General features: G+C 61.3%; 96 protein-coding genes, 4 tRNA genes and 2 pseudogenes (2 of these 102 only partly in view). 47 read left to right on the top strand and 55 right to left on the bottom strand.

Annotated features, from left to right (window positions below):
- From ACP7BX_RS13965 to ACP7BX_RS13955, 3 genes are all read right to left on the bottom strand, one after another.
- Positions 1–1679, bottom strand: the 5' portion of a protein-coding gene (locus ACP7BX_RS13965) for a translocation/assembly module TamB domain-containing protein (RefSeq protein WP_426160611.1). The gene continues 1993 nt to the left of window position 1, outside the view; the window shows 1679 of its 3672 coding nt (coding positions 1–1679); its start codon is at positions 1677–1679; its stop codon lies beyond the left edge, outside the window.
- The gene (locus ACP7BX_RS13960; protein WP_426160610.1) at positions 1679–3406 is read right to left on the bottom strand and encodes an autotransporter assembly complex protein TamA; all 1728 of its coding nucleotides are present in this window, start codon (positions 3404–3406) and stop codon (positions 1679–1681) included. The genes ACP7BX_RS13965 and ACP7BX_RS13960 overlap by 1 nt, the downstream gene beginning before the upstream one ends.
- Before the next feature lie 64 nt (positions 3407–3470).
- Positions 3471–4121: a GNAT family N-acetyltransferase gene (locus tag ACP7BX_RS13955; protein WP_016977423.1), complete on the bottom strand. Its 651-nt coding sequence runs from the start codon at positions 4119–4121 to the stop codon at positions 3471–3473.
- A 169-nt stretch (positions 4122–4290) separates the two neighbouring features.
- On the opposite strand from ACP7BX_RS13955, the gene xthA reads away from it, so the two are divergent.
- Positions 4291–5103 carry an exodeoxyribonuclease III gene (gene xthA / locus ACP7BX_RS13950; RefSeq protein WP_016977422.1) on the top strand — a complete coding sequence of 271 codons (813 nt, stop codon included), beginning with the start codon at positions 4291–4293 and terminating at the stop codon, positions 5101–5103.
- A 95-nt stretch (positions 5104–5198) separates the two neighbouring features.
- Complete coding sequence (locus tag ACP7BX_RS13945; protein WP_426160609.1) at positions 5199–6530, top strand: substrate-binding domain-containing protein; 1332 nt, start codon at positions 5199–5201, stop codon at positions 6528–6530.
- A gap of 113 nt (positions 6531–6643) precedes the next feature.
- On the opposite strand, the gene ACP7BX_RS13940 is transcribed toward ACP7BX_RS13945, so the two are convergent.
- Positions 6644–7873 carry an acyl-CoA dehydrogenase gene (locus ACP7BX_RS13940; protein ID WP_016977420.1) on the bottom strand — a complete coding sequence of 410 codons (1230 nt, stop codon included), beginning with the start codon at positions 7871–7873 and terminating at the stop codon, positions 6644–6646.
- Positions 7874–8024: 151 nt separating this feature from the next.
- On the opposite strand from ACP7BX_RS13940, the gene ACP7BX_RS13935 reads away from it, so the two are divergent.
- Genes ACP7BX_RS13935 through ACP7BX_RS13925 form a run of 3 tightly spaced genes read left to right on the top strand, consistent with a single transcriptional unit; the run spans position 8025 to position 10323 of the window.
- On the top strand, positions 8025–8960 hold the full coding sequence (locus ACP7BX_RS13935; protein WP_016974062.1) for a LysR family transcriptional regulator: 936 nt from the start codon (positions 8025–8027) through the stop codon (positions 8958–8960).
- A gap of 54 nt (positions 8961–9014) precedes the next feature.
- Positions 9015–9407: a MerR family transcriptional regulator gene (locus ACP7BX_RS13930; RefSeq protein WP_426160608.1), complete on the top strand. Its 393-nt coding sequence runs from the start codon at positions 9015–9017 to the stop codon at positions 9405–9407.
- A gap of 16 nt (positions 9408–9423) precedes the next feature.
- The gene (locus ACP7BX_RS13925) at positions 9424–10323 is read left to right on the top strand and encodes a hydroxymethylglutaryl-CoA lyase (protein ID WP_426160607.1); all 900 of its coding nucleotides are present in this window, start codon (positions 9424–9426) and stop codon (positions 10321–10323) included.
- 548 nt (positions 10324–10871) lie between these two features.
- Here the strand turns inward: ACP7BX_RS13925 and ACP7BX_RS13920 are convergent.
- The 3 genes and pseudogenes from ACP7BX_RS13920 to ACP7BX_RS13910 form a co-directional block, all read right to left on the bottom strand.
- Positions 10872–11843: an NEL-type E3 ubiquitin ligase domain-containing protein gene (locus ACP7BX_RS13920; RefSeq protein ID WP_426160618.1), complete on the bottom strand. Its 972-nt coding sequence runs from the start codon at positions 11841–11843 to the stop codon at positions 10872–10874.
- Between the two features lie 3072 nt (positions 11844–14915).
- Positions 14916–15785, bottom strand: a pseudogene (locus ACP7BX_RS13915) (dermonecrotic toxin domain-containing protein); the annotation flags it as partial.
- Between the two features lie 324 nt (positions 15786–16109).
- On the bottom strand, positions 16110–17744 hold the full coding sequence (locus ACP7BX_RS13910; protein WP_426160606.1) for an AMP-binding protein: 1635 nt from the start codon (positions 17742–17744) through the stop codon (positions 16110–16112).
- Between the two features lie 149 nt (positions 17745–17893).
- Here ACP7BX_RS13910 and ACP7BX_RS13905 point away from each other — a divergent pair, with 149 nt between their 5' ends.
- From ACP7BX_RS13905 to ACP7BX_RS13890, 4 genes are read left to right on the top strand one after another with little or no spacing between them, the layout of a single operon-like run.
- Positions 17894–19057 (top strand): isovaleryl-CoA dehydrogenase, encoded by a 1164-nt coding sequence (locus tag ACP7BX_RS13905; RefSeq protein WP_426160605.1) that lies wholly within the window; start codon positions 17894–17896, stop codon positions 19055–19057.
- An 11-nt stretch (positions 19058–19068) separates the two neighbouring features.
- On the top strand, positions 19069–20676 hold the full coding sequence (locus ACP7BX_RS13900; protein WP_426160604.1) for a carboxyl transferase domain-containing protein: 1608 nt from the start codon (positions 19069–19071) through the stop codon (positions 20674–20676).
- A gap of 15 nt (positions 20677–20691) precedes the next feature.
- Complete coding sequence (locus ACP7BX_RS13895; protein WP_426160603.1) at positions 20692–21498, top strand: gamma-carboxygeranoyl-CoA hydratase; 807 nt, start codon at positions 20692–20694, stop codon at positions 21496–21498.
- The gene (locus tag ACP7BX_RS13890; RefSeq protein WP_426160602.1) at positions 21495–23420 is read left to right on the top strand and encodes an acetyl/propionyl/methylcrotonyl-CoA carboxylase subunit alpha; all 1926 of its coding nucleotides are present in this window, start codon (positions 21495–21497) and stop codon (positions 23418–23420) included. Before ACP7BX_RS13895 ends, ACP7BX_RS13890 begins: the two co-directional genes overlap by 4 nt.
- Here the strand turns inward: ACP7BX_RS13890 and ACP7BX_RS13885 are convergent.
- Positions 23417–24049 (bottom strand): LexA family protein, encoded by a 633-nt coding sequence (locus tag ACP7BX_RS13885; RefSeq protein WP_426160601.1) that lies wholly within the window; start codon positions 24047–24049, stop codon positions 23417–23419. The genes ACP7BX_RS13890 and ACP7BX_RS13885 overlap by 4 nt on opposite strands.
- A gap of 132 nt (positions 24050–24181) precedes the next feature.
- On the opposite strand from ACP7BX_RS13885, the gene ACP7BX_RS13880 reads away from it, so the two are divergent.
- Together ACP7BX_RS13880 and ACP7BX_RS13875 are read left to right on the top strand one after the other, a co-directional pair.
- Positions 24182–24532, top strand: a complete 351-nt coding sequence (locus ACP7BX_RS13880) for a DUF6124 family protein (RefSeq protein WP_426160600.1) — start codon at positions 24182–24184, stop codon at positions 24530–24532.
- A 466-nt stretch (positions 24533–24998) separates the two neighbouring features.
- The gene (locus tag ACP7BX_RS13875) at positions 24999–26150 is read left to right on the top strand and encodes a M14 family metallopeptidase (protein WP_426160599.1); all 1152 of its coding nucleotides are present in this window, start codon (positions 24999–25001) and stop codon (positions 26148–26150) included.
- On the opposite strand, the gene ACP7BX_RS13870 is transcribed toward ACP7BX_RS13875, so the two are convergent.
- On the bottom strand, positions 26147–26599 hold the full coding sequence (locus tag ACP7BX_RS13870; protein ID WP_426160598.1) for a winged helix-turn-helix transcriptional regulator: 453 nt from the start codon (positions 26597–26599) through the stop codon (positions 26147–26149). The two genes, ACP7BX_RS13875 and ACP7BX_RS13870, sit on opposite strands and share 4 nt — an antisense overlap.
- A gap of 98 nt (positions 26600–26697) precedes the next feature.
- Between ACP7BX_RS13870 and ACP7BX_RS13865 the strand changes: the two genes are divergently transcribed.
- Positions 26698–27975, top strand: coding sequence for an MFS transporter (locus tag ACP7BX_RS13865; protein WP_426160597.1), 1278 nt, complete (start codon positions 26698–26700; stop codon positions 27973–27975).
- Here the strand turns inward: ACP7BX_RS13865 and ACP7BX_RS13860 are convergent.
- Complete coding sequence (locus ACP7BX_RS13860; RefSeq protein WP_314530015.1) at positions 27870–28409, bottom strand: cytochrome b; 540 nt, start codon at positions 28407–28409, stop codon at positions 27870–27872. The genes ACP7BX_RS13865 and ACP7BX_RS13860 overlap by 106 nt on opposite strands.
- Entirely contained in the window at positions 28406–29488 is a 1083-nt protein-coding gene (locus ACP7BX_RS13855) for a catalase family peroxidase (protein ID WP_314530014.1), read from the bottom strand. Before ACP7BX_RS13855 ends, ACP7BX_RS13860 begins: the two co-directional genes overlap by 4 nt.
- Before the next feature lie 168 nt (positions 29489–29656).
- Between ACP7BX_RS13855 and ACP7BX_RS13850 the strand changes: the two genes are divergently transcribed.
- The gene (locus tag ACP7BX_RS13850) at positions 29657–30163 is read left to right on the top strand and encodes an RNA polymerase sigma factor (protein WP_016976147.1); all 507 of its coding nucleotides are present in this window, start codon (positions 29657–29659) and stop codon (positions 30161–30163) included.
- Positions 30160–30897 carry an anti-sigma factor family protein gene (locus ACP7BX_RS13845; RefSeq protein ID WP_426160596.1) on the top strand — a complete coding sequence of 246 codons (738 nt, stop codon included), beginning with the start codon at positions 30160–30162 and terminating at the stop codon, positions 30895–30897. The genes ACP7BX_RS13850 and ACP7BX_RS13845 overlap by 4 nt, the downstream gene beginning before the upstream one ends.
- On the opposite strand, the gene ACP7BX_RS13840 is transcribed toward ACP7BX_RS13845, so the two are convergent.
- From ACP7BX_RS13840 to ACP7BX_RS13810, 7 genes are all read right to left on the bottom strand, one after another.
- Positions 30894–31868 (bottom strand): spore coat U domain-containing protein, encoded by a 975-nt coding sequence (locus ACP7BX_RS13840; RefSeq protein WP_314530012.1) that lies wholly within the window; start codon positions 31866–31868, stop codon positions 30894–30896. The two genes, ACP7BX_RS13845 and ACP7BX_RS13840, sit on opposite strands and share 4 nt — an antisense overlap.
- Complete coding sequence (locus tag ACP7BX_RS13835; RefSeq protein WP_426160595.1) at positions 31865–34159, bottom strand: fimbria/pilus outer membrane usher protein; 2295 nt, start codon at positions 34157–34159, stop codon at positions 31865–31867. The genes ACP7BX_RS13840 and ACP7BX_RS13835 overlap by 4 nt, the downstream gene beginning before the upstream one ends.
- 139 nt (positions 34160–34298) lie before the next feature.
- Positions 34299–35087: a molecular chaperone gene (locus ACP7BX_RS13830; RefSeq protein WP_314530007.1), complete on the bottom strand. Its 789-nt coding sequence runs from the start codon at positions 35085–35087 to the stop codon at positions 34299–34301.
- Positions 35088–35112: 25 nt separating this feature from the next.
- Complete coding sequence (locus tag ACP7BX_RS13825) at positions 35113–35601, bottom strand: Csu type fimbrial protein (RefSeq protein ID WP_426160593.1); 489 nt, start codon at positions 35599–35601, stop codon at positions 35113–35115.
- A gap of 2 nt (positions 35602–35603) precedes the next feature.
- Entirely contained in the window at positions 35604–36146 is a 543-nt protein-coding gene (locus ACP7BX_RS13820; protein ID WP_025999725.1) for a Csu type fimbrial protein, read from the bottom strand.
- A gap of 18 nt (positions 36147–36164) precedes the next feature.
- Positions 36165–36707, bottom strand: coding sequence for a Csu type fimbrial protein (locus ACP7BX_RS13815; protein ID WP_038844070.1), 543 nt, complete (start codon positions 36705–36707; stop codon positions 36165–36167).
- Complete coding sequence (locus ACP7BX_RS13810; protein WP_426160617.1) at positions 36701–37198, bottom strand: Csu type fimbrial protein; 498 nt, start codon at positions 37196–37198, stop codon at positions 36701–36703. The genes ACP7BX_RS13815 and ACP7BX_RS13810 overlap by 7 nt, the downstream gene beginning before the upstream one ends.
- A gap of 215 nt (positions 37199–37413) precedes the next feature.
- On the opposite strand from ACP7BX_RS13810, the gene zapE reads away from it, so the two are divergent.
- Together zapE and ACP7BX_RS13800 are read left to right on the top strand one after the other, a co-directional pair.
- Positions 37414–38508, top strand: coding sequence for a cell division protein ZapE (zapE, locus tag ACP7BX_RS13805; protein ID WP_426160592.1), 1095 nt, complete (start codon positions 37414–37416; stop codon positions 38506–38508).
- A gap of 39 nt (positions 38509–38547) precedes the next feature.
- Positions 38548–39849, top strand: coding sequence for a protein kinase (locus ACP7BX_RS13800; protein WP_426161303.1), 1302 nt, complete (start codon positions 38548–38550; stop codon positions 39847–39849).
- Between the two features lie 122 nt (positions 39850–39971).
- On the opposite strand, the gene ACP7BX_RS13795 is transcribed toward ACP7BX_RS13800, so the two are convergent.
- On the bottom strand, positions 39972–40679 hold the full coding sequence (locus tag ACP7BX_RS13795) for a YebC/PmpR family DNA-binding transcriptional regulator (RefSeq protein WP_016976136.1): 708 nt from the start codon (positions 40677–40679) through the stop codon (positions 39972–39974).
- A gap of 99 nt (positions 40680–40778) precedes the next feature.
- Positions 40779–41636 (bottom strand): LysR substrate-binding domain-containing protein, encoded by an 858-nt coding sequence (locus tag ACP7BX_RS13790; protein ID WP_033903251.1) that lies wholly within the window; start codon positions 41634–41636, stop codon positions 40779–40781.
- Positions 41637–41746: 110 nt separating this feature from the next.
- On the opposite strand from ACP7BX_RS13790, the gene ACP7BX_RS13785 reads away from it, so the two are divergent.
- The 3 genes from ACP7BX_RS13785 to ACP7BX_RS13775 all read left to right on the top strand — a co-directional run bounded on the left by ACP7BX_RS13785 (position 41747) and on the right by ACP7BX_RS13775 (position 44364).
- Complete coding sequence (locus tag ACP7BX_RS13785; protein WP_426160914.1) at positions 41747–42868, top strand: 2-aminoethylphosphonate--pyruvate transaminase; 1122 nt, start codon at positions 41747–41749, stop codon at positions 42866–42868.
- The gene (phnX, locus tag ACP7BX_RS13780; RefSeq protein ID WP_178950843.1) at positions 42865–43692 is read left to right on the top strand and encodes a phosphonoacetaldehyde hydrolase; all 828 of its coding nucleotides are present in this window, start codon (positions 42865–42867) and stop codon (positions 43690–43692) included. Before ACP7BX_RS13785 ends, phnX begins: the two co-directional genes overlap by 4 nt.
- A 114-nt stretch (positions 43693–43806) precedes the next feature.
- The gene (locus ACP7BX_RS13775) at positions 43807–44364 is read left to right on the top strand and encodes a cytochrome b (protein ID WP_016976132.1); all 558 of its coding nucleotides are present in this window, start codon (positions 43807–43809) and stop codon (positions 44362–44364) included.
- On the opposite strand, the gene ACP7BX_RS13770 is transcribed toward ACP7BX_RS13775, so the two are convergent.
- Together ACP7BX_RS13770 and ACP7BX_RS13765 are read right to left on the bottom strand one after the other, a co-directional pair.
- Positions 44354–45238: a 1-aminocyclopropane-1-carboxylate deaminase/D-cysteine desulfhydrase gene (locus tag ACP7BX_RS13770; protein WP_426160913.1), complete on the bottom strand. Its 885-nt coding sequence runs from the start codon at positions 45236–45238 to the stop codon at positions 44354–44356. The two genes, ACP7BX_RS13775 and ACP7BX_RS13770, sit on opposite strands and share 11 nt — an antisense overlap.
- Before the next feature lie 57 nt (positions 45239–45295).
- A complete protein-coding gene (locus tag ACP7BX_RS13765) occupies positions 45296–47335 on the bottom strand; it encodes an FAD-dependent oxidoreductase (RefSeq protein ID WP_426160912.1) in 2040 nt (679 codons plus the stop codon).
- Between the two features lie 211 nt (positions 47336–47546).
- Between ACP7BX_RS13765 and ACP7BX_RS13760 the strand changes: the two genes are divergently transcribed.
- Both ACP7BX_RS13760 and ACP7BX_RS13755 read left to right on the top strand, forming a co-directional pair.
- The gene (locus ACP7BX_RS13760; protein WP_426160911.1) at positions 47547–48677 is read left to right on the top strand and encodes a carbon-nitrogen hydrolase family protein; all 1131 of its coding nucleotides are present in this window, start codon (positions 47547–47549) and stop codon (positions 48675–48677) included.
- Positions 48674–49702, top strand: coding sequence for an AraC family transcriptional regulator (locus tag ACP7BX_RS13755; protein WP_426160910.1), 1029 nt, complete (start codon positions 48674–48676; stop codon positions 49700–49702). The genes ACP7BX_RS13760 and ACP7BX_RS13755 overlap by 4 nt, the downstream gene beginning before the upstream one ends.
- A 247-nt stretch (positions 49703–49949) precedes the next feature.
- Here the strand turns inward: ACP7BX_RS13755 and ACP7BX_RS13750 are convergent, their stop codons facing one another.
- A complete protein-coding gene (locus ACP7BX_RS13750; RefSeq protein ID WP_426160909.1) occupies positions 49950–50723 on the bottom strand; it encodes a DUF2242 domain-containing protein in 774 nt (257 codons plus the stop codon).
- Positions 50724–50812: 89 nt separating this feature from the next.
- Positions 50813–51712, bottom strand: coding sequence for a LysR substrate-binding domain-containing protein (locus tag ACP7BX_RS13745; protein WP_426160908.1), 900 nt, complete (start codon positions 51710–51712; stop codon positions 50813–50815).
- Positions 51713–51831: 119 nt separating this feature from the next.
- Here ACP7BX_RS13745 and ACP7BX_RS13740 point away from each other — a divergent pair, with 119 nt between their 5' ends.
- Positions 51832–53010 carry an MFS transporter gene (locus ACP7BX_RS13740; RefSeq protein ID WP_426160907.1) on the top strand — a complete coding sequence of 393 codons (1179 nt, stop codon included), beginning with the start codon at positions 51832–51834 and terminating at the stop codon, positions 53008–53010.
- A 48-nt stretch (positions 53011–53058) separates the two neighbouring features.
- On the opposite strand, the gene ACP7BX_RS13735 is transcribed toward ACP7BX_RS13740, so the two are convergent.
- From ACP7BX_RS13735 to ACP7BX_RS13690, 10 genes are all read right to left on the bottom strand, one after another.
- Entirely contained in the window at positions 53059–54933 is a 1875-nt protein-coding gene (locus tag ACP7BX_RS13735; RefSeq protein WP_426160906.1) for a SurA N-terminal domain-containing protein, read from the bottom strand.
- Between the two features lie 230 nt (positions 54934–55163).
- The gene (locus ACP7BX_RS13730) at positions 55164–55436 is read right to left on the bottom strand and encodes an HU family DNA-binding protein (protein WP_003174819.1); all 273 of its coding nucleotides are present in this window, start codon (positions 55434–55436) and stop codon (positions 55164–55166) included.
- A 149-nt stretch (positions 55437–55585) separates the two neighbouring features.
- The gene (gene lon / locus ACP7BX_RS13725; RefSeq protein ID WP_426160905.1) at positions 55586–57982 is read right to left on the bottom strand and encodes an endopeptidase La; all 2397 of its coding nucleotides are present in this window, start codon (positions 57980–57982) and stop codon (positions 55586–55588) included.
- 174 nt (positions 57983–58156) lie between these two features.
- Positions 58157–59440, bottom strand: coding sequence for an ATP-dependent Clp protease ATP-binding subunit ClpX (gene clpX, locus ACP7BX_RS13720; RefSeq protein ID WP_010209414.1), 1284 nt, complete (start codon positions 59438–59440; stop codon positions 58157–58159).
- Positions 59441–59552: 112 nt separating this feature from the next.
- Complete coding sequence (gene clpP / locus ACP7BX_RS13715) at positions 59553–60188, bottom strand: ATP-dependent Clp endopeptidase proteolytic subunit ClpP (RefSeq protein WP_033903269.1); 636 nt, start codon at positions 60186–60188, stop codon at positions 59553–59555.
- A gap of 91 nt (positions 60189–60279) precedes the next feature.
- Complete coding sequence (gene tig / locus ACP7BX_RS13710) at positions 60280–61590, bottom strand: trigger factor (protein ID WP_095016808.1); 1311 nt, start codon at positions 61588–61590, stop codon at positions 60280–60282.
- Positions 61591–61991: 401 nt separating this feature from the next.
- Positions 61992–62067, bottom strand: a tRNA-His gene (locus ACP7BX_RS13705).
- 77 nt (positions 62068–62144) lie between these two features.
- Positions 62145–62229 (bottom strand) — tRNA-Leu (locus ACP7BX_RS13700).
- A 56-nt stretch (positions 62230–62285) separates the two neighbouring features.
- Positions 62286–62361 (bottom strand) — tRNA-His (locus tag ACP7BX_RS13695).
- A gap of 32 nt (positions 62362–62393) precedes the next feature.
- Positions 62394–62470: transfer RNA gene (locus ACP7BX_RS13690), tRNA-Arg, on the bottom strand.
- Between the two features lie 279 nt (positions 62471–62749).
- Here ACP7BX_RS13690 and folD point away from each other — a divergent pair.
- Both folD and pbpG read left to right on the top strand, forming a co-directional pair.
- Entirely contained in the window at positions 62750–63604 is an 855-nt protein-coding gene (gene folD / locus ACP7BX_RS13685; protein ID WP_061448970.1) for a bifunctional methylenetetrahydrofolate dehydrogenase/methenyltetrahydrofolate cyclohydrolase FolD, read from the top strand.
- Positions 63605–63810: 206 nt separating this feature from the next.
- A complete protein-coding gene (pbpG, locus tag ACP7BX_RS13680) occupies positions 63811–64734 on the top strand; it encodes a D-alanyl-D-alanine endopeptidase (protein WP_269131222.1) in 924 nt (307 codons plus the stop codon).
- Between the two features lie 120 nt (positions 64735–64854).
- On the opposite strand, the gene ACP7BX_RS13675 is transcribed toward pbpG, so the two are convergent.
- Positions 64855–65517 carry a C39 family peptidase gene (locus ACP7BX_RS13675; protein ID WP_426160836.1) on the bottom strand — a complete coding sequence of 221 codons (663 nt, stop codon included), beginning with the start codon at positions 65515–65517 and terminating at the stop codon, positions 64855–64857.
- Between the two features lie 210 nt (positions 65518–65727).
- On the opposite strand from ACP7BX_RS13675, the gene ACP7BX_RS13670 reads away from it, so the two are divergent.
- Entirely contained in the window at positions 65728–65889 is a 162-nt protein-coding gene (locus ACP7BX_RS13670) for a hypothetical protein (protein WP_016978011.1), read from the top strand.
- On the opposite strand, the gene ACP7BX_RS13665 is transcribed toward ACP7BX_RS13670, so the two are convergent.
- Positions 65886–66296: a hypothetical protein gene (locus tag ACP7BX_RS13665; RefSeq protein ID WP_016978010.1), complete on the bottom strand. Its 411-nt coding sequence runs from the start codon at positions 66294–66296 to the stop codon at positions 65886–65888. The genes ACP7BX_RS13670 and ACP7BX_RS13665 overlap by 4 nt on opposite strands.
- A gap of 201 nt (positions 66297–66497) precedes the next feature.
- Here ACP7BX_RS13665 and ACP7BX_RS13660 point away from each other — a divergent pair, with 201 nt between their 5' ends.
- The 3 genes and pseudogenes from ACP7BX_RS13660 to ACP7BX_RS13650 all read left to right on the top strand — a co-directional run.
- Positions 66498–69719: an efflux RND transporter permease subunit gene (locus ACP7BX_RS13660; protein WP_426160835.1), complete on the top strand. Its 3222-nt coding sequence runs from the start codon at positions 66498–66500 to the stop codon at positions 69717–69719.
- Positions 69709–70875: an efflux RND transporter periplasmic adaptor subunit gene (locus ACP7BX_RS13655; RefSeq protein WP_426160833.1), complete on the top strand. Its 1167-nt coding sequence runs from the start codon at positions 69709–69711 to the stop codon at positions 70873–70875. Before ACP7BX_RS13660 ends, ACP7BX_RS13655 begins: the two co-directional genes overlap by 11 nt.
- Positions 70859–72271: pseudogene (locus ACP7BX_RS13650) on the top strand (efflux transporter outer membrane subunit); the annotation flags it as partial. The gene ACP7BX_RS13655 and the pseudogene ACP7BX_RS13650, both read left to right, overlap by 17 nt.
- Here ACP7BX_RS13650 and ACP7BX_RS13645 read toward each other — a convergent pair.
- The 4 genes from ACP7BX_RS13645 to ACP7BX_RS13630 all read right to left on the bottom strand — a co-directional run bounded on the left by ACP7BX_RS13645 (position 72240) and on the right by ACP7BX_RS13630 (position 76302).
- Positions 72240–73079, bottom strand: coding sequence for a TIGR03915 family putative DNA repair protein (locus ACP7BX_RS13645; protein ID WP_033903276.1), 840 nt, complete (start codon positions 73077–73079; stop codon positions 72240–72242). The pseudogene ACP7BX_RS13650 and the gene ACP7BX_RS13645 sit on opposite strands and share 32 nt — an antisense overlap.
- Positions 73076–74296, bottom strand: a complete 1221-nt coding sequence (locus tag ACP7BX_RS13640; RefSeq protein ID WP_038847671.1) for a putative DNA modification/repair radical SAM protein — start codon at positions 74294–74296, stop codon at positions 73076–73078. The genes ACP7BX_RS13645 and ACP7BX_RS13640 overlap by 4 nt, the downstream gene beginning before the upstream one ends.
- A gap of 66 nt (positions 74297–74362) precedes the next feature.
- A complete protein-coding gene (locus tag ACP7BX_RS13635; RefSeq protein ID WP_426160832.1) occupies positions 74363–75700 on the bottom strand; it encodes a lysine N(6)-hydroxylase/L-ornithine N(5)-oxygenase family protein in 1338 nt (445 codons plus the stop codon).
- Positions 75701–75819: 119 nt separating this feature from the next.
- The gene (locus tag ACP7BX_RS13630; protein ID WP_426160831.1) at positions 75820–76302 is read right to left on the bottom strand and encodes a sigma-70 family RNA polymerase sigma factor; all 483 of its coding nucleotides are present in this window, start codon (positions 76300–76302) and stop codon (positions 75820–75822) included.
- Positions 76303–76557: 255 nt separating this feature from the next.
- On the opposite strand from ACP7BX_RS13630, the gene ACP7BX_RS13625 reads away from it, so the two are divergent.
- From ACP7BX_RS13625 to ACP7BX_RS13560, 14 genes are all read left to right on the top strand, one after another.
- The gene (locus ACP7BX_RS13625) at positions 76558–77727 is read left to right on the top strand and encodes an efflux RND transporter periplasmic adaptor subunit (RefSeq protein WP_426160830.1); all 1170 of its coding nucleotides are present in this window, start codon (positions 76558–76560) and stop codon (positions 77725–77727) included.
- A gap of 1 nt (position 77728) precedes the next feature.
- Complete coding sequence (locus ACP7BX_RS13620; protein WP_426160829.1) at positions 77729–79699, top strand: MacB family efflux pump subunit; 1971 nt, start codon at positions 77729–77731, stop codon at positions 79697–79699.
- A complete protein-coding gene (locus ACP7BX_RS13615; RefSeq protein ID WP_426160828.1) occupies positions 79692–81095 on the top strand; it encodes an efflux transporter outer membrane subunit in 1404 nt (467 codons plus the stop codon). The genes ACP7BX_RS13620 and ACP7BX_RS13615 overlap by 8 nt, the downstream gene beginning before the upstream one ends.
- A gap of 104 nt (positions 81096–81199) precedes the next feature.
- Entirely contained in the window at positions 81200–81943 is a 744-nt protein-coding gene (locus tag ACP7BX_RS13610) for an alpha/beta fold hydrolase (RefSeq protein ID WP_426160827.1), read from the top strand.
- Positions 81944–82050: 107 nt separating this feature from the next.
- Positions 82051–82821: a FadR/GntR family transcriptional regulator gene (locus ACP7BX_RS13605; protein ID WP_426160826.1), complete on the top strand. Its 771-nt coding sequence runs from the start codon at positions 82051–82053 to the stop codon at positions 82819–82821.
- Between the two features lie 243 nt (positions 82822–83064).
- Positions 83065–84267: an ABC transporter substrate-binding protein gene (locus tag ACP7BX_RS13600; protein WP_033903285.1), complete on the top strand. Its 1203-nt coding sequence runs from the start codon at positions 83065–83067 to the stop codon at positions 84265–84267.
- 58 nt (positions 84268–84325) lie between these two features.
- Complete coding sequence (locus ACP7BX_RS13595) at positions 84326–85186, top strand: branched-chain amino acid ABC transporter permease (protein WP_016974865.1); 861 nt, start codon at positions 84326–84328, stop codon at positions 85184–85186.
- A 1-nt stretch (position 85187) separates the two neighbouring features.
- Complete coding sequence (locus ACP7BX_RS13590) at positions 85188–86198, top strand: branched-chain amino acid ABC transporter permease (protein WP_426160825.1); 1011 nt, start codon at positions 85188–85190, stop codon at positions 86196–86198.
- On the top strand, positions 86195–86944 hold the full coding sequence (locus ACP7BX_RS13585) for an ABC transporter ATP-binding protein (RefSeq protein WP_426160824.1): 750 nt from the start codon (positions 86195–86197) through the stop codon (positions 86942–86944). The genes ACP7BX_RS13590 and ACP7BX_RS13585 overlap by 4 nt, the downstream gene beginning before the upstream one ends.
- Positions 86944–87639: an ABC transporter ATP-binding protein gene (locus ACP7BX_RS13580; RefSeq protein WP_236414299.1), complete on the top strand. Its 696-nt coding sequence runs from the start codon at positions 86944–86946 to the stop codon at positions 87637–87639. Before ACP7BX_RS13585 ends, ACP7BX_RS13580 begins: the two co-directional genes overlap by 1 nt.
- 13 nt (positions 87640–87652) lie before the next feature.
- The gene (locus ACP7BX_RS13575; RefSeq protein WP_426160823.1) at positions 87653–88921 is read left to right on the top strand and encodes a Zn-dependent hydrolase; all 1269 of its coding nucleotides are present in this window, start codon (positions 87653–87655) and stop codon (positions 88919–88921) included.
- Positions 88918–90324 (top strand): amidase, encoded by a 1407-nt coding sequence (locus tag ACP7BX_RS13570; RefSeq protein WP_426160822.1) that lies wholly within the window; start codon positions 88918–88920, stop codon positions 90322–90324. Before ACP7BX_RS13575 ends, ACP7BX_RS13570 begins: the two co-directional genes overlap by 4 nt.
- 273 nt (positions 90325–90597) lie before the next feature.
- Positions 90598–91461, top strand: a complete 864-nt coding sequence (locus ACP7BX_RS13565) for a LysR family transcriptional regulator (RefSeq protein ID WP_016974860.1) — start codon at positions 90598–90600, stop codon at positions 91459–91461.
- A gap of 58 nt (positions 91462–91519) precedes the next feature.
- Positions 91520–92524, top strand: a complete 1005-nt coding sequence (locus ACP7BX_RS13560; protein ID WP_426160856.1) for a LacI family DNA-binding transcriptional regulator — start codon at positions 91520–91522, stop codon at positions 92522–92524.
- Here ACP7BX_RS13560 and ACP7BX_RS13555 read toward each other — a convergent pair.
- The 6 genes from ACP7BX_RS13555 to ACP7BX_RS13530 all read right to left on the bottom strand — a co-directional run bounded on the left by ACP7BX_RS13555 (position 92521) and on the right by ACP7BX_RS13530 (position 99478).
- Positions 92521–93246, bottom strand: a complete 726-nt coding sequence (locus tag ACP7BX_RS13555; protein ID WP_426160855.1) for an SDR family oxidoreductase — start codon at positions 93244–93246, stop codon at positions 92521–92523. The genes ACP7BX_RS13560 and ACP7BX_RS13555 overlap by 4 nt on opposite strands.
- Before the next feature lie 135 nt (positions 93247–93381).
- Entirely contained in the window at positions 93382–94914 is a 1533-nt protein-coding gene (locus ACP7BX_RS13550; protein WP_426160854.1) for an FGGY-family carbohydrate kinase, read from the bottom strand.
- Between the two features lie 2 nt (positions 94915–94916).
- A complete protein-coding gene (locus ACP7BX_RS13545) occupies positions 94917–95996 on the bottom strand; it encodes an alcohol dehydrogenase catalytic domain-containing protein (protein WP_426160853.1) in 1080 nt (359 codons plus the stop codon).
- 28 nt (positions 95997–96024) lie between these two features.
- Complete coding sequence (locus tag ACP7BX_RS13540; protein ID WP_038849050.1) at positions 96025–97017, bottom strand: ABC transporter permease; 993 nt, start codon at positions 97015–97017, stop codon at positions 96025–96027.
- Positions 96983–98491 carry a sugar ABC transporter ATP-binding protein gene (locus ACP7BX_RS13535; RefSeq protein WP_426160852.1) on the bottom strand — a complete coding sequence of 503 codons (1509 nt, stop codon included), beginning with the start codon at positions 98489–98491 and terminating at the stop codon, positions 96983–96985. Before ACP7BX_RS13535 ends, ACP7BX_RS13540 begins: the two co-directional genes overlap by 35 nt.
- A 63-nt stretch (positions 98492–98554) precedes the next feature.
- Positions 98555–99478 (bottom strand): substrate-binding domain-containing protein, encoded by a 924-nt coding sequence (locus ACP7BX_RS13530; RefSeq protein ID WP_038849054.1) that lies wholly within the window; start codon positions 99476–99478, stop codon positions 98555–98557.
- Between the two features lie 193 nt (positions 99479–99671).
- On the opposite strand from ACP7BX_RS13530, the gene ACP7BX_RS13525 reads away from it, so the two are divergent.
- Together ACP7BX_RS13525 and ACP7BX_RS13520 are read left to right on the top strand one after the other, a co-directional pair.
- Entirely contained in the window at positions 99672–100349 is a 678-nt protein-coding gene (locus ACP7BX_RS13525) for a sterol desaturase family protein (protein ID WP_426160851.1), read from the top strand.
- Positions 100346–101443 (top strand): SMP-30/gluconolactonase/LRE family protein, encoded by a 1098-nt coding sequence (locus ACP7BX_RS13520; protein ID WP_426160850.1) that lies wholly within the window; start codon positions 100346–100348, stop codon positions 101441–101443. The genes ACP7BX_RS13525 and ACP7BX_RS13520 overlap by 4 nt, the downstream gene beginning before the upstream one ends.
- Before the next feature lie 61 nt (positions 101444–101504).
- On the opposite strand, the gene ACP7BX_RS13515 is transcribed toward ACP7BX_RS13520, so the two are convergent.
- The 6 genes from ACP7BX_RS13515 to ACP7BX_RS13490 form a co-directional block, all read right to left on the bottom strand.
- A complete protein-coding gene (locus ACP7BX_RS13515; RefSeq protein WP_061448981.1) occupies positions 101505–103016 on the bottom strand; it encodes a hypothetical protein in 1512 nt (503 codons plus the stop codon).
- Positions 103017–103131: 115 nt separating this feature from the next.
- The gene (locus ACP7BX_RS13510; protein ID WP_426160849.1) at positions 103132–103512 is read right to left on the bottom strand and encodes a hypothetical protein; all 381 of its coding nucleotides are present in this window, start codon (positions 103510–103512) and stop codon (positions 103132–103134) included.
- Positions 103513–103514: 2 nt separating this feature from the next.
- The gene (locus tag ACP7BX_RS13505) at positions 103515–104510 is read right to left on the bottom strand and encodes a hypothetical protein (RefSeq protein ID WP_426160848.1); all 996 of its coding nucleotides are present in this window, start codon (positions 104508–104510) and stop codon (positions 103515–103517) included.
- Between the two features lie 137 nt (positions 104511–104647).
- Entirely contained in the window at positions 104648–105709 is a 1062-nt protein-coding gene (locus ACP7BX_RS13500; protein WP_426160847.1) for a lipocalin-like domain-containing protein, read from the bottom strand.
- Positions 105699–108161 carry an FtsX-like permease family protein gene (locus ACP7BX_RS13495; RefSeq protein WP_426160846.1) on the bottom strand — a complete coding sequence of 821 codons (2463 nt, stop codon included), beginning with the start codon at positions 108159–108161 and terminating at the stop codon, positions 105699–105701. Before ACP7BX_RS13495 ends, ACP7BX_RS13500 begins: the two co-directional genes overlap by 11 nt.
- Position 108162: 1 nt before the next feature.
- Positions 108163–108831, bottom strand: coding sequence for an ABC transporter ATP-binding protein (locus ACP7BX_RS13490; protein WP_426160845.1), 669 nt, complete (start codon positions 108829–108831; stop codon positions 108163–108165).
- Between the two features lie 275 nt (positions 108832–109106).
- On the opposite strand from ACP7BX_RS13490, the gene ACP7BX_RS13485 reads away from it, so the two are divergent.
- From ACP7BX_RS13485 to ACP7BX_RS13475, 3 genes are all read left to right on the top strand, one after another.
- On the top strand, positions 109107–109781 hold the full coding sequence (locus ACP7BX_RS13485) for a histidine phosphatase family protein (protein WP_033903309.1): 675 nt from the start codon (positions 109107–109109) through the stop codon (positions 109779–109781).
- Between the two features lie 177 nt (positions 109782–109958).
- Positions 109959–111614, top strand: a complete 1656-nt coding sequence (gene arnT, locus ACP7BX_RS13480) for a lipid IV(A) 4-amino-4-deoxy-L-arabinosyltransferase (protein ID WP_426160843.1) — start codon at positions 109959–109961, stop codon at positions 111612–111614.
- Positions 111614–113134 (top strand): ArnT family glycosyltransferase, encoded by a 1521-nt coding sequence (locus ACP7BX_RS13475; protein ID WP_426160842.1) that lies wholly within the window; start codon positions 111614–111616, stop codon positions 113132–113134. The genes arnT and ACP7BX_RS13475 overlap by 1 nt, the downstream gene beginning before the upstream one ends.
- A gap of 9 nt (positions 113135–113143) precedes the next feature.
- Here ACP7BX_RS13475 and ACP7BX_RS13470 read toward each other — a convergent pair whose 3' ends face one another.
- The 3 genes from ACP7BX_RS13470 to ACP7BX_RS13460 form a co-directional block, all read right to left on the bottom strand.
- Positions 113144–113857 (bottom strand): AAA family ATPase, encoded by a 714-nt coding sequence (locus ACP7BX_RS13470; protein WP_061448988.1) that lies wholly within the window; start codon positions 113855–113857, stop codon positions 113144–113146.
- Positions 113857–114603, bottom strand: a complete 747-nt coding sequence (locus ACP7BX_RS13465) for an ABC transporter permease (protein ID WP_426160841.1) — start codon at positions 114601–114603, stop codon at positions 113857–113859. Before ACP7BX_RS13465 ends, ACP7BX_RS13470 begins: the two co-directional genes overlap by 1 nt.
- 299 nt (positions 114604–114902) lie before the next feature.
- On the bottom strand, positions 114903–115343 hold the 3' portion of the coding sequence (locus ACP7BX_RS13460; protein WP_426160840.1) for an HD domain-containing protein. Its footprint extends 171 nt past the window's final position; the window shows 441 of its 612 coding nt (coding positions 172–612); its start codon lies beyond the right edge, outside the window; it ends in the stop codon at positions 114903–114905.

Here is a 115343-nt window from a genome sequence, read left to right as displayed (position 1 = left end):
AGCTTGCCCTGGGGGGCGTTTAGGCTGCCGGCCACGTCGAGTCGACCGTTGACCTGCCCGCGCAATTGCGGCCAGAGCTGGGCCAGGCGCGCCAACTTGATATCAATCTGCCCAGCCAACCGCTGTTGCAGGCTGCCGCTGCCGTTGATGCGGTTGTCACCCAGGCGGATATCCAGGTTGGCCAGCGTCCACTGCTCGCCCGCACCTTCCGCCTTGGCCGCCAACACAGCGGTTTGCCCACGCAGGCGGCCCTTGAGGTCGAGGTCGGCGTTCAGTTTGAGTTGCTCGTTCTTGAACTCGCCCTTGCTACGTAGTGGCCCGGCCAGGGTGCCCGGCAGTTCTGCGACCCAGTACGCCGGGTTCAGCGCCGACAGGTCCAGCGCGGTGTCCCAGGCAATGCCGTCGGCAAATTGCAGGTTCAGGTGGCCTTCGGCCTTGCCCTGGCCAGCAGTGAGTTTCAGCTCAGGCAGGAAGATTTGCTTGAGATCGCCACTGAACGGCGTGACCACATTGAACTTGCCCGCCGGGCCGTCGAGGTCGGCCTTGAGGTTGCCCAGGTAGTTGCCGTCCTTGTAGGAAATCTCACCATTGAAAGTACGCAGCGCGACTTGTGGCTCGTCGATCACCGGGTAAAGGCGATGCCATGGGAAGTCCAGCCAGTCGATCTTGGCGTCGGCGCTGAAGCCCTGTTGCCAATCCAATTGGGCCGTCAGCTTGAGGCTTTGTTTGTCACCGGCATTCAGGTCCAGACCGGCGATCTGCGCCCCCTTGGCGTCGACCCGACCTTGCAGCAGCAAGTCCACCGGACCTTTTTCCGCAGGCAGCACGGCCTTGCCCAGCAGTTGGTAGCCGCGGCTCAGGTCACCTTTGGCGGTGAGGTCGAGTTGATTGAGTTGCAGGGTGTCAGGCAGATCAGCACTCGGCTTGAAGCCGTCTGCGGTGATGTGCACCTGGGCTGGAAGGTTGTCCGCCAGCGGTTGCAGTTCGCCCGTGAGCTTGGCTGGCAGGTAACCGCTGCTGTCGGCGTCGAGCTTGAGGGTCTTGAGCAGGTCGCCTTCAACCTTGAGCGCCACCTTCCACGCTGCGCCGCCCGGTGCATAGGGCAGGCTCAGGTTACCGGTGACGCTCAATGGCCAGTCGCCGGTGGGTTGCAGCAGGCCGGCGAGGTCCAGCACCAGGTCATCCCGTTGCAGGTGTACCGAGTCGATCTGCAGACCGGCCGCCGTCCAATGCGCCGCAAGTTGAAGCCCCTTGAGTTCTTCGCTGCCATTAAACAGAAGGCTACCAACGCGAACGTCGCCCAACTGGATGGCTACCGGCAGTTTCAAATCCGGCAGTTGGAGCGGACCGCTGCTTTCTTCGGTGCTCGGTGGAAATTGCAGGCTGACCTGTTCCACATCCAGTTGATTGATGCACAGCGTCATGCGCAACAGGCACGCCGGCGACCAATCAAAGGTGGGGGCCTTGAGTTCGACGCGGCTGCTGTCCTGCTGCCACAGCAAATGGTCGGCGCTCCATTGGCCACCCAGATGCCCCTGGAAATTTTCGACCGTCAACCCCGGTACACGGCCCAACGCCCAGCGGCTGCCCGCCTGGGTGCCGAGCACCGTCCACAGTGCCAACAACAGCACGGCAAGGATGGCCACCACGGCCAGCCCCGCTATTTTCACACCACGCATCACAGCTCAGGCCCCATGGAAAAGTGCAATCGAATGCCGCCCGGATCTTCGAGGGCATGGGCCAGGTCGAGGCGGATCGGGCCGACCGGCGAAACCCAGCGGAGACCCACACCGACGCCGGTTTTGAGGCTGGGCATTTCCAGGGTATTGAATGAGTTGCCCTGGTCGATAAAGGTTGCGATCCGCCATTTCTCGGCGATGGAGTATTGATACTCGGCGCTCAGGGCCACCATGTAACGGCCACCGATGCGATCACCGCGGTCGTTCTCGGGCGACAGCGTCTGGTACTCGTAGCCCCGCACACTCTGGTCACCACCGGCAAAGAAGCGCAGCGACGGCGGCACCGATTTGTAACCGTTGGTGGCACTGCCGCCCACCTGCGCACGGGCGAGAAAGCGGTGGTTGTCCCACAAGGTGGTCAGGCCTTTGACCATGGCCGTGCCATAAAGCAGGTTGGTGTCGGAACCCAGGCCTTCTTTGGCGACCTTGGTGTCGAATTGCAGGCGGTAGCCGTTGTGCGGGTCGATGCGGTTGTCGCTGCGCAGGTAGGAATAGCTGACGCCCGGCATCACCAAGTTACTCAGGCCGGAGTCATTGCCCAGACGGTATTCTTCGCGCTGGTACTTGAGCGAAATCACCCGGGTCCAGCCGCTGGGCAACTTGCTGTGCCATTCAGGGCCGAGGGTCAGCAACTTACTGACCGTATCAGTGTTGGCGATTTCTTCGTTCTGGTAGCCACCCGCAAAACGCAGCTTATCGGTGAGCGGTGGGTCGAGCGGGATGTCGTACCACAGGCCGACGTTCTGCCGGGGCGCCGACAGCTCGGCTTCCCAGCCATAACTGTGGCCCTGGGGGTTGACCCAGTGGCGGGTCCAGTTGGCTTTGCCGCGCGGGCCGACGTCGGTGGAAAAACCCAGGCCAAGCCCCATGGTACGCGGCTTGCGGGTCTCCAGGCGCACGGCCACCGGGATGATGTCATTGGTTGAGGCGGCGGGAGCAGCGTCCACGCGCACGCCTTCGAAGAAACCACTGCCTTGCAGGTTCTGGTTGAGCTCGGCGATCAGTTCGGAGTCGTAGGGCGTGCCACTTTTGAACGGCACCATGCGTTGCAGCAGGTCTTCGTCAAATGGCGTATCGCCAGCAAAGCTGACTTTGCCAAGGGTGTAGCGCGGGCCGCTGTCGTAGATGAGTTCGATATCGGCGACGCCAGCTTGCGGGTCTACCGCGAGTTTCTGGCTGGTGAAGCGCCCGCTGAAAAAGCCGTAGCGCGAGGCCTGGTTCTGGATCAGACGCTTGGCGTCTTCGTAATGGCCGTGATTGAGCACGGCGCCGGATTTGAGGTCGTTGCTGACGGGCACGCGAAAGGCCTTGAGGTCGGCGGCCTGGCCGTCGACCCGAATGGTCACGTTACGCAAATGCACCGGTTCGCCGGGGTCGATGGTGAGGATCAGGCGCGGGTTCTTGCCGCCCTTCACGTCACTTTCGATCTGTGGCTGATAGAAGCCTAGGGCCTGGGCGGCTTTGCGCGCCTGCTCCTCGGCGCCACGGCTGAACCGCAGCAAGGCTTCTTCATCACGATCGCCCACCCCGCCGATATAGCCTTCGATGTTGGCTTTCAACGCGTCGTTTGAGGGTTTGATCCGCACGTCCAGTTCGCTTTGCGCCAAGGCGCCGCAGCTTGTGAACAGCAGAATCAAGCCGCTGGTAAATTTTCCTGGAAACTTCATAGGCGCGGATGCTACACGACCTGGGGAGCCTCTTTGAACTCGGAAATGTCTGAATAATTCTGTACTAAGCCGTTGCAGCATGTAACGACTGGGGATTGGGGTGAAAAAACACATGCTCCAGGACAGGTCCTACAGCGACTTCACCGATTTCCTCATAGCCCTGACGCTTATAGAACTCCAGATAACGTGAGTTGCCCGTGTCCAGCACCACGCCAGACGAATGCGGGTCTTCGGCGCACCAGTTGTGCACGGCCTCCAGCAACTGCTCGCCGTAGTGTTTGCCCTGGAATTGCGGGTGAATGCCCAGCAACGGCAGCACATGCACCGACTCACTGGGCAGGCACGCCAGCACGGCGTGATGGTAGTCGAGGTAGCGTCGCGTACCGCGCACGCCCGTGCTCAACCACATGCGCAGTTGCCAGGCCCAGCTTTCGGTAATCCCCAGGCGCCGCTGCGGTGGCGCGATCAAAGCGATGCCGATCAGCCGGTCGTTGACGAACAGACCAATGGCCGGCAGTTTCTGAAAGAAGTGCTGCTTGACCAGCTCACGCACGGTGGCGCGTACCCGCTGTTCATAGCCAGGACGCTCGGCTTCGAAGATGTAGGCGAACGTCGGCTCATGCCGATAAGCCTGATACAGCAAGGAACGGGCTTCGCGGGAATAGCCGCTGTTGAGCAGGCGAATTTCAGCAGTTGCAGTTGAAGTGTCCGGCATACCGTCAATCTCCCTGGGCGCGGCTCAAAAGGCCACGTTCTTATGGGTACGAACCTACACAGCACCAGTCGTTCCCAGACATTAGCAGTGCAACTGCCCTACCGCCACGCTGGCCCCCGTCCGACTTGTCCGCTAGCATCGCCCTTTTGCCAGGACTGGACTGCCGACCATGAAAATCGTCTCCTTCAATATCAACGGGCTGCGCGCCCGCCCTCATCAGCTGGCGGCGCTGATTGAAAAGCACCAGCCCGACGTGATCGGCCTGCAGGAAACCAAGGTCCACGATGACCAGTTCCCACTCGCCGAAGTACAGGCCCTTGGCTATCACGTGTACTACCACGGCCAAAAAGGTCACTACGGTGTGGCCCTGCTCTCGCGCCAGCCGGCGTTGAGCCTGCACAAAGGCTTCGCCAGCGACGAAGAAGACGCCCAGCGCCGGTTTATCTGGGGCACCTTCGCCGATGAGAACGGCCAACCGGTCACCATCATGAACGGTTACTTCCCCCAGGGCGAAAGCCGCGACCACCCCACCAAGTTCCCGGCCAAGCAGCGTTTCTACGAAGACCTGCAACAGTTGCTGGAGAGCCAGTTCAGCAATGACCAGGCGCTGGTGGTGATGGGCGACATCAACATCTCCCCGGAAGACATCGACATCGGCATTGGTGCCGACAACGCCAAGCGCTGGCTCAAGACCGGCAAATGCAGCTTCCTGCCGGAAGAGCGCGAGTGGATGGCCCGCCTGAAAAATTGGGGCCTGGTGGACAGCTTCCGTCACCTCAACCCAGAGGTTGCAGACCGCTTCAGCTGGTTCGACTACCGCAGCCGTGGCTTTGAGGACGAACCCAAGCGCGGCCTGCGCATCGACGTGATCCTGGCCTCCAATGGCCTGCTGTCGCGGGTCAAGGATGCCGGGGTGGACTACGAATTGCGCGGCCTGGAAAAGCCGTCGGACCATGCGCCGATCTGGCTGGAACTGAGCTGATCCCCTGACGGGGCCGAATCCTCGGCCCCGTCATATTTATGCAACCTGCCTGACTTATTCTCGCGGCACTCCCTTTGGCTTGAGAAGGTGCCGGCATGAGGCTGCGCGTTCTGTTCCTGCTGGTGCTGTTTCCCCTCGTCGCTGTGGCCGCTCCCCTCCCCGTTCCTGATCAAGGTCCTGCCCTGCGCATCCAAGGCTCCAATACCATTGGCGCAGCGCTTGGCCCGGCATTGGTCAAGGGCTTGATGGAGCATCAGGGTTTGCAGGCGGTGCACAGCGAACCGGCCGAGGGTGCCAATGAACAGCGCGTGATCGGCAAGACGCGCCAAGGCAAGACGGTGATCATCGAAGTCGCCGCTCACGGATCAAGTACCGGCTTCACGGCGCTAAAAAAATCCACCGCGGACTTGGCGGCTTCATCGCGCCCGATCAAAGACAGCGAACTGGTTGACCTCGAGCCCTTGGGCGACCTGAAAAGCCCCGAAGCCGAACAGGTGATCGCCATCGATGGCCTGGCCATCATCCTCCACCCGCTAAACCCGCTGAACACCCTGAATACCGAGCAACTGGCGCAGATCTTCAATGGCGAGGTCGCAACCTGGGAGGCGCTCGGAGGCGTCGGCGGGCCGATTCACCTGTATGCGCGGGATGACCAATCCGGCACCTACGACACCTTCAAGGAACTGGTACTGCGCCTGCGTGGCAAACCGCTCGCGCCAGGCGCCAAGCGTTTCGAGTCCAGCGAGCAATTGTCCGACGCGGTCAGCCAGGACCCCCAAGGCATTGGCTTTATCGGCCTGCCCTACGTCCGCCAGGCCAAGGCGGTGGCCATTGTGGATGGCGACTCGCAACCCATGTTGCCGTTGAACAGCCTGATTGCGACCGAAGATTATCCGCTGTCACGTCGGCTGTTCTTTTACTGGCCGCCATCGAGTCGCAATCCCTGGGCCAAGGCGTTGGTGGACTTCAGCCAGAGCAGCAAAGGCCAGGCAATCGTGGCCGCCAATGGCTTTATCGCCCAGCAGGTGCAGGCGATGGCCGTGGAGCCACGTACGTCGATGCCTGATGACTATCAAGCGATTACGCGGGATGCCCAACGCCTGACGGTGAATTTTCGTTTCGAGGAAGGCAGCGCCAGCCTGGACAACAAGGCCCGCCAGGATTTGCAGCGGGTGGTGGCGTACCTCAAAAGCCACGCCAAGCTGGATAAGCAGGTGACGCTGGTGGGCTTTGGCGATGCCAAGAACGATCCGCAGCGGGCAGCGTTACTGTCAAAGCTGCGGGCAATGGCGGTACGCCGGGAACTGGTCAAGAACGGTGTGGTATTGCGCGATATCCGCGGGTTTGGCGCGCAGATGCCGGTGGCGGCGAATACGGCGGATGAAGGGCGGATCAAGAATCGGCGGGTGGAGGTTTGGGTCTACTGAACCTTGATGATTGTAGTGTTCAAACTGGCCTCATCGCGGGCAAGCCCGGCTCCCACAGGTGAACGCCGTCTAATGTGGGAGCCGGGCTTGCCCGCGATGCAGGCGACGCGGTCTTATTGCCCGCTGCGCATCAGTTCTTTAGGCACGTACTTGCCAATCTCGAACTTGCCAATCGCCGCCCGATGCACTTCATCCGGGCCATCGGCCAGGCGCAAGGTACGTTGCATGGCGTACATATAGGCCAGCGGGAAGTCGTTGGAAACACCTGCACCGCCATGAATCTGGATCGCACGATCAATCACCTTCAAGGCCACATTCGGCGCGACCACCTTGATCTGGGCGATTTCGCTTTTCGCGACTTTGTTACCCACGGTGTCCATCATGTACGCCGCCTTCAACGTCAGCAGGCGCGCCATGTCGATTTCCATGCGTGAGTCAGCGATCTTGTCGATATTGCCGCCCAGGCGCGCCAATGGCTTACCGAATGCAGTCCGGCTGACGGAACGCTTGCACATCAATTCCAGCGCGCGCTCGGCCATGCCGATGGAACGCATGCAATGGTGGATACGGCCTGGACCTAGGCGGCCCTGGGCGATTTCAAAGCCACGGCCCTCACCCAGCAACACGTTTTCGTAGGGTACGCGCACATTGTCGAACAGCACTTCGGCATGGCCGTGGGGCGCATCGTCATAGCCGAACACCGGCAGCGGGCGCACGATTTTCACACCGGGGGTATCCACCGGCACCAGGATCATCGAGTGCTGCTGGTGGCGCGGTGCGTCCGGGTTGCTCAGGCCCATGAAGATCAGGATCTTGCAGCGCGGGTCGCAGGCGCCGGAGGTCCACCATTTCTTGCCATTGATCACCCACTCGTCGCCCTGGCGCTCGGCGCGGGCGGCCATGTTGGTGGCATCCGAGGACGCCACATCCGGCTCGGTCATGGCGAACGCGGAGCGGATCTCGCCGCGCAGCAGTGGCTGCAACCAGCGTTGTTTCTGTTCTTCGTTGGCGTAGCGCACCAGCACTTCCATGTTGCCGGTATCGGGGGCGGAGCAGTTGAACGGCTCTGGGCCCAACAGCGAACGGCCCATGATTTCAGCCAGCGGCGCGTATTCAAGGTTGGTCAGGCCGGCGCCCAGCTCGGATTCCGGCAAGAACAGGTTCCACAGGCCTTCGGCTTTAGCCTTGGCCTTCAGCTCTTCCATGATTGCGGTGGGCTGCCAGCGGTCGCCTTCGCTGACCTGGCGTTCGAACACCGGCTCGGCCGGGTAAACGTAAGCGTCCATGAACGCAGTGACGCGTTCACGCAGTTCCTGAACCTTGGGCGAATAGGCGAAATCCATGAGCAGCTCCCTTCTCTGAGAGGTTGTTTAGGTCATGCAATCGATGCTAGAACAGCGTTGATAATTTACCTAGCCTATTCTCGGCGTGTATTAACATTCATCACCGATATATGATCGACGTATGGCCACCTAACAATAAGAGCGCTACGAAATGAATCTGAGCAAGGTCGACCTCAACCTGTTTATCGTCTTTGACGCGATCTACACCGAAGCCAACCTGACCCGCGCCGGGCAGATTGTCGGCATCACCCAGCCGGCGGTGTCCAACGCTCTGGCACGCTTGCGCGAGACATTCAACGACCCGCTGTTCGTGCGCACCGCCCAAGGCATGGTGCCCACGCCCATGGCGCAGAACATTATCGGGCCGGTGCGCAATGCGTTGTCGTTGCTGCGGGTGTCGGTGCAAGAGAGCCGCATCTTCAACCCGCAGCAGGCGGCCAAGACCTACCGCATCAGCATGACCGACCTCACCGAAGCGGTGATCCTGCCGCTGCTGTTCCAGCGCCTGCGCCGCCTGGCGCCCACGGTGGTGATCGAAAGTTTCCTCTCCAAGCGCCGCGAAACCACCAAGGAACTGGCCGCCGGGCGCCTGGACTTTGCCGTGGACGCGCCGCTCAACACCGACCCACAGGTACGTCACGTCAAGCTGATGGAAGACCGCTACGTGTGCGCGATGCGCAAGGGCCATCCGCTGGCGGGCAAGGACAAGCTGACTCTGGATGATTACCTGGGGCTGACCCACATCCATATCTCCAGCCGCCGTAACGGCCTGGGCCATGTGGACCTGGCGCTGGGCAAGATGGGCCTGCAGCGCAAGATCGCCCTGCGTTCCCAGCATTATTTGATGGCCTCGCAGGTTTTGCAGCAAACCGACATGGTCATGACCGTGCCCGAGCGCTTCGCCCGCCGCCACGAATTGCATTGGTTCAACCTGCCGGTCAACGACGTGCCGCCGGTGGAAACCCACCTGTACTGGCACGAAAGCACCGACCAGGACCCGGCGAACCGCTGGATGCGCGAGCAGATGATCGAGTTGTGCCAGCAAGTGACGGCCCATGAGAAGAAACTGGATGGCAAGCAGGCTTGACGTTAACGTCAACCTGCCATTAGCTTAACGCCAAGACTTTCTTGAGCGCCATCCATGAGCACCACCTACAGCATCTCCGACCTCGCCCGCGAGCTCGACATCACCACCCGCGCCATTCGCTTCTACGAAGAACAAGGCCTGCTGGCCCCGGAACGTCGGGGCCAGGAGCGCATCTACTCGGCGCGGGACAAGGTCAGCCTCAAGCTGATCCTGCGGGGCAAGCGTATCGGTTTCTCCCTGGCCGAATGCCGTGAACTCATCGAACTCTACGACCCCACCAGCGGCAACCACGTGCAACTCAATAGCATGCTGACAAAAATCGCCGAGCGCCGTGAGCAGTTGGAACAGCAACTGCTGGATATCGAACAGATGAAGCTGGAGCTGGACACCGCCGAAGAGCGCTGCACCCAGGCCCTGGCCCACACCCTGCGCCAGGCTGGCCATTGATCAGAAGGTAACTGCCATGTCCCTCCCCTCACACGTGCGCCTGGTGGAAGTCGGCCCGCGCGACGGTCTGCAGAACGAAGCCCAGCCCATCAGCGTGGCGGACAAAGTCCGCTTGGTGGACGCCCTCAGCGCGGCGGGCTTGAGCTATATCGAAGTCGGCAGTTTTGTATCACCCAAGTGGGTGCCGCAGATGGCCGGCTCCGCCGAGGTGTTTGCGCAGATCCAGCGCAAACCCGGTGTGACCTATGGCGCGCTGGCGCCAAACCTGCGTGGTTTTGAGGACGCGCTGGCGGCGGGCGTAAAGGAAGTGGCGGTGTTTGCGGCGGCTTCCGAGGCGTTTTCCCAGCGCAACATAAACTGCTCCATCAGCGAAAGCCTGGAGCGATTCGCACCGATCATGGCGGCGGCCAAGCAACATGGGGTCAGCGTGCGAGGTTATGTGTCGTGCGTGTTGGGTTGCCCGTACGAAGGTCAGATCGCGCCGGAACAAGTGGCAGCAGTCGCGCGGGAGTTGTACGCCATGGGCTGCTACGAGGTGTCCCTCGGTGACACCATCGGCACCGGCACGGCGGGCGCCACGCGAAGACTGTTCGAGGTGGTCGGCGCACAGGTGCCTCGGGAGAAATTGGCGGGGCACTTCCATGACACCTATGGCCAAGCCGTCGCGAACATCTACGCCAGTTTGCTGGAAGGGATCACGGTGTTCGACAGCTCTATCGCAGGCCTCGGCGGCTGCCCATACGCCAAGGGCGCCAGCGGTAACGTCGCCACAGAAGATGTGCTGTACCTGCTCAACGGCCTGGGTATCGAGACAGGTATCGACCTGGAGGCATTGATTGGCGCGGGCCAGCAAATCAGCAGCGTGCTCGGCCGGCCTACCGGATCGCGCGTGGCCAAGGCGCGTAACGCCGGTTGAGTCGCTTAGCCGTGACAATGTGTTACCGCACGCCTACACATCGAGTAACACGGGAACATATTTTGTCGTATTTTCTGTAGGTCTTATCCTACATAAAAATCAAACCATTGATTTTAAAGGACTTTTAAAAGTTGGCACGGCTTCTGCTATCTCTATGGCATAACAAGAATAAAAAGCGCCAAACCTAATAAAAATAAGACGAAACGACTCTGACATAACAAAAACAACACGGCAGAGACGCAGCTAACAGATTTTTTTGGAGAAGATGTGCTTCGCAGGGTACGGCGTGCCGAAACCCGCAACCGGTTAGAGAAAAATAAAACTACCTCAGGTAGCTACCCACTGGTTGGATCGTTAACGAAGAAGCAGATCAGCGCTCAAAAAAATACGTTTGCTCTTGACCCCGGATGGGGGTCGCCAAAAACAGCGGTAAAGGGTAACGGTTGCCAAAAACAACAATAGACCGCCCCTCAATAATAAAAAAAGAGCACGCAACGACAAATTAAAGGGGACCCTCGGGTCCCCTTTGTGCTGTCTGCACTCACCGTTTAGAGCGATGTTCCGCCTGTGGCCGCGAAGTTGTTCAGTACCCTGCGCGTCAACACTTTCAGGGATCTTTGCTCCAGCGCATACCGTTCGGCCACCCCCTGATCGAGCTCTCGCTGGAAAAACGCACTTTGCATCGAGCCATTCACCAGGACTTCATCCCTGCGCTTGCCCAACAGGCCCGCCAGGCGGTCGGCCGCCTCGTCGTGGGTGGTCTGCCACTCAGTGCTTGCGTCCTGCTGGCGTTCCAGCTCTGAGAGTTCGAACAATGCATCAACTTTCTCATTGATCGGCTCAAGCTCTGGTGCCATCAGCGCGTTGAGCGCCTGAAGGTAGCGTGCACGAAGGTGTTTCTCCCAGAATGGGCGCCCGACAAAAAAGGCTTCCTCATCAGCGGGGTTGCGTTCGTCCCTGAGCACCTGATCGTACGCCGCATTGAGCGTTGTCTCGGACACATCAGCCTGTTGGGGAAACAACATCTCTCGGGATTTGACCGGCAACGCCAGTCGGTCTGCAAGCCGTGTCCGATAAGCCAGTACGACTTCAACCTGCTCGGTGAACCCTGGCCCTCTCGCCGCAACATCCCGTAGTGCAATGGCGTCCACCAGCATTAAACGAAACAGTTGCCTGGCCGTGCCAATCAATGCCCCCTCGGCATTTTCCGTGCCTGCCAGTTCAAGTGCCCTTGCCCCCATCAACTCACTCTCAAGGTTCATGAACTCGACCGACGTGCCGTCCCCACAGGTCACCCGATCATCGGCTGCGGTAAACAACGCCTCACGGATGTCCTGGCTTTCGCTCGCGGCCTCCAGCATGTCCCACACCCGCTCGGCCAATACAGGGCGGGCCACTTGGCTGGCGTACTCGGCACTGCGGGTGATATCGGCCAAGACAGTAAAAAACGCCGCCGACTCAGGGCTGCCTTTCAGTTCATCCCAGACATCTCCACGCCGCGCCAACTCCTCGGAAGGCATTCCCTCCAGCCACAAGCCACGTGCCTCTTCCACAGTGATGTGCTCACCCCACTGCACCGGATTGAAAGGCTCACCCAGTCGGGCAACCGTAGCGGCCGACAAGGGATTGTCATGCACATTGATGCGCTCAAGATGCTGGTAGGCGTACTCGGGTAAGGTAGTGATCCGGTTTGAATGCAGATCGATGCGGGCCAGGTTGGGCAGTTGCTCAGCGCCGACGGGAAAGGTGGTGGTGTCGGTGCCCGCCAGATAAAGCTGGTTCAAATGGCGCAGGCGGCGCAGGTCAGCCTGCCAACCCAGGCGACGATTATCTGCCAGGTTGAGAATCTTCAAACTCTGCATGCCCTCCAGACGCAGACGGCTCGGTTCGGTCAGCTGGATATCATTTCTGCTCAAGTTGAGCTTCGTCAGCCCTGCCCCGCCATTGGCGAATTCCGGTAGTTGCGTAAGGTTGTTGTCGCTCATGTTCAGCCAGCGCAAACCACCGAATGCCTTCAGAAACGGCAGTGAACTGTCCGACAGTGCCATTCGACGTAAAACCAGGCTGCCCACGTGATCCATATTCGCGGTAATCGCCGGCAACTCGCCGATCACTTCATCCGACAGGTTCAGTGCATAGCCGATTGGCGTGCCGTCCCCCGCGAACTCCTCGCGCCCTATCCTGCGCCACGCGGCCCTGAGGGTGCCCGACACTCTGCGCCTGGCGCTTGAATAGCCCGACCCTCCTTCCGACTGCCAGTGGGTCAGCGTCGTATCCAGTTCAGCGAACTCCGCCTCAAGCTGGGTTAACTTCTCCAGCAACACAGCGTCTTGCGCATTGCCCAGTTCAAGCATTGCCTCGACCTCGTCCATGGACTTTGACGGATAGAGCGACATTGCTTTCATTCGACAAACAGAAGGACGCTCAGCCGCGCCGCCCACCGGGCTGAGCGGATAACCGAAACGCCCGTCTGCCAAACGCATGGGTGACTTGAAGCCGGGCTTGATCGCTTGCAAGCCAAGTGCACGCCGGCTCGCCGGCTCGCTCAACGGCTGTTGCGCAAGCTGCACCTTTAAACGTTGCGCAGCCCTATTGAACTCAGCCCACCGTGTGAACTTGCCACTGCTCGCCATCCAGAGCGCACTAAAGAAAGCATCCTTGTCGCTGCGCCAATACTCTGTTTTTTCCGGACCGCTGCAGAGTCTCCACTCCTTCAGGTCGGTGTGGATAAGACGCAGTTGCCTGGAGCCGCCCACATCGCCCACGCGGTCCAGCAATGGACCGTCGTAAGTCCCGTCGCGTAGCTCCAGGGCGATACCCTCCAAAAGCCCTGGCAGGGAAGCCATCTTGTGCAGGGCCAGGCGTACGCCGTCCAACGTGAGTGGGGTGTCGAACAAAAGATCGGCATGTGCCCGCATGACACGCGCCTTCTGCACGTAAACACGCGCTTCCTCGGCCAGGCGCAACGGCAAACGTGAGTGGGCCTGCAGGCTGGCCAACTCCTGACTGTTGGCATGGCTGACTATTTCTTCGGCGGCCAGTTTGGGCAGACTGGGAAAGTCACGCTGAATCAATTGAACATTGGCGTCACTGGATACATCACCGGCGGCTATCTCGCGATTGAACAGCTCGCCTTTGGTGCTGTAGGCCGCTTCCAGCAAGCAGTCCCGATACCGCATCACTCTTGCGAAGGGAGTGCGCAAATAGTGCATCAGCGAGTCAGTGTCTTCATCTTCAAGTTCTTCGCCAGAGGATGCAGAGGGGTCGGATGAAACGTCTCGTGTCCTTAAGAACAGGTTTGAGATGGCCTCTTGTGTCATCGTCTTCTCGCCCAACAAGTGGCGAATCTCAGGCTCCGTCAACTGCTCTCGGAAAGACGAAAAGAGGCGACCACTGGCGAGTTCTTCATGCCCGAGCGTGACCGTCGAGGTTGAATCACTCGGGACAGCTGAACACCATACCTGGCTGCCCTTTTCATCCAGCGCCACCAACACACGCGACTCGGGCCACCTGCCGCATTCAACCAACAACTGCACTTGTGTAAACCAGTCGACCTGGCTGAAAACCTCAGGATCAGGGTGCGTTAATTGGTCGATAAATGCCTGATACCTGTTTGCGCATTCGAACCGCCGGAGCATGTCCTTGAACAGCGGCGCAGGCGCTCGAAGCTCGATAAATACCCGACGCAACTCATCATCTGTCACACCACTGATCGCCCTGGCTTGCTCAAGCTGGCTATCGCTCAGGCGATCGACGGTATGCCCCATGCGACGCAACAGGGTCTTGCGATCCCACGTCAACGGGTCTTCGAATTCATGCACCCAGGCGCCCTCGCCGTTGTGTCGCAGGCGTGGTGCATATCGGGAATCGCCTTCAGGGTGCAGCAGCCTGAACTCATCATCAGTGCCGCTGGCCTGGACCTTGTAGTGACCACCGTCCGGTGCCGGCAGGTACAGGCCTGCTTCATGGGCATACAGGCCTTGCGCGTTGGGCCGCTGCCCTTCGGGCAACGCGATTCGGTGCACATAGCGGCTCGGGTTGAAATCATACAAACGCGGGTGCCCGCCGAGTTCTATATGCGCCAGGCGCTTGATGAACGCCGTGTCTTTCACGGCCACCAGCACCTTGGGCACCGCCAGCCCCGCCAGATTCAAGCCCACCGCTGAAAAGTGTGCCCAGACCGCTTGGGCGTCGTCGTGGGACCAGGCATCAATGCCTTCGCCAATTTCATACACCACCTGCACAGCGGCGACGACCAGCATCACCTCGCCCAGGAACGGCACCACAAAAGCGGCAAGGTTGAGAATATCCAGGGCTGCACTGCCAAACGACCAGAGCCAGGCGTTGAACACACGATCGTCGACATCCTGGGTTGCCACCACGCTCGTGCTGGCATTGCTCATGATCAATTTTATCCGCTGCTGCGCGCAGTCCATCCAGACATCGCGCCACGGTGGCGCGTAGGTGCCCTGGCGGTGGATGCGGCTTTTCTGTGCCGGGGCAAAATCCTGGTCGTGGGCGTACAGCGCGCCGGGGTCCAGCAACGCCTTCAGTTGCCTGAAGAATGCATCCTGATCGGCAAGCCGCACGAACTGGCTGAAGAACTTGCGGTATTCGACCCGACACAGCCGCGTCGTCAGGTGGTCGGTAAAGGCCGCGATATGGTCATAGGCCTTGAGCGGATGGAGCGGATCGCCGGGGATGTAGACCAAGCACGGCAGCGGCACAAGCTCCGCATTCCTGATGTTGGCCCGCCATACAACCGGACCGATGATCAGGACATTCTCGATCACAACGTTGAGTAATCGCAGCGGCGAACACTTGACGTCCTCCCCGTCCCACTTGCTCTATACCTGATCAATCAGCAGATCATTGATCACCTGATGGTGATCAGTTCCGATGTCGCCCTTCATCAAGGCGATCTCGGCGGCCAGTTTCAACTGGTTTCGATGGCTGGTGATCAGGGTGCTGTAAAGCTTGCCAATCCCAGCCGGTGTGGTGGTTATCCGAATCTGGTTGTTGACAAAGGTGCGTACGTACTCGTAATAGGAACTCCCCAGGTCCAGATCCCGACACAGTTTTGCAAACTCATGCGCCTTGATACTCAGCGCAAGTGACTGGACGTTGCCGGGGGCGTGCAGCTTGGTAGCGGGATACTGATAAAAATTGTAGTAGGTAATCAGGTGGCAATCCGCGCAAACCGGCTCGCTGGCTTCGTCCGAGGTAAAGTTGTTCAGCGCCGCCTCCAGCAGGCTGATACCTCGGTAGAAGTAGAACTGCGGTGCCAAGGTGCTGGCGTGGGTGGTCGGGAGTTCCCTGGGGCCAGGTTCACACTCTTTCTGTTCCATCTTGCGGGCATAGAATACGGTTCTGGTGTCCAGCCGCTGCCCGAACTGTTTTTCGATCGCTGCCGTCAGCAACGGCTCGGCGTACTCTGCCGGCCCCTTGAGATCACTGAACATCTGATCGAGTTGGTTCAATGAGGTCCTGCTGCGCAGGTGGACCGCCCTCATGCGGTCGCGCGCAGTGGTCGACGCCTTTTTGTACCAATCGGGAATGCGCAGGGCCAACGCCCCCAGTTCGGTTTTGCGCGAGTCCAGCGCATCGGTGTACCAGTCCGGTGTGTTGTCGTTGATCACCCGGGCATGGGGGCTCTGTTCAGCCTGACCAGGCCGCGTCGCAGCATCAATCGTGGGCGTTGTCATCGGTATAGCCTTCAAGTGGCGAAATAATCCGCCACTTTAGGCATCGCGTTTGAGCATGGAGCCGTAGACATGCACCGCGGGTCAGGCGTCGTCGCGCAGCTCCTCGATGGTGATCTCACGCATGCGAAATTTCTGGATCTTGCCGGTGACCGTCATCGGAAACTCCTCCACGAACTTGAAGTGCTTGGGCGTCTTGAAGTGCGCGATGCGGCCCTTGCACCAGGTTTGCAGTTCAAGCTCATTGGCCACATGGCCGGGATGGAACTTGATCCAGGCAACGATGGCTTCACCGTAGCGCTCATCCGGAATGCCGATCACCTGCACATCCGCCACTGCCGGATGGGTGAAGAAAAATTCCTCCAGCTCACGCGGGTACACGTTCTCGCCGCCACGGATGATCATGTCCTTGTTGCGCCCGGCAATGCACACGTAGCCATGGGTGTCCATGCTCGCCAGGTCGCCGGTGTGCATCCAGCCGGCGTCGTCGATGGCCTCGCGGGTGGCGTCAGGGTTGTTCCAATAGCCGAGCATCACGCTGTAGCCACGGGTGCAGAGTTCACCGATCTCGCCGCGTGCAACGGTGTTGCCGTCGGCGTCGATGATCTTGTTTTCCAACTGCGGCTGGGTGCGCCCGACGGTGGTGACACGGCGTTCCAGGTCGTCGTCCGCCCCGGTTTGCAAGGACACCGGGCTGGTTTCCGTCATGCCGTAGGCAATCTGCACCTCGCTCATGTGCATCTCGTTGATCACCCGGCGCATCACTTCGATGGGGCATGTGGCGCCGGCCATGATGCCGGTGCGCAGGGTGGACAGGTCGAACTCGCCGAGGCGCGGGTGATCGAGCATGGCGATGAACATGGTGGGCACGCCGTAAAGGCCGGTGGCGCGTTCTTCGGCTACCGCACTGAGGGTCAACAGCGGATCGAAACCGTCATTGGGATAGATCAGGGTGGTGCCATGGGTGATGCAACCCAGGTTGCCCATGACCATGCCGAAGCAGTGATACAACGGCACCGGGATCACCAGGCGGTCTTGCGCCGTGAGGCCCAGGCTTTCACCGACCATGTAGCCGTTATTGAGGATGTTGTGGTGACTGAGGGTGGCGCCCTTGGGGAAGCCGGTAGTGCCGGAGGTGTACTGGATGTTCACGGGTTGGTCGAAATGCAGGCTGCCCTGGCGGGTGTGCAGCTGTTCGGGCGGGATGCCTGCGCCGAGGGCCGACAGCTGCGACCAGGGCATGAATCCAGTGGGTGGGCTGGGGTCGAGGCTGATCATGCCACGCAAGTCGGGCTTCAGTTCCTGCAACATCGCGTGGTAATCGGAGGTCTTGAACGACCCGGCGCACACCAGCCACTGACAGCCGGATTGCTTGAGCACGTAGTCCAGTTCGCTGCTTCGGTAGGCCGGGTTGATGTTCACCAGGATCACGCCGAGCTTGGCGCTGGCAATCTGGCTGATGCACCACTCGGCGCAATTGGGTGCCCAGATGCCCAGGCGATCGCCGGCCTGCATGCCCAAGGCAAGAAACGCACGGGCGTGCAAATCCACCGTTTCGGCCAGTTGCCGCCAGGTGTAGCGGCGCTGTTGGTGGCGCACCACCAAGGCCTCGCCATCCGGGAATTGCGCCACGGTTCGGTCAAAGGCTTGGCCAATGGTCATGGCCAGCAAGGTCTTGTCCTGGGAGCCACGACTGTAGCTCTGGTTCGGTTGATCCATAACGACCCCTGTTGTCTTTTTTGTAGGTTGACGTAAACGTAAACTACGATTGACAGCGCCGCAACGCAAGCTTACGTTAACGTAAAGGTGAGCGCCCTCCCCGGCGCGCCCTCCACACAACAACAAAGCTCACATTAAGGTGCCTGTCCATGAGTTACCCGTCCCTGAACTTCGCCCTCGGTGAAACCATCGACATGCTGCGCGACCAGGTGCAGTCCTTCGTGAGCAAGGAAATCGCACCGCGCGCGGCACAGATCGACAGTGACAACCTGTTCCCCGCCGACCTGTGGCAGAAATTCGGCGACATGGGCCTGCTGGGCATCACCGTCCCGGAAGAATACGGCGGCGCCGGCCTGGGTTACCTGGCCCACGTGGTGGCGATGGAAGAGATCAGCCGCGGCTCGGCGTCGGTGGCGTTGTCCTACGGCGCGCACTCCAACCTGTGTGTGAACCAGATCAACCGCAACGGCAACCACGCACAGAAACTCAAGTACCTGCCCAAACTCCTCAGCGGCGAACACGTCGGCGCCCTGGCCATGAGCGAGCCGAACGCCGGTTCCGATGTGGTCTCGATGAAGCTGCGTGCCGACAAACGCGGCGATCATTACGTGCTCAACGGCAGCAAGACCTGGATCACCAATGGCCCCGACGCCAGCACCTACGTGATCTACGCCAAGACCGACCTGGAGAAAGGCCCCCACGGCATCACTGCCTTCATCGTCGAGCGCGACTGGAAAGGCTTCAGCCGCAGCAACAAGTTCGACAAGCTGGGCATGCGCGGCTCCAACACGTGCGAGCTGTTCTTCGATGACGTGGAAGCACCCGAAGAAAACATCCTCGGCGTGCTCAATGGCGGCGTGAAAGTACTGATGAGCGGCCTGGACTACGAGCGCGTAGTACTTTCCGGCGGCCCCACCGGGATCATGCAGGCCTGCATGGACCTGATCGTGCCCTACATCCACGACCGCAAGCAGTTCGGCCAGAGCATCGGCGAATTCCAACTGATCCAGGGCAAGGTCGCGGACATGTACACCCAGCTCAATGCCAGCCGCGCTTATCTGTACGCGGTGGCCCAGGCCTGTGAGCGTGGCGAAACCACGCGCAAGGATGCGGCCGGGGTGATCCTCTACAGCGCCGAACGCGCCACGCAGATGGCACTCGACGCGATCCAGATCCTGGGCGGTAACGGCTACATCAATGAATTCCCCGCCGGTCGGCTGCTGCGGGACGCCAAGCTGTATGAAATCGGCGCCGGCACCAGTGAGATCCGCCGGATGCTGATCGGTCGCGAACTCTTCAACGAAACCCGCTGAAGGAGCGCGCCATGGCCACCCTGCACACCCAACTCAACCCGCGTTCGGCAGAGTTTGCCACCAACAGCGCGGCGATGCGCCAACAGGTCGACGCCCTGCACAGCCTGCTCGCCCACGTGCAGCAAGGCGGCGGCGCCAAGGCCCAGGAGCGGCACACCTCACGCGGCAAACTGTTGCCCCGCGAGCGCATCAACCGTTTGCTCGACCCCGGTTCGCCGTTCCTCGAACTCAGCCAATTGGCCGCCCATCAGGTGTACGGCGAAGATGTGCCTGCCGCTGGCGTGATTGCCGGGATCGGCCGGGTGGAAGGCGTCGAATGCATGATCGTCGCCAACGATGCCACGGTAAAAGGCGGCTCCTACTACCCGCTCACCGTGAAAAAACACCTGCGCGCCCAGACCATCGCCGAGCAAAACCGCCTGCCGTGCATCTACCTGGTGGATTCGGGCGGCGCCAACCTGCCGCGTCAGGACGAAGTGTTCCCCGACCGCGAGCACTTCGGGCGGATCTTTTTCAACCAGGCCAACATGAGTGCCCAGGGCATCCCGCAGATCGCAGTGGTGATGGGCTCGTGCACCGCCGGTGGCGCCTACGTGCCGGCCATGGCCGATGAAGCGATCATGGTGCGCAACCAGGCCACCATCTTCCTCGCCGGGCCGCCGCTGGTGAAAGCCGCGACCGGTGAAGTGGTGAGTGCCGAAGACCTCGGCGGTGCCGACGTGCATTGCAAGATCTCCGGCGTGGCCGACCACTATGCCGACAGCGATGAACATGCGCTGGCGCTGGCTCGGCGCAGCGTGGCCAACCTCAATTGGCGCAAACAGGGCGAACTGCTGCAACGCACGCCGGTCGCGCCGCTGTACAGCAGCGAAGAGTTGTACGGCGTGATCCCGGCCGACGCCAAGCAGCCCTTCGATGTGCGCGAAGTGATCGCACGGCTGGTGGACGCTTCGGTGTTCGATGAGTTCAAGGCGCTGTTCGGCACCACACTGGTCTGCGGCTTTGCACACCTGCACGGCTACCCGATTGCGATCCTGGCCAACAACGGGATTCTGTTTGCCGAAGCCGCGCAAAAAGGCGCGCACTTTATCGAGCTGGCCTGCCAGCGTGGCATTCCGCTGCTGTTCCTGCAGAACATCACCGGGTTCATGGTCGGCCAGAAATACGAAGCCGGCGGCATCGCCAAGCACGGCGCCAAGCTGGTCACCGCAGTGGCCTGCGCCAAGGTGCCGAAGTTCACGGTGATCATTGGCGGCAGCTTTGGCGCCGGGAACTATGGCATGTGCGGCCGCGCCTATGACCCGCGCTTCCTGTGGATGTGGCCAAACGCGCGTATTGGCGTGATGGGTGCCGAACAGGCGGCCGGTGTGCTGGTGCAGGTCAAGCGCGAGCAGGCTGAACGTGCAGGCCTCGATTTCAGCGCCGAAGAAGAGGCTGCCATCAAGCAGCCGATCCTCGACCAATACGAAACCCAGGGCCACCCCTACTACTCCAGCGCGCGCCTGTGGGACGACGGTGTGATTGACCCGTTGCAGACCCGTGACGTACTGGCGCTGGCCTTGTCCGCTTCGCTGAATGCCCCCATCGAGCCGAGCCGCTTCGGCGTGTTCCGCATGTAAATGGAGCTGTATCCCATGAGCGATTTCAACACCCTCGAACTGATCACCGACCGCCGTGGCTTTGCCACGCTGTGGCTCAGTCGTGAAGCCAAGAACAACGCGTTCAACGCCGAGATGATCCGCGAACTGATCATCGCCCTCGACCAGGTGCAGGGCGATCCGTCCCTGCGCTTTCTGGTGCTGCGCGGGCGCGGCAAGCATTTCAGCGCCGGGGCCGACCTGGCCTGGATGCAGCAATCGGCCGAGCTGGATTACCACACCAACCTGGACGATGCCCGCGAACTGGCAGAGTTGATGTACAACCTGGCCAAGCTGAAAATCCCGACCCTGGCGGTGGTGCAAGGTGCGGCCTACGGTGGAGCGCTGGGGTTGATCAGTTGCTGTGACATGGCGATTGGCGCGGACGATGCGCAGTTCTGTCTGTCGGAAGTGCGCATTGGCCTGGCGCCAGCGGTGATCAGTCCGTTCGTGGTGCAAGCCATCGGCGAACGTGCGGCACGGCGCTATGCGCTGACCGCTGAGCGCTTCGGCGGCGAGCGGGCACGGGAGATCGGCTTGTTGGCGGAAAGCTATCCGATCAGCGAGTTGGATCAACAGGTCGAACAGTGGATTGCCAACCTGCTGCAAAACAGCCCGGCGGCCATGCGCGCCAGCAAGGACCTGCTGCGCGAAGTGGGCCACGGCGCCCTCACCCCGGCCCTGCGCCGCTATTGCGAAAATGCCATTGCGCGCATTCGTGTCAGCGCTGAGGGCCAGGAAGGCCTGCGCGCCTTCCTGCAAAAACGTCCACCCAGCTGGCAAGCGCAGGAGCCGCGTTCATGAGTACGTTGACGACTCTGCTGGTGGCCAACCGTGGCGAGATTGCTTGCCGAGTGATGCGCACCGCCAAGGCCATGGGCCTGACCACCGTGGCGGTACATAGCGCCATCGACCGCGATGCGCGCCACAGCCGTGAGGCGGATATCCGTGTCGACCTGGGCGGCAGCAAGGCCACTGACAGCTACCTGCAAATCGATAAACTGATCGCGGCGGCCCAAGCCAGCGGCGCCCAGGCGATTCATCCGGGTTACGGTTTTTTGTCGGAGAACGCCGGTTTTGCCCGCGCGATTGAGGCGGCAGGGTTGATCTTCCTCGGTCCGCCCGCCTCGGCCATCGATGCCATGGGCAGCAAATCGGCCGCCAAGGCCTTGATGGAAACCGCTGGCGTGCCCCTGGTGCCGGGTTACCACGGCGAAGCTCAAGACCTGGAAACCTTCCGCGCCGCCTGCGAGCACATCGGTTACCCGGTACTGCTCAAGGCCACGGCCGGTGGTGGCGGCAAAGGCATGAAGGTGGTCGAGGATGTCAGCCAGTTGGCCGAAGCCCTGGCCTCGGCACAGCGCGAGGCGCTGTCGTCCTTCGGCAACGGGCAGATGCTGGTGGAAAAGTACCTGCTCAAGCCACGTCACGTGGAGATCCAGGTGTTTGCCGATCAACACGGGCATTGCCTGTACCTCAATGAACGTGACTGCTCGATCCAGCGTCGCCACCAGAAGGTCGTCGAAGAGGCGCCAGCACCGGGACTGAGCGTTGAACAGCGCAAGGCCATGGGCGAAGCCGCCGTGCGTGCGGCCCAGGCCATCGGCTATGTCGGCGCAGGCACCGTGGAGTTCTTGCTGGACGCGCGCGGTGAGTTCTTCTTCATGGAGATGAACACGCGGCTGCAAGTGGAGCATCCGGTGACCGAAGCGATCACCGGCCTGGACCTGGTGGCCTGGCAGATCCGTGTCGCCCAGGGCGAGGCGTTGCCGATCACCCAGGAGCAGGTGCCGCTGATCGGCCATGCCATCGAAGTGCGGCTGTATGCCGAAGACCCCGCCAATGACTTCCTACCCGCCACCGGGCACCTGGCGCTGTATCGTGAGTCCGCACCGGGCCCTGGGCGCCGCGTGGACAGCGGTGTGGAGCAAGGCGACAGTGTGTCGCCGTTCTACGACCCCATGCTCGGCAAGCTGATTGCCTGGGGTGAAGACCGTGAACAGGCGCGATTGCGGTTGCTGGCCATGCTGGACGAGTTTGCCATCGGCGGGCTGAAGACCAACCTGGGATTTTTGCGGCGCATCATCGGGCACCCGGCGTTTGCGGCGGCTGAGTTGGATACCGGGTTTATTCCGCGCTATCAGGAGGAGTTGCTACCCGCGCCTGGAGTATTGAGTGATGCGTTCTGGCAAGCGGCGGGCGCGGCCTTCATTCAGAGCTTGCCGAAGAGTGATGGGCCTTGGGCAGATTCGCGAGGGTTTCGCGCCGGGTTACCTGCCGAAGTTTCGTTGCATTTGAGCTGCAATGGCCAGGATCGGTTGGTGACGCTGGCGGCTGATGCGCCACAACTGCGGGGCGAACATCTGCTGATCGAGCAGCAGGGCGTGCGTCACAGCCATCTGGCAGTCCGCAGCGAAAGCAGCGTGTTTTTGCGCTGGGACGGCGAGATGCAGGCCGTCACATTGTTCGACCCGATTGCGGCGGTTGAGGCCAACCAGTCACATCAAGGCGGCCTCACGGCGCCGATGAACGGCAGCATCGTGCGGGTGCTGGTGGAGGTCGGTCAGCACGTCGAAGCTGGCACGCAGCTGGTGGTGCTGGAGGCCATGAAGATGGAGCACAGCATCCGCGCGCCTCACGCCGGGGTGGTCAAGGCGTTGTTCTGCCAGGAAGGTGAAATGGTTGCAGAAGGTTGCGCGTTGGTGGACCTCGAAACGGTCGACTAGAACTTTGCCGTGGCTTGAACAACAACCCCCAGGATGTGGCAATCGTCGGTGAATGGCTGCTTGGGGTAGGTGGGATTGAGCGGTACCAGGTAACGCTGGCCGCTTTCTTCCTGCAACTGGCGGAAGGTCGCCTGAAGGCTTCCGGCCCGTTGGGCGACCACCAGTTTGCCAGGCTCGGCCTGGATGGCCGGGTCGACCAGGATCAACATGCCCGCACTGACGCTCAAGCCGCTGGGTGCGGTCATGGCGTCGCCTGTGACTGGCAGCCAGAACGCATCCCCCTGAGCAGGGTAATCCGTGAGTTCGAAGCGCACCGCGCCATAGGCCGCACGCTCTTCGCGGACCTCGCACAACCCTTTCCAATCGCTGACAGGGTAGCGGAAATACGGGTTGTAGTTCTTCTGCGCAGGCGCCTCTTCGGGCCGTTCGCGAATGTCCAGCGCGACTTCCAGGTATCCCAACCCTAGCGCCGCGAGTACCCGGTTCATGTCCACCACGCTGGGTGCACGGCGCTTGTTGAGCCAATGACCGACGCCGCCTTGGGACATGCCCAGGCGCTCAGCCAATTCACCCTGCGTGACCTTGCGGTCTTCCATGTTGGCCTTGACCAACGCAATCCAGTTATCCATGGGAGCTGACAATACGTCACGTAGTTTTCAGGGCAATAAACAGTTTGTAGTAATCCATAAAACGACATAAATACGATACGTACTATCATCGGACATAAGGTTTTCGACACCCACTACAGAGTACCGCCCCTTATGACGACCAGCCCGTATCTCCTGCCTGAACTCCCTGAAGACACTGAAATGCACGACCTGCGCAGCAGCGGTGCCGCCCAGCGCGCGTTGGACTTTTACTTGAAAGAAGAGATGTCGGCAGCAGCCCCTGACGGCGCCCTGTTCGCCATCAAGCCGGGCATCAGCCAGGAGGAAGCCCTCGTACACGCCTCGGACCTGTTGCGCAGCGCCGCAGCCACTGCCTATGAATCCGCGAGCAGCCATCAGGGCAATCATCGCGACCTGGCGTTTTCGGTGGTGTATTTGATCGATATGGCGAAAGCGATGGTGGAGCGGTCGTTGCAGCCGCCAGCGGCTCAAGCGAACGGATAACAGGCGCAGAAGAAAAATATTTCTATCTCACGGATAAAAACATTTGACTTGCAAATGATAATGATTATTATTGGACCTAGCTGATCGCGAGATCAGTCGATAGACCAAGGGACCTTAGGTCGGACTCTTGGAATATCTCCTCATCAGGCTAATCACGGTTTTTGACCCGGCTCTTTGGCCGGGTCTTTTTTTTGCCAGTTTCCCTGGCATGGCTTCAGGCTAATGAAGACTGTGTGTTGCTTGATGGCGCGCATGGTAGCAAAAGACCATCGCCAAAAGAAAGCCAGTCGAACGCTCTAGTCCAAACCTTTGCGAAATAGCGCTTGAGAATCAATCTCATAGATTCTAAGCTGCTGCGGCGTCAAGGATGACGCCCCCTCCCCCGTGCAACAATTTTTGCATCCAGTCTTTACCAGACTCCTGTGTACTATAGCCGCCACAACACTCATATTCAGGCAAACAGACTATGACCGTGGCCTTGACCTCCATCAGGATCAGCACCGACTTCGACAGTGGCAATATCCAGGTTCTGGATGCCCACGATTCCCATCAGTTGTTGCTCGCTATCAAACCCGACACCCGTAGCCAACACTTCCAGTGGTTCCACTTCAAGGCCGAAGGCATGCACGTGGGCCACACCCATACCTTCCGCTTGAGCAACGCGGGCAAGTCGTCTTACCCGCATGCGTGGAGCGGCTACAACGCCGTGGCGTCCTACGACCATATCAATTGGTTCCGGGTGCCCTCTCGCTTTGATGGTGAAATCCTGCATATCAGCCTTGAGACCCGCGAGAAGCACGCCTGGATTGCGTACTTCGAACCCTACAGCCGTGAGCGTCACGACTGGCTGATCGAGCAGGCTGTGAGCCGCGCCGGCACTCAACTGTTGGCCACCGGTAAAAGTGTCGAAGGCCGTGATATCCAGCTGCTGCGTCGTGGCAAAGGCGGCGAAGGCCGGCGCAAGGTCTGGATCATCGCCCAACAGCATCCCGGCGAACACATGGCCGAATGGTTTATGGAAGGCATCATTGAACGCCTGCAACAGGACGGTGACGCCGAGCTGAAAAAACTGCTGAAAGTCGCTGACCTGTACCTGGTGCCCAACATGAACCCGGACGGCGCGTTCCACGGCCACCTGCGCACCAACGCCGCAGGCCAGGACCTCAACCGCGCCTGGCAGAGCGCGAGCCAGGCGATCAGCCCGGAAGTGTTGTTCGTGCAGCAACAGATGGAAAAGTACGGCGTCGACCTGTTCCTCGATATCCACGGCGACGAGGAAATCCCCTACGTCTTCACCGCCGGCTGCGAAGGCAACCCCGGCTACACGCCGCGCATCGAGGCCCTGGAAAAACACTTCCGCAGCCACTTGAGCGGCCTGACCCGCGATTTCCAGACCACCCACGGCTACACCCGCGACCTGCCGGGCGAAGCCAATATGACCCTGGCGTGCAATGCCGTCGGCCAGCAGTTCGACTGCCTGTCCCTGACCCTGGAAATGCCCTTCAAGGACAACGACGACGCCCCCAACCCGCTCACCGGTTGGTCAGGTAAACGCTCGATGCAACTGGGCAAGGATGTGTTGAGCAGCGTGGCCGATATCGTCGACGTCTTGCGCTAAACCGAGTCGGCGGGCACCCGCCGACAATCCTCAGGCCCCAGCAACCGTCCATCCGCCGAGCGCAACTCCAGCGCTCGCAGCGGCTCGCCGCTGGCGCTGTCCACCATCACCGAGTGCGCCTCGCCTGCCCCATAGAAAAAACCCTCGCCCCACTGCCGCAACCCGATGATCACGTTGAACAGGCCCCGCCCCTTTTCCGTCAGAACGTACTCCTGATACGCACTGCCATCCGACGCCGGCACGATTTCCAACACCCCATGGGCCACCAAACTGCGCAAACGCGTGGACAAGATGTTTTTGGCCATTCCCAGGCTGCGCTGGAACTCACCAAAACGGCGAATCCCATCAAACGCATCGCGAATGATCAGCAGCGACCAGCCATCGCCAATCGCATCCAGTGAGCGCGCCACCGGGCATTCGGCGCTTTCAAAGCGGGTGAGCTTGACCATCGGGGCTGCCTGTCGTCGACCAATAATGTAGTTGCAATATAAAACCGGAATCCTTACGGTACAACTGGTTTCATTTCAAAACCACAAAGGATATCCCCATGCCTTCCTCCCCCTTGAGTAACAAAGTGGTGGTGCTGTTCGCCATCGCCTGCGGCCTGTCAGTGGCCAATGTCTATTACGCACAGCCGTTGCTCGACGCCATGGCCGAGACCTTCGCCATGGACCACGCCACTGTCGGCATCATCATTGCCCTCACCCAGGTCGGTTATGGCGTGGGCCTGTTATTGCTGGTGCCGCTCGGGGACTTGCTCAACCGGCGCAAGCTCATCGTCAGCCAACTGCTGCTCTCCACGCTGGCCGTGCTGGTGGTGGGATTGTCCTCAAACAGTTTCTGGCTGTTGGCCGGCATGGCATTGACCGGTCTGTTGGCGGTGGTCGCTCAAGTGCTGGTGGCATTGGCTGCTCATCTGGCGTCGCCCGAACAGCGCGGGCAGGTGGTGGGGTTGGTCACCAGCGGTATCGTGGTCGGTTTGCTGCTGGCCCGCTCGGTGTCTGGCGCGATGGCCGACCTGGCGGGATGGCGCTCGGTTTACTTGCTGTCGGCGGGCTTGACGCTGGTGATGGCGATCTTGCTGTGGCGCGTATTGCCAAGCACCGAACAACCGCGCGCCACCGGCACTTATGGTGCGCTGCTCCGCTCGGTCTTCAGCCTGTTCAAGGAGGAAAAGGTCCTGCGTGACCGCGCCGTGCTGGCGATGTTGATTTTCGCCGCCGGCACCGTCTTGTGGACGCCACTGGTACTGCCCTTGAGCGCCCCGCCGCTGTCGCTTTCCCACACGCAGATTGGCCTGTTCGGACTCGCCGGCGCCGCCGGAGCACTTGGCGCTGCCCGCGCCGGTCGCTTGGCCGACAAAGGCTTTGCCCAGTGGACCAGCGGCACGGCATTGCTGCTGATGCTGCTGTCCTGGGTCGCCATCGGTTTTACCCAATCATCATTGTGGGCATTAGTGCTCGGCGTGATTGTGTTCGACCTGGGCCTGCAAGCCGTACATGTCACCAGCCAGAGCCTGATCTACGCCGTGCGCCCCGACGCCCAGAGCCGGCTGGTGGCCGGCTACATGCTGTTTTACTCAGTGGGCAGTGCGCTGGGCTCCATCAGCGCAACCGCACTGTATGCCTGGGGCGGTTGGATTGGGGTGTGTGGCCTCGGCGCCGCCATCAACCTGCTGGCGCTGATCTACTGGCTGGCCACACTGCCCCGAGACCTGTTTCAGTCCTTGCTGCCGGTCATGCTTTGCAGCACGCCGTCACGGCGGATCAACCCATGGAACAACGCCGCCGCCAGGTGCAACAGCACGGTCAGGAATAGCAGATAGGCCAGGAACCCATGGGCCCTGCGCAACACCGCGAACAACGGCGCGTTCGCCCCCACCAGCGCCGGCAACTGCACCGAACTGCTAAGCATTACCGGGTCGCCCGCCGCCGAAATCATCGCCCAGCCCAGCAGCGGCAACACCAGCATCAACGCATACAACACCAGATGGGACGCCCTGGCCGCCAGTACTTGCCACAACGGCAAGTCAGCAGGCAACGGCGGTTGGCGCGTGGAGAAGCGCACGACCAAACGCACGATCACCAAGGCCAGGATCGCGATACCCAACGGCTTGTGCAGGTGGATCAACCACTCATGCCGCTCCGAAACCGAGGCCGCCAGGCCCGCGCCGATAAACAGCATGGCGATGACCATCAGCGCCATCAGCCAATGCAGCAGGCGCGCCAGGGGCGCGAAAAACCGGGGTTGGGCATTCATGGCTTCGACTCCTGAGGGGCGCTGTGCAACGGGCTGACTTCACCGGCGCGACGCAGGTACGAGCTGGCGTACGCCGCCGAACGGGCCGCCAGCAACGGGTCATTGGAGGCTTCGATACCGCTGGGCAGAATCAGTGGATCAAAGTTGATATCGCGGCAATCGCCATCTGCCTGCGGCTGGCTGCTTTGCAGCACCAGGGTGCCGGCGTTGATGACTTTATGCTCGCCGGTCCAGGCCTTGCTTGCATCGTCCACGGGGTCGCCGGGGTTGGCCAGGGTCATGTTCAACTGCCAGCGCAGCGGTCCGGTCGCCAGGCGCTGGACCAGGTCCTTTTCCAGGAAATCACCACCCACAGGCGCAGTATCACCCGCCGCATCCTGGCTCTGCGGCACCACGCCCCAACGCACGGCCTGGCGCTTGCCATCGGCCCCTACCAGGAAGAACGTGTTAATGCCGTTGTAAGTTTCGGTCGCATAACTGGCCGAAGGCTTGGCGGTCTTGACCCACGCCAGGAACGGCGCCGTCTCGGGATGAGCAGCAAAAAATGCCGGCATGCTCGCCGGGTCCGGCTTGCCGGTGGCAGGCTGCGGCGCACCGGCCTTGAGCATTTGGTAGAACGCCTCGGGCGTGCCCACCGGGAACACTGGCATGCTGTTCATGCCGGTGCGCCACTGCTGGCCGTTGGCCTGGCTGAACTGCACGGCAAAACTGCGGATCGGCACACTGCTGTCCGGCGCGTAGGGGTTACCGCTGGGCAAGGCGAACCGTCCGATCAACGGGGTCTTGGCCTCGCTGAACACCTGGGCGCTGGAGTAGGCGCGGGCTTCGGCGCTGCTCTCGAAATAACCGGCCACGCACACGCCCTTGGCGTGGTTACGCCGGAAGCCTGGGTGAACGCCGTTGTTGGTTTCCAGGGCATTGACCAGGGTTTTCGGGCGCAGGCGCTGTGGGTCGAGGGTGCCATTGACGTAGGCAAAAGCCCCCGCCACAACCGCAACCACGGCACCGATACCCGCCAGGCGCGCGATCAGGCTCGCAGTGCTCAGCGGAGGACGGGGCGGTGATGAGTGATCTACCATGAAGGAACTCCAGGGCCAAAGGCCTTAGGGGGTAAACATAAGGTCGGAGCATTAAGACGAACGCCGACCGGCTCTATTCCCTGGCCTTTGATTTATTTCCCAGGATCGGGAATAACCTTCAACGCCGCACGTCTCTCTAGTCCCAGCGTAGTGACCAGCCAGATTCCCATGCATGAACTCGACGAACAGTTACGTGAACTCATCCCAAGGCTACGGCGCTTTGCCGTGTCCCTGACCCGTAACGCCAGCAGCGCCGACGACCTGGTGCAGTCGACCCTGGAAAGGGCGATCATCAGTTGGGCCGACAAACGCGTCGAAGGCGACTTGCGCGCCTGGCTGTTTTCGATCCTCTACCGGCAGTTCCTTGACGCCCACCGCCGCACCCGGCGCTATGCACGCATGCTGGAATTCTTCACCGGGCGTGACGATGCGCAGCCGTCGGTGGAACGCACGGTGATCGCCCAATCGACCCTGCAAGCCTTCGATCAACTCAACACCGAGCAGCGCGCGCTGCTGCTGTGGGTTTCGGTGGAAGGCCTGAGCTACAAGGAAATCGCCGAGATTCTCGAGGTGCCCATCGGCACCGTGATGTCGCGCCTGTCACGGGCGCGCCAAGCCCTGCGTCAACTCAGTGATGGCGAAATTGCCAGCCCTTCCCTGCGGATACTCAAATGATCAGCCTGCCCCCCAGCGAACGCGATTTGCATGCCTACGTCGATCACCAACTGCTGGAGAGTGATCGCCGCGTGCTTGAAACCTACTTGGCCGCCCACCCGGATGTCGCCGCCCAGGTCCACGCCTGGCAACACGATGCGCAGTTGCTGCGTGCCGCGTTGGGCGGCGCCCTGCAACAGCCGGTCAACCCAGACCTGGACCCGGCACTGATCCGCCAGCGCATCAAGCGTCAATCACGGCGCCACTTGGCTACGGCCGCCGTGCTGCTGGTCGCCATCAGCCTCGGCGGTGTCGGTGGCTGGCACGCCCGTGAAGTCACCCAGCCGGTCCAACTGCCGATGGCCGATGCGATGCAGGCATTCCGCCTGTTTGCCCAGGACGGCATCATGCCCGCCGACTACAAGGTGCAGGGCGGCGGCACGATGCAAGCCTGGCTCGACCGCTACTTCAACCAGGCGCACCGCCTGCCGGACTTGAGTGCTTCCGGGTTCACGCCGGTCAGCGGGCGCCTGCTCACCACTGAGCAAGGCGCCGCGGCCATGGTGCTGTACGAGGACCCGCAAGGCCGGCGCATCAGTTTCTATATCCGCCCACCGGGACCGGAAAACGGTTTCCTGCCAAGAGGCAGTCGCAGTGCCGATGGCTTGCAGGCGCAATACTGGTCGGGTGCCGGCTACAACTATGCGGTGGTCAGCCCCGTGGATCAGCCTAGCCCGCCGCTGCTGAAGTTCTAGAAACCGACGTCAAGCACCACGTTGTCCAAGTAGGTGCCGGCGGGAGGCGTGGACTGGTCGGTGTAGATCTTGGCGTTGTAGTTGAACACTTGGCTGCCGATGCCCAGGCCGTTGCCGGGATTGATCTCGGCGGTGGAGCTGTCGCGACGCGCTGCGCCCACACTGCCCCAGCGCGTGGTGCCGGCGCTTTTGAAGATGTCATAGGCCAGATAGTTGCTGCCCGAGATCATCCGCCGCCGACCGCCCACGCTGACGGCGTTCTGGCCGTCGCTCAAGCCGACGTTGTAGGCACTGCCTTTGGTGCAGGAAATACTGATGGTCTGGCCGGTGACGGCGGTAAACCCGCTGATGACCGGCGCGCTGCCAAAACTGATGTTGGGCGCGGTGATCTGGCAGTCGTTGGTGACCGTCATGCTCACCGTCAATGACGCGGTACCACTGCCGATGTCCCGGCCGGCGCAGATGCCGCCGATGCCAATACCCGAACAATAATTCCAGCTCCAGGCGATGCTCAGGGTCTCGGTGTACAGGCCTGCGGCGACGTTACTGCCGGTAATGCTGCTCACGTACAGCGGCAGGGTTTTCGCGCCGGGGCCCGCAATCAAGCCAAAACTCTGAGCGATCCCGCCGGCGCCGCCGAAGTCAAATTGCGCACCGCGCGTGATCGGAAAGCTGGTGGTGTTGTTACCGTAGATTGTGTAGCCGATGACATCCCCGGTAGGCCCGACCATCCCGGTCTTGGATGAAGTGATCGTCGCGTAAAAATGATCGGAGGACACCAGCAGCGAAATCAACGCCGAGGTGCAGCTCAACCCTGAATTGGTCGTCGAGCTGGCCTGTACGGCTGTGCGCACCGCCATGGAACTGATAGGACCGAAACTCGCCGGTGCCGTGGTCACCACGGAGCACGCCGCCATGGCCGGTCCAGCAAACATTAACCCCATCAGACACAGCCAGCCCGTACGTTTCATTGGCACACCAACGGCCCGATCAACGGCACGCCCTGTTGCTGCTCGTCCATCTCGAACCGCGCCTGGCACGTACGCCCTTCACCCAACGTGACCTGCAACGTGTTATGGGCCGAGAGGTTTTCCAGGTACACCAGGCCATCCCAACCGACCACCGCCTGCTGGCCGCTTTGCTCATGCACCACCAGGCTACCCAGGGGCAATTCCTGATGTTGGGTGTCCACCAGCGTGACACTGGCCGCGAGCACCCGACGTAATGGAAACTCCAGCAGGTAGCCGCTGCCACGACGCACCGACACACGCTGCTCCACATTCGGGCTCTGCACGTTGAGCGGGAGGTTCAACGGATCGATTTCATATTTGCCGCGGTAATACGCACTGCTCCAGGGCACCAACAGATGGCCGTTGCGGTCGGTCTCGCCGACCAACTGGTTTTCATAGCGCACCGGAATCCCGGCGAAACCCTGGGTACTCACCACCACAAAAGCGTCGTTGATACGGTTGGCGGCAAACATATCGCCGCCCATCCACACCAGCGAGCCACTGGCATCCGCCCAGCGCGTCTCGGCGTCGCTGCTGCCGTACACACCGGCCTGCAACTGCACCGACTGCAAGCGCCAGGTCAGGTCGGCCTGCCGGTACGCCGGGCCATCGCCCTGGGCATAACCGAGGTTGTAGCCCACCCCACCTTCGCTCGGCACCGCGCGGCTGTAGTTGAGGCGCTGGCGGCTGGCGCCATCCTTGCTGCGCTCGGTGCTCACGGCCAGGCTGCCGTTGAGGTCGAACGGGATAACCAGCTGCGCCTGCATCGCCCAGTTGCTATCGCCAATCTCACGGTTGGCCGACAGGTAGAAACTGGTGTTGTGCCACAGGGGTTTGCTCCAGCTCAGGTTGAGCAAGCGCGTGCGCGAATCGTCCGCTGCCTGCACGTCGAAGTAACCTACGCCCAGGCTGCCGAAGCGCTCAAGGTTGAGGCTCAGGGTCACCTGCTCGCTGCGTTTGCTGAGGCTGGCGTAGGGCGTGTCGACCAGGGTCAGGTCAGCGTACTCATCGCGCCGCTCGACCCGTTGGTACGACAGGCTGTAGCGCGTGCTGTTGTATGAATACCCCAGGCTCAGTTGCTGGCCGCTGCGCCCTTCGAACTGGCTTTGGCTGACGGCGGTGTTGAGCACGCCGAAGTTGCCCAGCCGCAGGTTGCCACCCAGGCCGCCGAGGGTCAGGTCACTGGACGCTTCGGCATGGCTTTCCAGGGTCAGGTTGTCGGAATAACCATAACGAAAGGTGCCGCTGGCGACGCCAGGCCCGTAGGCAAAATCTTTCAAGGTGTATTCCCGGCGCAAGGAACCGGCGGCCACCGAGAAATCCGTCAGGCCTTTTTGCAGCAGCGAACTCGTCACATAAAACGGCACCGTGGTCGACACCTGGCGACCCAGCGCGTCGGTGGTCACCACCACCGCCTCACCCGCTCCGTTGATAAACGGCACGTTGGTCAGGGTGTAAGGCCCTGGTTGCAGCAGTGCACTGTCGGATTTGTAGCCGTTGATAAACAGGTCCACCGAGGACGGCACGGCGGCTTCACCGGCAAATTGCGGCAAGGGGTAGGTCACCAGGTCCGGGCGCACGGCGAAGTCCCGTGAAAACTGCACACCGCCCAGGCGTACCGAGCTGCTCCAGGGCAAAGCACCGCTGATCACGTCACCGGCCTCGTAGGTCAGTAGCCGCTCATCATCGGAGAAACGCCAAGTAGTGTCATAGCGCCGGTAGCCATTGTTGAAGGTAGTGCTGCTGATCCCATCGGCCAGGGTCTGGCGATACTGGCCGGTGTTGGACAAGGTGCCCCAGTTGTCGAACAGCCGCACTTCGTTCCAGGCGGCGAGGTAGCTGCCGCCTTCGTCAGTGTCGTTGAAGTACAGGTCATAGTTGAGCAAGGCACCGAAACTGCTCATCGCCTGGGTGCGCGGGTAGGTGTTGCGGTTGCCGATAAACTGTTCCTTCAACCACGCCGGCGGCACATCCAGCAGCAGGCGCTGGCCATTGCTGTCGTAGTCACTGTGCAGGCCTGGGATCATGTCCAAACCCACGCTGCCACTCAGTTCACCGGGCAGCTTCATGCCCACATCCTGCAACGCACCGGCGGGGACATAGAGTTGCCCGGCGCGTTGATCGACCGCAATGACGCGGCCGGTGTCCATCTGGTTGACCACCAGTTCCAGAAACAACTGTGCATCGGCGACAGCCTCCATACTGCTCGGCGGCGGTGGCAGGTCGCCAGCCACGCCTTGGGGCGCAACCATTGCAGCCCATAGCCCGCTTACCACTGCTACCGACGGCCATAGACGACGAGTCCGACCACGACTCACACATGGCGTTGTGTCCTTCAATGGACATCTCCATCCGTTTAAAACCCGGAGCGTCCCGCCCCGCTACACTCGGTTACCGCTTCGGCGCGAGGCTCTCCAACTGTTGCGCACCGTTGATCCTGACCTGCAGGGGCTGATCAGCCGACAGCGCATCCGGCACCGGCCAGCGCATGGTCGCGCCCGGCAACACGTAGCCCAATAAGCCATCGACCAGGGGTTTGGTCTGCCCGCCCTGTTTGAATGAAGCATCGGTAAGGCGCGCATGCACGGCGCCCTGGTTACGCACCTCGATATAGTTGCGCCCTGCCACCGTGACCTTGTGCCAGCTCAAGTCCGGCTTGCCGGCGCCGTTGGGGTCGCGCTGGCGCGTACTGTCTTCCTTGCTCCACAGGCCCGCGCCATAGGCGAACAGCGGCACCGAGTAGCGCATCTGGAAGCGAATCGCCGCTGCGGTGTTCTTGCCCTCTGGCGGCGTCGGCACCTGCAAGGGCGAAGGGATTTCATCGATGATGATGCGGTAGGCCAACTCTTGCCCAGGTGGCACTTCGCGGGTGCGAGTCAGGCGTACCAGTTGTTTTTGCCCCGGCTCGATTCGCGCCACCGGCGGGCTGCCGATCACATCGCGCTGGTTCTGGTATTGCTCGTCGAAGCCGCTCTGGCTCCACGCAAACACACGAATCTGCAGGCTCGCGGTTTCGCTCCCACGGTTTTCCAGCCATAGCGCACTGGCCTGTTGATCGGCCTCCAGCACCGGGTCGATGGGCCAGATCAGCACCGAACTGGCCGCCTGTACGAACCCCGCCGTGCACACCGCACTCAAGGCAATACCCGCGGCCCACAGCCGCCGGGAAGGTGAACGCATAACCCCACTCCTTATACCGATAGCCTTACCACGTCAGCTGCACCTGCAGCGTGTCGCTGTATGTCCCCCCAGGCTGATTGCCCGGCAATTGCACCCGTCCGTAAATGGGCAGGTTGATGTTATTGGCATCGCTGTAGGCCACATTGACGCTCTGGCCAATCCCCAGGCTTTGGCTGAACGCCGCATCCCAAAACAACTGGTAAGCCACCCGCGCGCTGCCGCTGTTGAGCTGCAGATTGCGCCCGGTGCCGCTGTGCAGGCCACCGTCGACGCTCATGCTCAGCGTCACCCCCGGCGTACATTGCAAGGTGACGCCCCCGGTCAACGCCGCCGTGACCGTGCTGGTGGCCAGGGCCGAATAACTGCCGTAGGTCAGCGCGCCGTAATTGGAGCCCCCGCCCACAATCAGGCAACCCGGTGTGATGGTCGCGCTCACCTGGAAGCTCTGGCTGGTCACCGCCGATAACGGCAGCGGCACCGCCAGCGCACAGGCCAGCAACGCTCTGAGCCACATCGCTAGAACGTCAGTTCCACGGCCACGGTGTCGGTGTAGGTGCCGGCTGGCAGCCCCGCCTTGCCCACCGCCCGACCGTAGAGGTTCACGGTCTGCGCCACGCCGGTACTGGTGGCGAGGGTGATCACGCCGTCGATTGCCAGCAGCGCGGAGTGACCGCTGTCGGTGTAGAAGTCGTAGGGCACGAAGTTGCCCGCACCGTCGGCCAATGCACGGCTGCCACCGGGAGAGGCACCGTCATGCGCACCCGCGCGCACCTTGACCGCTGGCGTGGTGCCGCTGGAACACAGGATCGATAACGCGCCACCGGTGCCAGTACCGCCGAGCAACTGGGCATCGGCGTTGGTGAACAGACTGTTGGTGGTGCCGAAGTTCAAGCTACCGAAGTTCAGCCCGGTCGCTGCGCCGGAACCGTTGACTTGGCAACTGGCGATCAATATCAGGCTTGAGGTGATCTGCCCGGTGACCGTGGTTGCCGCGTTGAGGTTGGAAGCCATCGCCAGCCCCAACGCACAAGCGCCTAATCGCGAAACAAGTACATGCATGGTGTTCATCCTCTTGAGTTACCAGTCCAGTGTCACCGTCAACGTGTCGGTGTAGATCCCTGCCGGTAAGGCACTGGTATTTGCCACCACGGAGCCAAACACCGGGATCGGTATCTGGGTGCCCTTGGCCACGACAAAATTGCGTTGCTGCCCGATGCTGTAGGTGCTGCGGCCCTGGGGATCGGCGGACAGCCGATACGGAATCATCTGACGCCCATTACTCAGGCGCCGCGTGGTGCCATCGCCATTGGTGCCGCCGTCGATAGTCACGGTAAAGCTCGAGACGGACGGGTTGCACGACACCGCCAACGGCGCTTTTTCGCCATCGGTGACGCCTGCGCCCAGCGTGTTGTTCCAGGTCGGGCCCTGGCTGCCGAAGTCGAGCATCGCCGTACCGCCCGTGGGGTTGACCGGCGCGCTCTCGACGCCTTTGCTCACTTCGCAACTGGCGGTGATCACCAGCCGCGCCTGGATAAACCCGGTCGCGACAGCCGCCTGCGCGTCATCCGCCAGCACCAGCAGGCCACCCATGGCCACAACGGCCAGATAGCGGCTTACCATGTGACCGTGACCTTGAGCAGGTCGGTGTAGCGGCCGACGGCGGGGATGTCCTTGAGCGGCTCGATGCGGCCATACAGCGGCAGATCAACGAAGCCTGCGTCCGGCACGCGACCACTGATCGGCACATCCACCGGCAACGGCACGCGCCGCGCGGCGTCGGCATAAATACGATAGGGAATGGGTTTGATCGAAGGGGTGGCGCTGAGGTAGCGCACTTCACCGGTGCCGCCGTGCAGGCCGCCATCCACACGCACCTGGTACGGCGTGTCGGGGTTGCACTCCAGGCGCGGCTGGCGCTGGCTGATCAGTGCCGCACTCAGGGGCCCGGCCGGGTCATCCAGACGCGCGCCGCTGCCGAAATCCAATACGCCAAGTTGCTCGATGCCAGCGCTGCGGGTGGTGCCCACCAGCTGGCAGCCCCGCTGCACGTCGATACGCACCTCCACCTGGAGTTGTGCACCTAAAGCCGTGCTGCAGAGCATCGCGCCCATGACTGCCAATACTGCTCGTCCCTTCACTGCCCCAAATCCTTGTACAGGGGTGACTGCTGTGTAGGAGGTTAGTCACTCAGCGAGAAACTGCCAGTCTGGGCAGGTTTACAACCGTGACATGCCTTTTCGAGATGGCATGCAGCGCCCTTCTCTATTGGTCAAAACGCAGCCGTCGCCCTAAAGTGGGCAACCACCGAAACACAGAGTGACTTGCATTGGCCGCGTTTTCCCTGATCCGTCGCCTGCTCGGTAAGAAAACCGACGCCCTCGACGCCTCACCCATCCCCGCGTTCTTCCAGCAAAAAGCCGAGCAACAGGGGTATACCCTCAGCGCCGGGCAAACCCGAGCCATCGCTGCCCTGGCCCGAGAAACCCGCCTCCTGCTCGCCGGCCAGCCCACCCGGAGCCTGTACCTGCATGGGCCGGTGGGACGCGGCAAAAGCTGGTTGCTGGACGGGTTCTTCCAGGCGCTACCAATGGCCGAGAAGCAGCGCGTGCACTTCCATGACTTTTTCGCCCAACTGCATCGCGGCATGTTCACGCATCGTGAGCAGGACGATGCGCTGGCCGTGACTCTCGATGAACTGCTGACGGATTGCCGAGTGCTGTGTTTTGACGAGTTTCACGTCCACGACATCGGCGATGCCATGCTGATCACACGCCTGTTCAAGGCCCTGTTCGAGCGCGGTGTGCTGGTGCTGGTGACGTCCAACTATGCACCGCAGGGACTGCTGCCCAACCCGCTGTACCACGAGCGCTTCAAACCGGTGATCGACCTGATCGATGCACGCATGGAGGTGCTGGAAGTCAGTTCGCCCCAGGATTTTCGCAGCCTGCCTCAAGCCCAAAGCGCACAACGCTTTACCAGCGGTCAGTACGTTTGGCCGGGGACTGCGCACCAGCGCGAAGCCTTGGATCTTCCCGCTGCCGACTGCCCGCCCCAACCCCTGGCCGTCGGCAATCGGACGTTGATCTGCCGTCACCGCGCAGGCCGCTCCATCGCCTTCACCTTCAGCGATCTTTGCGAGCAGTTGACCGCAGTCATGGACTACCTGCTGCTGTGCCAGGACTACGACCACTGGATCATCGACGGCCTGCCGCAACTGGCGGATTGCCCGATCGCCGTGCAGCAACGCTTCATCAACCTGGTGGATGTGCTCTACGACCGCGACAAGCACCTGATCCTGATCGGCGAGCAGCCCCTCGCGATTGCCCTGGGCGGCCAGGCTATCGACCTCGCCCGCACCGCCAGCCGTCTGGGACAATTGCAACAGGCTGACCCGCAACCCGCGCACGAACCGGTATCATGAGCGTCATTTACGCCTTCTAGCCGAGTGACCGCGCCGTTCATGCATACCCTCGCCCAACTCAAGGCCGGCCAATTGGCCGGTATCACCCGCCTGGACCTGTCCTGCGGGCTGACTGAATTCCCTCGGGAAATCTTCGAACTGGCCGACTCCCTGGAGATCCTCAACCTCAGCGGTAACGCCCTGAGCCAACTGCCCGACGACTTGCACCGCCTGCCCCACCTGCGCGTGCTGTTCTGCTCGGACAACCGGTTCACCGAGTTGCCGACAAGCCTTGGCCAATGCGCCAAGCTGAGCATGATCGGCTTCAAGGCCAACCAGATCAGTCATGTACCCGCCGCCGCGTTGCCGCCGTTGTTGCGCTGGTTGATCCTGACCGATAACCGCATCAGCCAGTTGCCCGACGAACTGGGCAAGCGACCACTCCTGCAAAAACTGATGCTGGCCGGCAACCAACTGGCGCACCTGCCGGTAAGTCTGGCCAACTGCCACAATCTCGAATTGCTGCGCATCGCCTCCAACCGCTTCACCCAATTGCCGGATTGGCTGCTGGCACTGCCGAGCCTGACCTGGCTGGCCTATGCCGGTAACCCCGTGGAAATGGCCGTGGACGTAACGACCGATGACGCCACGCCGAATATTCCCTGGTCCGAACTGGAACTGGCCGAAGTCCTCGGCGAAGGCGCTTCCGGCGTGATCCGCAAAGCCCTGTGGAAACCGTCAGGCCAGCCGGTTGCGGTCAAACTCTATAAAGGCAGCATCACCAGCGATGGCTCGCCGCTGCATGAAATGCAGGCCTGCATCGCCGCCGGGCTGCACCCCAACCTGATCAAGGTAGAGGGCCGCGTGGTCGGCCACCCGGATGAGCAGGCTGCACTGGTCATGGACCTGATCGACCCGAGCTACCGCAACCTCGCGGCCCTGCCGAGCCTGGCGTCGTGCACCCGCGACATCTATGAACCGGGTACGCGCTTCAGCCTGGAAGTGGCACTGCGCATGGCGCGAGGTATCGCGTCGGTCGCCGCGCACCTGCACCGGCACGGCATCACCCATGGCGACCTGTATGGCCACAATATCCTGTGGAATGCAGCCGGCGACTGTTTGCTGGGAGATTTCGGCGCGGCGTCGTTCCATGCCACGGCGGATAGCCTGGAAACCAGGGCGTTGCAGCGGATTGAAGTGCGAGCGTTTGGGGTATTGCTGGGGGAGTTGTTGGAGCGGGTTGATGAACAGGTCAGTGACGAGCTGGTCGCGCTGCAAATACGCTGCTGTCACCCCGATGTGTTGGCGCGGCCGGGGTTCGAGGAAATCGAAACCATCCTGGGCTCTATACAACACCACTAAACCAATGTGGGAGCGGGCTTGCTCGCGAATGCGCAGAGTCAGTCAACATATTGATTGACTGATACACCGCATTCGCGAGCAAGCCCGCTCCCACACTTAGATCACATGTATCCTGCTAAAAATCAGCCCGCCAACCCGACAAACATATCCTGCACGTCATCATGGTTGTCCAAGCCTTCGAGGAAGGCTTCAACCTCGGCCATCTGCTCATCGCTCAAACCGCTCACCGGGTTTTTCGAGAGGTAGCCCAGCTTGGCCGACAGCACGGTGAAACCCTGCTCCGGCAAGGCTTTTTGTACGGCGTCGAGGTCGGTGGTCTCGGTGATGAACAGGGTAGTGCCTTCTTCTTCACCCTCTTCGAAATCCTGGGCACCGGCTTCGATGGCAGCCATTTCCGGATCGGCGTCCGGGCTGTCCGGCGAGGCTTCGATCAGGCCGACGTGGTTGAAGTCCCAGGCCACGGAGCCGGAAGCGCCCAGCTGGCCCTTGCGGAAGGCCACGCGGATTTCCGCCACGGTACGGTTGATGTTGTCGGTCACGCACTCGACGATCAGCGGCACCTGGTGCGGCGCGAAGCCTTCGTAGGTGACGCGGTGGTATTGCACGGTTTCGCCGAGCAGACCGGCGCCTTTCTTGATGGCGCGGTCCAGGGTTTCCTTGGGCATCGAGGCCTTTTTGGCCTGTTCCACCACCAGACGCAGGTGGGCGTTGGTGGAGGTGTCGGCGCCGTTGCGGGCGGCGATGGTGATTTCTTTCACCAGCTTGCCGAAGATCTTGCCCTTGGCATTGGCTGCCGCTTCTTTATGTTTGACTTTCCACTGTGCGCCCATGACTCACTCTCTGTTGTCCATCGCGCCCAAACGTCTACTGGCCGGCGCTTTGGGGGCAGAGTTTATAGCGCAAAAACGCAACGTTCCACCAAAAAACCGTCAGGGCGCCAACTCGAAAAACGCCTGAATCAGACGCAGCGAGCGGCGCCGCTCCATGCAGCCGAGCATGTGCCGGTTCACCAGCCCATCGCCCTGGACCGGCACCGCACGCACGCGCGGGTCCGGACTGACCTCCATGGACGACACCACGCCTACGCCCAACTCAGCGGCGACGGCTTCGGTCACCGCTTCACGGCTGTCCAGTTCCAGCAGCACCTTGGGCTGTACGCCAGTTGCGGCACAGGCGTCATCGAACGTACGCCGGGTGATGGAACTCGGCTCGCGCAGCACCATGATCACCTCGTTGAGCTGCTCCAGGCGGATACCTTCGGGCAGCGCCGCCCACGGGTGACTGGCCGGCACCAGCGCGCAAATCCGCGATTCGTTCAAGGGTTGCAGATGCAGGCCGTTGCGCGGCTCCACCTCGGTGAGCACCGCCACATCCGCATGCTCAGACAACAGCGCCGCCAAGGTTTCCTGGGCATTGCCCAAGCGCAGATTGACAGTGATGCCGGGGTAGCGCGCGCGCAGGCTGGCGATCATCGGCATCACCAGGTGCGGGCCGTCGGCCGCGACTTCCAGGCGCCCGGTGAGCAATTGGCGATTGGCCTCCAGCATCGTCTGCGCTTCGTCCACCAGGCCGAAGATGGCCCGGGTGATCGCCGCCAACCGCGCGCCCTCCTCCGTCAATTCCACGCGCCTGGCGGTGCGACGCAGCAACGGGATCTGGTAGTGCTCTTCCAGCGCCTTGATATGCCCGGTCACCGCCGGCTGGCTGATGAACAGCCGCGCCGCCGCACGGGTAAAACTGCCCTCGCGGGCCACGGCATCGAATGCACGCAGTTGAAACAGGTTCATAGCTATCGGCCTCACTGATAGCTCGCATAACAACAAACAATTTGATTGATGACAAGCCAAACTGCAATTTAGGCGCCGTAGATTCATCCGATGCTTCGCGAGGACTAATAATGACGACGCCCATCCTGCTCACGCCCGGCCCGCTGACCACCTCCACCCGCACCCGCCAGGCCATGATGGTGGACTGGGGCTCATGGGACGACCGCTTCAACCAGCTCACCGCCAGCGTCTGTGAACAGTTGCTGGCAATCATCGACGGCGCGGCCAGCCATCACTGCGTGCCGTTGCAAGGCAGCGGCACCTTCGCCGTCGAAGCCGCCATCGGCACCCTGGTGCCGCGCAACGGCAAGGTGTTGGTGTTGGTCAACGGCGCCTACGGCAAGCGCCTGGCGAAAATCTGTGAAGTGCTCGGCCGCGAGTTCAGCACCTTTGAAACCGCCGAGGACCAACCCACCACCGCCGCCGACGTGGACCGCCTGCTGCAAGCCGACCGGACCATCACCCACGTCGCGCTGATCCACTGCGAAACCAGCACCGGCATCCTCAACCCCCTGGCCGAGATCGCCCAGGTCGTGAAAACCCACGGCAAGCGCCTGATCATCGATGCCATGAGTTCCTTTGGTGCGCTGCCGATCGATGCCCGCGACGTGCCGTTCGATGCGCTGATCGCCGCGTCAGGCAAGTGCCTGGAAGGCGTGCCGGGAATGGGTTTTGTCTTCACCGATAAACAAGCACTGGCTGCAGCCCAAGGCAATTGCCACTCCCTGGCGATGGACCTCTTCGACCAGCACGCCTACATGGCCAAGACCGGCCAATGGCGCTTCACTCCGCCGACCCATGTGGTGGCGGCCCTGCACGAAGCGCTGCTGCAATACGCCGAGGAAGGCGGCTTGCCCGCCCGCCATCAACGCTATGCACGCAACTGCCAGGCACTGCTCGACGGCATGGCCGAATTGGGCCTGCGCAGCTTCCTGCCGGCGCAAATCCAGGCGCCGATCATCGTCACCTTCCACGCCCCACACGACCCGCGCTACCAGTTCAAGGACTTCTACGAACGGGTCAAGGCCAAGGGCTTCATCCTGTATCCGGGCAAGTTGACCCAAGTGGAAACCTTCCGCGTGGGCTGCATCGGGCATGTGGATGCAGCCGACATGCACGCCGCCGTCACCGCCATCGCCGACGTACTGCACGCCATGGGCATCACCCTTTCTTCTTCTGGAGCACACGCATGAACTATCAGAACCCCAACACCCTGCAAGCGGTGATCCTCGACTGGGCCGGCACCGTGGTCGATTTCGGCTCCTTCGCGCCGACGCAGATCTTTGTCGAGGCCTTTGCCGAGTTCGACGTGCAAGTCTCCATCGAAGAAGCCCGTGGCCCGATGGGCATGGGCAAGTGGGACCACATCCGCACCCTTTGCGACCAACCGCAGGTTGCCGAACGCTACCGCAAGGCCTTTGGCCGCACGCCCACCGATGACGACGTTACCGCCATCTACCAGCGCTTCATGCCGTTGCAGATCGAGAAGATCGCCGAACACTCGGCCCTGATCCCCGGCGCCCTCGACACCATTGCCCGGCTGCGTGTGCAAGGCATTAAGATCGGCTCCTGCTCCGGCTACCCCAAGCAAGTCATGGATAAGGTCGTCGCCCTGGCTGCCACCAATGGCTACATCGCCGACCACGTGGTCGCCACCGATGAAGTGCCCAACGGTCGCCCCTGGCCGGCCCAGGCCCTGGCCAACGTGATCGCGCTGGGTATCGATGATGTGGCGGCGTGTGTGAAGGTCGACGACACCGTGCCGGGTATCCTCGAAGGCCGTCGCGCCGGCATGTGGACCGTGGCCCTGACCTGCTCCGGCAATGCGCTGGGCCTGACCTACGAACAGTTCCGCGCCTTGGACGCCGCGACCCTGGCCAGCGAGCGCCAACGCATCGAGGCGATGTTCGAAGGCTCGCGCCCGCACTACCTGATCGACACCCTCAATGACCTGCCCGCGGTCATCAGCGACATCAACGCACGGCTGGCCCGTGGGGAAATGCCGCAGAGCCACTGACCGAGGTCAAAACCACGGCACTTACGCCAGGCAAACCGCTCAAAACCGGCATACAGTTAAAGGACTCCATCACCAAAGAATGGAGGTTTGCCCTGATGAGTGAGGAAACCAGCGATGCCGTGGAAAAACTCCGATACACGTTACAGCACCATGTCGATCGCGTTGCACTGGTTGATGGTGGTGCTGCTGGCGGTGGTCTACGCCTGCATTGAATTACGCGGCCAGTTTCCCAAAGGCAGCGGTGCGCGGACGTTGATCGTCGAGATGCACTTTATGTTCGGCCTCACGGTGTTTGTGCTGGTGTGGTTGCGGTTGTTCGCACGCAGCCTGGGGGTGGCGCCGAAGATCGTGCCGGCACCGCCGCAATGGCAGAGCCTGTTGGCGACCCTGATGCACGTCGCGCTCTACGCGTTGATGATCGGCATGCCGATTGCCGGTTGGCTGATCGTCAGTGCCGAGGGGCATTCGGTGATGTTCTACGGGATGGAATTGCCGCCGTTGATTGGCGAGAACAAGGCCTTGGCCAAGGAGATCGAAGGCTGGCATGTGTGGTTCGGCAAGGTCGGTTATTGGCTGATCGGGCTGCATGCGCTGGCGGGGATTGCCCACCACTACATCCTGCGGGACAACACGGCGTTACGCATGATGCCAGGCAAGCGCGCTAACCCATGAAGCCCCGGTTGCCCTGCAGGCCGCCGGTGTGGACGAAGATCAGGCGAGTACCGGGGGTGAAGCGCCCGGCCTCGATCTGTTGCTTCAATGCGAGTAAGGCCTTGCCGGTGTAGAGCGGCTCCAAGGGCAAGCCGCAGGCTTGTTGCGTGGCGTCGATGAAGTCGAGCAGCACCGGGTCGACGTTGGCGAAGCCACCTCGGCTGGCGTCCAGCAGTTCATAGCCGTCCTGCACAAGGGCGTCGACGTTCTGTGCCACGCCGTGGTCATCCGGCACCGCCATGGCGCCATACACCGGGTGCGCGCCCGCTTCTGCCAACACCAAACCGGCCAAGGTCGTCCCCGTACCCGCCGCCAACCACCACGCGTCGTAATCCGCCCAGCCCAGTGTGGGCAACTGCGCGCGAGCCTGCTCGACCAGCACACCACAGCCAATCGCACCCGCAAGCCCGCCCCCGCCTTCGGGTACGGGATGAAGATCGGGATATTGCTCGCGCCACGGCAGCCAGAAATCCGGCTCATGCCGCGCACGATAGCCGCCATACCCCAGCCAATGCAGCTGCATGCCGAAGGTTTTCAGGTCGTGGATTGTGGGAGTGTCTTGAGGATGCCCGCGCAGCAGGCCAACCGTGGGAAAACCGAAGCGTTTGCCCGCCGCCGCCAACGCATGCAGATGGTTGGAGTAGGCACCGCCCAGGCTGATGATACCGCGAGCGTTTTGCGCCTGCGCCAAGTGCCCGGTGAGCTTGAACCACTTGTTGCCGCTGATCAGCGGGTCGATGCGGTCCAGGCGCAACACGGCCAGCTCGACGCCTCTCAGCCAATCCAGGCGCAAAGGTTCAAGCGGTGCGTAGGGCAGCCAATCGAAGGGACCCATCGGAAGGGACCTGCATGAAAAACGGGGCGGTAGTCTAACACCGCCCCGCTTCGGGCCTTACAGCTCGGCGGCGAGGCGCGAGCCCTGGTTGATGGCGCGCTTGGCGTCCAGCTCGGCCGCCACGTCGGCGCCGCCGATCAGGTGCACGTTCTGGCCGGCCGCGACCAGGCCGTCCTGCAATTCGCGCAGCGGGTCCTGGCCGGCGCAGATGACGATGTTGTCCACCGCCAGCACCTGGGGTTCGCCTTCGGCGCCAATGCGGATGTGCAGGCCTTCATCATCGATCTTCAGGTATTCGACGCTGTTGAGCATCTGTACCTGTTTGTTCTTCAAGCCGGTGCGGTGGATCCAACCGGTGGTCTTGCCCAGGCCGTCGCCGACCTTGGAGGTCTTGCGCTGCAGCAGGAACACTTCACGCGCCGGGGCATGCACCTGGGCCTTGATCCCGGCCACGCCGCCTCGGGCTTGCAGCTGGGTGTCGATGCCCCATTCCTTCCAGAACGCTTCGCGGTCCAGGCTGGTGGACACGCCCTGGTGCACAAGGAATTCCGAGACGTCGAACCCGATACCGCCCGCACCGATCACCGCGACGCGCTTGCCCACTGGCTTGCGCTCCAGGATCACATCCAGGTAGCTCAACACCTTGGCATTGTCGATGCCTGGAATCGCCGGGGTACGCGGCGCAATGCCGGTGGCGAGGATGATCTCGTCATAACCACCTGCCGTGAGTTGCGCCACATCGACGCGGGTGTCGAGGCACAGTTCGACGTGGGTGGTCTGCAATTTGCGCTTGAAGTAGCGCAGGGTTTCGAAAAACTCTTCCTTGCCCGGCACACGCTTGGCAATGTTGAACTGGCCGCCGATTTCGCTGGCGGAATCGAACAGGGTCACTTGATGACCGCGCTCTGCCGCCACCGTGGCAGCCGCCAGGCCCGCAGGACCGGCGCCGACCACGGCGATCTTCTTGATCTGTTTGACCGGCAGGTAATTGAGTTCAGTCTCGTAGCACGCCCGAGGGTTGACCAGGCAGGCGGTCAACTTGCCGCCGAAGGTATGGTCCAGACAGGCCTGGTTGCAGCCGATGCAGGTGTTGATCTCATCGGCACGCCCGGCGGCAGCCTTGTTGACGAAGTCTGGGTCAGCCAGGAACGGCCGTGCCATGGAGACCATGTCGGCATCGCCCTCTGCCAGAATCTGCTCGGCGATTTCCGGGGTGTTGATGCGGTTGGTGGTGATCAGCGGAATCTGCACCGCACCGCGCAGCTTGGCGGTGACTTTGCTGAACGCGCCACGGGGCACCTTGGTCGCGATGGTCGGGATGCGTGCTTCGTGCCAGCCGATCCCGGTGTTGATGATGGTCGCGCCGGCACCTTCGATAGCCTTGGCCAGTTGCACGATTTCTTCCCAGGTGCTGCCACCTTCCACCAGGTCGAGCATCGACAGGCGGAAGATAATGATGAAGTTCGGGCCCACGGCCTCACGCACACGGCGCACGATGTCCACGGCCAGGCGCATACGGTTTTCGTAGCTGCCACCCCAACGGTCGGTACGGTGGTTGGTGTGGGCCGCAAGGAATTGGTTAATGAAATAACCTTCGGAGCCCATGATTTCTACGCCGTCGTACTCAGCCACCTGGGCCAGCAACGAGCAGGTGACGAAATCCTGGATCTGCTTTTCGATGCCCTCTTCGTCCAGCTCCTTGGGCTTGAACGGGTTGATCGGCGCCTGGATCGCGCTCGGGGCGACCTGCTTGGGGCTGTAGGCATAGCGGCCGGCGTGGAGGATCTGCATGCAGATCTTGCCGCCCGCCTCGTGCACGGCCTGGGTCACGATCTTGTGTTTCTGCGCTTCTTCGTCGGTGGTCAGCTTGGCCGCGCCAGCGTAAACACCGCCCTCATCATTCGGGCCGATACCGCCGGTGACCATCAAGCCCACGCCGCCACGGGCGCGCTCGGCAAAGTAGGCCGCCATGCGTTCGAAACCGCCGGGTTTTTCTTCCAGGCCGGTGTGCATCGAGCCCATCAGGGTACGGTTGCGCAAGGTGGTAAAACCCAGGTCCAACGGGGCCAGCAGGTGCGGGTAGGCAGCAGCGGTCATGGTCAAGCTCCACAACGGATCATCACGGGACGTGGCAGGCTCGAATGGCCTGGCATCGGTTTATGTCCCACAGACTAAGAGGCAGTGGACGACGGCTCAATGACTGAAACTGACAAGTTATTGATCCAAATGCACAGCGCCCCTTGGCAAGCCCGCTCATGGGCCCTACCCTAGTCGCGAACCCTACACACGGTCTGTTGTCTGTTGCCCCATGCGTAAACTTCTCGCTTTTACCGTCACCATGGCCCTGGTTGCCGCCGTCGCCGCGTATCTGGTCTGGACCCAGGAGCGCCCCGTGGCGCATTACCTGTCGGACCTGCGCATCACCCTCGCCGTCAACGAAGGCCTGCCGGCCGACCGAGGCAACCTGCTGGGCATCCAGCCTGAGCTGTTCCCCGCCGATTACCAGAGCCTGGAACGGCTGCACTTGAAGCTCGCGGCCTACCTGCAAAAAGCCCGCGACCAGGGGCTGATCAACGACAAGACCATCGTGGTGCTACCGGAACACATCGGCACCTGGCTGATGCTCACGGGCGAAAAGAACGAGGTGTATCAGGCTCTCCACGTCAAGGATGCGATGAATTGGTTGTCGGTGAGCAACCCGCTGCTGTTCGCCCGCGCCTGGATCAGCGCCACCGGTGACAACCGCACCGACGACGCCTACCTGCGCATGAAAGCCGACGGCATGGCGCGGGACTATCAAGTGCTGTTCGGTGGCCTGGCCAAGGAGTTCGGTGTCACCTTGGTGGCCGGCTCCATCACCCTGCCCAACCCGAGTGTCAGCCAGGGCCAACTGCGCGTCGGCCATGGCGCCTTGTACAACGCCAGTGTAGTGTTTGCCGCCGATGGCTTGCCGATCGGCGATCCGCAGCGCCAGCTCTACCCGATCTATGACGAGCGCGGCTTTATCGAGCCGGGTGATGAAAACGTCGTCAGTGTGGTCGACACTCCGGCGGGCCGCCTGGGCGTACTGGTGGGCAGCGACAGCTGGTACCCGGACAACTACCGCAAACTCAACGAACAAGGCGCCCAGTTGATCGCCGTGCCGGCCTTTGTGCTGGGCCGCGATACCTGGGACCGCCCTTGGCGCGGCTTCAAAAGCGTGTCCACGCCGACCGAAATCAGCCTCAAGCCCGAAGAACTCAGTGAGGGCGAAGCCTGGCGTCGCCTGACCCTGATCAGCCAGCCACCGGTCAGCCAGGCCAGCGCCGGCATGAGTGTGTTCCTGCGGGGCCAGTTCTGGGACCTGGGCACGGCCGGGCACAGTTTTCTCAGCAGCAACGGGCAAGTCAACGCCGATGGCGAAGCCCGAGGCGCGCGCCTGTTGAATATCTGGCTGTGAAGCCCGTACGGCTGGGTGATCTGTCGGTGGGCTTCGTGCACACCCTGGCCGATGCCATTCACAGCCACGGCCTGGACCCGCAACCGCTGCTGCTGCAATACGGCCTCGACCCGGCGCGTCTGGCTGAGGCGGGTGCACGGTTGTCGATCCCGCGCTATATGCGCCTGGGCCATGCCGCCATCCAACTGACCGGCGACGCCGGCCTGGGCCTGCGCATGGGCCAGCGCAGCCGTTTGAGCCAGGCCGGGCTGGCGGGCGTCACTGCCGCGCAAGCGCCCAACGTACGCGAGGCGGCGCGCGCATTGACTCGCTTTGAAGCGCTGTACGGCTCCAATTATCGCGGGCAGTCGAGCTTTGCCGAAGATGCCGAAGGCGCCTGGTTGCGGTTCTATTCCATCAGCCCCTACAACGCCTACAACCGCTTTGTGGTGGACTCGATCATCGCCGGCTGGCTGCATCAACTGTCGAGCCTGGCCCAGCAACCGGTGCAGGCACAGCGCATCGACATCGAGTTCGAGGCACCGGAATACAGCGATCAGTACAGCGTGCTGGGAGACATCCACTTCGGCGCCGAGGCCAACCAACTGCGCCTGAACCAGCAGACGTTGGCCCTGCGCAACCCACAGCATTGCCCCAGCACCTGGAACCTGTTGTTACAACTTTGTGAGAGAGAGTTGGAGCAATTGACTCGCACCCGCAGCCTGCGCGAGCGCATCACCCGGTTGCTCGGGCCCATGCTCAATGGCGGCCGGGAACCCGACCTGGAAGAAGTGGCGGCACGCTTGAAGCTGCCCACCTGGACGCTGCGCCGCAAACTGGCCGACGAAGGCACTCAGTTCCGTGCGATTCTCAATGACACCCGCCGCGACCTGGCCATGACCTACATCCGCGATACGGAACTGGCGTTCGGCGAGATCGCCTACTTGCTCGGTTTTGCCTCGGCCCAGGCGTTTCAACGGGCCTTCAGGCGATGGAACAACCAGACCCCAGGGGAATTTCGCCGCAGTCAGCGGCATTCCGCCTGAAGTCGGTATTACAGCTCTGTAGCGTCGTCAGCCGGTTCCAGCGGGTCCAACTCAATCGCGTGGTACTCCAGCAGTTCTTCCTGGTAATCGTCCATGGTGGACTCCTTCTTGAGTTAAGAGTGGCTTCAGGTAAATGACCTGCATCACCAGCCTAAAGTGCCGTCATGACGAAAAAATGTCGGCGTCATGACGTTCCTGCACTCAAGCATTAAACGTAGCAGCGCTGCACGGATTTAGCCTCACCGAATTACTGCGCCGGCGTCGGCAGCGGCGGAATCGCTTCTGTTGGCGGTGGCAGGTCCGGGTTGCTGGTGGCCGGTGCAGGCTCGGCCTGTGGCGCAATCGGCGCAGCTTCGACGGGTGGCGCTACCGGCTGTGAAACGGCGGGTTCTTCCTTCGCAGGCTCGATCTTCTCGGCGGCGGGTGCGGCTTTAGGTTCCGGCACGCCGAGCTCAGCCTTGGGCTTCTCGGGAATGTTCTCGGCCTTCTTCACCTCTTGCGGCAGGAACACGTCCACCAGCGCAAAGTAACGCTCGTAGAACTTCGGCGCGGACACCGTCTCGCTGGCCACCTTCACCATCGAATCATCGGTGGAGCCGATCGGCATCGACACAGAACCCAACACGCCCACCCCCAGGCTTGCGGAGTTGTTGACCTTCTTCAGCGCATAGCGATCCTGAAGGGCGTTGGCGAACATCGTCGAATGGTTGGTGCCTTTGCCATCATCGGCGCACACCACGTTGAAGCTGATCTGCAGATGGGTCTCGCCGGTCTGCTGGAAGCTCTTGTTGCCCACCACCAGTTTCGGATCGCTGCTGGTGATGATGTAGCCCTGGCTCAGCAAGGCACGCCGCGCGGCTTCGCACGCTGCAACGTCAGTGACCGGGTAATCCCGGGAAAACGTACCGGAGTCGTCGAAATTCTCATGTTCATAAATGGCGGTCTTGGGTGACGAGCAGCCCGCGGCGCCCGCCAGCACCAGCGCCAGCCCGAGGCTACGCAAGTGAAATGATGTCGACATTGAAAATCCTGAGGAAAACGGTCCGGGCGGTATTGTGCAACAGAACGCTGCCTTGGCGCGCGCATTCCTGTCGGTAAAACGTCACAGCCTTACGCGACGCCGCCCGTAGGAAACAGCCCGGCACACATATGATCAATAAACACGCGCAGTTTGGCCGAGGCATGGCGACTTGATGGCCATAACATCCAGAAGCTCCCTCGGTGCTCCAGATAATCATCCAGCACCCGCTGCAGACGTCCTTCGCTCACCGCCTGATTGACCATGTAGTCCGGCAGACAGGCGATACCCAGGCCTTCGTGCACCACGTGGTTGAGGGATTCAATCGTGGTGCTTACCAGCGGGGCGCGCAATACGGGATCCGAGGTGCCGGGGACAAGTCGCAGCGGCCAGTGCTCCAGTTTGCCGGTCGCGCAAAACTTGTGGCGCAGGCAGGCATGCTCGCTCAACTGCTGCGGCTGCTGCGGTGTGCCGTGCTGACGAAAATACCCCGGCGTTCCCACCAGCACTAACTGATAATGCCCCAGGTGACGGGCCATCAGCCGAGAGTCTTCAGGCTTGCCGGTGCGAATCACCGCGTCGAACCCTTCCTCGATCACATCCACCATGCGGTCGGAAAAATCCACATCCAGTTCGATGTCCGGGTAGGCGCGCATAAAGTCGCTGATAACCGGCATCAACAGGCCACGCACTTGCGGCACGCTGATGCGCAACTTGCCGCGCGGCGTGGCGCTGGCTTCGGTCAGCTCCCGTTCGGCGGCCTCGACCTCAGCCAGGATGCGCCGCGAGCGCTCAAGGAACAGCGCACCTTCGCTGGTCAAGGTGATGCTGCGGGTGCTGCGGTGAAACAACCGCACGCCCAGGCGCTCTTCCATCCGCGCGATGCTTTTGCCGATAGCTGAAGACGATACGCCCAGCACACGCCCGGCAGCGGTGAAGCTGCGGGTCTCCGCCACCTGCACGAAGACGGAAAGGCTGCCCAGGCTGTCCATGAAAAAGCCCTCGATGATTGCGGACGTTGAAGTCCGATAAGTTCGGAACCTTAGCCTGTTTTTCCGCCGACCACAGCCCCCTACCCTGCTTGCTTGCCCTTTTGCATGGATAGAGCACGATGACCTCCCTTACCGATTCCCCCATGAAAATCCAGCGGGACACGCTGCCATTGGGTGGTTTGCTGGCCTTGGCCAGTGCCGGTTTCATAACCATCCTCACCGAAGCCATGCCCGCCGGTCTCTTGCCACAAATGGGCGAAGGCTTGGACGTGTCACCCGCACTGGTGGGCCAATTGGTCACGCTGTACGCCCTCGGGTCACTGCTGGCGGCCATCCCCCTGACGCTGTTGACCCGAGGCTGGCGGCGCCGCCCATTGCTGCTAATCGCCATTGCCGGCTTTGCGTTGGTCAACAGCGTGACCGCCCTTTCCAGCCACTACGGGCTGACCCTCGTCGCACGCTTCTTCGCCGGCGTGTTTGCCGGGCTGCTGTGGGCACTTCTGGCGGGTTATGCCAGCCGGATGGTGGCACCTCATCTGCAAGGTCGGGCAATTGCGGTGGCCATGCTTGGGGCACCGTTGGCGCTGTCACTGGGCGTGCCCGCTGGCACCTTTCTGGGCGCCGCGGTCGGCTGGCGGCTGAGCTTCGCGATCATGACCGGGCTGACACTGGTGCTCTTGGTATGGGCGCGTTGGCAACTGCCGGATTTCGCTGGCGAGCCGGCTGGAAAACGCCTGGGCCTGCATCAAGTGCTGGCCTTGCCGGGGATTCGTCCGGTGCTGTGGGTGACCTTGACCCACGTGTTGGCCCACAACGTCCTGTACACCTATATCGCTCCGCTGCTGGTGCCAGCCGGCATTGCTGCGAATATCGACCGAGTGCTGTTGGTGTTCGGCCTCGCCGCTTTGTTGAGCATCTGGCTGGCCGGCGTGCTGATTGATCGATGGCTGCGCGCACTGCTGCTGATCAGTTGCGCACTGTTTGGCGTGATTGCCATGGCACTGGTGTTCTGGATGAACGTGACCGCTGTCATCTATCTCGCCGTCGCGTTGTGGGGCCTGGCGTTCGGCGGGCTGCCTGCCTTGCTGCAAACAGCGCTGGCCAAATCAGCGGGTGAGTCGGCGGACGCCGCCCAGTCGATGCTGGTGACCGTGTGGAACCTGGGGATCGCGGGCGGCGGCTTGGCGGGCGGCGTGTTGCTTCAGGGGTGGGGCGTTGCCGCGTTTCCGTGGGCGATTGTGCTACTGATGCTACTGGCACTGGCTGGCGCGTCAAAGACGGCTCTAACCCGCCCATAAAAAAGCCCCCGGTCTTTTCAGGCCGGGGGCTTTTTGTTCAAACCGACATCAGAACTTCTTGATGTCAGCCTTGGTTTCCAACTGCTTGCGGTAGGCGGCGAAGTCCTGCTGGCCGACACGAGAGGCGAGGAAGCGGCGGTATTGCGCCTTTTCTTCGTCCGTTGGGGCAGCAGCTTCGTTGACACCGTTCAAGCGCACGATCACCAGGCTACCATCCGCCAGGGTCACGGTGGTGAAGGTCGGCTTGTCCTTGGCCGCAGGCTTGGGCATGCGGAACAGGGCTTGCAGCACGGCAGGGTCGATCGCTTCCTGGCCACGGGTGGCCGCTTCAGTGACTTTCCACGCCTGGCCGTCGACCGGCTGGTTCAGCGCAGTCTTGCCATCACGCAGGCTGGCGATCAACTCGTCAGCGTGAGCCTTGGCAGCTGCGCTGGCGCGCTCCTTGGCCATCTGTGTGCGAATCGCCGCATTGACGCTTTCCAGCGGCAGTTGCGAAGGCTTCAGATGCTCCTTGGCACGCAGCACGATGATGGTTTCCGGGTCCAGTTCGATGGCGGTGCTGTTGGCACCTTCATCCAGTACTTCCGGGCTGAACGCTGCGGTGACCACGGCACGGTTGGCCGCAACACCTTCGCCACCTTCACGGCCAAACGGCGCGGAGGTGTGCACGGTCAGTTTCAAGTCGGATGCCGGCTGGGCCAGGTCGGACGCTTCGAATGCCGCATCTTCCAATTGCTTGGTTGCTTCGACGAAACGTTGCTCAACCTGCTGGGTCTTGAGCTCTTTGGTCAGCTTGTCTTTCAGGCTGGCAAACGTCGGCACTTGCGGTGCCTCAACGCCCAACAGCTTGATCAAGTGCCAACCGAAGGTGCTGCGTACCGGTGCCGAGACCTGGTCTTTGTTCAACGCGTACAAGGCAGTTTCGAAGTCCGGGTCGTAGACGCCAGGGCCGGCAAAGCCGAGGTCACCACCACTGTTGGCCGAACCCGGATCCTGGGAGAACTCCTTGGCCAGGGCTTCGAACTTCTCACCCTTGGCCAGGCGTGCCTGGATTTCTTCGATCTTGGCCTTGGCTTGCGCGTCGGTGACCTTGTCGTTGACTTCGATCAAGATGTGCGCGGCACGACGCTGTTCAGCGAGGTTGGCGGTTTCTTTCTGATAGGCCGCCTGCAGCTCTTCGTCCTTCACGCTGACCTGGTCGAAGAAGGAAGACTTCTTCAGTTCCAGGTAGTCGATGACCACCTGGTCAGGGGTCATGAACTCTTTGGCGTGCTGGTCGTAGTAAGCCTTGACCTCCTCGTCGGTGAGTTTCACCGCGCCAGGGTTGGCCTTGATGTTGACGGTGGCGAAGTCGCGGGTCTGTTTTTCCAGACGCGCAAATGCCAGCACTTCGGCATCGGTGACGAAACCGCTGCCAGCAATACCTGCGCGAACCTGACCGATCAGCATTTCCTGGGTCAGCATCTGACGGAATTGCATACGGCTGTAGCCCAGTTGACGGATCACCTGGTCAAAGCGTTCGGCGTTGAACTTGCCGTCCACCTGGAATTCCGGTGTCTGCAGGATTACCTGGTCCAGCGCAGCTTCAGAGAAGCCAAACTTGGAGTCAGCCGCACCTTGCAGCAACAGCTTGCGATCGATCAGACCCTTGAGGGCCGCTTCGCGCAGCAGTTTTTCATCCAGCAGGGAGGCATCGAAATCCTTGCCCAGCTGTTGCATCAGCTGGCGACGTTGCATGTCGACGGCCTGGCTCAGTTCGGTCTGGGTGATTTCTTCACCGTTGACCTTGGCCACGTCCTGCTTACTGTTACCCGAAGCCTGGAAAATGGCCTCGATACCGGTGAACGCCATCAATGCGACGATGATCCCGATAATGGTCTTGGCAATCCAGCCTTGTGAATTGTCCCTGATATTTTGCAGCATGCGTCCCCCAGAAACGGTTGAACTTCAAGAATAGGCAACCGTGGAGCGTGGGTAGAGTACGGATATAAGAAAGGCGCATCCAAGGATGCGCCTTCTCGCAACTGGCGGAGCGGACGGGGGCTTTGGTTCTCCCCCCGGCTTCGCGACCCTATGCATACGTGGGTCTGCCGCCGCTCCGCTCCCAGGTCGAACCTACGTTCGTCCCGGGTAGGTAAAGGCTGGATCGAAGCTTAGTTAACAGCTTCTTTCAGGGCTTTACCGGCTTTGAAACCTGGTTTCTTGGCAGCAGCGATCTGCAGTGCTTTGCCAGTCTGTGGGTTACGGCCAGTGCGAGCTGGGCGGTCAGTCACAGAGAAAGTACCGAAGCCTACCAGGACCACGGAGTCGCCGGCCTTCAGAGCGCCAGTGACGGATTCGATTACTGCATCCAGCGCACGGCCAGCAGCAGCTTTCGGGATATCAGCGGATGCAGCGATAGCATCAATCAGTTCCGACTTGTTCACTCTAAGTCCCCTTATATATCTATTGAGTATGATTCTAAGTTTTTTGGTGAAAGCAAAAACCAGTGCTGAATGGCCTACAGACACTTAAGAGCCGCTTTATAACAAGGGCTCTAAAAAGCTGTCAAGGAAGCCCCCCAGGCTTTAACACATTAATGCGTGCTAATTCTTTCCTTGGAATCAGACTCGCGTTTTTCGTCCTTGGCAACTATCTCCGGAGCCACATCCGGCAAGGGCTCCGGCGCGTATTGCAGCGCAATTTGCAGGACCTCGTCAATCCATTTAACCGGTTTAATCTGCAGATCCTGCTTGATGTTGTCAGGAATTTCCTTCAAGTCGCGAACATTCTCTTCAGGAATGATCACCGTCTTGATACCACCCCGGTGTGCAGCAAGCAATTTCTCTTTCAGGCCACCGATGGCCAATACCTGGCCACGCAGGGTGATTTCCCCGGTCATGGCGACATCGGCGCGCACCGGAATGCCCGTCAATGCCGACACCAGGGCCGTGCACATGCCTACGCCAGCGCTAGGGCCGTCTTTCGGGGTCGCCCCTTCCGGCATGTGGATGTGCGTGTCGTGCTTCTCGTGGAAGTCCAGGGGGATCCCCAGGCTCTTGGCGCGGCTGCGCACCACGGTCTGCGCGGCAGTGATGGATTCAACCATCACGTCACCCAGGGAACCGGTCTTGATCAGTTGACCTTTACCAGGAATGACAGCGGCTTCGATGGTCAGCAATTCGCCGCCCACCTGGGTCCACGCCAGGCCAGTCACCTGCCCTACCTGATCCTGCTGCTCAGCCAGGCCGTAGCGGAACTTCTTCACGCCCAGGAAGTGCTCCAGGGAGTCGGCAACTACTTTCACCGAGAAGCGTTTTTCCAATGCATGCTCTTTGACCGCCTTGCGGCAAATCTTCGCAATCTGGCGCTCCAAGCCCCGCACACCGGCCTCGCGAGTGTAGTAACGCACGATGTCGCGGATCGCCTCGACCTCGAATTCGATCTCGCCCTTCTTCAGGCCGTTGGCCGAAATCTGCTTGGGCGCGAGGTATTTGACAGCGATATTGATCTTCTCGTCTTCGGTATAACCCGGCAGACGAATCACTTCCATCCGGTCCAGCAGTGCCGGCGGGATGTTCATGGAGTTGGAGGTGCACAGGAACATTACGTCGGAAAGATCGTAGTCGACTTCCAGGTAATGGTCGTTGAAATTGTGGTTTTGCTCGGGGTCGAGCACTTCCAGCAATGCCGACGCTGGATCGCCACGCATGTCGCTGCCCATTTTGTCGATTTCATCGAGCAGGAACAGCGGGTTGCGCACGCCCACTTTTGTCATCTTTTGAATCAATCTTCCCGGCATCGAACCGATGTAAGTGCGGCGATGACCACGGATTTCCGCTTCATCACGCACACCACCGAGGGCCATGCGCACGAATTTACGGTTGGTGGCATTGGCAATCGACTCAGCCAACGAGGTTTTACCCACGCCAGGCGGACCCACCAGGCACAACACCGGACCGCGAATCTTCTTCACGCGCTTTTGCACAGCGAGGTATTCGAGGATGCGTTCTTTGACTTCTTCGAGGCCATAGTGGTCGGCATCGAGAATGTCTTCGGCACGCGCCAGGTCCAGGCGCACTTTGGTCTGGGCCTTCCACGGCACTTGCACCAGCCAGTCGATGTAGGAGCGCACCACGGTGGCTTCGGCCGACATCGGTGACATCTGCTTGAGCTTGTTCAACTCGGCAGCGGCTTTGGTCAGGGCGTCTTTCGGCAGGCCAGCGGCATCGATGCGCTTTTTCAGCTCTTCGATTTCGTTGTGGCCTTCCTCGCTGTCGCCGAGCTCTTTCTGAATGGCCTTCATCTGCTCATTCAGGTAGTACTCGCGCTGGCTGCGCTCCATTTGTTTCTTCACGCGACCACGGATGCGTTTCTCGACCTGCAACAGGTCGATTTCGGCATCCAGCAGCGCCAGCACGTGCTCGACACGTGCCGACAGGTCGATGATTTCAAGGATGTCCTGCTTCTGCTCGATCTTCAGCGCCATGTGCGCGGCCATGGTGTCGACCAGGCGACTTGGCTCATCGATGCTGTTGAGGGAAGACAGGACTTCAGCCGGGACTTTCTTGCCCAACTGCACATACTGCTCGAATTGCGAGAGCAGGCTGCGTACAAACACTTCGGACTCGCGCTCAGGGGCCTCGACTTCGTCGATCAGCGCCACTTCAGCGCGCAGGTGGCCATCCACCTCCATGAAACGCTCGACCGCACCACGCTGCTCACCTTCCACCAGCACCTTGACGGTGCCATCTGGCAGCTTGAGCAGTTGCAGCACGGTCGCAATGGTACCAACGCGATACAGGGCGTCTTCGCCTGGATCATCATCAGCAGGATTCTTCTGGGCCAACAGCAGGATTTGCTTGTCGCCCGTCATCGCGGCCTCAAGGGCTTCGATAGACTTCTCGCGCCCCACGAACAGCGGGATAACCATGTGCGGATAGACGACGACATCACGCAACGGCAGGAGAGGCAATTCAATGGTGGTCTTCATGATTTCGCCTCTATGACAGATGAAAAATAAGCTTGAAACCAAGATGGGGGCTGCATGCAAAAAAAACAAGCTTATTGCCAGCAGTTAAACGCAGTAAACGCTTTGGGGTAAAAACGCCGTAAAAACAAAGGGGCCCCTGGAGGCCCCTTTGTTTATACCGAAACTGCGGAACGCTTACGCGTCGGGCGCAGCCTTGGCAGCCGGCTCACTGTTTTCGTAGATATACAGTGGCTTGGACTTACCTTCTATAACGCTTTCGTCGATCACCACTTTACTCACCTCGGACTGCGAGGGGATTTCGTACATGGTGTCGAGCAACACGCCTTCCAGAATCGAACGCAGGCCACGTGCACCGGTCTTGCGCTCCAGTGCCCGCTTGGCCACCGATTTGAGGGCGTCGGTACGGAACTCGAGGTCTACACCTTCCATCTCGAACAACTTGGCGTACTGCTTGGTCAGGGCGTTTTTCGGCTCGGTGAGGATCTGAATCAGAGCAGCCTCATCCAGCTCGTCCAACGTCGCCAGGACTGGCAGACGACCCACGAATTCCGGGATCAGACCGAACTTGACCAGATCGTCAGGCTCGACTTCACGCAGGGACTCGCCAACCTTCTTGCCTTCTTCCTTGCTGCGCACTTCGGCACTGAAGCCGATGCCGCCACGGGTCGAACGCTGCTGGATGACTTTTTCCAGGCCGGAGAACGCACCACCACAGATAAACAGGATGTTGCGTGTATCAACCTGAAGGAATTCCTGCTGCGGGTGCTTGCGGCCGCCTTGTGGCGGTACGGAAGCGACCGTGCCTTCGATCAGTTTCAACAGGGCTTGCTGCACGCCTTCACCTGAAACGTCCCGGGTGATCGACGGGTTATCCGACTTGCGCGAGATCTTGTCGATTTCGTCGATGTAGACAATACCCATCTGGGCTTTCTCTACGTCGTAGTCGCACTTCTGCAGCAGTTTCTGAATGATGTTCTCGACGTCTTCACCCACGTAGCCAGCCTCGGTGAGGGTGGTGGCGTCGGCGATGGTGAACGGAACGTTCAGCAGGCGAGCGAGGGTCTCTGCCAGCAGGGTTTTACCCGAGCCTGTAGGACCGATCAGCAAGATGTTGCTCTTGCCGAGTTCAACTTCGTCGCCTTTCTTGTCACGCTGGTTCAAGCGTTTGTAGTGGTTGTACACCGCTACGGCCAGAACCTTCTTTGCACGCTCTTGACCAATCACGTACTGGTCAAGGATGCCGCTGATTTCTTTAGGCGAAGGCAATTTATGCGCGCTGCTTTCGGCCTGGGCTTCCTGCACCTCCTCACGGATGATGTCATTGCACAGGTCGACGCACTCGTCGCAGATAAAGACCGAGGGGCCGGCAATCAATTTGCGCACTTCATGCTGGCTTTTGCCACAGAAGGAGCAATAGAGCAGCTTGCCGTTGTCCTCGCCGTTGCGGGTGTCAGTCATTCGTTCGATCCAAATCCGATAGGCTTGCAACACAAGATGAAGGCTTATGCGGGCTTTTTCAAGCCCGCCAGTGGTCGGACATGCCGACCAGCCCTATTTTGAGCAGCTTATATTAAGCGGGGCGCTGGCTGATCACGTCGTCGATCAACCCGTATGCTTTCGCAGCTTCGGCACTCATGAAGTTGTCGCGGTTGGTATCGCGCTCAATTTCTTCCAAGGTGTGCCCGCTGTGCTTGGCCATCAACGTATTGAGGCGCTCGCGAATAAACAGGATTTCCTTGGCGTGGATTTCGATGTCCGACGCCTGGCCCTGGAAACCGCCCAGTGGCTGGTGAATCATCACGCGCGAATTCGGCAGGCAGAAGCGCTTGCCTTCGGCACCCGCGGTCAGCAGGAATGCGCCCATGCTGCAGGCCTGGCCAATGCACGTGGTCGAGACGTTCGGCTTGATGAACTGCATGGTGTCGTAGATCGACATACCTGCTGTCACCGAACCGCCCGGCGAGTTGATATAGAGATGGATGTCCTTGTCCGGGTTTTCCGCTTCAAGGAACAGCAGCTGCGCACAGATCAGGTTGGCCATGTAGTCCTCTACGGGGCCCACCAGAAAGATCACTCGCTCCTTGAGCAGGCGCGAGTAGATGTCGTAGGCGCGTTCGCCACGAGCGGACTGCTCGACAACCATCGGGACCAGGCCGCCAGCGGCCTGGACATCAGAGTTCTGCTGAATATAGGAATTACGGAACATGCTCTGCAGTTACTCCCAAATAGTCATGTCTTGAAAACGCATAAGCCAGCGCGAGGCTGGCTTATGGTTGTATTTCCAACGAGTTGGACAATCAGTCGGCTTGTGCTGCTTCCGCCGGTTTGACTGCTTCTTCGTAAGAGACCGCTTTATCGGTCACCTTAGCCTTCTGCAGAACAGTATCCACAACTTGTTCTTCCAGCACAACCGAACGCACTTCGTTCAGTTGCTGATCGTTCTTGTAGTACCAAGCCACGACCTGCTCAGGCTCCTGGTAGGCCGAAGCCATTTCCTGGATCATTTCGCGAACGCGATCTTCGTCAGGCTTGAGGTCGAACTGCTTGACCACTTCAGCCACGATCAGGCCCAGCACGACGCGGCGCTTGGCTTGCTCTTCGAACAGCTCGGCCGGCAGTTGGTCAGGCTTGATGTTGCCACCAAACTGCTGAACAGCTTGAACGCGCAGGCGATCCACTTCGTTGGACAGCAGGGCCTTAGGCACTTCGATCGGGTTGGCGGCCAGCAGACCGTCCATGACCTGGTTCTTGACCTTGGACTTGATTGCCTGACGCAGTTCGCGCTCCATGTTCTTGCGAACTTCGGTGCGGAAGCCTTCGATGCCGGTCTCTTTGATGCCGAATTGAGCGAAGAACTCTTCGTTCAGCTCTGGCAGCTTAGGCTCGGAAACGCTGTTGACGGTCACGGTGAACTCGGCGGCTTTGCCAGCCAGGTCCAGGTTCTGGTAGTCAGCAGGGAAAGTCAGGTTCAGAACGCGCTCTTCGCCGGCTTTAGCGCCAACCAGACCGTCTTCGAAACCCGGGATCATGCGGTTGGAGCCCAGCACCAGCTGAGTACCCTTGGCGGAGCCGCCAGCGAAGACTTCGCCGTCAACCTTGCCAACGAAATCGATGTTCAGCTGGTCTTCGTTCTGGGCAGCGCGGTCGGCCACTTCGAAACGGGTGTTCTGCTTGCGCAGGATTTCCAGCATGTTGTCCAGGTCCGAATCAGCCACTTCGGCGCTCAGACGCTCGATTTCGATACCGTCGAAACCGGCCACTTCAAATTCAGGGAACACTTCGAATACGGCAACGTATTCCAGGTCCTTGCCAGCTTCCAGGGACTTAGGCTCGATAGAAGGCGAACCTGCTGGGTTCAGCTTGTGCTCAACAACAGCTTCGTAGAACGAAGCCTGGATCACGTCACCGACAGCTTCCTGGCGCGCATCGGCACCAAAACGGCGCTTGATTTCGCTCATTGGCACTTTGCCTGGACGGAAACCAGCGATCTTGGCCTTCTGGGCAGTCTGCTGCAGACGCTTGTTGACCGCAGTTTCGATGCGCTCAGCCGGCACGGTGATGCTCAGGCGACGCTCGATAGCAGTAGTATTTTCAACAGAAACTTGCATGGATATTCCTCGTTGCACAGACGTTAGCCGGCCATTTCCGACCCCAATCAAGGGCATGCATTCTAGTGGGTCAAACTCAAGAAGTCACCCTACTGCAAATACGCCCGAAAACAGCCGGCAATTTATCGGTACGAAGGTACGGATGCACCTCGCCCCGGTGACAAATACAACCCATCACGCCAGGGCTCTGCGCCGCCCCTTCTATATATAGAAGAAGTCGTCATCCATCTCCCTGACGGCCAACCCCGCAAACAGGGCTGGCAGGCAGCGCAGCATCATCGAGATACATAAATACGACGAAACGCGCTGCCATCGCGCCCCATTACCTGCAGCCGCTGGATATTTCGAACCGCTGAAACCAAAAAAGGCGCCAGACTGTTAAATCTGGCGCCTTTCGAATATGGGGTGGACGAAGGGGATCGAACCCTCGACAACGGGAGTCACAATCCCGTGCTCTACCAACTGAGCTACGCCCACCATATTGCGTTAACAAAGAAACCAAACCACTTCTTTGTCGAGCCCTGCCCTGCCTTTCGACGGGACCAAGCTTTATTTGGTGCGGATGAAGAGACTCGAACTCTTACGCCTCGCGGCGCTGGAACCTAAATCCAGTGTGTCTACCAATTCCACCACATCCGCGCTTGAAGCTCTTAAAGCAAAGGCGCCAGACGATTAATCTGGCGCCTTTTAAAATATGGGGTGGACGAAGGGGATCGAACCCTCGACAACGGGAGTCACAATCCCGTGCTCTACCAACTGAGCTACGCCCACCATATAGCGCTACTTGTGCCAAAGCTGCCTAATGGCGCACCCGGCAGGACTCGAACCTGCGACCATCCGCTTAGAAGGCGGATGCTCTATCCAGCTGAGCTACGGGCGCCTGATTAATCTGTACTCTTGGAGGATTACAAACTAAGTGCTTCCAGCCTTACAGAACAACACGCTATTCTGCTCGACCTTCTTAACCAGTGCTAGGCTGTGCCCGACAAGTGCGACGAATAGTATAGACGCCCTCGAAACCCGTCAAATCTTTTTTGAAAAAAACTGATTTTATTTAAGGGGTTAGGGCAATTTGCAGACCAAGCGCCTTTGCCCTCACGTCCTGGCATGCGAGAATGCGCGCACTTTTCTTCCCCCTCTCGATGGTTAATCACGCGTAATGACTGCACAACTTATCGACGGCAAATCAATCGCCGCCAGCCTGCGCCAGCAGATCGCCAAACGAGTCACCGAGCGCAGCCAGCAAGGTCTGCGCACGCCTGGCCTCGCGGTGATCCTGGTCGGCAGCGATCCTGCCTCTCAGGTTTATGTCTCGCACAAGCGTAAAGACTGTGAAGAGGTCGGCTTTATTTCCAAGGCCTACGACTTGCCTTCCGAAACCACCCAGCAGGCCCTCACCGACCTGATCGACAGCCTTAACGACGACCCGAAGATTGATGGCATCCTGCTGCAACTGCCATTGCCCGAGCATCTGGACGCCTCCAAATTGCTGGAGCGCATTCGCCCCGACAAAGACGTCGACGGTTTCCATCCTTATAACGTCGGCCGCCTGGCCCAGCGTATCCCGCTGCTGCGCCCGTGCACGCCTAAAGGCATCATGACCCTGCTGGAAAGCACCGGGGTCGACCTGTACGGCCTCGATGCAGTCGTGGTCGGCGCCTCCAACATCGTCGGCCGTCCGATGGCCATGGAATTGTTGCTGGCCGGTTGCACCGTGACCGTCACCCACCGCTTCACCAAAGACCTCGCCGGCCACGTCGGCCGCGCCGACCTGGTTGTGGTTGCTGCCGGCAAGCCAGGACTGGTCAAAGGTGAATGGATCAAGGAAGGCGCCATCGTCATCGACGTGGGCATCAACCGCCAGGACGACGGCAAGCTGGTGGGCGATGTGGTGTACGAAACCGCCCTGCCCCGCGCCGGCTGGATTACCCCAGTACCGGGCGGCGTCGGCCCGATGACCCGCGCTTGCCTGCTGGAAAACACCCTGTACGCCGCAGAGACCCTGCACGCTTAATAACCAGGCGTACTGAAAAAGCCCTGCCTTATCGCAGGGCTTTTTATTGCCTGAGATAAACCCTGTTTTTTCTTAGTTTTTAAGAACTTTCATCGGGTTCTAGAAGAACATTCGACAGTTTCTGATCCATACTCCTAAAATGTAACGGCATTTATCAAAAAACCGTTCACGAACGGTATTTCCTTACTTTTAGCGAGTTCATCCGCGTGAAAATTCGTCTTTCTATTGTCAGCCTATTTTTTGCTTTCACAGGCACCTTCGCGCACGCCGCCGAAACCACCCTGGCCCCGCGTGACACGTCCAAACTGCAAATCGCTTCCGGCAGCGCCATGCTGGTGGACCTGCAGACCAACAAAGTCATCTATTCCAGCAACCCCGACGTGGTGGTACCCATCGCCTCGGTGAGCAAGTTGATGACCGGTCTGATCGTGCTGGAAGCCAAGCAGAACATGGACGAATACATCGACATCAACATCAAGGACACGCCGGAAATGAAAGGCGTGTTCTCCCGCGTGAAAATCGGCAGCGAAATGCCGCGCAAAGAAATGCTGTTGATCGCTTTGATGTCCTCGGAGAACCGCGCCGCGGCCAGCTTGGCCCACCACTACCCAGGCGGCTACCCGGCGTTTATCGCGGCGATGAACGCCAAGGCCAAGGCGCTGGGCATGACCAGTACTCATTATGTAGAACCCACTGGCCTGTCGATCCACAACGTGTCCACCGCCCGCGACCTGAGCAAGCTGCTGGCCGCCGCGCGTCACTACCCGCTGCTGAGCCAATTGAGCACCACCAAGGAAAAGACCGTGTCGTTCCGCAAGCCCAACTACACCCTGGGTTTCTCCAACACTGACCACCTGATCAACCGCGCCAACTGGGACATCAAGCTGACCAAGACCGGCTTCACCAACCAGGCCGGCCACTGCCTGGTACTGGTGACCAGCATGGGTAACCGCCCGGTGTCGCTGGTGATCCTGGATGCCTTCGGCAAATTCACCCACTTTGCCGATGCCAGCCGTATCCGCAATTGGGTCGAGACCGGCAAGAGCGGTTCGGTGCCCGATGTAGCGTTGCGCTACAAGGCCGACAAGAACCTGAAGAATCGTCCCAACGCTGCTGAAGCCCGTCGCTAAACACGCAACCCCCCTGTGGGAGCTGGCTTGCCTGCGATAGCATCACTGCGGCGCAACTGAAACACCTCAGCGCCTGCATCGCGGGCAAGCCCGCTCCCACAGGGCACGCAGTGTTCTTGTTTACTTTGTTTCCGCCAACACTTTGAGCGCCTGCGCCGCCGCCCGCTCCTGCCCGGCCTGGGCCGTCGCATTCGCCGAGTCGCGCCAACGTTGTGCATCCACATTCGCCGGCAACTGGCTCGGGCGCTGGGTGAGGATTGCCCAACTGCCGGCGCTTTTCCATTTGGACTCAAAGTCGCTGAAGCTCATCAGCAAGCGCCGATCCATCCCCGAGCGCAACAACACCGTGCTTTTCTGCTGGTTGAACCCCACCACGACCACGTAGTGCGCATCCGACCACAGCCCGCCGCCAATCCGCGCCATCACCGGATAACCCGCCGCCACCTGGGCCAGCACTGCCGTCAGCTTGGCCTCCAGCGGATACACCATCAGCCCGTACTCACGCGCCAGCACCTGCATGTTGCGCTCAAGGTCGGCTTCGCCGCCCGGCAGATGCAACGGTTTATCCAACAGCCCCGGTGTCATGACAATGCCTTGTTGCGACAGCATGCTGGCTAAAGACGTAGGACCGCTCTGGTAAGCCTCGCTGCGAAAGGTCGGCACGCCATTGAGTTCGACGCGCTCCGGAAGGCCCGCCAGTCTCGACGGAGTGGAGGAACACGCCGCAAGGCCCAAGGCACACGCGAGGAACAAGGATTTTTTCAGGTTCGACCGTAACCGCAATTTTCTACTCTCTTGATCAACTGCCGGTAAGGGCCCTGATCATAGGACGCTCTGCCACGCGGGTATAGCCCGCAGGCTTAGTAAAGGACGCGGATAGAGCAAAGAAGTTGGACAGACACGACCATTGGTCAATAGCAGGCAACCGCCAGGTAGCTAGACTGTCCATTGAGAAGACTGTGTGTGCCCCCTGCGGGGCGAAAGGAGGCCCGAATGAGCCTTGCAACAACGATTGTCCTGTTGATCTGCGGTTGGCTGGCGGTAGCCGGCGCCATGTTGTGGGGGGTGTTGCGCATCACCCGTCGGCACCATCACCCCCACGTCAAACCCGCTGCACCCGCCAAACCCCATAAGGTGGCGGTACATCACGCCTAGCCCGGCATGCAATTGAAGTCCTGAGTCGCCGCGACTTCCTTGCCGTGACCATCCATCAAGGATGCGCGCACGGTGGTGCCCAGGCTCGATTCCACCAGGGTGTAATGCTCACCTGCCTTGAAATCCTTGTACTCGACCCGGCCCTGGCAGTCCTGCTGGTTGTCGTCGCCTGGCTCTTCTTCGAACAGCGTCACATCCAGGCGATGGTCTCCCGGTGTCACTTCAAAGAAACGTCCGTCATCCACGCGCTTGCCGTCCACGCGTTCGGCCATCAGGTCGTTGGGGGCCTCTTCTTTCAGACCGATCCACGCTTCGCTCGGGTCGGCCTTGGGGATCGGGCCGGCGCACGCCGACAACAACAGCACAGCACCGAGGGCGGGAATCAATAACAGAGGTTTGAGTGACATGGCAGGGCTCCAACAAATAGGGACGATGTGTCCGATGGCCTACAAGCTTGAGGAGCCACCCTTTGTAGAACAAATGAATACATATGAAACGATCTTCAGCCCCTTCCTAAATGTTCCTTCACCTGGCTGAAAGGTGCGTGTTAGGTGGGTCGGGCAAGACTGCCGGGGTTTGCAATCCTGCTCCCTCCGGAGGTTTCACGCATGCTCGGGCTGGTAAAGACCGCACTGCAAAAGCCGTACACGTTTATCGTGTTGGCCATATTCATCTGCATCATCGGGCCGATGGCGGCCCTGCGTACCCCCACTGACGTTTTCCCGGACATCGGCATCCCCGTGGTTGCCGTGGTCTGGCAGTACAACGGCCTGTCGCCGGACGCCATGGCCGGTCGGGTGATCTACACCTATGAACGCTCCCTGAGCACCACCGTCAACGACATCGAGCATATCGAATCGCAATCCCTGCCCGGCATGGGCATCGTCAAGATCTTCTTCCAACCCGGCGTGGACATCCGCACCGCCAACGCCCAGGTGACAGCGGTGTCACAAACCGTCCTCAAGCAGATGCCGCCGGGCATCACGCCACCGCTGATCCTCAACTACAGCGCCTCCACGGTGCCGATTTTGCAGATGGCGTTCTCCAGCCCCAGCCTCTCGGAAGCCAAGATCCGCGACTTGGTGCAGAACAACATCCGCCTGCCCCTGAGCGCCCTGCCCGGCCTGGCCATGCCTACACCGATGGGCGGCAAGCAACGCCAGATCACGCTGGACCTCGATCCACAGGCACTGGCCGCCAAAGGCTTGTCGGCCCAGGACGTGGGCAACGCCTTGGCCCTGCAGAACCAGATCATCCCGGTGGGCACCGCCAAACTCGGCCCCAACGAATACACGATCCTGCTCAACAACAGCCCCAAGGCCATCGATGAGCTGAATGACCTGCCGATCAAGACCGTCGACGGAGCCTTGATCACCATCGGCCAAGTCGCCCACGTGCGCGACGGCTCGCCGCCGCAGACCAATATCGTGCGCGTCGACGGCCACCGTGCGGTCCTCATGCCAGCGCTGAAAAACGGCAGCATCTCCACCCTGTCGATCATCGACGGTATCCGCCAGATGCTGCCGCGCATCAACGAGACCCTGCCGCCGTCGCTGAAGACCTCGCTGCTGGGTGATGCCTCGGTGTTCGTCAAACAGTCAGTGGGCAGCGTGGCCCAGGAAGGCATCATTGCCGCGCTGCTGACCAGTGCGATGATCCTGCTGTTCCTCGGCAGTTGGCGTTCCACGATCATTATTGCCGCCTCGATTCCCCTGGCCGTGCTGTCGGCGATTGCACTGTTGGCGGTCAGCGGGCAAACCCTCAACGTGATGACCCTCGGCGGGCTGGCGTTGGCGGTGGGGATCCTGGTGGACGACGCCACGGTGACCATCGAAAACATCAACTGGCACCTGGAACAAGGCAAGGCAGTGAAGACCGCGATCCTCGACGGCGCCGCACAGATCGTCGGCCCGGCGTTCGTCTCGCTGCTGTGTATCTGCATCGTGTTCGTGCCGATGTTTTTGCTGCAAGGCATCGCCGGTTACCTGTTCCGGCCGATGGCCCTGGCGGTGATCTTTGCCATGGCCAGCTCGTTCATTCTGTCGCGTACGCTGGTGCCGACCCTGGCGATGTTCCTGCTCAAGCCGCACACGCCGGAGCCAGGCGCCGGGCATCATCCGGAAGATGCATTCATCAATCATCATGAGGGCGAGCAGCACAAGAAACCGCGCAATCGCGTGCTGCAATCGGTGCTGAATTTCCAGCAGGGCTTTGAACGGCACTTCTCAAATATCCGCGACACCTACCATGGCCTGCTGACCTTAGCCTTGGGCAATCGCAAGGGCTTTATCGTCGGTTTCCTTGCTTGCGTGCTGGCGTCGTTCCTGTTGCTGCCGAGTCTTGGCCAGGACTTCTTCCCGGCCACCGACGCGGGTGCATTGGCCCTGCACGTGCGCCTGCCACTGGGCACGCGCATCGAAGAAAGCGCCGCCGCCTTCGACCGTATCGAAGCGCGGATTCGCGAGGTGATTCCCGCCGAAGAACTCGACACCATCGTCGACAACATCGGCATCCCGCTCAGCGGTATCGACATGGCCTACAGCAGCAGCGGCACCATCGGCCCGCAGGACGGCGACATCCAGGTCACCCTGAAAAAAGACCACGCGCCCACCGCCGATTACGTGAAGAAACTGCGCGAAGCCCTGCCGGAAAGCTTCCCCGGTAGCCACTTCGCATTCCTGCCAGCCGACATCAGCAGCCAGATCCTCAACTTCGGCGCCCCAGCCCCACTGGACGTGAAAATCTCCGGGCGCAGCGATGAAGAAAACCGTGCGTATGCGGTGGAACTGGAGCGACGCCTGCAACACGTACCCGGTATCGCCGACCTGCGCATCCAGCAGTCCACCGGCTACCCGTCCTTGCAGGTCAACGTCGACCGCCTGCGCGCCAATGGCCTGGGTATTACCGAACGTGACGTGACCAACAGCATGGTCGCCTCCCTCGCCGGCAGCTCCCAAGTGGCACCGACCTTCTGGCTCAACCCGGCCAACGGCGTGTCCTATTCCATCGTCGCCGCCACCCCGCAATATCGCCTCGACAGCCTGCCTTCGCTGGAAGCGCTGCCGGTGACCGGCGCCGACGGCCAGTCGCAGATCCTTGGCGGCGTGGCCACCATCTCCCGTGTGCAAAGCCCGGCAGTGGTGACCCATTACAACATCGAACCGACCCTGGACCTGTACGCCAACGTGCAAGGTCGCGACCTCGGCGGCGTGGCCCGTGATGTGCAGAAAGTGCTGGATGACACCGCGTCCATGCGCCCCAAAGGCGCGGTGATCAGCCTGCACGGGCAGATCGATGCGTTGCACGAAGCCTTCAGCGGCTTGAGCTTTGGCTTGCTTGGCGCGGTGGTACTGATCTACCTGCTGATCGTGGTCAACTTCCAGTCGTGGGTCGATCCGTTCGTGATCATCACCGCCTTGCCGGCCGCACTGGCGGGGATCGTGTGGATGCTTTTCCTCAGCGGCACCTCGTTGTCGGTGCCCGCCTTGACCGGCGCGATCCTGTGCATGGGCGTGGCCACCGCCAACTCGATCCTGGTGGTGAGTTTCTGCCGTGAACGCCTGGCCGAACATGGCGATGCGCTCAAGGCTGCGCTGGAAGCCGGTTACACGCGCTTTCGCCCGGTGTGCATGACCGCCCTGGCGATGATCATCGGCATGTTGCCTCTGGCGATTTCCGAGGAACAAAACGCCCCGCTCGGCCGGGCGGTGATCGGTGGCCTGATCCTCGCCACCACCGCCACCCTGTTATTTGTCCCCGTGGTCTTCAGCCTGGTCCACGGCCGTCACCCTACTCGCGCCACTGCTGGAGAAACGTCTCATGTCGTCTGATCACAAACCCTCGCGCAAGCGTCTGATGCTCATGGGTGTCGGCGGCCTGACCCTGGCCGCCCTGTTGGTCGCCAACGGCCTGCACGCCCGCACGCTGCACGAACAATCGGTCACCGCCTGGACCGAAACCGCCGCCGTCCCACAGGTGATGGTGTTCCAACCGCAGCAGAATGCCGCCGGCGACACCCTGCGCTTGCCGGCGCACCTGGAAGCCTGGAGCAAGGCGCCGATTCACGCCCGCGTCAGCGGTTACTTGAAAGACTGGAAAGCCGACATCGGCACCCAGGTCAACGCCGGGCAAATCCTTGCCGAGATCGACAGCCCCGACCTGGACCAGCAACTGGCGCAAACCCATGCACGGCTGATACAGGAACAGGCCAACGCACGCCTGGCCGAAACCACCGCGACGCGCTGGCAAAACCTGCTCGCCAGCCATTCGGTATCGCGCCAGGAGGCCGATGAAAAAACCTCCAACGCCGCCGCCGCAAAAGCCAACGCCGAAGCCGCCGCTGCCGACTATGCCAGGCTGTCCGCACTGGAAAGCTACAAGACGATCCGCGCGCCGTTCGCCGGCACCATCACCGCACGCAACACCGATATCGGCCAATTGATCAAGGCCGACACCGACAGCGATCCCGAGCTGTTCAACATCGCCGACACCCATCAATTGCGCCTGTATGTACCCGTGCCGCAGAACTACGCGGCGGTCATCCACCCCGGCCTTGAAGCCGAGCTGACTGTGCCCGAGCACCCCGGTGAGCACTTCAAGGCGCGCCTGATCGGTGATTCCACCGCCATCGACCGCCGTTCCGGCACCTTGCTTGCGCAGTTCGTGGCCGACAACCCCAACGGCGAATTGCTGCCCGGTGACTACGCCGAAGCCACCTTGCCGATTCCGGCGGATACCCATGGCGTAAGCATCCCGGCCAGCGCGTTGATCTTCCGGGCCCAAGGCACACAGGTGGCGGTATTGGACGCGCAGAATCACGTGCACCTGCAGGACATTCACATCGGCCTCGACCTGGGCGAACGCCTGGTCATCGACCAAGGCCTGAAACCCGTCGATCGTGTAGTCGACAACCCTCCAGACGCCCTGCGTGAGGGCGATCCGGTACAGCTGGCCGCCGCCGGAGGTGCGCATGCGCCTAAGGCTTAAACCCCTGGCAGCGCTGATGCTGCTGGCGTTGCAGGGCTGCTCGATGGCGCCGACCTACAAGGTGCCTACTGTCGACCTGCCGGCCGGGTATCGCGAACAGACCAGCGAGGGTCCCTGGCACAGCGCGCAACCGTCCGATCAATTGGCCCCCGAATGGTGGACGCTCTACCAGGATTCGCGCCTGAACGACCTGCAACAGCAACTGCTCAAGGCCAACCCCGACTTGGCGGCGGCACTCGCGCACTTCGATGCGTCCCAGGCCTATGCCAGCCAATTGCATGCGGGGTTGTTCCCGCAGATCACCGCCAGCGCGCAGCCATTGCGCCAACGGCAATCGGACTCGCGGCCGCTGCGAGGGGATACGCAGCCATCGGTGTACAACAGCAACACCGCTGGTTTTTCGCTGAGCTACGACCTGGACCTGTGGGGCAAAATCCGCAACCAGGTGGCGGCCGGTGATGCCCAGGCACAGGCGTCCGGCGATGATTTGGCGGTGGCGCGCTTGAGCCTGCAACATCAGTTAGCGACGTTGTACGTACAACTCAACGGACTGGATGCCCAGGCTCGGATTCTCAAGAGTTCGCTGGATGATTTCAGCCAGGCATTGCAACTGACTCGCAGCCGATATGAGGGCCAGATTGCGTCGGAGCTCGACCTGACGCGCGCGCAGAATCAGTTGGCCGAAGCCAAGGCGCAATGGGATGAAGTGCAGGGCCAACGCAACCTCACCGAACATGCGATAGGCGAATTGGTGGGCGTGGCCGCCAGCAATTTCAGTTTATCGCCAAGCGAGAGGTTGATCGCGCTGCCGGGGATTCCTTCGCAGCTACCGAGCCACCTGTTGCAACGTCGGCCAGATATCGCGGCGGCGGAACGCCGGGTGTTTGCTGCCAATGCAAATATCGGCGTAGCCAAGGCCGCGTGGTACCCGGACTTCAGCCTGACCGGGCTGATCGGCGGGCAGACGCAAGGCGTCGGTAACCTGCTGTCGGCGGGCAATCGCTATTGGGCGCTGGGCCCACTGGTGAACTTGCCGATCTTTGATGGCGGCCGCTTGAGCGCCAATGAACGCCAAGCCAAAGCCGAGTTTGAAGAAGCTTCGGCGCAATACCGCAGCCATGTCTTGAAAGCGGTGCGCGAAGTCGAGGACAACCTGGCGCAGCTACGAGACCTGCAACAGGAAGCCCAGGATGAGCAAGCGGCGGCGGATGCGGCGCAACACACACAATCGCTGGCGATGAACAGCTACGAGGCCGGCGCGGTAAGCTACCTGGACGTGGTCACCGCACAGACGGCAGCCTTGCAGGCACAACGCACGTTGCAGGCAGTACAGACCCGTCAGTTGCAGGCGAGCGTGGGGTTGGTCACCGCGCTCGGTGGGGGTTGGCAATCTGGCGACCCGGTTTTGCACCAATCAACTTTGCCTGCCCGTCCTTCTGCTTCCCCGTCCGCGCCTCGGTGATCAAGCCCGGAATCAACTTGCCCTCGGGCAGGTTTTTCCAGAACCGGCTCGGCAGATGCCCCTCCATCACCTTGGGGTTCAAGCGTGCCGGGTTGAAGATGTGGCTGTAATAGGTCAGCCACATCGCACTGTGGGGGTCCTCGACATTCTGTGCCAGCTGGCGCCAAGCCTCGGGGCACTCGCGCTGATGAACAAGCTGCTCGCCATCGTAATACACCCCATCCAACGGCGTGGCGATCATCCAGCGATGACGCCCCATTCGTCCTACAAAATGCTGACTGGCGGACTTCAGGATGTCGTGGGCCGGCTCATGCCAGGCCACATATTCCGGCAACTCCAGCCCCGCCCCGGCCGGTAGCGCGACAAACCGCACAAACGCGTGCAAATGATGCGCCTCGCGACTGACCTGCTTGATCCGCCGCTGCAACTCACTGCCCAGCTTGTCCCCCGCCAGCATCGCCGTGCGGTCACCATGACTGACGCGCCACAACACTTCATACAACAGGCTCCAGCGCTGGTCCCCGTGATAGCAGGCCGCCGACTCCAGCAATTCCAGCAGGGCCTTGGGCACCCGCGTCTGGTAAGGCCCCAAGCCTTCGGGAATCGGTTCGTCGGTGGCAAACAGGTCCGCCACCTCAGCCTCGCCCCAGCTCACCTGGCTGGGGTCGACCTGATGGCTCAGTAGCCAGCGCGCCTGCTCGCGCCAAGTGCTGAACAGGTTGTTGCACTCCAGGCTGATCATCCCCACAAGCCCATTTGCTGCGGCTGCGGACGGTCGCGCAATTGTTCGCGCAGCAACACGCTGGTGCTGTCGGCCTGCTGCGGATGGTAGTCGCTGGTGATGAAAAACGGCTTGGCCTTGGCCAGCACACACCGCATGCGCGCCAGGTCTTCAAAGCGGATCTTGCGCTCACGGCGTAGGTCCACCAGGCGCTGGGTAGTGCGCAGGCCAATGCCTGGGATACGCGCGATCAAGGTCGGTTCGGCGCGGTTCAGGTCCAGGGGGAACACCTCACGGTTTTCCAGGGCCCAGGCCAGCTTGGGGTCGATATCCAGGGCCAGGTGGCCGGGGCCTTGGAAAAGCTCGTTGGCGCTGAAGCCATAACTGCGCAGCAAAAAATCCGCCTGGTACAAGCGGTGCTCGCGCATCAAGGGCGGTGCTGCCAGGGGCACGCTTTTCGGGCTGTTGGGAATGGGGCTGAACGCCGAGTAATACACGCGGCGCAGCTTGAAGTTACCGTACAACGCCTCGGCACCGTGGAGGATGGTGCTGTCATCGGTGTCGTCGGCGCCGACGATCAGTTGCGTGCTCTGCCCGGCCGGGGCAAAACGCGGCGCGCGCGGTTCGTTGCGGACCGTCTGCTCGCCCGTGTAGATGGTCTGCATGGCCTGCTTGATCGACACGATCTTTTTTTCCGGCGCCAGGGTCTGCAGGCTGGCCTCGGTGGGCAGTTCGATGTTCACGCTCAGGCGATCGGCATACTTTCCGGCTTCGGCGATCAGTGCCGGATCGGCGTCGGGAATGGTCTTGAGATGGATATAGCCGCGAAAGTCATGCTCTTCGCGCAGCAATTTGGCGACCCGCACCAGTTGCTCCATGGTGTAGTCGGACGAACGGATGATGCCGGAACTGAGAAACAGCCCGCTGACGCAATTGCGCCGGTAGAAATCCAGGGTCAGAGTAACCACCTCCTCCGGGCTGAAACGCGCGCGGGGCACGTCGCTGGAGCGGCGGTTGACGCAGTACTGGCAGTCGTAAAGACAGAAGTTGGTGAGCAACACCTTGAGCAGCGACACACAACGCCCGTCCGGCGTGTAGCTATGGCAAATGCCCATGCCATCGGTGGAACCCAGCCCCGCCTTGCCCTCGGAGCTACGCTTGGGCGCACCACTGCTGGCGCACGAAGCATCGTACTTGGCGGCGTCGGCGAGGATGCTGAGTTTTTCGATCAACTGCATGGAGGGTTACCGACACTGGTTTTTTGTACAGTATCAGCCAACCCTCCGGGTCACAAGTGCAGCCTGTCAGCTTGCCGTGGCGAGCAACAGGTCCTGCACCGAGCGCCCCTTGCCGCGCCCACGGTCCAGCGCATACAACGACGCCGCAATCTCATCCGCACGAATCGGCAATACCGACAGCAAAGTATCGCTCAAGCCGTGGCTGGCCTGGCTGAAGCCCTGGATGTAGATACCGGCGTTGCAACGCTCGTCGGTGACGATGCGGTAGTCACGCGCCACCTCGAAGTCACCCAGGTAGTCTTCCAGCGGCGCGAGCAAGGCGCGGTGCGTCTGGCGCTCGTAGCCGGTGGCCAGGATCACCGCGTCGTAGTGGTTGATGCTGGTGTCGCCGTTGGCGTTGTTGCGCAGCACCAGTTCGATGCCCAGCGGGCCTGGGGTGGCCTTCTCGACCACGGTCATGGTGCGGAATGCCTGGCGCGCGATGCCGGAGACTTTCTGGCGGTAGAAGATGCCGTAGATACGCTCGATCAGGTCCAGGTCCACCACCGAATAGTTGGTGTTCTGGTATTCGGCGACCAGACGCTCACGCTCGGCGCCCTCTTGCTGGAACACCAGGTCGGTGAAGGCCGGCGAGAACACTTCGTTGACGAACGGGCTGTCGTCGGCGGGCTTGAGCGCCGAACCGCGCAGGATCATGTCAACCTGCACCGACGGGAAGCTGTCGTTCAGGTCGATGAAGGCTTCTGCGGCGCTCTGGCCACCGCCGATGATGGCGATGCGCATGGCCTTGCCCTCGACACACGGCTGGCTGGCCATGCGCTCCAGGTATTGGGAATGGTGGAACACCCGGCTGTCGCCCTTGAGCGCCTTGAACGCTTCAGGAATACGCGGCGTGCCGCCGGCGCTGACCACCACGGAACGGGTGGTGCGCACATGTTGCTCACCCAGCGCATCGCGGGAAATCACGCGCAGCGCTTCAACCTGCTGCTGGTGCAGGATCGGCTCGATGGCCAGCACTTCCTCGCCATAGCGCGCCTGGGCCTGGAACTGCCCGGCGACCCAGCGCAGGTAGTCGTTGTACTCCATGCGGCACGGGTAGAAGGTGCCCAGGTTGATGAAGTCCACCAGGCGTTCGTGGGCTTTCAGGTAGTTGACGAAGGAATACGGGCTGGTGGGATTGCGCAGGGTCACCAGGTCCTTGAGGAACGAGATCTGCAGTTCGCTCTGGGTCACCAGGGTATTGCCGTGCCAGCGGTAGTCAGCCTGTTTGTCGAGAAACAGCACGTCCAGTTTGCCCTGGGCCTTTTCGCGCTCCTGCAGGGCGATGGCCAGCGCCAGGTTCGAAGGGCCGAAACCGATACCGATCAGGTCGTGAACCGCGGGCGAAGCAATTGCCTGTGTCATTCCAGTGTCCTCTGGATAAGCCCCTTGGCGGTGGGGCGGGAATACCTTCAAGACCTGAACAACAGGCCGTGTGTTGATAGGAAACGAGGACAGTGAAATAAAATTTAACTGATCATTGATCAGTGCGCTTCCCACTCGCGCATCCGCACCCGGCAGTGCTTCATGGCGTTGACGATGTGTTTTTCCACCAGGGCGCGGGAAATGCACAGGCGTTCGGCGATCTGCAGGTGGGTCAGGCCTTCGAGCTTGCGCAGCAGGAAGCTGTCGCGACAAGCCACCGGCAGCTCGGCCAGGGCGCGTTCGAGCAGTTCCAGCCGCTGGCCGTGGTCGTGACTGGTATGGGGCGAACTGCTGGCGAAGCACTCTTGCGCATCCAGCACGTCCAGGGGTTCGACCTGGCGCAAGGCGTTGCGCCGATGGCCGTCGATCACCAGGTTGAGCGCGGTGCGGTACAAAAAGGCACGGGGTTGTTCGATGGGCGTGTCGCTGGAGCGCTCCAGCACCCGGACATAAGCGTCATGCACCACATCCTCGGCCACCTGACGGTTGCCCAGCTTGGCGTTGAGGAAACACACCAGCTCGCGATAGTAGTTTTCCAACATGACTCCCGACCGCCGGGTGGCGGCATTAGGTCCTTGGGTGCAAATAAAGACAGCCTTCAGGTGATGGCAGTTTGAGTGCGTGCAATTTATAGTAATTCTCATCTACTTTTAAAGCAGACTTGCATCAACGGACGATTTTTTTCTTCAAGGGAGCTGTAACTGCTTATGTAACTGCCTAAATCCCCGCGCAATTCCCTCGTTTACTTGTCAGCTCCCCGCAACTGCGGTCCGAACTTTCCTGGCTGGAACCAAAGCATGAAACGCCCTCGACCTGCCCGACGCGCCTTGCTTGTTATCGCGTGCCTGATCCCCATTTTCGCCATCGCAGCCTGGCAAGTGCTGCCGCCGGGGCGTGACACCCTCACCACCGTCACCGTCACCCGCGGCAGTATCGAAAACAGCGTGACCGCCCTGGGCACCCTGCAGCCGCGCCGTTATGTGGACGTGGGCGCCCAGGCCTCAGGACAGATCCGCAAGATCCACGTCGAGGCGGGCGACCAGGTCCAGGAAGGCCAGTTGCTGGTGGAGATCGATCCGTCCACGCAAAAAGCCAAGCTGGACGCCAGCCGCTACGCCATCGAAAACCTCAAGGCCCAGTTGCAGGAACAAAAGGCCCAGCACGAACTGGCACGCCAGAAGTACCAGCGCCAGCAACGCCTGGCGGCCGGCAACGCCACCCGTGAAGAAGACGTGCAAACCGCCAAGGCCGAACTGAGCGCCACCCAGGCGCGGGTCGACATGTTCCAGGCGCAGATCCAGCAAGCCCAGGCCAGCCTGCGCAGTGACGAAGCGGAATTGGGCTACACACGCATCTACGCGCCCATGGCCGGCACCGTGGTCGCGGTAGACGCGCGGGTCGGCCAGACCCTCAACGCCCAACAGCAGACGCCGTTGATCCTGCGCATCGCCAAGTTGTCGCCGATGACCGTGTGGGCGGAAGTCTCGGAAGCGGATATCGGCCACGTCAAACCGGGCATGACCGCGTATTTCACCACGTTGAGTGGCGGCAACCGGCGCTGGACCAGCACCGTGCGCCAGATCCTGCCGATCCCGCCCAAGCCATTGAATGAAACCCAGGGCAGCGGCAGCCCCAACAGCACCAGTAAAAGTGGCAGCGGCCGCGTGGTGCTGTACACCGTGCTGCTGGACGTGGACAACAGCGACAACGCCTTGATGGCCGAAATGACCACCCAGGTATTTTTCGTCGCCAGCCAGGTCAAGGACGCCCTCACCGCGCCGGTCGCCGCGTTATCGGGCACGGCCAATGCCAACCAGCAGATCGCCCAGGTCGTGGGCAAGAATGGCCGCATCGAACAACGCCAGGTGCAGGTGGGCATCAGCGACCGCCTGCGCGTCCAGGTGCTCGACGGCTTGAGCGAAGGCGATCAACTGCTGATCGGCCCGGCCGACGGCAACGGGGGTTGAGTTGACCACGCCCCTGATCGAACTCAAGCACATCCGCAAGTCCTACGGCGGCGGCGACAGCCCGCAGGTCGACGTATTGCGCGGCATCGACCTGTCGATCCATGCCGGGGAATTCGTCGCCATCGTCGGCGCCTCGGGTTCCGGCAAGTCCACGTTGATGAATATCCTCGGCTGTCTCGACCGCCCAAGCACCGGCGACTACCTGTTCGCCGGGGAGAACGTCGCCCATCTGGACAGCGACGAACTCGCCTGGCTGCGCCGCGAAGCCTTCGGCTTCGTGTTCCAGGGCTACCACCTGATCCCTTCCGGCTCGGCTCAGGAAAACGTCGAGATGCCGGCGATCTACGCCGGTATCAGCGCCGCCGAGCGCCATGCCCGCGCCCATGCCCTGCTCACCCGCCTGGGCCTGGAGGAGCGCACCGGCAACCGTCCGCACCAGCTTTCCGGTGGCCAGCAACAGCGGGTCTCCATCGCCCGTGCATTGATGAACGGCGGGCATATCATCCTCGCCGACGAACCCACCGGCGCCCTCGACAGCCACAGCGGCGCCGAGGTCATGACCCTGCTCGACGAACTCGCCAGCCAGGGCCACGTGGTGATCCTGATCACCCACGACCGCGAAGTGGCGGCGCGGGCCAATCGCATCATCGAGATCCGCGATGGTTTGATCATCAGCGATTCAGCCGACGGCAACGACGTTGCACCGGCATTGGCGAACGGCGCCCTGCAAGCCGTGGACCTGCGCCAGCGCCTGGCCGACGGCGCCGAGCACAATGGCGCGTGGAAAGCCGAGCTGGTGGATGCGGTGCAAGCCGCCTGGCGGGTGATGTGGATCAACCGCTTCCGCACCGCGCTGACCCTGCTGGGGATCATCATCGGCGTAGCCTCGGTGGTGGTGATGCTGGCGGTGGGCGAAGGCAGCAAGCGCCAGGTCATGGCGCAAATGGGCGCGTTCGGCTCCAACATCATCTACCTCAGTGGCTCGTCGCCGAACCCGCGTACGCCGCTGGGCATTGTTACCCTCGATGACGTCCACGCGCTGGCGGCCCTGCCCCAGGTCCAGCGCATCATGCCGGTCAACGGCAGCGAAGCCGGGGTGCGTTACGGCAACGTGGACTACATGGCGTATGTGGGCGGCAATGACACCAATTTCCCGGAGATTTTCAATTGGCCGGTGGTCGAGGGCAGTTACTTCACGGCCGCCGACGAGCGCGCCGCCGCCACCGTGGCGGTGATCGGCCATCGCGTGCGCGAGAAGCTGTTCAAAGGCGAGGTCAACCCGATCGGCCAGTACATCCTGATTGAAAACGTGCCGTTCCAGGTGATCGGTGTGCTGGCGGAAAAAGGCGCCGCTTCCGGCAACAAGGACAGTGACGACCGCGTCGCCATCCCTTACACCGCCGCCAGCGTGCGCCTGTTCGGCAGCTACAACCCCGAATATGTGGTGATCGCGGCGGCGGATGCGCGCAAGGTCCACGAAGCCGAAGTCGCCATTGATCAGTTGATGCAAAAGTTGCACAACGGCAAGCGCGACTACGAGCTGACCAACAACGCCGCGATGATCCAGGCCGAGGCCCGCACGCAGAACACGCTGTCATTGATGCTCGGTTCGATTGCGGCGATTTCCCTGTTGGTGGGCGGCATCGGCGTGATGAACATCATGTTGATGACCGTGCGCGAACGCACCCGTGAAATCGGCATCCGCATGGCCACCGGCGCACGCCAGCGCGACATCCTGCGCCAGTTCCTCACGGAAGCGGTGATGCTCTCGGTGGTCGGCGGCTTGTGTGGCATCGCCCTCGCCTTGTTGGTCGGCGGCGTGTTGGTACTGGCCAAGGTGGCGGTGCAGTTCTCCCTCTTGGCGGTGTTTGGCGCATTTGGTTGCGCACTCGTCACCGGCGTCGTATTCGGCTTCATGCCGGCCCGTAAAGCTGCCCGGCTCGATCCGGTTAAGGCGTTGACCAGTGAATAAACAGTCCTTCTACCTGCCTGCCTTGTGCGTGTTACTCAGCGCCTGCACCGGCAACCCGCCCGCGCTCGACAGCGGGATTGCAGCGCCTGCCGCCTGGCAATTTGCCGAACGCGACGCTGCCCAAGCCACCAACCAGCAATGGTGGACGCAGTTTGGCAGCCCGCAGCTCAACCGCCTGGTCGAACAGGCCCGGCGTGACAGTTTCGACGTGGCCGCCGCCACCGCCCGCGTGCGCCAGGCCCAAGCCAGCGCAGTGATTGCCGGCGCGCCGTTGTTGCCGGAAGTGAAGCTCAACCTCACCAGCAGCCGCCAGAAGTTGTTGCGCGGCCCGGGTGGACCGGAACTTGACGCAACGCAAAGCAATGACGCCGTCGACAACTTTGGCGCCAACCTCAGCGCCAGCTACGAAGTGGACTTCTGGGGTGGCCGCGCCGCCGCCCGCGACAGCGCCCTGCATAGCCTGCGTGCCAGCGAATTTGACCAGGCCACCGTGGAGCTGACCTTGCTCAGCAGCGTGGCCGACCGCTACGCGCAAACCCTGGCCGCCCAGCAGCGCCAGCAGATTGCCGAGCTGAACCTGGCCAACGCGCGCAACGTGCTCGACCTGGTGCAGACCCGCTATGACGCCGGCTCCGCCACCGCCCTGGAATTGGCCCAGCAAAAAAGCCTGGTGGCCAGCCAGCAACGCCAACTGCCGCTGATCCAGCAACTGGCCGAAGAGTCGCGGATCACGCTGGCCGCCCTCCTCGGCCAACCGGTCCAGACGTTGGATCTGGGCGCAGAACCGTTCCAGGCACTCACTTGGCCAACGATCGGTGCCGGTATGCCGAGCCAATTGCTCAGCCGCCGTCCTGATATCGCCAAGGCCGAGGCGCAATTGGCGGCCGCACAGGCCGACGTCACCGTGGCCCGCGCGGCCATGCTGCCCGCCATCACCCTCGGCGCGACCCTGGGTTCCGACGCCTACAAGGCCGTGGATGTCCTGCGCAGCCCCTACTACACGCTGACCGCCGGGCTGGTGGCGCCGATCTTCAACAACGGCCGTTTAAGTGCTGAACGCGACAAGGCCCGCGCGCGCCAGGATGAACTGCTGCAAACCTATCGCGGTGCGATCATCAACGGCTTTGCCGACGTAGAAAAATCCCTCAGCAGCATCACGCGTCTCGACCAGCAGCGCGAATGGCAAAGCGAAGAACTGCAACAGGCCCAGACCGCCTTCCAGATCGCTGAAAGCCGCTACCAGGCCGGTGCCGAAGACCTGCTCACAGTACTGGAAACCCAACGCACCCTGTACGCGGCCCAGGATCAGAATGTGCAACTGCGGCTGTCGCGCCTGCAGGCCAGCATCGCGTTGTATAAGGCATTGGGCGGCGGCTGGCAGACACAGATCCGATAAACAAAACTCCGCTTTCGTACATCAGCTGTCTTCTCGCCCTACATTCTTCGACCAAAGGTCCTTGGTAAAAAAACCGCTCTCACACGGTTGCCCAGGACCTCTTGATGACTGTCGCAAAATACCTGACGTGCGCCTGTCTCTGGGTAACAGCCAGTGCTGCCCAAGAACTGATTCCCCCCACCGCCATTGATTGGCTGCTGGATTGCCCACTGCCCACCGTTGAACGCCTGGACCCTGAAGTGCTGCAACGCACCCAATGCGGGGTCGTGAGCGTGCCGCGCAATTACGCCGCGCCTCGGCAAGGCAATCTGCGTCTCTACCTGACCCGCGTCGGCGCCCGTGACCCGCTGAACCGCGAAGGCGTGGTGTTCGCCCAAGCTGGCGATGCCCCCAAAAGGAACCAGGGCGGCACCTTTGTCATTCACCTGACCAGCCTCTGGGGCTCCTACTCCAACCCGGCGTATCGCACGCTGGTCAACCGCTACGACGTCATCGAGCTCAGCCCCCGCGACCTCGGCAACGACAACGGCGTCGAACAGGCCGCCCAGGACCTGGAGTTTGTCCGCACCCAACTGGGCGACGCCCAACTGCTCTACCTGGGCAATGCCGATGCTGCCCGCCTGGGCAACCGGTACGCGGCGCTGTTTCCCGAACGGGTGGCGCGCATGGTGCTGGTCAATGCGCAGCCGTCTGAATCGGCAGCGCCCCAGGTCGAACAATTACGCTTGAAAGAAACGGCCAAACAGGATGCCAGCAGCTGCATCAACCGCTGGGTGGGCGACTTCCTGGTCTTCGGCAAGCAGCCTCCGCCATCCACACGCTGCCTGGATTCGGGCAACGGCGAGTAACCATCCGATTGCGACCTCTTGCCATCGAAAACGACACCCGCCGTTGACGCTGCATCCCGATCGTTATTAAGTGCTATTAATCCGCATTAATACGATAAATCGAACTTATGCTAAGCCGCCCGCTACGACGCAAACGCCAGAAGCTGTCCGATGTGATTGTCGAGTCGGTCAAGCGCTCCATCGTCACCGACGCCTTGAAACCCGGCGACCGCCTGCCCACCGAACGCGAGCTGATGGAAAGCTTCCAGTGCTCCAAAGGTTCGGCCCGCGAAGCGCTCAAGGCGCTGGAAGTGGAAGGCCTGGTGAGCACTCGCACCGGGCCCAGTGGCGGCGCCTACCTGAACCAGGCCGGCACCGAACCGGCCAGCCGCGCGTTGCGCAACTACCTGCACTTCCAGCATCTGGACGGCGAACAGGTGTACCAACTGCGCAAAGTCATCGAAGTGGAGCTCGCGGTATCGGTGCTCGGGCGCTTGAGCGAAGAGGACTACCAGGCCCTGCAAGACAACGTGGATTTTTGCAGCGCCCCCGAAGACAGTGAAGCCGGCCAGCGTGAACAGCGCCTGGCGGAACTGGAGTTCCACAACTTGCTGGCCAAGGCCTGCCCCAACCCGTTGCTGAGTTTCATAGCGCAGTTCCTCAACGATCTGCTGCGCGACCTGGTGGTGCTGAAAAAAGCCTACAAGCCCAAGCGCAAGCAGTTCGACGCCGCCAACCTCGACTATCACAAGCAGTTGCTGATCGCCTTTCGTGCCGGGGATGAAAGCGCAGTACGCAGCTTGATGCATGAACACATGTGCGATGCCGAACACCACATGACCGCCCTTGAAGGCCAGGTCAGCCCGCATTTCCTATTGGAGTTCGATCACAACCACTAAAAACGCCACAGCACCTACTGTGCAAACCCGATCAATGTGGGAGCTGGCTTGCCTGCGAATGCATCGACTCGGTTTGACAGAAACACCGAGGCGCCTGCATCGCAGGCAAGCCAGCTCCCACACTCGATCCAGTTCCAACCGTTAGAGCGTTTGCCCCAACCAATAACAGGCCTGCCCACAGGCCCTTGCTCCACCGTATCGCCATTGCCACTCCTGCCAATAACTAAACCAGGGAGTCACCCCATGCAGCGTCGTACGTTGTTGAAAGCCAGTCTTACCGCAGCCGCCGCCCTCAGCCTCCCGCTGAGCATCCGGTCTGCATTCGCCGCCGAGCCTTTTACCTTTTACGGCCTCAAGTCCATGTCTGGCGCCTTTGCCAGCTATGGCAAGTTTGCCGACATGGGTTCGCGCCTGGCGGTGGAACAACACCCCGAGCTACTCGGCCGCCCGCTGAACTACAAGGTGATCGACACCGAGGGCAATGCCGGCAAGGCTGTGCGCAAGGTGCAGGAAGCCATCCAGCAGGATGGCGCGCGGTTCTTCCAGGGCTGCACCCTGTCGTCCTCGGCACTGGCGGTGGCCAAGGAAGTGGACAAGGTCGGCGGTGTGTTCATGACCCCGGTGGGCGCCGATGAAGTCACCGGCAAGGACTGCAACAAGGCAACCTTCCGCTGGTCGGTGCCCACCTACGGCGCGATCCGCGAAACCATGGTGCCGCTGATCAAGCTGCTGCCGGACGCCAAGCGCTGGTACACCATCACCCCGCAGTACGTGTTCGGCGAAGCGCTGCTCGAAGGCGCGAAGAATGTGCTCAAGGAAAACGGCCTGGAACACATCGGCAACAGCTACCACTCGTTGCAGGAGCAGGAATTTTCCGGCTACCTGACCAACGCCATCGCCGCCAAACCCGATGTGCTGGTGCTGCTCAACTTCGGCAGCCAGTCGTCCAACACCCTGCGCCAGGCGGTGAACTTCGGTATCAAGGAACGCATGAAGGTGCTGCTGGTGTGGTCCGCCGGCCTCGACCAGTTCCAGGAGCTGGGCAGCGACGTGCTGGAAGGCGTGTACCTCGGCGCGCAGTACTGGCACCAGGTCGACACCCCGCTCAACCGTGAACTGGTCAAGCTCACCCAAGCCAAATACGGCATCAACCCTACCTACCCGCTGGCCGCCGATTACATCAGCACCAAGGTCATGCTCGAAGCCATTATTTCTACCGGCAGCTTCGACGGGCCGACCGTGGCCAAGGCCCTGCAGGGCCTGAGCTACGAAGGGCCCACCGGCAAGGAATCGATCCGCGCCGGCGACCACCAGGTGATCAAGGATTACTACCTGCTGATCGGCAAGGCCACCGCCGACATGGCCGACAAGGACGACCTGGCCAAGGTGCTCAGCGCCGGCCAGTCGTTCCCGCCGGTGGAAGCCACGGGCTGCACGCTCGGCTGATCCCCCTGAATTTGGTAGCGCAGGGCCGTGCAAGCGGCCTCCTGCAGAGGGTTCCTGCATGCTTAATCTTTACCTGTTCCAGATCCTCAACGGCCTTGGGCTGGGGATGATCTACTTCCTGATCGCGGTCGGGCTGACGATCATTTTCGGCCTGCTCAACTTCGTCAACTTCGCCCACGGCGCGTTTTTCCTGCTGGGTGCCTACATCTGCTACACCGCCGTGAGCCTCACCGGCAACTTCTGGCTGGCGCTGCTGATTGCGCCGCTGGTGGTGGCCGCGCTGGCCTGGGCCATCGAACGGTTGTTGATCCAGCGCATCTATCACTTACCGCACATGTTCCAGATCCTGGTGACCCTGGGGATCGCGCTGATCATCCAGGAAGCCAGCGTGATGATCTGGGGCCCGGTGGGCAAAAGCGTCGCCGTGCCGGAACTGCTGCGCGGCGTGCTGGTGGTGGGTGACTTCGTCTACCCCTACTACCGCCTGTTTCTCATCGTGTTTTCCGGGCTGGTCGGCCTGGGCCTGTGGCTGCTGCTGGAACGCACGCGCTTCGGCGCCCTGGTGCGGGCCGGCAGTGAAAGCACCGAAACCGTGTCGCTGCTGGGCACCAATATTTTCCGGCTGTTCTCCATGACCTTCGCCCTCGGCGTGGCCCTGGCCGGTGTCGCGGGCGTGCTGTTCGCCCCGTTGCGCGGCGCGCAGCCCTTTGTCGGCCCGGAAATTCTCGGGGTGGCCTTCGTGGTGGTGGTGATCGGCGGCATGGGCTCGTTCAGCGGTGCGCTGGTCGGCGGTTTGCTGGTGGGCGTGGTGCAAAGCCTGATGACCACACTCTGGCCCCAGGGCGCGAGTTTGATGATCTACGGCGCCATGGCCGTGGTGATTCTGGTCCGTCCCTACGGCCTGTTTGGGAGAGCCTGACATGAGCGAGAAAAATCCCCTGCCGTTTGCCAAGACGCAATCGCGCGCGATGTTGCTGTGGGTGTTGGCAGTGCTGATCGGCCTGCCCTTGATACTGCCGTCGGCGACCCTGGCCACCGAGATCCTGATCTTTGCGATGGCCGCCCTGGCCTGCAACCTGCTGCTGGGCTACACCGGCCTGCTCTCCTTTGGCCAAGGCATCTTCTTCGGGGCCGGCGCTTATTGCGCGGCGTTGCTGATGATCCACCTGCAACTGGGCCTGTTCACGGCGTTGCTCGGCGCCGCCGTGGCCGGTGCCTTCCTGGCGTTGCTGGTGGGTGCCCTGGCCATCCGTCGCACCGGCATCTACTTCGTGATGCTGACCCTGGCGTTCAGCCAGATGGCCTACTTTGTCGCCTACACCCTCAGCGACTGGACCGGTGGCGACAACGGCCTGCTCAGCGTGCCGCGCCCGGAGATCCGCGTGGGTGAAACCGTGCTGCTGTCACTGGCCGACGCCCGCGCCTTCTACGGCTTTGTCGCGGTGCTGTTCCTGCTGATCTTCATCGGCGCCCGCCGGGTGATCGCCTCGCCGTTCGGCAGCACCTTGATGGCGATCCGCGAAAACGAAACCCGCGCCTCGGCCATCGGCTACGACACGCGGCACTTCAAGATCCTGGTGTTTGTGCTGTCCGGCGCCGTCACCGGGATTGCCGGCGCGCTGTACGCCATGCTGCTGCACTTTGTGCCGCTGTCGAATATCGACCTGGCGATGTCCGAGAACATCCTGATCATGACCATTGTCGGCGGCACCGGCTCATTGTTCGGCTCGCTGCTCGGCGCCGGCTCCATCGTGCTGCTCGGGGATTTCCTCTCCGACCTGTGGCCGCGCTGGCTGATGCTGCTGGGGGTGATCCTGATCCTGGTGGTGATTTTCATGCGCGGTGGTTTGTGGGGCGGCCTGGCGTCGCTGTTCGACAAGGTACGCGGCCATCGCAACACGGCCGCTGTCGCCAAGGAGGAAGGGCTATGAGCATCCTGCTGGAAACCCAAGACCTGGAACTGGCCTATGGCGCGTTCCACGCGGTGAACGGCGTGAATCTCAAGGTCGAGGCCGGCACCATCCACACCATCATCGGCCCTAACGGCGCGGGCAAGACCAGCCTGTTCCACTGCCTCACCGGCGAACGCCAGGCCACCGCCGGGGCGATTCATTTCGACGGCAAGAACCTGATGCGCAAGCCCGCCCACGGCCGCGTCGGCCTGGGCATGGCGCGTTCGTTCCAGCTCACCAGCCTGTTCCAGAACCTCAGCGTGCGCGAAAACCTGCGCCTGGCCGCCCAGGGCCGCGACGGTGCGCGCGCCCTGAATTTCTGGCGCCGTGTCGACAGCAAGCGTGAACATCTGGAGATGGCCGACCAGGTGCTGGAGCGCCTGCAACTCACCGCCCGTGCCGACACCCTCGCCGGCGAGTTGTCCCACGGCCAGCAGCGCGTGCTGGAGGTGGGCATGTCGATCTGCTCCAAACCGAAACTGCTGATGCTCGACGAGCCCACCTCGGGCATGGGCATCGATGACATCCCGATCATGACCCAGTTGATCAGCGACCTTGGCCGCGACCACACGGTGCTGCTGATCGAACACAACATGAGCATCGTCATGTCCATCAGCCAACGCATCACGGTGATGAGCCACGGCCAGATCCTGGTGGAAGGCACGCCGGAATTCGTGCGCGCCGATGAACGCGTGCGCACCGCTTACCTTGGGGAGGCTGCCTGATGCTGATCGTCGAGAACATCCATTCCTACTACGACAAAAGCCACGTGCTGGAAGGCGTGTCGCTGACCGTCAACCCTGGCGAACTGGTGACGCTGCTGGGGCGCAATGGCGCTGGCAAGACCACCACCTTGCGCAGCATCCTCGGCATCATCTGCCCGCGCCAGGGCCAGATCCATTTCAACGGCCAGGCATTGGTGGGCCAGAAGATCTTCGAAATTGCCCGCCAGGGCCTGGCGCTGGTGCCGGAGAACCGTGGGATTTTCCGCCTGCTCACCGTCGAAGAAAACCTGCGCATCGCCGCACGCAAGACCAGCCGCTGGCAGCTCGAAGACGTGTACGCCATGTTCCCGCGCCTCAAGGAGCGGCGCAAAAACGCCGGCCACGCGTTGTCCGGTGGCGAGCAACAGATGCTCGCCATCGCCCGCGCCCTGCTCAACGATCCCAAGCTACTGATCCTCGATGAACCCACCGAAGGCCTGGCCCCGGTCATCGTCGACGAGTTGGTGAAGATCCTGCGCAAGGTCAAGGACGACGGCCTGCCAGTATTGCTGGTGGAACAGAACCTGATGGTCTGCGACAAGCTCGCCGACCGCCATTACGTGCTCGAACAAGGCCGCGTGGTCTATGAAGGCAGCGCCGCCGCCTTCCGCGCCGACCCGACCATCAAGAACCGCTATTTGGCCCTGAGTGCCTGACCGGAGACTGCCGATGAATAGTTTTGCGCAACCGCTCAACAGCAACGCCCAATTGATCAACCGCGACCGCCTGTGGCAATCACTGATGGACCTGGCCCAACTGGGCGCCACCGTCAAAGGCGGCGTGTGCCGCCTGGCCCTCACCGACCTCGACCGCCAGGCCCGCGACCTCTTCGTGCAGTGGTGCGAAGCGGCCGGGTGCAGCGTCACGGTCGACGCCATCGGCAATATCTTTGCGCGCCGCGCCGGGCAAAATCCGGCCCTGCCCCCGGTAATGACCGGCAGCCATATCGACACCCAACCCACCGGCGGCAAGTTCGACGGCTGTTACGGGGTGATGGCCGGACTGGAAGTGATCCGCACCCTGAATGATTTGAACATCGAGACCCAAGCGCCGATTGAAGTGGTGGTGTGGACCAACGAAGAAGGCTCGCGTTTTCCGCCGTGCATGATGGGCTCCGGGGTGTTTGCCGGTAAGTTCGATTTGCAGGACACCCTCGACAAAGTCGATGACCAAGGCCTGTCGGTGGGCGACGAATTGCAACGCATTGGGTACGCCGGCGCTCGCGCCGTGCTCGGCCACCCGGTGGGTGCGTATTTCGAGGCGCATATCGAACAGGGCCCGGTGCTGGAAGACCAGGCCACTACCATCGGCGTGGTCATGGGCTGCCTGGGCCAGAAGTGGTTCGACCTGACCTTCACCGGCGTCGAAGCCCACGCCGGCCCGACGCCGATGCACCTGCGCAAGGACGCCCTGGTCGGCGCTGCCGAGGTGGTCAGCGCGGTCAACCGTATCGCCCATCAACAGCAACCCCACGCCTGCGGCACGGTCGGTTGCCTGAGCCTGCACCCCGGTTCGCGCAACGTGATTCCCGGCCAGGTGCACATGACCCTCGACCTGCGTCACCTGCATGCAGACAAACTACACGCCATGGTCGATGAAGTGCGTGGCGTGATCGAAGCCACCGCCGCCAGGCACGGGTTGGCGTATGAACTGACGCCAACCGCCGACTTCCCACCGCTGGACTTCGCCCCAGTCTGCGTCAACGCAGTACGAGAAGGCGCCGAAGCCTTGGGCTTGAGCCATATGGACATCGTCAGCGGTGCCGGCCACGACGCGATTTTCGTCGCTGAACTGGGTCCGGCCGGGATGATCTTTGTGCCCTGCGAAGGCGGCATCAGCCATAACGAAATCGAAAACGCCGCGCCGGATGACCTGGCAGCGGGCTGCGCGGTGTTGCTGCGCGCCATGGTCAATGCGGCACAGGGGGACGTGGCATGAGCGAGATCGGCCAACTGACGGCGGTGCAACTGCTGCAGCATTTTCGTGACAAGACTTTATCGCCGGTGGAAGTCACCGAGGATGCCCTGCTGCGTATCGAACGCTTCAATCCGGTGGTGAACGCCTATTGCCACGTGGACCCGCAAGGTGCGCTGAACGCCGCGCGCGCCTCGGAACAACGCTGGCTCGACGGCCAGCCCTGCGGCCCGTTGGACGGCGTGCCCTCTTCGATCAAGGACCTGACGCTGACCAACGGCATGCCGACCCGCAAGGGCTCACGCACCTCATCCGCCGAGGGGCCGTGGGACGTCGACGCGCCCTTCCCGGCCTTTATGCGCAAGGCCGGCGCGGTGCTGCTGGGCAAAACCACCACCCCGGAATTTGGCTGGAAAGGCGTCACCGACAACCCGTTGTATGGCATCACCCGCAACCCCTGGGACACCCGCACCACGGCAGGCGGGTCGTCCGGCGGCGCGGGCGCGGCGGCGGCGTTGAACCTGGGCGTGCTGCACCAGGGCAGCGATGCGGGCGGTTCGATCCGGATCCCCTGTGCCTTTACCGGCACCTTCGGCATCAAGCCGACCTTCGGTTATGTGCCGCAATGGCCAGCCAGTTCCATGACCATCCTGTCGCACCTGGGGCCAATGACCCGTACGGTGGAAGACAGCGTCTTGATGCTGCAGACCATCGCCCAGCCGGACGCACGGGATGGCTTGATCGGTGCGCCACGCACCACACCATGGCTGACGCCGGGTACGGATTTGAAAGGGTTGCGCGTGGCCTACAGTCCGAACTTCGGTTACGTGAAGGTCGACCCACAAGTGGCCAAGGTGGTCGCGGACGCGGTGCGAGGCCTGGAACAACTGGGCGCCCATGTCGAGCAGATCGACCCCGGTTTCAGCGACCCGCTGGACGTCTTCAGCACCTTGTGGGCAGCCGGCGCGGCACGCCTGACCGGCGCCATGAGCGAGACACAAAAACAACTGCTCGACCCCGGCCTGCTGCGCATAGCCCAACGCGGCGAACGCTTGAGTTTGGACGACTTCAACGTAGCCCTCGAAGCCCGCGCCGCACTGGTGGCGCGCATGGCGGCGTTTCATGAGCACTACGATGTACTGGTGTCGCCGATGATGCCGATCGCGGCATTCGAGGCCGGGCACGATGTGCCACCGGGCTCGGGTTTGCAGGAATGGACACAGTGGACACCGTTCACCTACCCCTTCAACCTGACGCAGCAACCGGCAGCCTCGGTGCCGTGTGGGCTGGCAGCGAACGGCTTGCCGGTGGGGCTGCATGTAGTAGGCGCGCGGTTTGCCGATGACACGGTTCTACGGGTATGCCAGGCATATGCCAAAGCGTTCCCCACAACGCACTTACAAGCCCCAATCACCAAAACACCGTAGTACCTGATGTAGGAAGGGCTTATTGTGGCGAGCGGGCTTGTCCCGCGTTGGGGCGCGAAGCGGCCCCTTTTAGCTTCACCGCGTTTTATCAGATGGAACTTGCCGTCTGGTTTTGGGGCCGCTACGCAGCCCAACGCGGGACAAGCCCGCTCGCCACAGTTGCAGTGTTCGTCCTTAATGGGAGGGTATCAGGCCACCTTCACAGGCAAGCCAGCGCCCACAGTTTCAACCACATTCCATTACACTGTCCCCCATTCATTCCCAGGGGCCTTCATGGACATCGAACTGGCACGCACCTTCCTCGAAATCACCCGCTGCGGCAGCCTGGCCGCCGCCGCCGAGAAACTGCACGTCACCCAGACCGCCATCACCGCACGGGTCAAGAGCCTTGAAAGCCAACTAGGCAGCACACTGTTCGTGCGCAACCGCGCAGGCGCCAGGCTGACCGCCGACGGCGAGGCCTTCGTGGTGTACGCCAACCAATTGCTGCAAACCTGGGAAGCCGCAAAACGCGACCTGCCGCTGCCGGACGGCTATCGCAACGTGCTGCACATCGGCGGCGAAGTCAGCCTGTGCAACCCGCTGATGCTCGGCTGGGCCCAAGCGTTACGCCAACACATCCCCGGCCATGCCCTGCGCACCGAAGTGCGCGAAGGCGACTACCTGTTGCGCCAGCTGGAACTGGGCGTACTCGACGCTGCATTGGTGTTCCAACCGCAATACTGGCCAGGCTTGCAGGTGGAACAGGTGCTGGAAGAAAAACTGATCCTGGTGCAGCTGGTGAGCAATCCGGCGCCCTACGTGTATATCGATTGGGGACCGGGCTTTCGCCAACAACACGACGCCGCCCTGCCCGACAAGGCCCGTGCCGCATTGAGTTTCAACCTGGGGCCGCTGGCGTTGCAATACATCCTTGAGAACGGCGGCGCCGGCTATTTTCGCACCCGCGTGGTACAGAGTTACCTGGACAGCGGCGTGATGCAGCGCGTGCCCAAGGCGCCGGAATTCAGCTTCCCGACGTACCTAGTGTACTCACGGGCGCGGGATTCGGCGGTGTTGCAGCAGGCGCTGGGGTTGCTGCGTGAAGTGGTCAAGGCCGAAAGCGACTGGTCGCAGCGTTGGGACCCACTGATTTGAAGCAACAATCTGCACCGCGCATGCTAGCCTGCGGGTGTTTCCTTTAGCAGCCTGACCGATGAACAAGAAAAAGTCCGTCACCATCAGCGACATCGCCAAGCGGGTCGGCATGACCACCATCACGGTGTCCCGCGCACTGAGCAAACCCGACCTGGTCAAACCGGCCACCCTGGCGCGCATCCTCGAAGTGGCGCGGGAGATGGACTACGTGCCCAACGCCTTCGCGCGCGGGCTCAAGCGCAGTGAAAGCCTGATCATCGGCGTGATCACCGCGTCGGTGGACAACCCGTTCTACAGCGAAATGATCAAAGCGATTTCCCGCGAGGCCAAACAGCATGGCTACACCATCATGCTGGTGGACACCGATGAGCTGGAAGAGCTGGAAAGCAAGGCCGTGGACACGCTGTTGGGCTACCGCGTGGCGGGGATCATCCTGTCGCCGGTCTCGGATGAACCGAGCTACCAGCCCGACTACCTCGAACGCCTGGGCAACGGCAAAACCCCAGTAGTGCTGCTCGACCGCACGATCCACGACAGCCCGTTCAGCCGCGTGGTGCTCGACAACTACCACAGTGGCATCCAGGCCGCGCACTACCTGCTGCGCCAGACCCCGAACCTCAAGCGCTTGCTGGTGCTGACCGGTCCCGAGCACTCGCGCATCACCGTCGAACGCCTCAAGGGCCTGCGCGAAGTGCTGGCCGAACACCCGATGGTGCAGGTCGAAGTGCAGGCCGGCGACTACACGCTGATGCCGTCCTACCTGCACACCCTCGACTACCTGGCCGAACACTCGGCGCCGGACGCGATCATGGGCTTCAACCAGTTGATCACCCTCGGCGCTCTACGCGCACTGCGCATGCACAACATCGCCCATGACAGCCTGACCATCTGCGGCATCGACCGCCTGCCCTTCGCCGATATCTTCGGCGTGCCCATCGCCTGCGTGGCCCACGATGCGTCCCTGGCCGGCAGCAGCGCGGTGCGCCTGTTGCTCGACCGCCTGGAAGACCCGTTCAAGCCACGGGACAAAGTGGTGATCGCCGGTCAGTTGGAAAACGGTTAGCGGCTGGTGTAGCCGCCGTCGATGGGCAAGCTGACGCCGCTGATCATGCTGGCGGCGCGACTCAGCAGGAACAGCACCGGTAATGCCACTTCCACCGTTTGCGCAAAGCGCCCCAAGGGAATCGCCGCCAGCGCCGGGTCACGCTTGGCCGGTTCGGACCAGGCCATGGCCGCCATCGGCGTGAGCGTCACCGTGGGGTTGACGCTGTTGACGCGAATCCCAAAGCGGCCCCACTCGGCGCATTGCACACGGGTGATCGCATCCAGCGCGGCCTTGGAGGCGCAGTAGCCGAGGTGATCGTCCAGGGCCACCAGCGAGGCCTGGCTGGAGACATTGACGATGCTGCCAGCGATCTGTGCTTCGATCATTTTGGCCGCTACACGGCTGGCGACCTGGGCAGCAGCGCGGGCGTTGACTTGCATCACCTGATCGAACGCTTCAGCGCTGATGGCGGCAGCCGGCTCCAGGCGCGAGATGCCGGCGCAGTTGACCAGGCCATGCAGCGGCGGCAGGTCGTTCAGGGCGTTGTCGAGGGCGACGCTGTCGGCGATGTCCAGGCACAAGGTGTGGCAGCCGAGTTCGGCCAAGGCTTGGACGTCGCGGCCGAGGGCAAAGACATCGGCGCCGCTGGCGATCAGCTGCAAGGCGATTTCGCGGCCGATGCCGCTGCTGGCGCCGGTGACGAGGATGCGGTGGTGGGTGAAGTCGAAGGTGGTGGTCATGATCACTGTTCCATAGGCGATAAAGATCCCCTGTGGGAGCTGGCTTGCCTGCGATAGCGGAGTGTCATCCAATCCATCTGGTACTGATACACCGCAATCGCAGGCAAGCCAGCTCCCACATTGGATTGTGTTGATTCAATTGGATTGCAGGGTGTGCATGATCGGTTTCAGGGCCGGATACAGTTTCAGGTACTCGCCGAACGCACGGTCATACGCCTCGACGTTTTCCGCCTTGGGTTCAGCCCGAAGCTCCAGCTGCACCCAGCCCTTGTCCATCGCCCCATCACTCACCAACCCCACCGTGTGCGCCGCCAACAACGCCGCCCCCAGCGCCGCTTCCACCTCCTGGACAATGGTGTACACCGGGTAGCGCGTGACATCCGCGATGATCTGCATCCACAGATCCGAATGGCTCGCCCCGCCCACCACGATCAAGCGTGGGTCCAGGGAATGCGCGCCACGGGTACCCGCTTCGATGTTATGCCGCAGGGCAAAGCTCACCCCCTCCAGTACCGCGCGATACAGGTGAATACGGCTGTGGTAGAGGTTCAAGCCAACAAAACTGCCACTGGCGCGGTCATCCCACACCGGGCTGCGCTCGCCCATCAAGTAAGGCAGGAACAACAGGCCTTCGCTGCCGGCCGGGATGTTCATCGCGCGCTGTTCCAGCAGCACCAGACTGTCCTGGCCGGTGGCCTTGGCTTGCTGTTCTTCGGCCTGGCAGAACTGCTCGCGAAACCAGCTGACCGACGCGCCTGCCGTGATCGCACCACCAAAGATGTACAAGTCGCGGTGGCCGTTGTAGACGTGGGGCATGCTCACCAAACCATGGTGGGCATCCACCTGCTGGTTGAGGTAACCCCAGCACATGCTGGTGCCGATCATTGCCACGTGGTTGCCTGGCTGAGTCACACCCGCCGCCAAGGTTGCCATGGCGGCATCGACGCCACCGGCCAGAATCGGTGTGCCCGCCTGCAGGCCCAGGCGCGCCGCCCACTCTTCCAGCAACCCACCGACGACTTCACCGGAATACACCAGGCGCTCCGGCATCATCGCCTGCGGTATGCCCAGCGCATCGAGCATTTCGCCAGACCAGCCGCGCGCCTTCACGTCGTAGACGCCGCCGATGTTGCCGGCGCTGCTATGGTCCACCGCCAACTCGCCGGTGAGGCACCAGTTGATGTAGCTGTTGGGCGGCAGCAGGTAGCGGGTCTTGGCCCACACCTCGGGCTGGTGCTGTTTGAGCCAGAGCATCTTGGTAAAGCCGTAGTAGCTGTCCACCGAGTTGCCGGTGATCGCGAACAGCCGCTCCAGGTCCACCTGCTCGCGCACCCAGGCCACCTGCTCACCAGCGCGGCGGTCCATCCAGATAAGGCACGGGTGCAGCGGCGTGATGTGCGCATCCACCGCAATCCCCGAGCCGCCGTACAGGCTGCTGATGCAGAGCGCCTTGACCTGCTTTGCCGCCACACCGGCCTTGGCCATGCAATGCGCCACACAGGCCTCGACGGCATCGAGCCAGACTTGCGGCCATTGTTCGGCCCAGCGCACTTTCGGGGTATCCACGCGATACCCCTGGCTGTGCTGGGCAATGATCGTGCCTTGACCATCCACCAGCAGCGCCTTGGTGCTCTGGGTTCCTATATCGACACCCATCACGTAGTTCATTTTCAGGCCACCGGCTTCAGCAGCACCTTGATCGACTTAGTCGAATTGGCCAACGCGAAGGCCTCGGCAAAGTCGTCCAGCGGGAAGTCATGGGTGACGATGCCCTTGGAGGTGACCAGGCCGCGTTCGAACAGGTCGATAGCGATCGGGTAGCAATACGGGCCGAGGTGGGCGCCGCGGACGTCCAGCTCCTTGCGGTCGCCGATGATCGACCAGTCGACGCTGGTCTCGGCGCCAAACACGCTGAACTCGACAAAACGCCCGAGCTTGCGGATCAGGTCCAGGCCCTGGGTGACGCCCGCCGGCACGCCGGTGGTTTCGATGTAGACGTCGCAGCCATAGTTGTCGGTCAGGCCGTTGATGATTTCGCGGGCGTTGTCGCGCGACGGGTTGATCACCACATCGGCGCCGAATTTTTTCGCCAGTTCCAGGCGCTCGTCGACCATGTCGATCACCACCAGTTTCTTCGGGGTTTTCAACGCAGCGACCTGGACCATGCACAGGCCGAGGGTCCCGGCGCCGGCGATCACCACCACGTCGTCGAGCTGGATATCGCCACGGTTGACCGTATGGATTGAGCAGGCCATCGGTTCCACCAGCGCCGAGTCTTCCAGCGACACCGACTCGGGGATCTTGTGCACGATGGCGGTCTTGGGAATGCGCATGTACTGGGCCATGCCGCCTTCGGCGACTTCACGCTGGAAGCCGAAGATGTTGTGCACTTCGCACATCCAGTACTTGCCCGACTTGCAGAAACGGCACTTGCCACACGGCACGATCTGCTCGGCGATGACCTTGTCGCCTACGGCGACTTCGAAGTGCTCTTCGGCGCCCTCGCCCACTTCCACCACATAGCCAAAAAATTCGTGCCCCGGCACCACCGGCGCCTTGACCCACGGGTTGTCGCCGCCCCAGAACATTGCGGCGCCCGAGTGGCACTTGCAGTCACTGGCGCAGATGCCGCAGGCGGCGATGCGGATCACCAGTTCATTGGCGCGCGCCTGGGGTTTGCCGATGCGTTCCAGGCGATAGTCTTTCGGGCCGTGGCAGACGACGGCTTGCATGTCGGTGTGCTTGTCCATGGTGTCGGGTCCTGTGCTTGTTAGGTATTTATTTGTGGCGCTGACGGCTGATAAAAATCGCCAGCAAAATGATTGCGCCCTTGATCACGCTCTGGACGTAGGGCGACACGCCCAGCATGTTCAGGCCGTTGTTCAACACGCCGAGCAGCATGGCGCCGAGCAACGTACCGACGATTACCCCGCGCCCACCGGCAATCGAGGCGCCACCGAGTACCACAGCGGCAATCGCATCCAGTTCGAACGACACACCGGCATTCGGCTGGCCGCTCATCAGGCGCGAGGTGAGGACCAACCCGGCAATCGCCGCCGTGAGGCCACTGATGCCGTACACCAGCAACTTGAAACGCGCCGCGCGAACGCCGGACAAGCGCACCGCTTCTTCATTGCCGCCAATGGCGTAGATGTAGCGACCGATGCGCGTGTGTTGCAGCAGCACGTAGGCAGCGAGGTAGGTGAGCAGCATGATCAGGATCGGCACCTGGATGCCGAACAGGCTTTCGCGGCCAAAGAACGCAAACCAGTCCGGCAAGCCAGAAATCGGATAGCCGTCGGTGTACATCAGGCCCAGGCCACGGGCGATACCCATGGTCGCCAGAGTGACGATGATCGGCGGCATGTGCAGGTAGGCCACGAACAAGCCGTTACCGATGCCGAAGGCCACGCCGATCAACATGCCTGCGCCAATCGCCAGGCCGGGCGGCAGGCCCGCGACCATCAACCCGGCCGTAAGCGTGCCGGACAAGGCCATCACCGGCCCGACCGACAAGTCGATGCCGCCGGTGAGGATCACGCAGGTCATGCCCACCGCGATGATCGCGTTGATCGACACTTGTCGGGCGATGTTCGACAGGTTGCTGGCGGTGAGGAAGGTGTCGCTGGCGAGGATCATCACCAGGGTCACCACCACCAGCCCCACGAACGGATAAAACGCCGGCGAGCGCACCAGTCGCGCCAGGTTCAGGCGCAACCGGCTGCTGTCGCCGGTCCTAATGGACGTATTCACTTGAGCCCCCTGTTGCATGGCGCATGACCTCTTGAGGATTGACGGCAGACGCTTCGAGTACCTTGACGATGGCGCCCTTGTGGAACACGGCGACGCGGTCGCACATGCCGATGACTTCCGGCAATTCGGAGGAAATCATGATGATTGCGTAGCCCTGTTCGGTGAGGCTGCGCATCAGCGCGTAGATCTGCGCCTTGGCCCCCACGTCGATGCCACGGGTGGGTTCGTCGAACACCAGCACGTCGCAGTGATGGTTGATCCAACGGGCGATCACCACCTTTTGCTGGTTGCCACCGCTGAGGTTGAACACCCGGCTTTCGCTGCTGGGGGCCTTGATCGACAGTTGCTTCATCAAGCTTTCGACGCTGGCGCATTCGCGGTTTTTGTCGATCAGCCCCGAGGCGTTCTGGTATTTGGGCAGGTTGTTCAGCGAGATGTTTTCGCGAATGCTGAAGTCGGTGATCAGCCCTTCGCTCTTGCGGCTTTCCGGCAACAGGCCGATGCCGTGGGCCAGCGCCTGGGCCGGGTCGTCGAGGGTGATTTTCTCGCCGCGCAACCACACGTCTTTGCTCACCGACGGCAGCGCGCCCATCATGCCCAGGGCCAACTCGGTACGACCGGAGCCGACCAGCCCGGCAAAGCCGAGGATCTCACCCTTGTGCAGTTGGAAGCTGTTATGAGGGCCGTTGCGCACCAGCTGGATGTCCTTGACCTCCAGCAACAGCGGGCCGCGCTCGGTGCTGGGCTTGGGTGGAAAACTGCATTCCAGGCGGCGCCCGACCATCATCTCGACCAGCCGGTCGATGTCACTGTCGGCCACATCGGTGACGCCCACATTGCCGCCGTCGCGCAACACGCTGATGCGGTCGCACACCTGGAAAATCTCCTCCAGGTGATGGGAGATGAAAATCACCGCCACGCCCTGGCGCTTGAGTTCGCGCATGATGTCGAACAGCAGCTCAGCCTCGCTGGGCGTGAGGGTGGCGGTGGGTTCGTCGAGCACCAGCAGGCGCGCATCCAGGGCCAACGCCTTGGCGATTTCGACAAACTGCTGCTCGGCCACGCTGAGGTGCTTGACCGCGCATTGCAGGTCGATGGTCACGCCCAGGCGCTTGAACAAGGCCTCGCTGGCCTCGACCATTTCGCGTTTGCGCAACAGGCCGAAACGGTTGCTCAGCTCATGGCCAAGGAAAATGTTTTCCACGGCCGTGAGGTAGGGAATCAGGCTGAATTCCTGGAACACGATGCCGATGCCGGCGGCGATTGCATCGCGGTAGGTCGCGAACTGCTGGGCCTGGCCGTCGATCAGGATCTGGCCTTCGTCTTGATGCTCGACGCCGCCGAGGATCTTCATCAGCGTCGATTTGCCCGCGCCATTTTCGCCGAGCAAGGCATGGATCTCGCCGCGCTCGACTTGCAGGTTGATGGACTTGAGGGCCTGTACGCCCGGGTAGCGCTTACAGATGTTTTCCAACTTCAGAAGACTGCTCATACCGCCGACCTCATATTCAGAAGGATGACCTGGGCCCCACGGACAGCGTGGGGCCTGGGCGATTTACCAGCTGAAGTCCTTGGCCTTGGCCTGGTCGATCAGGGTGATGTCCACTGGAATGGTGGCCGGCACTTGCGAGCCCCACTTCTTGGCCAGGGCGATGCCCAGGGCCAGGCGGATCTGGTCGCGCGGGTACTGCGCCGAAGTGGCGATGAATTTGCTGCCGGGTTTCTGGATCGCCTTGATCGCTTCCGGCGCGCCATCGACGCTGACCAGCTTCACGTCCAGGCCACTGGCTTCGATGGCCGAGAGTGCACCGAGGGAGCCGTTGTCATTCACGCTGAAAATGCCCTTGAGGGTGGGCTGGGCCTGCAACATGTTCTCGGTGACGGTCAGCGCCTGGTCACGTTCCTGCTTGCCGTTCTGGATGCTGACAATCTTGATGTCCGGGTGCTTGGCCACGGCCTCTTTGCAACCGCGTACACGCTCCAGGATCGGCACCACGGCGATGCCGTCGAGGATCGCGATATTGCCTTTGTCGCCGATGTTCTTGGCCAGGTATTCGCAGGCCTGGAAGCCGGCGTCGAAGTTTTTCGAGCCGACGAAGGAATCCAGCGGGCCGTCGGCCTGGGCGTCTACCGCGACGACCACGACACCGGCAGCGTGGGCAGACTTGACCGCCGATTGCACGCCGACCGAGTCCGTGGGGTTGATCAGCAGGATGTCGATGCCTTTTTGCAGCATGTCTTCGACGTCACTGACCTGCTTGGACACGTCGTGACGGGCGTCGGTGATGATCAGTTTCGCGCCGATGGTCGCCCCGGCTTCTTCGAGGGCGTTTTTCATGGTGACGAAATAGGGGTTATTGATTTCCTGGAAGGACGCGCCGATGCGGATCGGCTTGGCAGCGTCGGCAAAAGCCGGGGAGACAGTGCCGAGGGTGATGCTTACAGCCAATAAACACAGGGTTTTCGGGAGCATTTTCATGGCGTGGTTCTCTGTTTTGTTTTTATTGTTAGAGCAAATGTTATCGTTAACATTTTGCGAGAAGCTAACAAGGAAATGGGGGGTGTGCAAGCCCCCATTGGTCGCTTCGGGTAAGCCGGTCACTGCAAAACTCGCACATTCCCTGACGCCAACTAAGCTCACTTTCCAACAAAAAAACACCGAGCAAGCCGCAATGGACCACCCTACCGAGACCTTTCGCGCCCGTTACCGCGCCTCTGTCGCGCCCCATTACAACCCTTGGCTGCACGCCGGTTTCGTGTTCGGCTACGGCCTTGTGTGCATCGCCCTGGCTTGGTCTTCCACGTCGCAGATCAGCGCTGTGCAATGGCTGACCGTGCCGCTGACCCTGCTGTTTTTCAACCTCTGCATCTACCTCGTGCACCGTCACCTCGGCCACCATAAGCACGCTTTGGGCCGGCTGTTCTACGCACGCCACACCGGCGATCATCACAGTTTCTTCACCCCCGGCCACATGACCTACGACAGCCCCCGCGACTGGCGCGTCATCCTGTTCCCGGCCTGGCTGATCGTGCTGCACAGCCTGGTAATCACCCTGCCCGCCTGGTGGTTGCTCAAGCAAGTGAGCCCCAATGTCGCCGGGCTGTTCGCCGGGTGCATGATCCTCGGGTATTTACTTTACGAAGTGTTTCACGCCTGCGAGCACCTGCCCGCCAGCCACCCGGTGGCACGGCTGCCGTGGATCCGCCAGATGCATCAACTGCACGCCCTGCATCACCGCCGTGAACTGATGCAGGGGCGCAACTTCAACATCGTCCTTCCCCTGATGGATTACCTGTTCGGCACCCTGCACTGGGAGCCGAGCCCCCACGACAACCAGGAATCGTCATGAGTACCCGTCCCAAAAAACTGCGTCATCTGTTGTTTGTCCTGTTGCTGGCGGTGGTCGCCTTTCTGCTGTTGATGCCCACAAAGGTGCAACCGGTGAATTGGACGCCACCCAAGGCGCCGTCGATGAAGAGCGGCCCTTACGCCGAGAACCAGCGCCTCAAAGGCGTGCAGAAAATCGGCGCCCAGGACATCGCCGGGCCCGAAGCCTTGCTGCTGGATGCCCAGGGTTTTTTGATCAGTGGTTTGCATGACGGACGCATCATCCGCACCTCGCCCGACAGCCGCAGCCTGGAAGTATTGGCCAATACCGGGGGGCGGCCCCTGGGCCTGGCGTTGCACCCGGATGGGCGCTTGATCATTGCCGACGGGATCAAGGGCTTGCTCGCCCTCGATGCAAAACATCAACTCACGACGTTGAGCACCAGCGCCAACGGCGTGCCCTTTGGCTTTACCGATGACGTCACCGTAGACGCCAGCAGGCGTTTTGCCTACTTCAGCGATGCGTCGAGCCGCTGGGGCTATGGGCAGGATGGCGAAGCGGTGATCGAGCATGGCGGCGACGGTCGGCTGTTGCGTTATGACTTCAGCAACGGCAGCACCGACGTGCTGCTCGACCAACTGCAATTCGCCAACGGCGTTGCACTAGGACCGGACGAAACCTTCGTGCTGGTGAACGAAACCGGCGCGTACCGCATCAGCCGTTACTGGCTCAAAGGCGAGCGCGCCGGCACCCATGACCTGTTTATCGACAACCTGCCCGGCCTGCCGGACAACCTCAGCTTCAACGGCCAGGACCGTTTCTGGGTGGCGCTGTATTCACCACGCAATCCCTTGCTGGACAGCTTTGCCGGCTATCCGATGTTGCGCAAGGTGATGGTGCGGGCGCTGATGGTGGTGCCCAAGCCTATCGAACGCAAAGCCTTCGTGCTGGGGCTGGATACCGAGGGCAAGGTCATCGCCAACCTGCAGGATGGCAGCCCGGGGAATTATTCGCCGATCACCACCGCGCGGGAGTATGGGAACTGGTTGTACCTCGGCTCGTTGAAGGGCACGAGCATGGCGCGCTTGCCGTTGGACCTGGCATTGGCGCCCTGACGCAAAAAAGGGCATACAGGCGCGCAGCCTGTATGCCCTGGGTACTACGGGTTAAACGTGTTTAGCTCTTGGTGCTGCTCAGCAAGGTCTGTTTGCACAGGTGGCCAAAGCTGACGAACTCCGTGTTATCACCACCGACGCCGATACCTGGGTATTCCAGCACTTCCATGCGCCACACGCCGTAGTTGAAGTCGGTACGCCAGGTGTTTTTGTAGCCCTGGGCGTAGTCGACGAACGTGGTCTGGAAGTCACCGAAGCAGGTGCCCACATTGATCGTGCCCCCGGCCAGGCCAGCACTGTTGGTGGCCGCCGAATACCCTTTGTAGACGATACTGCCGGTGTTCGGATCGATGTGCTGGTCCAGGTAGACAATCGGGTGCAGCCCCACCAACGGTGCGCCAGTGCTGTCCGAAAGGCCCATGGTCCAGGTCAGGTCGCGGTAGGCCTGGGTGGTCATGTAGCCATAACCCACGTTGGAAGCGGAGTAAGGGATACGCAACACATTGCTTTCGCCCTTCACGTCAGGGTCGTTCACCCGCGGGTTGGAACCGAAGGACAGGTTGTATTTGCCCGTTGCGCTCCACGGTTCGTTCGGGTGTTGATTCGGGCGAACGCGCACCTTGACCACACCGCCCACACCGGGGCTTGGGATCGACGTCGACACCACGTTGGCCCCTACGGTGACCCACTGGTTGCCATCGAAACGCTCAAGGATCCACTTGTTGCGGGTACTGCCACTGGCAGTATCGGCCGTGAGTGCGATACCGACGCTCTGGCCGCGTACGGCTTTGAAGTCAAAATAATCGACGTCATTGAGGCTGTCGGCATTGCCCTTGATGTAGTTCAGGGTGTCCGGCAGCTGGAACGCGGTATCCGGCGTGTCGTTGGGTTCGTAGGCGTCGATATTGTCGTCCACCGCTACGCCGAACTGGAAGCTCGAACCCTGCACGGCCGCATTGGCTTCCATGAACCAGTAGTAGTCACCGGCTGGCACGACGCCGCTGAGGCTTTCGTCCGCGGTGCCCGGATTGTTGGACGTGCCCAGGGGAAGCGGGTTGCCTTGACCATCGTCCTGGAACAGGCTCAACGACATGTCAGTGCCTGCTGTCTGGCCTACCAACAGTGCGTTGATGCGTGCCTTCTTCGGCAGGTTGAAGTGGTAGCACAGCAGGTCGCCGGTTTGTACGCCATTGATCGTGTAGAGCAGGTTCACATCCAGCGTGGTCTCACAGCCCTGCACCAGTGCAGCCTGTACGGCGGCGCGTTGCTGAGCGTCCGCTTTCTTGACCTGGGTTACTGGCGCAGGCGCGGCGTGGTCTTCCACCACAGAGTCGGCCTGGGCCTTCGCGGCAAACGCCGGCTTTTTCTGCTGAGCGCCTGCTTGAAGCTGCTGCTTCAGTGCTGCGGACGCCTGGGTGGCCGGGATTTTTCCGCCGGCTTTCAAGGACTGCTTGATCGTCGGTTGCGGCGCTTGCGCAGCCAGGTGAGGGTATTGCTCGGCCAGGGCAAAGGCCGAGACGAAGCAGGAGGCCGCCATGGCCGCGCCCAGCATAAAGGCTTTTTTCGATTTCATTTTTTATCCATCCATAGTTAAAAACTGAAGGTCAGGTGACATCCGGTCACCTGGGATGGAATGTAGAATATGGCTGGATGGATGTACAGTGTTTTTTTACTGAAAATAATCATTCCTATGGCATCGGGATGTCGCACCACCAACGCCAGACGATCCACATAACGGTCCCAAAGGCCCAAATGTACCCCACGTAATAAGGCCACACCACCCAACGCTTGAGCGCTAAAGGGACAGACGCCAGTTCGGCTTCAGTCACAACACCGGCCTCCATATAGCGTTTTGAATCTGAGAAAAACGCTAGTATCAGCAGCATGCGATATTGCCTGTCGATCCACTGGTTTCGGCACCAGAAGCGCTTATTGTCGCGAACCCTCTCGTTCTGACTGAAATGGCGTTCCACCTCGTCAAGCTTTGTATATTCCGCAAAAATCATCAGTCCCACGATCACAAACATTCCAGCAAACAACACGATGGAGTAGATGAGAAAAAGGTCCATGATCAGGTCCCCTCCGGCAGGAAAATCAAATCCCCATCGGCTTCCACGATCCTCCCTCCCAAAAATGAACCAAAACTGCCGAACTCATCACCTCCCACATACCCTCCCGCTGCACCTCCGATAACGCCACAGGCGAGTTCACCTTTTCCCTTCATTCGAATGCCTAAGAACATTGTGCAAGCCCGACGAGCTGCATCTGCACCGACTTTTCCCAGAAAGGCGGCTCCTGCGACTCCACCCGCCAGTCTCCCCGTCTCAACATACTTAGCCCTTCTGCACTGAGCTTCCCTTCCCGTCATACACGCCTCCTTGATCTCCAAACTCGCCACGCCGACGTCCAACGCCAATCCCATGTAAGTCCCTTTGCCCAACCACTTTGACGTCTGCGCAATAGCGCCAATCCTTTGCGCATACCCCGCAATCTCCCCCTTATGCAAATAGCTCCTGGTCGAAATCCCCAACACCTTCTTCAACGACGCATTACCCTGCAATCCCGTCCCCAACCGTGCAGCCCCTTGCAGCTGCACCTCCAAGCGCCGAAACACCGCCTGGCGCTGCTGGATAAACGCCGCCCTGTCCAACCCGCCGTCTTTCAACCGCTGATGCAGCCGCTCGATGTCCTCCAACGTTTGCGCCACTTCATTCAGGTGCCGCGCCCAGGCTGAGGTCGCACTGCCGACGCCAATCGATCCATTGGCCATGAAACTCTGCAGCAAGTCATAGTTGCCGAGCAGTGCCGTACCCGTCGCCGCATTCAGTGCCAGGTGACGACGGACTTCCTCGGCCTGGCGCATCAACCACGCTTCCTCGACCGAGCAATTCAGGCTGTGGCTGTCGGGAATAATCACCAGTTGCCCCGGTGCCACCAAGCCGGGCCGCAGGTGCCTATTCAGCACATCAAAATGATCCGAGCGCGGGCGGCTCATTCCACCACCCATCAATCGGGATTTGAGGCTCAGGTAGTCCGTTGAGCGGTCGTTGATAAAGCTCTGCGCCATGCCCCACATCCAGGATGCAATTGAGATGGCGTCGAAATATAAGCAAGCGCCTGCGCCCCGGACACAAGCCCAGGGGGGTCGCTTTACATTTGGGAAGCTGCCTACGCAGCGGTGAAATAGAGCCTACAGAAACCGCCCTAATACCCGGTCATTTCCAGGTAACCCACCCCACCGTCAAACCGCACCGACCCTTCCCAGTACGGAATGCTCAGGTTCATCCAGGCCTTCGGGTTGACGGCTTGGGTGGTGATGTCCAGCTGTTTGCCGGGGATTTTCAGCGACCAGCGCGTGGGAATCTTGCGACCGTCAATCGTGGTGGTTTCCAACGGCACCAGTTGGATATCCGCGTTGTGCAGCGTCTGCGTCTGGCCTTGCGCGTCGATCCAGGTCCCCGTGAGATACCCCGCGCCATCGGCTTGCCGCACCCGAAACAGCATCAACTGCTCGCCCCGGTCCAGGTGCAGGGAGAACCAGTCCCAGCCGGTCTGGCTGGCGCTCAGCGGCTGGCTGCTCCACTCGCGGTCGAGCCAGGCTGGGCCGGCGACTTGATAGACCTTGCCATCGACAGTGACGCTACCACTGGCACTGAAAAACGGCTGGCTGTAGTAGTACGACGCCTGGCCCTGGTCGGACTTGCGGCTGTAGCCCTCGTCACCCTGCAACACCAATGGGCGACTGGAGGTCAGGTGCAGGTCATAGGCAAATTGCGCACCACTGGCCTTGAGTTGCATGTCGGCCAGGCTGCTTGCGGCGCCAGGACGGGTGACGAAATTCCAATCGTCGATCCAGGCATTGAACGGCTGCGCCTGGGCTCCGGCCTGGCCCACGCCGCCGCGCGCAAAGCGTTCGGCGGCATAGTGGCGAGTGGCGGACGTCACGGCGGCGTGGCCAAGCCAGATCGTCGAATCGCGCCAGCCCGCCTCGGTCGGCCCGGCCTTGAGCGCATTGCGGAACAAGGTCCACTGCACGCCGAAGACATTGCCCTGCGCGTCCTTGAGGTTGGCGGTGACGTACCACCACTCGATACGAAAGCCCGGATGGGGGCCATGGTCCTCGGGAAAACTGAACACTTTGCCGGGCACTACTTGGGCAAAGTCCGCCGCGTCACTGCCCAGGCCGGCGAAGCTTTCCTGCGGCTCAGGGACTTTGTCACAAGCGACCAGTAAGCAGCACATCCACAACAGCCACTTAATCTTCATTGGCAAACGTCCTCAACAAATCCGCCGGACGACTGCGATACAACTGCCACAACGGCCATGCCGAGGCCAGCAAGGTCGCGAGCATCGCCAACCCGAGCAACTGCGCGAGTTGCCACGGGAAGACCTGCAGCGGCAAGCGCCAACCAAAGGCCTGCACATTGATCACCGCGTCCAGGCACCAGGCCAACAGCAAGCCGAGCGGCAAGGCCAAGACCAACGTGAGTACCGCCAGCAGCCAGGTCTGGCCAAGGTTGAGCAGCATCAATTGCCGACGCGTGACGCCCAATGCCCACAGCGGTGCGAGTTGGCCCAGGCGACTCTGGCTTTGGGTCAACAGGCTGATGAACAGCGCCACACCGGCCACGCCCAGCGTCAGGCTGTTCAGGGCAGCGGTGGCGGCGAAGGTGCGTTCGAACACCTGGCTCGACCAGCCTTTGAGTTGCTGTTGATCGACGATGCGGCTGTCTTCCAGGGCAAATGCGCGTTGCACCTCACGCGTCAGCGGTGTCACGTCTGCCGGTGACACCCGCAGGTTGAAACGCGCCGGTGACAGCGTCGGCCAATGGATCAGCAGGTGCTCGGAATTGACCAGCACATGGCCTTTGGGATTGCCGTAATCGGCGTAGATCCCGACTATTTTTGGCGTCCAGGTGCCCTGAGGCGTCGGGATGCTCAGGGTATCGCCCAACTTCACCGCCAGCCTGCGTGCCAGTTGCTCGCTGAGCATCAGCGTGTCGCCTTGCTGCAACTGGTCCCACGGCTCGCTCGACGCCTCCAACAGCGGCCAATGCTGGCGATAAGTCGGGTCGTCGACCACGCCAAACAGATCCGCTGGCCAGCCCTGCAATTGCACCGCGACCTGCCAGGTGGGCAGCACCGCCTGCACCCGCGGTTGTTGCGCCAACCATCGGCTCAGTTGCTCGGCCTGGACCGGGTTTTGTGGGTTGAGGTACAGCTCGGCAGTCAGACGCTGCTCCAGCCAGTTGTTGAACGTATGACGAAACCCCGACGTCATGGAGCCTGCCCCGATATTCGCGGCCAGGGCCAACAGCAGCGCCATCAGGGCCAGGCTCAACGCCGGCAATTGCTGACGGCAATCAGCCAGAAACCACTGGCCCAGCACCGAACGGCTGCGTCCCAGGACGGCCTTGAGCAAGGCATTGAGCACCACCGGCAAACCGAGGGCCGCGCCGAGCAGTAACGCAGCCATCAGCACGAAGCCGGCAGCCAGGCTATGACCGAACCCCAGCGCCAGCATGGCGATCATCAGCGCGGCAGCGGCCACCCACCCTTGACGCCGTAACCAACGCCCATGAGCCTCATGCCAGGCCTGGGCGTTGGCCAGCGCCAACAAAGGCAAGCGCGCCGCCCGCCACAGGCTGCTGGCACCGGCCAGCAACGCGCCAAGCAAGCTCAAGCCCAACCCCGCGCCCCACCACCAAGGGCTCAGGCTCAACTGACCCGGCACCTCGGCACCATACAAACCACGCAGGCTGGCGGCGACATCCGGCAGCAACAAGCTGGCCAACAGGTAGCCGCTGGCCACGCCGAGCACGCCACCCAGCAACGAAAGCACACCGAGTTCGACGCCCAGGCTGACGATCAACAGACGCACACTGACGCCACAGGCACGCAAAGTGCGCAACAGCCCGCGCCGTTGCTCCAGGGCGAGGCCAATGGCGGCGTGCACGATAAACAACCCGACCACAAACGACAGAAAGCCCAATGCATCGAGGTTCAAGTGAAAGCTTTCGGTGAGGCGCGCGAGGTTATTGTCCTCGCCTTGCTTGAGTTGCAGCCCAGCGGGTGGCGTGGGCTGGCCGGCGGCGAAAGTTTTATCCACCAATAGCCGCGACAGGCGCTCAGGCATCTCCAGCACAGGCTGGGCAAAGCCGATATCGGTGAGCAACACTCCGGGGGCCATATCGGCCTGGGCTTGCAGCGGTGGCAGGGTGTGGCCGTTCAGGGTGATGGGCTGCTGACCTTCATGCAGCCCCAAGACCTGCAAGGTCTGCGGTGCAATCCACGTACGCCCCGGCGGATCGAAAAACGCCAGCATCTGTGCCTGGCTCAAACGCTGCCCCGCCACCGCGCCACTGCCGGGCAACGACACCGGGTCGATGCCCATCAATTGCAGGCGCACCTCCTCCCGCCCCTTGAGCTGCACCCGCCCTTGAACCACCGGCGACACCGGCCAGCCGGCTCGGCGCAACCGGGCAAAAACGGCTTGGGGGAAACTGGCGCCGTCCGCCGCGCCGAGGCTGGCCTGGGGTTCGCCGCCGATCAACTGGCTGGCGCGGGCATAGCTGTCGCGTGCCTGGCTGTTGAGGGCCTGCACGCCGATCAGCAGCGCGGTGGCCAGCCACAAACCGGTGAGCACGCTGCAGAACTGAACCGGATGGCGCCGCCAATGGCTGAGCAGCGCACGCAAGGTCCAATAAAAAACTGCCATTTCAAACAGCGCTCGCGGGCACGACATGGCCGCGATGCAACACTACCTGCCGGTCCAGGCGTGCGGCGATACGCGGGCTATGGGTGACCATCAACAAGCTGGTGGGGCTGTCGCGCAACAGGTCCAGCAGCAGTTGCAACACCTCGTCGCTGGTGGCTTCGTCGAGGTTCCCGGTGGGTTCGTCGGCCAATAACAGGCGCGGCCGTGACGCCAACGCGCGCCCCACCGCGACCCGTTGCTGCTGACCGCCGGAAAGCTGTTCCGGATAACGCTTGAGCAGATCACCCAGGCCCAGGCGCTCCACCAACTGTGCCTGCCACTGCGGATCAAACCGCCCGGCCAACCGCGCCTGGAACGCCAAATTGTCCTCGACCCGCAGGCTGCCGATCAGGTTGAACTGCTGGAACACCAGCCCGATCTCCGTGCGCCGCCAGTGGGCCAGTTGCCCTTCGCTGAGTTGATCGAGGCGCTGCTCGCCGACCTGGATGCTGCCACCGTCCACCCGGTCCAGGCCGGCCACCAGATGCAGCAAAGTGCTCTTGCCGCTGCCCGATTCGCCCATCAGCGCCAGGCTGCTGCGCTCGGCCAGGCGCAGGCCCACACCGGCCAACACCGCCAACGGCCCTTGGGGGGTGGCATAGCTTTTGAACACACCTTGCACCTGCAGCATGAGAACACTCGTTTGAGGGGTGGCAATCGAGAATAACGGCTGCCGCTCCAGGCCATGCAAATTTTTCACATGGATTTCACCGGCTAACCACCCCACGCACTCTAGATTACCGGCCATGGGTCATTCGTCGGCAACTTGTTAGTTGCCATGCCTGACAACTTTTTAACCGCAACATGTTCAGCGAAAAGACAGCCTCCCTGTGACAGCCTCTGGCTTCACTGTGGGCATACGCCAACACGTTGCGCCTAATTAATAAAACATTGCCAACACTGCCCATGGTGAATGAAGTGGTTGACCTTACCCTGACCAAACCGCGCTCGCGATGGGCCTTTATCAAGCGCCTGCGACGCCTGTGGCTGGGGCTCCTGGTGGTGGGTTTGCTGTTCGCCGCCAGCCTGCTCTGGCACGCGTCACCCAAGGACCTCGGCGTCGGCAACCGCCTGCTGACGTCTCACGTGCTGCCCCTCTGGCGCGACGGTGACCTGATCGTGCTGGTGCGCCACGAAGAGCGTTGCGACCGCTCGACCAACCCTTGCCTGGGTCCCGTGGAGGGCCTGACGATCAACGGCAGCCAGAACGCCGAAACCCTGGGCAAAGCCTTTAAAACACTGGGCATGGACGGCAGCGACGTGCTGGCCAGCCCGGCCATCCGCACCGCCCAGACCTTGCGTTTCATGTTCGGTAAAAACGAACTGACCTCCGGCCAGCAAGCCGTCTGCGGCGCAGCCATGGGCGAAGAATTACTCAGCCACAAAACTCCCGGACGCAACCTGGTTTTCGTCACCCACAGCGGCTGCATTGCCGACTTCGAAAGCACCCTGGGCTTTCCCCATGCCGCCTTCCCCAAATACGGCAGCGCCTTGTTCGTGCAGGTCTTGCCCAACGGCAAATTCAAGACGCTGGGCATCGTCAATGGCCCGGACTGGCCGGCCGCGTTAAAACAACTTTAAACATTTTCCTGTCCATTTGTTCAGCAAAAAGACAGCCCTGCTCTGGCATGTTTAGTTGCGCCTTTTAACTAAGGACATCATGACTATTTTCCGTAATTCAGTGAATGCTGTGACTTTTTCTTCTATTACTTCATTACTTGAAATCCCCACAACTAAACGTCAGGGAGCGACGTTTGCATGACTCGATTAAAACCTCTGCCACTTTTATTATTGGCCTTTGTCGCGTTTTACCTGTTGCCCCTGGGCCTGCACGGCTTGTGGATCCCGGACGAAACCCGCTACGCCCAGATCAGCCAGGAAATGCTCCAGAGCGGCAACTGGGTAGCGCCGCATTTCATGGGCATCCGCTATTTTGAAAAACCCGCTGGCGGCTATTGGTTGATCGCCTTGGGCCAAGCGGTGTTCGGCCAGAACCTGTTCGGCGTGCGCATCGCCTCGGCGCTTACATCCGGCTTGAGCGTGCTGCTGGCCTACCTGATCGCCCGCCGCCTGTGGAATGACCCGCGCAAAAGCTTCGCCTGCGCCCTGCTCTACCTGAGCTTCGGCCTGGTGGCCGGGCAAGCGGGCTACTCCAACCTGGATCCGCAATTCACCCTGTGGGTCAACCTGAGCCTGGTGGCCCTGTGGTTTGCCCTCGACAACCACACAGTACGCGGCCGCCTTTGGGCGTGGACCGTCGTGGGCCTGGCCTGCGCCCTGGGTTTCCTGACCAAGGGCTTCCTGGCCCTGGCGTTGCCGGTGTTGATCGCCGTGCCTTACATGCTCTGGCAACGCCGCCTGGGCGAACTGCTGCGCTATGGCCCGCTGGCCATGCTGGTGTGCTTGTTGGTGTGCCTGCCTTGGGCGCTGGCGATCCATCTGCAGGAACCGGACTTCTGGCGCTTCTTTTTCTGGAATGAACACATCCGCCGCTTCAGCGCCGACAACGCGCAACACGTGCGGCCGTGGTGGTTCTTCCTGCCGATCATCGCGGTGGCATGCCTGCCTTGGGCAGGGTTGCTGCCGAGCACCCTGCGCAAGACCTGGCAGGAAAAGCGCCAACCGGCCATCGCCTTCCTGGCCCTGTGGCTGCTGTTGCCACTGGGTTTCTTCAGCCTGAGCAACGGCAAGCTGCCGACCTACATCATGCCGTGCCTGCTGCCCCTGGCCTTGTTGATGGGGCATACGCTGGTCGGCCTGATCAACCAGCATAAAGCCCGCTCGATCTGCCTCAATGGCCTGCTCAACTTCGTGATCGGCATGGCGGCCATGGTCGTGCTGATCTACCTGCAAATCGCCCGGCCCTTGTACAGCAACAGCCATGCGGAGATGTTCAGCCTGTCCCTGGCGTTTATCGTGTTGCTGGGGTGGATCCTCACCAACCTGCTGCAAGCCTTCCGCCCGCTGACGCTGTGGGCGATGCCGGCGCTGGGCATCGGCCTGCTGGTGATCCTGCTGCCGGCGAGCATGCCGGAGTGGATCGCGGACAACGAAATGCCCGACCAGTTTGTGCTCGAACACCTGGAAGAACTGCAACAGACCCAAGCCCTGCTGAGCAACGAACTGGGGAATGCCAGCGCGCTGGCCTGGCGCCTGAAACGCCCGGACGTGGCGCTGTACGACACCGAGGGCGAGCTGCGTTATGGCTTGCAGTACGCAGGTTCGGTGCATCGCAAAGTGGAATTGGAAGAGGTGCAGGCCTGGCTCAAGGAACAGCGCCAACTCGGCTCGGTGGGCGTACTGATGCGCGTCAACAGCACCAGTGAAATGCGCGAAGCCGGGCAACTGCCGCCCGGAGGCAAACGCTACTACAAGGGCTCCCTCGAACTGATCATCTACTCGAAATCGCCGTGATGGCGGCTTTCTGGAAGACCGAACGCGGCGCCCTGCTGCTGTTGCTGGGCGTCACCGCCGTGCTGCTGCTGACCGGCCTGGGCGCACGCAACCTGTGGGGCCCGGAAACCCGTTGGGCGAACATCGCCTTGCAGATGCTGCAGAGCGGTGACTATTTCGATCCCTACCTCAAGGGCGCGCCCTATTACGACAAACCCCTGCCCTCCTACTGGCTGATCACCGCCAGTGCCCACTTGCTGGGTGGCCTCGGTCCCTGGTCACTGCGCTTGCCGTCCGTGATCGGCGCCTGGCTGAGCGTGTGGCTGGTCTACCTGCTCGGCGAACAGCTGCTGCGCAAGGGCACCGGGCTGATTGCCGGTTGGATGCTCGCCACCACCTTCTACTTCCTGTTCTGGGCACGCGTGGCCACGGCCGACGTGCTGACGGTGTGTGGTGTGCTGGCGGCGGTGTGGTGGTACTGGCGCGGGCCGGAGGACACGCGGCTCGGTCGCTATACCGTGTTCTTCCTGCTGCTGGCCGTGACATCGCTGTTCAAAGGGCTGATCGGTTTTGTGCTGCCCGGCCTGGTGCTGCTGCCACATCTGCTGGCGGAACATCGCTACAAACGCCACCTCAACCTGCGCCTGGTGTGTGCCTTGCTGATCGCTGCGGCGGTGTATGCCGTGCCCTTCGTGCTGTCCCATATCTACGGTGCCCCCAGCTATGGCAGCAGCGGCCTGGCGTTGGTGTTCCGCGAAAACGTGGTGCGCTTTTTCGACCCGTTCGACCATATGGGCCCGATCTACACCTACCTGATCTACCTGCCCGCCTACACCCTGCCCTGGGTGCCGTGCTGGCTGCTCGGCCTGTGGCTGGCGCTGCGGCACTGGCGCCACACGCCGCCGAACGTGCGCTGGCTGGTGTGGGGCCTGGGCCTGTTGTTCATGTTCTTCACCGCCAGCGGCAGCCGACGCAGCTACTACGTACTGCCATTGGTGCCTTTCGCCCAACTGCTCGGCGCCTGGTGGGTCAGCGAACGCCTGCGGCCACAGCCGGCCAGCCAGTCACGCTGGTTCAAAGGCTTCGCCATCGCCGCCGCGCTGATGCTGTTGATACTCGGCGTGGCCTACCCCTGGAGCAACAGCAACGGCGGCGTGACCCGCTTTGCCGAAGACGTGCGAACCGAAGCGACCCAAATCGCGCCGTGGGAGCAATGGCAATTGGTGCTGGTGGAAGCGGACAACAAAGTGCCGATGTACCTGCAAAACGGCGGCAAGCCGTTCTACTACGTGGCCGAAACCCAGGACTTTCCCCGCCAGGGCGACAGCGCGGCATTCCTCGCGTGGCTGGAGAAATCCAGCGGCAAGACTTTCGACCCGCAACGCACCATTATTGTCGCGCAGTACGCCAAGGACGATCCCACGCCACTGGCTTATCTGGGCGAGGATCATCGGGTGATTGGCACCCAGCCGGATAATGGCGAGCGGTGGTTTCACAAGCGTGAGGATGGGAGCGTGGCGTTCATTCCCCAGCCCAAATAGAAGGCGGTCTTATCCTTTTGGCAGACTGGCGGCGTGGATAAATGCCTCATCCAGGCTTTGGGCGTCGTAGGCGTCCATGAAGCCTTGGGCATCCGTAAAACGGTTGAATCGCCTTTGACTCAGCATGTAAAAATCATCGCAATGGGCGACGATTTCATCGACGTTGTGCGATGAAACCAACACCGCGACACCCTCTGCCGCTGCCCCCTCCAAACAACGCCAGATGTGATAACGAAACTCGGGATCCACACCCGCCGTGGGTTCATCCAGTATCACCAGGTCCGCGTTGGCGCAGAGCAGGGACAACGTAAAAAACCAACGCTTTTCTCCATAACTGCAGAGTGCGGATTTTTTGTTCCAGATCTCGCAGTAACGCTCTGCGATGCCGGGGCTCCATTTTTCGATTTTATCGAGTGCATGTTGTTGGGTAACCTTGGTGTCGGAGCAAAACAGCATGGCCATTTTGAAGATATCGAACATGCGAAATACAGGCGGCGTGCTGATGATCTGCGACAGGTACAGCAGCTTGGAGAAAGAGCTGTTTACCTCACCGCCCTCTATTTTCTTCAGGCCGCACAGCACATCAAAAAAAGTGGTCTTGCCGGAGCCGTTTGGGCCGAGAAGGCCGGATATGGAGCCGGCTGCGACTGTCAGAGAAGCGTTGCTGAACAGTACATGGCCTGGGTAACTGACCCCGAGTGAGCTGACGATAAGTTTCTTCATCAGTATCGGCTCCAGATTGGGTTGATGAGCAATAATCGAAAGGTCACGCCAAAGGAGATAGAAAAGGCCGCCATGACAACCAGCACGATCTCTATCGACCCCGCGGCCCCCTCCAGCATTATTTGATTAGCCCATCCCATCGGATTTAACAGTTTGATGGCCTGGAGCGCAGCATGAGATGAACTGGCACTGACAATTCCAAGCGCCAACATCAAACACAACAAGACAGAAAAAACGGTGCTGGCATTTTGAAAACTTAGCGGAGCCAATGTAAGCAACAGCGAAAACATGGAGAACAAGAGAAAACAGATATAAAACCTCAACACGACATCCAGCACATCCGACACTGCCACCCCCGGCCCGAAATAAAATTGCGTCAGGCCGTAGAACACCAAGCAATAAACAATCGACAAGAAGGAATAGGCAAAAAACTGCCCAAGTAGAAAGATGAGCTTAGTCGGTGTCGTGTAGACAAAAGAGCGCAAGAAGCCACTTTCTCTTCGCCCGACGATATAAAACGCCAGGCCAAAAAAAGCCACGCTACAGGCGATAAAGGCATAGAACCATGACGTAACGGCGAGATAACTGATCGCTCGATCATCATTGGACGTCCTCGCATAGGCGATCAGATAGAACGTCACCGCCGGAGAAACCACCATCCAGAACAGTGCAACAGGTTCCTTTAACTGTTCCTTTATAAACAATGCGGCCAGTAAAAAGGATTTGGACAGTGGATAACCGTTCATGGCTTACCTCGCAGGAAGCGTGACCGACTTTCCATCAAAACTTAGCGCATTTGGGAAAACATTCAAGATGTTCTATTTTTAATAGACTTGTAACTATGAGAAATTTCACTCATAAAAATCAGATATTCGGCAATTGAATACGACAACCTTCCTCTTTCGAGGACGCCACCCGAACATCAGATTCTTCAACAGCGTGAGTGACTTATTGCTCACATTACAAAAACAATCAAACACCTCATTAATTAACGAGTTCCGCGCTGCTCGATTGTTTTTTCAGAAAAAACGACAAGCGGTATTGGTCAGAGGTGACCTGAGTACGCTCGATCAGCAAAAGCCGCCGAGTCACACGCGGCGATCTTCTCCCGCGTCCCCTCATCAATTAGCCCGCGAAGCCTCTCAAACAAAGGGTCGGCATCCGTGTAGCCCTTGCCGTAGGTCAGGTTGAATCCATAGTCGAAATCGGGCGGGTTCTTGCCCTGATTGTGCTGGAGAAGAGTCTCCAGTTTGTCCAGCGCCTTGACGGCCTTGGCCTCGGCAGACTGCGCGGCTTCATAGTCTTCCCAGAGCGCCATTATCTGCGTTTGCAATGGCCCGTCGAGGGCGCGGGTCAGGTGTAGAAGGTCTTTTCTCTCTTGCTCGCTCTTGTCGGGAAACGACGCTTTGTGGATAGCCGGGATGTCGCCATGGATGGCCTCCCCCAGGTCATGAATGACGCACATCTTGAGCAGTTTGAGCCTGTC

Origin of the sequence: Pseudomonas sp. DWP3-1-3b3 (assembly GCF_049896305.1) — a bacterium.
Lineage (GTDB): Bacteria > Pseudomonadota > Gammaproteobacteria > Pseudomonadales > Pseudomonadaceae > Aquipseudomonas > Aquipseudomonas azotoformans_A.
The sequence above is the reverse complement of the archived record's forward strand: the minus strand, read 5'-3'. Positions and strand labels throughout refer to the sequence as shown.

Coding starts and splice junctions, on each gene's coding strand:
- ACP7BX_RS13835 (WP_426160595.1), bottom strand. CDS start 34,159: ATGGTTGCGCCCCAAGGCGTGGCTGGCGACCTGCCACCGCCGCCGAGC.
- ACP7BX_RS13600 (WP_033903285.1), top strand. CDS start 83,065: ATGCAGCGTCGTACGTTGTTGAAAGCCAGTCTTACCGCAGCCGCCGCC.
- ACP7BX_RS13905 (WP_426160605.1), top strand. CDS start 17,894: ATGAGTTACCCGTCCCTGAACTTCGCCCTCGGTGAAACCATCGACATG.
- arnT (WP_426160843.1), top strand. CDS start 109,959: ATGACTCGATTAAAACCTCTGCCACTTTTATTATTGGCCTTTGTCGCG.
- tig (WP_095016808.1), bottom strand. CDS start 61,590: ATGCAAGTTTCTGTTGAAAATACTACTGCTATCGAGCGTCGCCTGAGC.
- ACP7BX_RS13800 (WP_426161303.1), top strand. CDS start 38,548: ATGCATACCCTCGCCCAACTCAAGGCCGGCCAATTGGCCGGTATCACC.
- ACP7BX_RS13940 (WP_016977420.1), bottom strand. CDS start 7,873: ATGGATTTCGCCTATTCGCCCAAGGTTCAGGAACTGCGTGAACGCGTC.
- ACP7BX_RS13585 (WP_426160824.1), top strand. CDS start 86,195: ATGAGCATCCTGCTGGAAACCCAAGACCTGGAACTGGCCTATGGCGCG.
- ACP7BX_RS13870 (WP_426160598.1), bottom strand. CDS start 26,599: ATGGTCAAGCTCACCCGCTTTGAAAGCGCCGAATGCCCGGTGGCGCGC.
- ACP7BX_RS13825 (WP_426160593.1), bottom strand. CDS start 35,601: ATGTGGCTCAGAGCGTTGCTGGCCTGTGCGCTGGCGGTGCCGCTGCCG.
- clpP (WP_033903269.1), bottom strand. CDS start 60,188: ATGTTCCGTAATTCCTATATTCAGCAGAACTCTGATGTCCAGGCCGCT.
- ACP7BX_RS13955 (WP_016977423.1), bottom strand. CDS start 4,121: ATGCCGGACACTTCAACTGCAACTGCTGAAATTCGCCTGCTCAACAGC.
- ACP7BX_RS13945 (WP_426160609.1), top strand. CDS start 5,199: ATGAGGCTGCGCGTTCTGTTCCTGCTGGTGCTGTTTCCCCTCGTCGCT.
- ACP7BX_RS13875 (WP_426160599.1), top strand. CDS start 24,999: ATGACCGTGGCCTTGACCTCCATCAGGATCAGCACCGACTTCGACAGT.
- ACP7BX_RS13925 (WP_426160607.1), top strand. CDS start 9,424: ATGTCCCTCCCCTCACACGTGCGCCTGGTGGAAGTCGGCCCGCGCGAC.
- ACP7BX_RS13850 (WP_016976147.1), top strand. CDS start 29,657: ATGCATGAACTCGACGAACAGTTACGTGAACTCATCCCAAGGCTACGG.
- ACP7BX_RS13495 (WP_426160846.1), bottom strand. CDS start 108,161: ATGGCAGTTTTTTATTGGACCTTGCGTGCGCTGCTCAGCCATTGGCGG.
- ACP7BX_RS13820 (WP_025999725.1), bottom strand. CDS start 36,146: ATGCATGTACTTGTTTCGCGATTAGGCGCTTGTGCGTTGGGGCTGGCG.
- ACP7BX_RS13750 (WP_426160909.1), bottom strand. CDS start 50,723: ATGTCGACATCATTTCACTTGCGTAGCCTCGGGCTGGCGCTGGTGCTG.
- ACP7BX_RS13575 (WP_426160823.1), top strand. CDS start 87,653: ATGAATAGTTTTGCGCAACCGCTCAACAGCAACGCCCAATTGATCAAC.
- ACP7BX_RS13920 (WP_426160618.1), bottom strand. CDS start 11,843: ATGCCTTCCGAGGAGTTGGCGCGGCGTGGAGATGTCTGGGATGAACTG.
- ACP7BX_RS13775 (WP_016976132.1), top strand. CDS start 43,807: ATGCCGTGGAAAAACTCCGATACACGTTACAGCACCATGTCGATCGCG.
- phnX (WP_178950843.1), top strand. CDS start 42,865: ATGAACTATCAGAACCCCAACACCCTGCAAGCGGTGATCCTCGACTGG.
- ACP7BX_RS13745 (WP_426160908.1), bottom strand. CDS start 51,712: ATGGACAGCCTGGGCAGCCTTTCCGTCTTCGTGCAGGTGGCGGAGACC.
- ACP7BX_RS13555 (WP_426160855.1), bottom strand. CDS start 93,246: ATGACCACCACCTTCGACTTCACCCACCACCGCATCCTCGTCACCGGC.
- ACP7BX_RS13765 (WP_426160912.1), bottom strand. CDS start 47,335: ATGACCGCTGCTGCCTACCCGCACCTGCTGGCCCCGTTGGACCTGGGT.
- ACP7BX_RS13895 (WP_426160603.1), top strand. CDS start 20,692: ATGAGCGATTTCAACACCCTCGAACTGATCACCGACCGCCGTGGCTTT.
- ACP7BX_RS13590 (WP_426160825.1), top strand. CDS start 85,188: ATGAGCGAGAAAAATCCCCTGCCGTTTGCCAAGACGCAATCGCGCGCG.
- ACP7BX_RS13930 (WP_426160608.1), top strand. CDS start 9,015: ATGAGCACCACCTACAGCATCTCCGACCTCGCCCGCGAGCTCGACATC.
- ACP7BX_RS13465 (WP_426160841.1), bottom strand. CDS start 114,603: ATGAACGGTTATCCACTGTCCAAATCCTTTTTACTGGCCGCATTGTTT.
- ACP7BX_RS13665 (WP_016978010.1), bottom strand. CDS start 66,296: ATGTCACTCAAACCTCTGTTATTGATTCCCGCCCTCGGTGCTGTGCTG.
- ACP7BX_RS13475 (WP_426160842.1), top strand. CDS start 111,614: ATGGCGGCTTTCTGGAAGACCGAACGCGGCGCCCTGCTGCTGTTGCTG.
- ACP7BX_RS13510 (WP_426160849.1), bottom strand. CDS start 103,512: ATGGACCTTTTTCTCATCTACTCCATCGTGTTGTTTGCTGGAATGTTT.
- ACP7BX_RS13580 (WP_236414299.1), top strand. CDS start 86,944: ATGCTGATCGTCGAGAACATCCATTCCTACTACGACAAAAGCCACGTG.
- ACP7BX_RS13625 (WP_426160830.1), top strand. CDS start 76,558: ATGAAACGCCCTCGACCTGCCCGACGCGCCTTGCTTGTTATCGCGTGC.
- ACP7BX_RS13790 (WP_033903251.1), bottom strand. CDS start 41,636: ATGAACCTGTTTCAACTGCGTGCATTCGATGCCGTGGCCCGCGAGGGC.
- ACP7BX_RS13635 (WP_426160832.1), bottom strand. CDS start 75,700: ATGACACAGGCAATTGCTTCGCCCGCGGTTCACGACCTGATCGGTATC.
- ACP7BX_RS13570 (WP_426160822.1), top strand. CDS start 88,918: ATGAGCGAGATCGGCCAACTGACGGCGGTGCAACTGCTGCAGCATTTT.
- ACP7BX_RS13935 (WP_016974062.1), top strand. CDS start 8,025: ATGAATCTGAGCAAGGTCGACCTCAACCTGTTTATCGTCTTTGACGCG.
- ACP7BX_RS13595 (WP_016974865.1), top strand. CDS start 84,326: ATGCTTAATCTTTACCTGTTCCAGATCCTCAACGGCCTTGGGCTGGGG.
- ACP7BX_RS13810 (WP_426160617.1), bottom strand. CDS start 37,198: ATGGGCGCGATGCTCTGCAGCACGGCTTTAGGTGCACAACTCCAGGTG.
- ACP7BX_RS13910 (WP_426160606.1), bottom strand. CDS start 17,744: ATGGATCAACCGAACCAGAGCTACAGTCGTGGCTCCCAGGACAAGACC.
- ACP7BX_RS13795 (WP_016976136.1), bottom strand. CDS start 40,679: ATGGGCGCACAGTGGAAAGTCAAACATAAAGAAGCGGCAGCCAATGCC.
- ACP7BX_RS13605 (WP_426160826.1), top strand. CDS start 82,051: ATGCTAAGCCGCCCGCTACGACGCAAACGCCAGAAGCTGTCCGATGTG.
- ACP7BX_RS13890 (WP_426160602.1), top strand. CDS start 21,495: ATGAGTACGTTGACGACTCTGCTGGTGGCCAACCGTGGCGAGATTGCT.
- ACP7BX_RS13470 (WP_061448988.1), bottom strand. CDS start 113,857: ATGAAGAAACTTATCGTCAGCTCACTCGGGGTCAGTTACCCAGGCCAT.
- ACP7BX_RS13855 (WP_314530014.1), bottom strand. CDS start 29,488: ATGGTAGATCACTCATCACCGCCCCGTCCTCCGCTGAGCACTGCGAGC.
- ACP7BX_RS13670 (WP_016978011.1), top strand. CDS start 65,728: ATGAGCCTTGCAACAACGATTGTCCTGTTGATCTGCGGTTGGCTGGCG.
- ACP7BX_RS13655 (WP_426160833.1), top strand. CDS start 69,709: ATGTCGTCTGATCACAAACCCTCGCGCAAGCGTCTGATGCTCATGGGT.
- ACP7BX_RS13830 (WP_314530007.1), bottom strand. CDS start 35,087: ATGCGTTCACCTTCCCGGCGGCTGTGGGCCGCGGGTATTGCCTTGAGT.
- ACP7BX_RS13490 (WP_426160845.1), bottom strand. CDS start 108,831: ATGCTGCAGGTGCAAGGTGTGTTCAAAAGCTATGCCACCCCCCAAGGG.
- ACP7BX_RS13815 (WP_038844070.1), bottom strand. CDS start 36,707: ATGGTAAGCCGCTATCTGGCCGTTGTGGCCATGGGTGGCCTGCTGGTG.
- ACP7BX_RS13550 (WP_426160854.1), bottom strand. CDS start 94,914: ATGAACTACGTGATGGGTGTCGATATAGGAACCCAGAGCACCAAGGCG.
- ACP7BX_RS13540 (WP_038849050.1), bottom strand. CDS start 97,017: ATGCAACAGGGGGCTCAAGTGAATACGTCCATTAGGACCGGCGACAGC.
- ACP7BX_RS13525 (WP_426160851.1), top strand. CDS start 99,672: ATGGACCACCCTACCGAGACCTTTCGCGCCCGTTACCGCGCCTCTGTC.
- ACP7BX_RS13785 (WP_426160914.1), top strand. CDS start 41,747: ATGACGACGCCCATCCTGCTCACGCCCGGCCCGCTGACCACCTCCACC.
- ACP7BX_RS13770 (WP_426160913.1), bottom strand. CDS start 45,238: ATGGGTCCCTTCGATTGGCTGCCCTACGCACCGCTTGAACCTTTGCGC.
- ACP7BX_RS13740 (WP_426160907.1), top strand. CDS start 51,832: ATGACCTCCCTTACCGATTCCCCCATGAAAATCCAGCGGGACACGCTG.
- ACP7BX_RS13515 (WP_061448981.1), bottom strand. CDS start 103,016: ATGAAATCGAAAAAAGCCTTTATGCTGGGCGCGGCCATGGCGGCCTCC.
- ACP7BX_RS13485 (WP_033903309.1), top strand. CDS start 109,107: ATGGTGAATGAAGTGGTTGACCTTACCCTGACCAAACCGCGCTCGCGA.
- ACP7BX_RS13885 (WP_426160601.1), bottom strand. CDS start 24,049: ATGGATAACTGGATTGCGTTGGTCAAGGCCAACATGGAAGACCGCAAG.
- ACP7BX_RS13520 (WP_426160850.1), top strand. CDS start 100,346: ATGAGTACCCGTCCCAAAAAACTGCGTCATCTGTTGTTTGTCCTGTTG.
- ACP7BX_RS13640 (WP_038847671.1), bottom strand. CDS start 74,296: ATGCAGTTGATCGAAAAACTCAGCATCCTCGCCGACGCCGCCAAGTAC.
- ACP7BX_RS13530 (WP_038849054.1), bottom strand. CDS start 99,478: ATGAAAATGCTCCCGAAAACCCTGTGTTTATTGGCTGTAAGCATCACC.
- ACP7BX_RS13560 (WP_426160856.1), top strand. CDS start 91,520: ATGAACAAGAAAAAGTCCGTCACCATCAGCGACATCGCCAAGCGGGTC.
- folD (WP_061448970.1), top strand. CDS start 62,750: ATGACTGCACAACTTATCGACGGCAAATCAATCGCCGCCAGCCTGCGC.
- xthA (WP_016977422.1), top strand. CDS start 4,291: ATGAAAATCGTCTCCTTCAATATCAACGGGCTGCGCGCCCGCCCTCAT.
- ACP7BX_RS13860 (WP_314530015.1), bottom strand. CDS start 28,409: ATGAATGCCCAACCCCGGTTTTTCGCGCCCCTGGCGCGCCTGCTGCAT.
- ACP7BX_RS13610 (WP_426160827.1), top strand. CDS start 81,200: ATGACTGTCGCAAAATACCTGACGTGCGCCTGTCTCTGGGTAACAGCC.
- ACP7BX_RS13660 (WP_426160835.1), top strand. CDS start 66,498: ATGCTCGGGCTGGTAAAGACCGCACTGCAAAAGCCGTACACGTTTATC.
- ACP7BX_RS13960 (WP_426160610.1), bottom strand. CDS start 3,406: ATGAAGTTTCCAGGAAAATTTACCAGCGGCTTGATTCTGCTGTTCACA.
- ACP7BX_RS13865 (WP_426160597.1), top strand. CDS start 26,698: ATGCCTTCCTCCCCCTTGAGTAACAAAGTGGTGGTGCTGTTCGCCATC.
- ACP7BX_RS13880 (WP_426160600.1), top strand. CDS start 24,182: ATGACGACCAGCCCGTATCTCCTGCCTGAACTCCCTGAAGACACTGAA.
- ACP7BX_RS13505 (WP_426160848.1), bottom strand. CDS start 104,510: ATGGCGCAGAGCTTTATCAACGACCGCTCAACGGACTACCTGAGCCTC.
- ACP7BX_RS13840 (WP_314530012.1), bottom strand. CDS start 31,868: ATGAAACGTACGGGCTGGCTGTGTCTGATGGGGTTAATGTTTGCTGGA.
- ACP7BX_RS13760 (WP_426160911.1), top strand. CDS start 47,547: ATGCGTAAACTTCTCGCTTTTACCGTCACCATGGCCCTGGTTGCCGCC.
- ACP7BX_RS13900 (WP_426160604.1), top strand. CDS start 19,069: ATGGCCACCCTGCACACCCAACTCAACCCGCGTTCGGCAGAGTTTGCC.
- ACP7BX_RS13545 (WP_426160853.1), bottom strand. CDS start 95,996: ATGGACAAGCACACCGACATGCAAGCCGTCGTCTGCCACGGCCCGAAA.
- clpX (WP_010209414.1), bottom strand. CDS start 59,440: ATGACTGACACCCGCAACGGCGAGGACAACGGCAAGCTGCTCTATTGC.
- ACP7BX_RS13500 (WP_426160847.1), bottom strand. CDS start 105,709: ATGAAGATTAAGTGGCTGTTGTGGATGTGCTGCTTACTGGTCGCTTGT.
- ACP7BX_RS13645 (WP_033903276.1), bottom strand. CDS start 73,079: ATGATCAGCCTGGAGTGCAACAACCTGTTCAGCACTTGGCGCGAGCAG.
- ACP7BX_RS13535 (WP_426160852.1), bottom strand. CDS start 98,491: ATGAGCAGTCTTCTGAAGTTGGAAAACATCTGTAAGCGCTACCCGGGC.
- lon (WP_426160905.1), bottom strand. CDS start 57,982: ATGAAGACCACCATTGAATTGCCTCTCCTGCCGTTGCGTGATGTCGTC.
- ACP7BX_RS13630 (WP_426160831.1), bottom strand. CDS start 76,302: ATGTTGGAAAACTACTATCGCGAGCTGGTGTGTTTCCTCAACGCCAAG.
- ACP7BX_RS13735 (WP_426160906.1), bottom strand. CDS start 54,933: ATGCTGCAAAATATCAGGGACAATTCACAAGGCTGGATTGCCAAGACC.
- ACP7BX_RS13845 (WP_426160596.1), top strand. CDS start 30,160: ATGATCAGCCTGCCCCCCAGCGAACGCGATTTGCATGCCTACGTCGAT.
- ACP7BX_RS13565 (WP_016974860.1), top strand. CDS start 90,598: ATGGACATCGAACTGGCACGCACCTTCCTCGAAATCACCCGCTGCGGC.